The sequence below is a fragment of the Pectobacterium araliae genome (genome assembly GCF_037076465.1).
In the GTDB taxonomy this organism is placed as follows: domain Bacteria; phylum Pseudomonadota; class Gammaproteobacteria; order Enterobacterales; family Enterobacteriaceae; genus Pectobacterium; species Pectobacterium araliae.
In genome coordinates, this window is record NZ_AP028908.1 from 4,034,279 (window position 1) to 4,149,621 (window position 115,343).

Genomic DNA, 115,343 nt, shown 5'->3' on the forward strand with positions numbered 1-115,343 from the left:
TGATTTCCTTTTAGATTCATTAAATTGCAAAAAAGTCTCTGTCTTTTGACAGAGGCTTTCTGTGACATGAAATTATTGAATGAGACGTATTACTATAAAAGATTGATGATGATTATTTGAATGGATTATTTACTTTTGCGTAATCAAAAGGCGATATAACGTGCTGCCGATTCGCATCCAGGAAATCAGCCCACCACTGCAGCATTAGCCTGCGCTCATCAAGATGCTCGGCTTTGTGAATGTAAGCCGCGCGCACCGAGTTACGTTCCATATGGCTCATCTGGCGCTCCACTGCATCCCTCGACCATAACCCCGATTCAATCAGCGAGCTACAGGCCATCGTTCTGAAACCGTGGCCGCAGACTTCAGTCTTGGTGTCATACCCCATTACTCGCAGCGCCTTATTCACCGTATTTTCACTCATGGGCTTACGCGGATCGTGATCGCCAATAAAGATCAGTTCATGGTTGCCGCTGAATTGCTGTATTTGCTTCAAAATAACCAACGCCTGTCGGGAAAGGGGCACCAAATGCGGAGTACGCATTTTTGAACCACGATGAGAGTGCTTCACACCCTCTATCGGTTTTCTCTCAGGAGGGATAGTCCACATTGAGGTTTCAAAATCGATCTCCGACCAACGGGCAAAGCGCAGTTCGCTGGAGCGGATAAAGATCAATAACGTCAACTCTACCGCCAAACGCGTTAATGGCCTGCCGGTATAGCTATCGATGCGCTGAAGCAGCTCGGGAGTATGCTTTAATTCCAGTGCAGGACGATGCTGCCGATTACTTGATGCCACAGCGCCCGCCATTTCCTGCGCCGGGTTGTAGTCGATTAACCCGCTTTGTACCGCGTAGCGCATTATTGCGGTTGTGCGTTGTTGAAGTCGTGATGCCACTTCAAGACGGCCTGATTGTTCAACCACCTTAATAGGGGCTAACAGGTCTCGCGTTTTGAGTTCGGCAATGTTGCGTTTACCGATAGCAGAGAAGAGGTTATCTTCCAGGCTTTTCAGCACGCGGCAGCTGTGCTCTTCCGACCACTTTTGATTGGTAGCGTGCCACTCTCGGGCTACAAACTCAAAAGTGAATACCGCTTTCGCCTGTTCTTCTTGTACCGCACGTTTTTGCTCACGCGGATCAATGCCCGCAGCAACCAACTTTCTGGCGTCTTCCCGCTTTTGTCTGGCATCAGCCAATGAAACTTCGGGATAGACGCCAAATGCCATCAGGTGCTGTTTGCCACCGAAGCGAAAACGAAAGCGCCAGTATTTTGAGCCATTGGGATGAACTAGCAAAAACATGCCGTCGCCATCAACCAGCGAATACTCTTTTTCCTCGGGTTTAGCAGAACGTACCTTAGTATCTGTCAGGGCCATAATGGTTATCCTTCCATAATCCTGCTGTGAGTATATAAGCAATATCGAACCAGCATATATACTCGGTTCTATACTCACAAGCAGATTGATGTGGGTGGACTCAGATTGACTTCCGTTGACAGAAAATTCGGGTAAAGCCTTGTGTGGCGCGGATTTCAGACATAAAAAAAGACGTCCGTGGACGTCTATTTACATACTGTTGGTGCCGAAGGCCGGACTCGAACCGGCACGTATTTCTACGGTTGATTTTGAATCAACTGCGTCTACCGATTTCGCCACTTCGGCACAGAAGTAGTATGCGGAAAACGGGTGCATTATACCGTTTGACGGCCCACGCGCAACGTTAATCCACTCTACACTCGGCTAAGTGCTGAAAAAATCATCTTTAGCAACGCGTTATGGCTACTTTGCCGTCAATATTGTGTGGTGTGACGTTGTTGTGAATCGAGTAGGAGGCGAGATTACTCCCGCCGTCCTCTCACACCACCGTACGTGCGGTTCCGCATACGGCGGTTCATGTTAACTCTGGAACTGCCGTTGCTGCTCCACTAGTGATATCAAGCCGAGTCGTCTGAACTGCGCCGTCTTTATCGCATCATTCATGTGACTCGACCCCGCGTTCCACCACGCTCCTCGCTGGTTACTCGCCGACCTCCACGCTCGCTTTTCACACAAGCCCGCTCGCATTAGCATTCGGGCTCGCGTATACGTTCGTTTCCATTGCCGCCACAGTAGACTGCGCAGTTTACGCCTGACCCAGCCGTCAATCTTCTCCAGAACTCCTTTTACTTCCGTGTATCTGAAGTAGCTCATCCAGCCTCGCAGTATCGGTGTGAGTTCATTGATTACGCCTTTCACTGATTTCGTCGCGTGCCCTGTCGTCAGGCTACGGATCTTCTCCTTCAGCCTCTCGACACTGCTCCCTGCGATCTTCAGTCGGGTCTGTTTGTGCCGTGTCACGCTGTATCCCAGGAACTTACGCTCCCACGGTCGCGACACCGCACTCTTCTGCTCATTGACCTTTAGCTTCAGTATGTCTCTCAGGTACACCCTGATTGCCCTAAAGATATGCTCGCCTGCTTTGCGACTGCTCACGTAAATGTTGCAGTCATCCGCATAGCGACAGAAGCTGTGACCTCGACGCTCCAGTTCTTTATCCAGTTCATCCAGCAGAATGTTCGACAGTAGCGGCGACAACGGTCCGCCCTGCGGCATTCCCTTACCTCGCTTCTCTGTCTCGCACCCGTTCGTCATTTCCGCTTCAAGGTAGCGACGTATCAGTTTCAACAGCCGTTTATCCCTGACATGCCTCGCCAGACGTGACATCAAAATGTCATGATCCACCCGGTCAAAGAACTTTTCCAGATCCAGATCGACCACCCAGCGTTTCCCGCTTTGTATGTAGCGCTGTGCCTGTTGCACTGCCTGCCACGCATTGCGGTTACTTCTGAACCCGTAACTCGATTCGCAGAAGTGCGGCTCCACGACCGGACTGAGTTGTTGTGCTATCGCCTGCTGGATAAGCCTGTCCACTACCGTCGGGATACCCAGGGTTCTCACGCCGCCGTCCGGCTTTGGGATATCCACTCTGCGTATCGCCTGCGGCTGGTAGGCGCCCGTAATCAATGCCTGCCTGATACTCGCCCAGTTCTGTTTCAGCCACGGCTTCAACTCCGTCACTTTCAGGTTATCTACCCCTGCCGCGCCGTTGTTTTCCACCACGCGCTGATAGGCCAGCATCAGGTTCTCTCTCGTTATCACCGTTTCCATCGTCAACGGCATTTCCGCTTTCGTTTGCCCACCGACCGCCGTGGGGATTTCAGCACCCTCATGCAGCACTGACGGATACTGTCCGTCTCCTCTGCCGCTGGCCGCAGTGCTCTGCGCTTGTGCCTCATTAATTCCCATCGAGTATCGGTGTCCTAATCACGGTTAATCATGTTCAGCCCTTCATGCTGCCAGTTATGCAGCACTACTACGGCTTCGGCTGACTGCTGCACGTTCATCCCGTCGCCTCTCGACGCTCGGTAGCCCTGAAGCAAACGTGCAGCCCTCCCGGGGTAATTCGCGCGACCTTCCTGCTTATGCCTGTCAGCTTTACGTCACAGCGTTCTGTGCAAGTATTGGGCTTTGATGATATTTGCCACCTTACCCCGCTGTGCCGCCTAAACTGCTTCCTGTTCGTCAGGCCAGCATTTTGCCTTCAGCTTCCTTCAGATCCCACCTCGCGGTGGGCACCCTTGCCGTTCGGCTAACACTTCCCCTTGCCGGGTGTGTAGAGGACTTTCACCGCCAAGTCGCCCCTTGACCACTACAGTCAACGGACAGCGCCCGTCAAGGCGCTACGCGCCATGCCCGGCGCACAAACAAAAAAGCGCCGAAGGTTTACCCGCTCGACGCTTTTTTACTCGTTTAGCATTATCGCCGTTTCAGCAGCAACGCCACACTGATGAACAAAAACACCGAGCTAGGCAAAACCGCGCCCAATATCGGTGGAATACCATAGACTAGGCTGAGCGGACGGAAAATCTCATTCAGCAGGTAGAAAAGAAAGCCAAAGCTGATGCCTATAACAATACGTGAACCCGCCGAGACGCTACGCAGCGGGCCAAAGATGAAAGAGACGGCCATAAGCATCATCACCGCTACCGAGACCGGTGCAAAGATCTTGCTCCACATGTTGAGCTGGTAGCGGCTTGATTCCTGACCACTCTGTTTCAAGTAGTTGGCGTAATCATGCAACCCACGGATCGATAGCGCATTCGGCTCCAGCGCCACCACGCCCAGTTTATCCGGCGTCAGGTTGGTTTTCCATTCACCGCTGAGTGTTTGGCTACCGCCAATTTGTTTGCCGTCGCTCAAATCGGATTCATCAACTTGCGAGAGGTTCCAGACATTCCTGTCTTTATCAAACTCAGCGGAGGCCGCGTAGCGTAGCGACAGCAGTTTGTTCCGATCGTCGAAGTGATAAATATTGACGCCAGACAGCTCTTTATCGCCGACGACCCGTTCAATATAGATAAAGTCATTGCCATCTTTTGCCCACAGCCCGCCCTGCGTAGAGATCATCGACCCACCCGAGATCATCTGAGAACGGTAGTTGCGCGCCATCTGTTCCCCTTGCGGAGAAACCCACTCACCAATCGCCATCGTCAGTAGTACCAGTGGGATCGCCGTTTTCATCACAGCAGTCGCGATCTGCAAGCGGGTGAAGCCTGAGGCCTGCATCACCACCAGCTCACTGCGGGTCGCGAGCTGACCCAGCCCAAGCAGTGCTCCGAGTAGTGCAGCCATAGGAAAGAACGTCTCAATGTCTTTTGGGACGCTAAGCAGCGTATACAGCCCCGCGCCCAGCGCCGAATACTCGCCCTGCCCGACTTTACGCAACTGATCAACAAACTTGATGATGCCGGAGAGCGACACCAGCATGAACAATGTCGTCATAATGGTGGTGAAAATCGTTTTACCGATATAGCGGTCTAATACACCAAACATCAGGCCGCTCCTTGTAGTCTAAGGGGACGAGGCTTAAAGCGGGCGCGCATTTTGCGCATCGGCACGGTATCCCACAGGTTAAGCATCACCGCGATGCCGAAATACATCAGGTTAGTCAGCCAGATCCATACCATCGGATCGATTTTTCCTTTACTGGCGTTAGAGCGCAGCGAGCTTTGCAGCAGGAAGAAGATCAGGTACAGCAGCATCGCAGGCAGCATACTCAGCACCCTACCCTGACGTGGGTTCACCACACTCAGCGGCACCACCATCAGCGCCATGATCAGCACCGAAATAATCAACGTCAGCCGCCAGTGAAATTCTGCGCGCGCATCGTGCGCATCCGAATGCCAGAGGGTTGGCATATCCATTTGCTGCACGTCGCTATTATTTAGCGTCACGGCCTGGTGGCCAATCACGGCCTGATAGTTGGTGAAATCCGTGATACGGAAGTCGCGCAGCAACGCTGTGCCTTCGTAACGCGATCCATTATCCAACGTTACAACCTGCGCACCGTCTTCATTTTGCTTGATATGACCGCGATCGGCCACAACGACAGAAGGCCGAGCGTTACCGCTGGGCCGTAGCTGTGCCAGAAAGACGTGCTGAAACTCCGATCCTTTCACATTGCCGACAAACAGCACCGCATTACCGCCCTGTGCAGACTGGAACTGTCCTTCCACCAGCGCGGCCATGCCGGGGTTGGCTTTCGCTTCTGCCAGCACTTCTTCCTGATGCCGGGACGACCACGGGCTGAGCCACATGACGTTAATAGTTGCGATGATGGCAGTGAACACCGCCAGGACCAGCGCAGCTTTCAGCAACACGCGTTTGCCTAGCCCGCAGGCATGCATGACGGTGATCTCGCTTTCCGCATAGAGGCGGCCAAACGTCATCAATACGCCAAGAAACAGACTTAATGGCAGGATGAGTTGCACCATCTCTGGCACGCCCAATCCCAACAGGGAGATAACCAAATTTGTCGGGATTTCACCATCAACCGCGGCACCCAGTATCCGTACCAATTTCTGACAAAAGAAAATCAGTAACAGAATGAAAAGGATCGCCAGTTGGCTCTTAAAGGTTTCCCGTACCAGATATCGAATGATGATCACGCTTAATTACGCCTGTGAAAACTTGTCTTTTTGCAGGAAAGTCGATAGTTTCTTCGCTAACGCGCCATTTATACTCATTTTTGGCTGCCCTCTTAGCTAAAACTGTATTACAACATACTGCGTTTGAGCAGTTGTATCAGAACCTGCTTATTAGTCACTAAAACAGGTTCGCTACGTCGTTAAGATTAACACAGGTTATGTTAACGCAACGGCGGGAAGTATTACGGAGTGTCACATTCTAGCCGTTGCTCCCGCCTTTGTCTTTAAGATTCAGGAGAGTACATGGAGTTCAGCGTAAAAAGCGGTAGCCCGGAAAAACAACGCAGTGCCTGCATTGTCGTCGGCGTGTTTGAACCGCGTCGTCTGTCCCCTATTGCCGAACAACTCGATAAAATCAGCGACGGCTACATCAGCGCGTTGCTTCGCCGTGGTGAATTAGAAGGCAAAGTAGGACAATCACTGCTCTTGCACCATGTACCTAACATTCTTTCCGAGCGCATTCTACTGATTGGTTGCGGTAAGGAGCGCGAACTTGATGAGCGCCAGTACAAACAGGTGATTCAGAAAACTATCAACGCGCTAAACGAAACCGGTTCGATGGAAGCAGTCTGCTTCCTGACTGAGCTACACGTGAAAGGTCGTAATACGTACTGGAAAGTGCGTCAGGCGGTCGAAACCGCGAAAGAGACGCTATATACCTTCGATCAGCTAAAAAGCAACAAGGTCGAGCTGCGCCGTCCGTTACGCAAGATGGTATTCAACGTACCGACGCGCCGTGAGCTGACCAGCGGCGAGCGCGCCATCCAACACGGTCTGGCGATTGCCGCAGGCATCAAGGCCGCGAAAGATCTCGGTAATATGCCACCGAACATCTGTAATGCTGCCTATCTGGCGTCGCAAGCGCGTCAGTTGGCTGATACCTACAGCCAGAACATCATCACACGCGTGATTGGCGAACAGCAGATGAAAGAGCTGGGCATGAATGCCTATCTGGCCGTCGGTCAGGGCTCGCAGAATGAATCGCTGATGTCCGTGATCGAATATAAAGGCGATCCGAACCCGGAAACGCGCCCGATCGTACTGGTCGGTAAAGGGCTGACCTTCGATTCCGGCGGCATCTCCATCAAACCTGCCGACAGCATGGATGAAATGAAATACGACATGTGCGGTGCGGCGACGGTCTACGGTGTGATGCGTATGGCGGCCGAGCTGGCGCTACCGTTGAATATCATCGGCGTACTGGCTGGTTGTGAAAACATGGTCGATGGGCGCGCCTACCGTCCTGGCGATGTGCTGACCACGATGTCCGGTCAAACGGTAGAAGTGCTGAACACCGATGCAGAAGGTCGTCTGGTCTTGTGTGATACACTGACCTACGTTGAGCGCTATGAGCCAGACGTCGTCATTGACGTCGCGACGCTGACCGGCGCGTGTGTGATTGCGCTGGGGCATCACATCACCGGACTGATGGCGAACCACAATCCGCTGGCGCACGAACTGTTGAGCGCGTCCGAGCAATCTGGCGACCGTGCATGGCGTCTGCCGCTGACCGACGAGTTCCAGGAACAGTTGGAATCCAATTTTGCCGACATGGCGAATATTGGTGGTCGTCCTGGCGGCGCGATTACCGCAGGTTGCTTCCTATCACGCTTTACGCGTAAGTACAGTTGGGCGCATCTGGATATCGCGGGTACGGCGTGGCGTTCTGGCAAGGCTAAAGGTGCAACGGGTCGTCCGGTCGCACTGTTATCACAGTTCCTGCTTAACCGCGCCGGACAGAACGACGTAGAATAGCGCAGCCAACGCACATGCAACTTGAAGTATGACGAGTATAATGGGTCGGACTATCCGGCCCTTATCAATAGTGTAAACAATGAAAAACGCAACGTTCTATCTTCTCGAACACGACAGCAAAAGCGGTGAACTCAGCGCCCATGAGGCACTGGCATGCGATCTGGCGGCAGAACGTTGGCGAGCAGGAAAACGCGTGTTGATAGCCTGCGAAGACGAACAGCAGGCTATCAGGTTGGATGAAGCATTATGGCAGCGCGACCCCAACGCGTTCGTGCCACATAATCTGGCAGGCGAAGGACCGCGTCACGGCGCACCGGTCGAGCTGGCTTGGCCCCAGCGACGTGGTAATGCACCACGTGACCTGCTGGTCAGCCTATTGCCACAGTTCGCAGATTTTGCCACCGCTTTCCATGAAGTGATAGACTTTGTCCCTTACGAAGAATCCTTAAAACAGTTGGCGCGCGACCGCTATAAAACCTATCGCAGCGTCGGCTTCCAATTGACCACGGCTACGCCGCCAACTCACTGAATTTTGAGCATAATGGAAACGAAATATAACCCGCAAGATATCGAGCAGCCGCTCTACGAACTCTGGGAAAAGCAAGGCTACTTCAAGCCGCACGGCGACACGAGTAAAGAAAGCTTTAGCATTATGATCCCGCCGCCCAATGTCACCGGCAGCTTGCATATGGGTCATGCTTTCCAGCAAACCATTATGGATACGTTGATCCGCTATCAGCGTATGCAGGGCAAAAACACTCTCTGGCAGGCGGGCACCGACCACGCCGGTATCGCCACGCAGATGGTGGTTGAGCGCAAGATCGCCGCAGAAGAAGGCAAAACGCGCCACGATTATGGCCGTGAAGCGTTTATCGACAAAATCTGGCAGTGGAAAGGCGAATCCGGTGGCAACATTACTAACCAGATGCGCCGTCTAGGCGACTCCGTTGACTGGGAACGCGAGCGTTTCACCATGGATGAGGGCCTGTCCAACGCGGTGAAAGAAGTTTTTGTCCGTCTGTATAAAGAAGACCTGATTTACCGTGGCAAGCGTCTGGTGAACTGGGACCCGAAGCTGCGCACCGCGATTTCCGATCTGGAAGTAGAAAACCGCGAAGTGAAAGGGTCAATGTGGCACCTGCGTTATCCGCTGGCCGATGGCGTGAAAACCGCCGAAGGGAAAGACTATCTGGTCGTCGCGACGACTCGCCCGGAAACGATGCTGGGTGATACCGGCGTTGCTGTTAACCCGGAAGATCCGCGTTATAAAGATCTGATCGGCAAAGAGGTGATCTTGCCGTTGATTGGTCGTCGAATTCCGATCGTTGGCGACGAACACGCCGATATGGAAAAAGGCACCGGCTGTGTGAAGATCACGCCAGCGCACGACTTCAACGACTACGAAGTGGGTAAACGCCACCAGTTGCCGATGGTGAACATCCTGACGTTCGACGGTGATATCCGCCAGAGCGCTGAAATTTTTGATACCAATGGCGAAGCCAGCACCGCTTACAGCAGCGACATTCCAGAAGCCTTCCAGGGTCTGGAGCGTTTTGCTGCACGTAAAGCGCTGGTCGCCGCATTCGATGAGCTCGGCCTGCTGGAAGAGATCAAAGCGCACGATCTGACCGTGCCTTACGGCGACCGTGGCGGCGTTGTCATTGAGCCGATGCTGACCGACCAGTGGTACGTGCGTGCTGCCGTACTGGCTAAACCAGCAGTGGAAGCGGTGGAAGATGGCCGCATTCAGTTCGTACCAAAACAGTACGAAAACATGTACTTCAGTTGGATGCGTGACATTCAGGACTGGTGTATTTCTCGTCAACTGTGGTGGGGTCACCGTATCCCAGCCTGGTACGATACCAACGGCAACGTCTATGTGGGTCGTACCGAAGCGGAAGTACGGAGTGAAAACAATCTCGCTGACGATATCGTCCTGAATCAGGATGAAGACGTACTGGATACCTGGTTCTCATCCGGGCTGTGGACCTTCTCTACGCTGGGTTGGCCAGAGCAAACGCCCGATCTGAAAGCGTTCCACCCAAGCAGCGTGATGGTCAGCGGCTTCGACATCATCTTCTTCTGGATTGCCCGCATGATCATGCTGACCATGCACTTCATCAAAGATGAAGACGGCAAACCACAAGTGCCATTCCATACCGTCTACATGACCGGCCTGATCCGTGATGAGGAAGGCCAGAAAATGTCCAAATCCAAAGGGAACGTCATCGACCCGCTGGATATGGTGGACGGTATCTCGCTGGAAGCGCTGCTGGAAAAACGTACCGGCAACATGATGCAGCCGCAACTGGCGGAAAAAATCCGCAAGCGCACCGAGAAGCAATTCCCGAATGGCATAGAACCTCACGGTACAGATGCCCTACGCTTCACGCTGGCGGCATTAGCGTCTACTGGCCGCGACATCAACTGGGATATGAAGCGTCTGGAAGGTTACCGTAACTTCTGTAACAAGCTGTGGAACGCCAGCCGTTTCGTGCTGATGAACACTGAAGATCAGGATTGCGGTTTTGGTGCTGGTGAAAAAGTGCTGTCGCTGGCTGACCGTTGGATTCTGGCGGAATTCAACCGCACAGTGAAAGCCTACCGCGATGCGCTGGACAGTTATCGCTTTGATATTGCCGCCAACATTCTGTATGAATTCACCTGGAACCAGTTCTGCGACTGGTATCTGGAGTTGACGAAGCCAGTGATGAACGGTGGTACGGAAGCAGAACTGCGCGGCACGCGTCACACGCTGGTTACCGTACTGGAAGCGTTACTGCGTCTGGCACATCCGATTATTCCGTTCATTACCGAAACCATCTGGCTACGCGTTAAAGCACTGAAAGGCATTAGCGCCGACACAATCATGTTGCAACCCTTCCCAGAGTTCGATGCCGCGCAGGAAGATACGCTGGCGCTGAACGATCTGGAGTGGATCAAGCAGGCGATTACCGCTGTGCGTAACATTCGTGCAGAAATGAATATCGCGCCGGGCAAACCGCTGGCAGTTTTACTGCGCGATGCCACGGCCGAAGCACAGCGTCGTGTGGAAGAGAACCGCAGCTTTATCCAAACGCTGTCGCGTCTGGAAAACATTACGCTACTGCCAGCGGGCGATAAAGGCCCGGTTTCCGTCACTAAACTCATCGAAGGTGCCGAGCTGTTGATCCCAATGGCCGGCCTGATCGACAAAGCGGCAGAGTTGGATCGTCTGGCAAAAGAAGTGGCGAAAATCGAAGCAGAGATTGAGCGCATCGCAAGCAAGCTGTCTAACGAAGGCTTTGTGGCACGAGCACCGGAAGCGGTCGTTGCCAAAGAGCGTGAGAAGCTGGACGGCTACGCCGTAGACAAAGCCAAACTGCTGGAACAGCAAGCGGTGATCGCAGCGCTGTAAGCTGTAAGCGTTAACCGATTTCCAGCGGTAGTAGGGTAAGCATGAAAGCCTCGTTGCAAAACGGGGCTTTTTTATTGAGGGATTGCCCCAACGCGTATTCTGCCACGTACCGGTTTATGCGCAACACCATCTATCATGCAAAGACAAGGGGCCATTGACAAAACTGTCGCTCTAACTGGGAATGTCTGTGAGGCTTATTTAATGATTAGCGGGCATCGACCCAAATAGGGAAAAGTACACGTTAGCGTACTGAGTAACGCAGCCAGCATACCTGTGGCTTGAAGTATGACAGTTATATTGTATAAACCTCTGCTGAATGCACGTTATTTATGAAATACCACCAAACAAAACCATTTATTTAGCATAAATATAGATTAAATATCTAATCCGTGCTCTTTCCACACATCCCATTGCTATATTTTAATAAATTATTATCCTGTTAATTTAAATAAATATAGGCATCTGCTTTGCCCTAAGTAAAAATTAAATTCATAAAATTGCAAAAATAGCCTTACAAAAAAAACAGATTCATACGACAGCGTTTAACTGTTTATTTTTTGATAGAAATTAACGATCGAATATGAAAAATTGAACGGTTTAATGATTGGTGAATTCGATCAATAATGCGATTACTATAGTGTGAGGCTATAAAATCAGATATTGCGCTTTTTCGCATCTGTATAAAAATAATACTCAGTTTATGTTTCAAATCAGTACAGGCCTTAACATTACCTTTTAGCCAACACTATGGGAGAACCAACACAATGAAATGTAAGGAAAAAAAACCACTTCTCTGCCATCCCCCCCCCAGAGAGCTAAACCGAATGGAAAAATAATGCTAGTAAGAGTGACTACGGTAGGAAAAGGATGCTGCCAATTCATCAGCCATGGCGTAAACGCCAGGTTGATAGAGCCCATTACAGCAAGAAAATGACTCTTTCTATACCCATCATATTTCAAGTTACATGTGCATTGGCTGGCCAAATTCGTTCCAGAAAAATTTGTCTTTCTCTTGCCGTGTTACGAAGCTTATAAATAATCCTTGCTCGTGCGGGCTAACGTTTTGCGTTATTCAAAACGCCAACGTTTGTCCTAAAACTAGAATTATTTAGGGTATATGCTTTAGAAAGATCATTATGTGTGGAAAAAATATGCATAGTATAAAGAAGGATGAATATCCATAATGAATTTTTTAAAAAATATGAAAATTGGCAACCGACTCTTTCTGGGGTTCGGTTTACTGATTATGCTAACGTTGACTTTGTCGTCGCTCGAATATTTTTTTATGAAAAATATAGGGAAAGAAGTTGATATCATTACCGAAGACAGAATGGTTAAATCCAATATGCTGCGTGATATCAGAGATAACTTAAATGAAAATGTCCGGACTGTACGGGATATTATCCTGCTTCCCAGTGATAAACGTCAGGAAAAACAGGACTTAAGGAAAATTATCACCACAATAACAAATAACTCAAGCGAGATATATAAACACCTGGATGGAATAATAAAATTTGGCAAAGGCCGGGAACTGTTTGATCAACTACTCGACATAAGAAAACAATATAGTGTCACCATCAATCAAGCTCTAGCCTATGCACTTGAAGGAACGGATGAACAGGCTACGGCATTTTTATTCAATGACGTAGCCAAAATTCAAAAAACTTACTTCACCACACTAAGTGATCTTATTGATTATCAACAAAAAAACGTCCATGAAGCCAAAAGCGAGACGGATTTATATATTTCCGAAGCGCTTTTCTGGACAATATTATTGTCCGCCTTTTCAGCCATTTTGGGAGTGCTGATTGCCTGGCTGCTGACTCGCAGCGTGACAGCACCGCTATCCCTTGCGTTGTCTTCTGCCCAACGCATTGGTGAAGGTGACCTGCGTGGAACAATTGCGGTTGATAGCCGTGACGAAGTCGGCCAGTTGCTGGCAGCAATGCGCGATATGCAATCCTCTCTGACCAGAACAGTCGTCACCGTCAGAGATAATGCAGAAAGTGTCGCCACCGCGAGTGTGCAAATTGCCCAAGGCAATGCGGATCTGTCTTCCCGAACCGAGGAACAGGCAAGTGCGCTAGAAGAAACCTCTTCCACAATGACCCAACTTGGCATGACGGTGAAGAATAATGCCGATAACGCTCGTCAGGCAGATCAGCTCGCTAAAAACGCCAGCACGGTGGCACAACAAGGGGGGGATGTTGTTAATAACGTCGTGGAAACGATGAAAGCCATTAATGAAAGCTCCCGAAGCATTGCTGATATCATCAATGTCATCGATAGCATTGCCTTTCAAACCAACATACTGGCCCTCAATGCCGCAGTAGAAGCCGCCCGAGCAGGTGAACAGGGGCGTGGGTTTGCGGTTGTCGCAGGGGAAGTGCGTAATCTGGCACAACGAAGCGCAGGGGCTGCCAAAGAGATTAAAAATCTGATTATGACAAGCGTAGATCGCGTAGGACAGGGTTCCGATTTGGCGAATAAAGCAGGGGAAACCATGCGACAAGTCGTAATTTCTATTCGTCAGTTAACAGATACGGTGGCAGAAATTAGCTCAGCCAGCGCGGAGCAATCTACGGGGGTTGATCAGGTTGGTATCGCTGTCAATCAGATGGATCAGACAACACAACAGAACGCCGCCCTCGTGGAAGAATCCGCAGCGGCAGCACTCAGCCTTCAAGAACAGGCCGATCTGCTTGTTAGAGCGGTCTCTGTGTTCAAAGTGACAGGCAATCAGCCATCAGTTGCCGAGCCGCAATTCTCTCCCCGGCTCTCACCGCCACAAGCGATGCTTTCTGCGACTTCGGGCGCAGCAAACTCAAGCTCAGGAGACTGGACTAGCTTCTGATTTTGCAAAAACCCCTGACAAACCCGTTTGGCAGGGGTCAACACAACTAATGGATCATTTAATGATAACGGGCATCGGCCAGTGCAATGTTCTGACGCAAGCCGGGCAGAACATGGTTCATTTCCACCTCTTCTCTTGCGATTTGAAAACGGGAAACGGACTGTTGCAGGTTAATAACCTGTTCCTGAAGCGCATTTGCTGAGGTCGCCACTTCTGATACCAATGACGCATTCTGCTGCGTCACACCGTCCATCTGATTAATAGCGATATTAATCTGCGAAATGCCGCGGCTCTGCTCGCTGGAAGCAAGCGTGATTTCATCCATGATATCGACCACTTTTTTCACATCCATCAGCACTTCGTCCATGGTGTTACCCGCCAGTTCAACCAGCCCTGCGCCCTTTTCAATGCGGCTGAGGGAGGCATCAATCATGGTGCCAATCTCTTTCGCTGCTGTCGCACTGCGCGCAGCTAACATCCGGACTTCAGAAGCAACCACCGCAAAGCCTTTACCATATTGACCCGCACGGGCAGATTCCACCGCAGCGTTCAGTGCCAACAGGTTGGTCTGGAAAGCGATACCGTCGATCACTCCAACAATGTCGGAAATTTTGGCAGAGCTCTGCCTAATAGAACGCATCGTATCAACTACTTCGGTGACAACATTCCCGCCGCGAGACGCAGAATCTGAAGCTTTCTGCGCCAGATCGTTGGCTTTACGCGTGTTGTCTTCGTTGTTTTTCACCGTTGACATGATCTGTTCCATGCTTGAAGCCGTTTCGTCCAACGAGGCCGCCTGCTGCTCGGTACGGCTGGAGAGATCGATATTACCGGAGGCGATTTCCTCAACGCCGATGCTGATCGCATCAGTACCGTTACGCACCACGCGCACCATATTTTCCAGCCCGTCACGCATACGCTGAACCGCAGCGAACAACTGTGCAATTTCATTTTTCCCGCGGCTATCAATCTGCGCACGCAGGTCACCTTCCGCGATGCGGTCAAAGACGGAAATAGCCTGATTCAACGGTTTCACAATAAGGTTGGTCATCACGGACCAGGCCAATGCAGCCAGCAGCAACGCACAGGCAATCGCGGCGTACAGGATGGTTTCCATGAGTTCCACACGGCCATTCGAATCCGCGTAGGCTTCATCAATGCTCTTCAGCTTGAAGGCAACCAGCGTCTTAGAAGCTTTATCAAACGCGGCATACAGCACCGTTGATTTCCCTGCACGCTGGCGGTATTCATCCAAATTCCCTGCGTTAAGCGCTGCAAATGCCGGATCGATAAACTCTTGCATCAGCGTATTGCGTTTCTCGGCCATCTCCACAGAAATGACTTTTTCTTCTTCGGACTGCGGATATTTTAGGTATTCCTGCCATTTCTCGTTGGCACCATCGACCTTGCCCCTGGCACGACCCAGCGCGACTTTAGCCGCCTCGACGTCCCCTTTCCCCATTAATGATTCATACAAACGTAAATCTAACCGACCACGCAACAGCAGTTCGGAGCTATCATTCAACGCGACCAACCCTGGCAGCACTTCTATATCGACGCGGGCAAATGATTTATTCCCTGACTGAACCGCAACCAACCCTAAAACGCCGACAAAAAGCAGTAGCGCCGCTAACGAAAATACCATCATGCTGAGTGCAGTACGGATCTTTACCTTACGAAACATAAATTATCCCTATGGTCTGAAAATAAGAAAGGATGGGCGCCAGCTCCAGAGCAGAGCCGTTCAGTTATTTACGTAATAGTCGTTATATTTCAATTTTCAGGCATATTAATATACTAAAACCTGAAATAAATATGCTATAACACCGTAATAAAAATAAATAAACGTATAAAGAAAATAATGACCGACAGAGAATAAACTTTCTATCGGTCATTGGAATTTATTTTTTGTTCTTTTTCTGAGACTGATTTTTTTCTAAGAAACGTTGCAGCTCATCTTTATAAAACTTCGCCGACATCATCGTGCCATGCCCGCTGGTTTCATTACTGGCGGGAATAAGGAACACGGTCGCCTGCTTAATTTTCTTAAGCTCATTATCCAGGATGCCGGTTTCAACAGGATTACGCTCATCATCCGCAGAGTTAATCACCAGAACGGGGGCCTTAATTTTATTCAACTCCGGTGCCGCGTTATAATTTGCAGATGAGCCCCAGATATAAATAAAGTCATTGGCATCGCTGGTCGACGGTGCAGCAAGACGCTCTTCTACCAGTTTGTCCGCCTGTGCGCGTGTCGGTGCTTTGCTCTGATAAGCCAGCGTTCCACCAGTAGTAGCAATACTAAACATAATGCTAGCCGTTTTTAGCGTCGGCGGCTGTTGCGTATAATTGCCATTATTCCAAGCCGGATCGTTCTTGATGGATTCAATCAAGATGCGACGCATCATCCAGTTACGGCCAGACAGTTCGTTTGGCAACGACGCCATTGGCACCAATGCATCCATCATGTCCGGGTATTTTTCCCCCCACAGCCAGGTCTGCATTCCGCCCATGGAATAACCCATCACCAGACGCAGGTGGTTAATACCCAGTCCTTCTTTGATTAAGCGATATTGTGCCTGCACCATATCGTTATAATCGTACTGGGGAAATTTCATCCGTAAGCCGTCTGACGGCTTGGAAGATTTTCCAGAACCAATGCTCTCCGGCATGATTATAAAGTATTTGCTGCTATCCAGCGCCTGACCTGGCCCGAAAAGCTCTCCGCCAAAGCCATTTGCTAACAACGCGTTAATCGGCTGATTCGTTCCATGCAGTAATAACACGGCTGGTTTGGTTTTATCACCGAACGTGTAATAGTGGATGCGCAGATCTTTTAATTTATCACCACTGTTGAAGGTAAATTCTGGCGCGATCCAGTCACCTTCTTGTGGCACTGAAAAATTGGTCTGTGCATACGTTAATGGTGACAGCATTAACAGAAATGCACCCACCACCCCTGATAGTATTCGGTTAACCATAAATAGCTCTTCGGTAATCATGAAGTCGTGAAGCCGCGATTTTAATGTCTATTAGGAAAAATCCCAATAAACATAAGTAAGCTAATAATAAAAAGATATTATTAGCTGATTTTTTTACTTATAGCGAAATATTCTATAGTGAGTTTTCAATAGTATGACATTTAACACATTCGAGTTAATCGTCTTACTATGCCGCACAGACTTTCCGCCTGGCTTTAACGTCCATAAAAACAACAAAAAGTGGAAAAAATCGTTCACATCGCGAACAAGAATACCGATAGTGCGCAGTGATATTGCACACTATCGGTATAAGGCTGGGGGGTAAAATCGGCGTTGACGATCAGTGCTGATTCATTTCTCTTTCAATCGTTCTAAGTCGCTCATCCATATCTGGGTGTGTACTCAGCCAGTCAGGTAAATCCAGTGGTTCAGCGTCATCCCCACTGCGGTCGTGATTGAGCAAGGCTTGATACATTGCCTGCATTGACTGAAGTGAACGCCCTTGTTGCTGCATTTTTTCTATTGCCCATGCATCGGCTTCCCGTTCCATATCACGAGAAAACTGCATCTCGTTGATAAAGGCGGCAGACTGCAATACGGTATCTCCGACGCCACTGACATCTCCCGTCATCCACATGAACATCAACGACATCAGCGATGAACGCACCACCATACGCATGGGATGACGATAGGCATGGTGCCCCATTTCGTGCAACATCACTGCCGCCAACTCGTTGTCATTTTTCGCCAGCTTCACCAGATCGTCACTGATAATCAGCGTGCCATCCGCCAGCATAAAAGCATTCGGCCCGATCGGCGCAGCCATGATCTCCAGACGCAGCGGCGTTTTATCTTCTCGCATGTCCGCGGGCATAACCTGCTGAAACAGCGTTTGCATCGCCTGCTGGTGCTCAACAGGCAGTTTGGAAGGCTTAAAATCACTGTGCCGTAACAGCTTCAGCGTGTTTTGCCCCAACTGCTGTTCGATAACGGTAGGAATGCGCAGCGCCAGCGCAGAACTTGCCCACGGCAACACCACATAAACATAGTTTATCACCATCAATATGGTGGCGAATAACGTGAGAATGACGCCACGTTTATGGCGTTCCAACCGATGGACCAACCCCGGTCGACGCCGTGCGGAATACCATGTGCGAAAATCAGGATCGTCGGCAGGAACAAAACGACCGCCGTCAGGAAACGTTAACGTGAGAGGAATGGACCCCAGCGCATCGGAAACCGTGACCTGCTCAAGAGAAAATGTGGTGTTCGATGACCCGGTGTTCAGCGCCATCGTCGAACCATTGTCCGTTAAATGAAGAGAAGCGGCCACGCGGGCCGCCAATCCGGGGTATTGATAATGCCCCTCAATATTCATATCCCTGCCTTATAACTTACAGGCCGACACCCAAATCGAGCGCCTGCACGGCTTCTTCAGCCAACGCGCTGTTTGCAGTGTCCTGATGTGCCTGAACGTGCAGCAGTGCCAGATCGCCTTCAACCGCTGTCGCATTCGCTATATAGCGTGCATGGCGAATTTCTGCCACCGGTGCAGCCCAACCCAAAGAGAAAATAGTGATCAGGCTATTCGTTATCAGTAGCCCCATGTAAGACAGCGTTTGCATGGAAGAATGCAATTTCACACCACCATTCAGCGATGTCTGGTTAAACAGATAATTACGCTGCGCAACCACCAGATAGCTGCTGGAAACCAGAATACCCAGCAGCGCCACAACGACCATCATGATCATATTAAAGACGTTGCTCAGCAACATCATCAGTACGAGCTCTTCATTTCCGCCGCCCATCATAATAGTTTGGAATAGCGTGAAGAAGAACGAACTCATGAACGACAACGATGCGATCAGGAAAGGAACAAAAATCAGCAGGCTAATCAGAGAAAATTTGATAAACGCCGATTTCGCTAATTCTGCGTTAAACGCGGTTTTACCGAAGAACAGGTTATTAACATAAAAGTCGAGCAGCATCATTTTCATGATGCCATTTACGGCGGCAAACCCCGGAATAGCAATCGCCAACGCAATGAACCCAATCAGAATTGGGCTATTGCTCTGCATACCGATCATGACAACAACAACCAGAGCAATATAAAAAGCCAGCAGCAGCAGGATAGGGCAAAGCAGCAATACCCAATACGCACGGCCTGTCTGGCAATGATAATTAAAACGAACGCCGCGATAGCTGGACATAATGGCGTCATAACGCCAGTTGCGGATCACGAGAACCGGAATAAGTGCCGAAAATGCCAATGCGAGAATCGTTCCCAGCGTTGGTGACATCGCCAATACAAAATAAAACAGAATCAGACCGGCGATAACCAGCAAGCGCCCTTTAAGGTCGGCTGCGCGTGGTAATCAAAACGGTCACCATTAATTTCCGTGTTACCATAAAAATAACGGCGACGGCGCACGGTGGCCCAGGCAGAATAAATACCTAAAGTGATAACCGTTAATAACGCATTCACCAGCCAAATTGCAAAATATTCCCCAGCCTTACCATGAAACTGCACGCGATGCTGCGTGCTATTTTCTGAAGTATTGATAGTCATAAACCTTTCATCCTAAAAGAAATAAGCCTCATAAACGCTTCATTCGATACGTTATTGGCATACAAAAAGCGGCTTATTTAAGCATGTCCTGTTAATGACAACAATATAAGTTAACAAAAATCACACAAGCTTATGTGCTTACTAATTACATGGAATAGGGAAATCCACAAAGTAACAAACACAATAATAATAACGTGAAATCTGACGAGTATAGACGTTGCATCAATGTGGCCTGAAATGGTATTACAATCGGCCAGGATCATTACCCCCGTAAACCGTAAGAGCAAGAGTACGTATTATGACAACCGCGACCTCCGCCAATCTTCAGCTACGCCCCATCACCGAACAGGACGATGCTGCCATCGCACACGTCATCCGCCAGGTTTCTGCTGAATTTGGTTTGACGGCCGACAAAGGTTACACCGTTTCCGACCCTAATCTGGATACGCTGTTTACTCTGTATAACCAGCCGAAAAGCGCCTACTGGGTGGTTGAATATGAAGGCCGAGTCGCGGGTGGCGGTGGCATTGCCCCACTGGTCGCGGGAGAAAAAGATGTGTGTGAATTGCAGAAAATGTATTTCCTACCCGTCGTGCGGGGTAAAGGGTTCGCACGTCAGCTAGCAATACAGGCACTTGATTTTGCGCGTGAGCAGGGCTTTCGCCGCTGCTATCTGGAAACCACCGGCCACCTGACCAGCGCGATCCGGCTGTATGAGTCTCTGGGCTTCGATCCTATTCCCCATTCAATGGGTAACACGGGCCATACAGACTGTGAAGTGACGATGCTAAAGATGCTGTAAAAGTAGTTATCGATTGTTTCAGGAGAGAGATACCGGGGCGACCACGGTGCGAGGTCTCCCTGCGGGAACCTCATCACCGAGTTTCCCCTAAACCCACGCTTAAGCTATCGGCATGACAATCAAGTAAAAAACCAAAAAAAACGCCGCAGGGTATTCCTGCGGCATTCAGTGAGGCGTGTGCTTCGAGGTTAATGACTTAATGCCGCTTGCCGTCATCATCTTCGTCATAAAAATCTTCATCATCCCCGTCTTCTTCGCCTTCACCATCGGGATCTTCAAAGTACGTGCCCCATCCGTCATAATTCACACCGTGGCGTTCTGCCAGCGCCAGCAACTGCTCTACCTGTGCGTCGATCAGCTCCGCATTTAGCGCCACTTCACTGATAGCATCACAGCACATCAGCAATACACCCTCTTCCACTTCCAGTTCTTCCGCATCCGTCACTTCATAGCCCAGCTTGAAGGCTTCTACAGCGACTTTTTCCAACACGTCAAACTTCTCAGCAGAGAAATGGTGTTCAATGGTATAGAGCGCGTCAGGATCGCTGCCATCATCCAGCAGTTCTTCAATGATCAGGCGTGTCTCTTCCCGTTGCTCTTCCAGTAATTCGCGGTTTGCCATGCCTCAGTCCTCATTAATCGACGTAATATTGCTTATTGTCCCACAGCCCTGCGGCTTGCTCCACCACAAAGTTTGATATCACCACTTGAATTTGAATAATTACACATATAAAGTGAATTTTAATTCAACCAATAGTGTTGAGCCACATGGAGAGGTACATCATGCAACCGTTCTACAAGCGTCATTTTTTAAGGTTAATGGATTTTACACCCGCAGAAATTGCCCATCTTTTAACCCTGTCAACGAAACTGAAGGCCGATAAAAAAAACGGGACAGAAGTCCGCCGCCTGCAAGGTAAAAACATCGCACTCATCTTCGAAAAAGATTCGACCCGTACTCGCTGCTCTTTCGAAGTTGCTGCATACGATCAGGGCGCGCAAGTGACCTATCTCGGTCCAAGCGGCAGTCAAATCGGCCATAAAGAATCCATCAAAGATACCGCACGCGTACTGGGAAGAATGTACGACGGCATTCAATATCGCGGCTACGGCCAGCACATTGTTGATACGCTGGCACAATACGCGGGCGTTCCGGTCTGGAACGGGCTGACGAACGAATTCCACCCCACACAGTTACTGGCAGACCTGCTGACAATGCAGGAACATTTGCCGGGTAAAGCGCTGTCAGAGATGACGCTCGTTTATGTGGGCGATGCGCGCAACAACATGGGCAACACCATGCTGGAAGCGGCCGCGCTGACCGGATTGGATTTACGCCTTGTTGCGCCAAAAGCCTGCTGGCCGGATGCCGGTCTGGTGGCGGAGTGTCAGGCGGCGGCAGAGCAAACGGGTGGCAGCATCACGCTGACGGAAGATATCGCCGCAGGCGTTGCGGGCGCAGATTTCATTTATACCGACGTTTGGGTTTCCATGGGCGAACCAAAAGAAACCTGGAAAGAGCGTATCGCACTGCTGAAACCGTATCAGGTGAACATGGCGATGATTGCCGCGACGGGTAACCCGCAGGTGAAGTTTCTGCACTGTCTGCCCGCGTTCCATGATGACCAGACGACCATGGGTCAACAAATGGCGGAACAGTACGGCCTGCACGGCGGAATGGAAGTGACGGACGAGGTCTTTGAATCCGCGCACAGCATCGTGTTCGATCAGGCGGAAAACCGCATGCACACCATCAAAGCCGTGATGGTCGCCACGCTGGCGCAGGATTAAGGTTTAACCTGCCTTTGATGTGTTTAAAAACAGATCAGAGGTGGGCTGTTTCATCGCCCAAAACAGTAATAGATTTTTGTTACTGAACCACAGAAAAACACGATTCTTGCCTTAATTCTGCTTCTTGAAACAAACCGCTACTCTCTCCAGGCATTGATCCCTTTGGCATCAATATCAATCGTAGGCATGACCGGCATTTTACCGTCATAAAAAAATGATGAATTGCTAAATGAATAAATTTTGCCTGTCATTTTGACAGTAATACGACTCCCCACACCAGAAACTGATACGTCGCTACGGTCTGCAGTCAGAAATGGCGCAGACTCGCCAAGTACTTTCATTGGATCGCCATCAATATGACGATAAAGGTAGTAGCGATAAACGTCAGAATCCGTCGCGCCAGCATTCTGGTACTGGGTCACATAGAGCCAGATTTTATCAGTAAGCGGTTTTTGGCTGTAAAGCCGATCGTTATAGGGGCCAGATGATAAGAACTGAATCATACAGAAACCGACGACAGCAACGAGCAGCACCGCTGTCAGTAAACGATGCCCCCACTTAATAGCCGTGCTGGCGTGCATAGTCTATTCCTTGTTGAATCCAGAACTGATCGCGTGGATCATCTCCATAGGGTGACCGATGATACCAATATCCCCAGTCAGGTCGAGAAGTTCCTGCCCGACTCTGGGTCCAGCCAGCCCCCATCAACAATATATTTGGCATAATTCCCGCAGCCGTACCCGTCGCACCGTAATTAAAATTACCGAAGTTAGCCAGCGAACGATCACGCTGCTTGTAATCCTACGGACCACCATTACGAACCTGCTGATAAAACCAATAGCGGGACTGCCATACTCCGTGGCATACCATTTCTGCGAGCCTCATGGAGATTTTTAAGCAGAAGAGGAAAACCTCCGGGGTGGCATTTGAGGAATTATTGCCATTATTTTCTCCGTTTTATGATTGAACGTTCCTTGTTCACAAAAATTCTACACCAGCGACGCGTCGATTTTCACTACCGCTTTACGCACATGTGCGGGTTCACCAACGGCACACAGCGGTTTATGCACTTCACCGGGGAAGAAAACGACAAAATCCCCTTCCTGCATCACAAACAGCTTTTCCTGTTCGCCCGCAGGCAGGAAAGCGATGTCTTTATCCGCCAGCCAATCGGTATCCGGCTTGCCTGCTGGCAGGTTACTGAACGTCATCCCTTCTACACCGGACAGTACAATTTGAATGTCCAGATATTTGGCATGATACTCGGCGCGACGTTTTTCCAGCAGATCGGTACTGTCGTTGGAGATCAGGACGAACACGCTGTTGCCTTCGATATCATGCTTGCCCAGCGGCGTATCTGCCGTAATGTTTTGCTTCACGTATTCAATCGCTTCGCGCAGTTTGGCAGGCAGATAAGGAACCAGTTCAAGGTGGTGGACGTTGCCAGTAATCATAAAAAACCTCGTTAATAGAAAAAATGAAACTCTGTTTTACAATCCTTATACTCTCCAAATGTAACACCCGCCAGCGCGTTAATCCGAAAAAGTGAACTGTCCATCACTCTTCTGAAACGACCTTCTTCTTCCCACCGACATTATGCATACAGCACCCCACCCGCAACCGATTGCGATGCGTAAAAAACCACGCTTTCTGCTTGAAATAGCCTAGTCGGCGCGTATAATTCCCGACAGTTTGCCGGGAGGGGTCATGCACCGTTACACCAAAAAATTCGCTGTTTATGTTGGTTCTCAACCACAACTGCCATCCGGCAGCCAGCCAGCGTTTTCCTTTCCGTTGCTCAATCGATCAATTAAGAAAGCCCCTCAATGAGGGGCTTTTTTTTGCCCACCGCCCGGGCCGCCAGATACAACATTTCCTGTTTACTCGTTAGGAGAAAGACAACATGGTCAATCCGCTCTATCAAAAACATATCATTTCGATTAACGACCTCAGTCGGGAAGATTTAGAGCTGGCGCTGAATGTAGCCGCTAGCCTGAAAGCCAAACCTCAGCCTGAGCTGTTAAAACATAAAGTGATTGCCAGTTGCTTCTTCGAAGCATCTACCCGGACACGTCTGTCCTTTGAAACCGCGATGCATCGCCTGGGTGCCTCCGTCGTCGGTTTCGCCGACAGCAATAACACATCGCTGGGGAAAAAGGGCGAAACGCTGGCCGATACTATTTCCGTCATCAGCCAGTACGTTGATGCCATCGTGATGCGCCACCCGCAGGAAGGCGCGTCCCGCCTTGCCACCGAATTCTCCGGCGGCATTCCGATTCTGAACGCGGGCGACGGCGCGAACCAGCACCCGACGCAGACGCTGCTCGATCTGTTCACCATTCAGGAAACGCAAGGTCGGCTGAATAACATCAACATCGCGATGGTCGGCGATTTGAAATATGGTCGCACCGTGCATTCACTCACGCAGGCGCTGGCCAAGTTCGAAGGCAACCGCTTCTATTTCATCGCCCCAGACGCATTGGCAATGCCAGACTACATTCTGAGCATGCTGAAAGAGAAGAATATTGCTTACAGCCTGCACAACAGCATCGAAGACGTCGTCGGCGAACTGGATATTCTGTACATGACACGCGTCCAGAAAGAGCGTCTGGACCCCTCCGAATACATCAACATCAAATCCCAGTTTGTGCTGCGCGCCGCCGACCTGCACAGCGCCCGCCCGAACTTGAAAGTGCTGCACCCGCTGCCGCGCGTCGATGAGATCACCATTGATGTGGATGCCACGCCTTACGCCTATTATTTCCAACAGGCGGGCAACGGCATTTACGCCCGTCAGGCACTGCTGGCGCTGGTCTTGAATCGCGAACTGGTTCTGTAAGAGGAAGAAATCATCATGACACACGATAATAAATTACAGGTTGAAGCGATCAAACGTGGCACCGTGATCGACCACATTCCCGCACAGGTTGGCTTTAAGCTGCTGACGCTGTTTAAACTGACGGCGACAGATCAGCGCATCACCATCGGCCTGAATTTGCCGTCCAACCACCTTGGGCGCAAAGATCTGATCAAGATCGAAAACGTGTTTCTCACTGAACAACAGGCGAATCAACTGGCGATTTACGCACCGCAGGCAACCGTCAATCAGATCGATGAGTATGACGTGGTGCGTAAGCTGGTGCCAACGCTGCCAGACCACATTACCGGCGTGCTCACCTGCCCGAACAGCAACTGCATCAGCCGTAGCGAACCGGTGTCGTCGTCATTCAGCGTTAAACAGCGTGACGACGACGTTCACCTGAAGTGTAAGTACTGCGAGAAAGAGTTTGAGCGTCAGGCGGTGCTGCAAGATCGCTAGTTTTCTGCTTTGTCTCGTAATGAACATTGCCTGCGACGGGGCTTTTTTGAATAATGGCTACGTCCGTGTAATGCCGATCGTTTAAGGATCGTGATACCGGGGCTACCACGGTGTGAGGCATTCCTACGGAAACCTCACACCGCGTTTCCTCTAAATCCATGCTTAAGTGACTAGCATTCTGCATCCGCGTTCCTTTTACGCCCCCATCAAGGAGATACTATGTCACGCATTATCAGCACTGAGAACGCCCCAGCCGCCATCGGCCCTTATGTTCAGGGCGTCGACCTTGGCAGCATGATCTTCACGTCCGGCCAGATCCCCGTGAATCCGAAAAGCGGCCTGGTGGCTGACAACATCACCGCTCAGACGCGCCAGTCACTGGAAAACGTTCAGGCGATTGTGGAAGCCGCTGGTCTGAAAGTTTCCGATATCGTGAAAATGACCGTGTTCGTAAAAGACCTGCACGATTTCACTCTCGTGAACACCGCGTATGAAGCCTTCTTCAACGAACATAGCGCACCGTTCCCGGCTCGCTCTTGCGTTGAAGTCGCCCGCCTGCCAAAAGACGTGAAAATCGAAATCGAAGCGATCGCCGTTCGTCGCTAACTTTCGCTATTGATAACCACCTCACAAGACGCACCATCATGGCTGCGTCTTGTTGATTTTTCGCCGTTTTCTCCCCTCATTTCAGTGCAACCACGCCTCCCAACGCACCAATACAGGGCAAAATTCCGCGTATTCTCTGACAACAGCATGCTTTTTCAAAATGGCGCATTTTATGCATTGTCCTATTATCGCTATTAAGCGTGATGCTGGGGATGACAATGATAAAAATGAAGCTTCCAACTGCGCCTTATTACGACGAGATGCTCTCGTCCGAAGGCAAACAACGTCAACACTACAATTCTTATTGGCAGTGGCTACAGCAAACCGACCAGCATGCCATCCGACAAAAGAAAGAGCAGGCAGAACTGCTCTTTCACCGCGTCGGTATTACTTTTAACGTTTATGGTGAGGAAGGCGGCACCGAACGCCTTATTCCGTTCGATAGCGTACCGCGTATTATTCCCGCTAATGAATGGCAGTTGCTCGATCGCGGCATTCGTCAGCGGGTACAGGCGCTGAACGCGTTTCTTTACGACATTTACCACCAGCAGCACATTCTCAACGCGGGCATTATTCCTCGTGAACAGGTGCTGGCGAACGAGCAATATCAGCCCTGTATGCAGGGAGTAAACCTGCATAACAACATTTATGCCCATATCACGGGGATCGATATGGTGCGCAACAGCGACGGCAATTATTACGTGCTGGAAGACAATTTGCGTACCCCATCCGGCGTCTCTTACATGCTGGAAAATCGCAAAATGATGATGCGTCTCTACCCGGATCTGTTTGCCAGCCAGCACATCGCGCCCGTAGAACGCTATCCGAGCTATCTGCTACAAACGTTGCGTGAAAGTACGCAGGTTGACGATCCTACCGTGGTCGTGATGACGCCGGGTCGTTTCAACAGTGCTTACTTCGAACACAGCTTTCTGGCACAGCAAATGGGCGTCGAGCTGGTAGAAAGTGCAGATTTGTTCGTCAAGTCCGGTGCCGTCTACATGCGCACGACAGAAGGGCCTTGTCAGGTGGATGTGATTTATCGCCGTGTCGATGATGCCTTCCTCGATCCGCTGGCGTTTCGTGCCGACTCAATGCTTGGCGTACCCGGCCTGCTGTCCGTCTATCGTGCAGGCGGCGTCGTGTTAGCCAATGCGGTCGGCACTGGCGTTGCCGACGATAAATCCATCTATCCCTACGTGCCGGACATGATCCGTTTCTATCTGTCTGAAGAACCGATTCTCAGTAATATTCCCACCTGGCAGTGCCGCGACCCAAAAGCTCTCCGCTATGTTCTCGACCATCTGGACAGCATGGTAGTGAAGGAAGTCCACGGCGCAGGCGGTTACGGCATGCTGGTCGGCCCGCGCGCGACACGTCAGGAAATCGAGATGTTTCGTCAGCGTTTACTGGCAAACCCGCATAACTATATTGGTCAGGAAACGCTGGCGCTCTCCACCTGCCCGACGTTTATCGATGATGGCTTAGCGCCTCGTCATATCGACCTTCGCCCTTTCGCGCTATCCGGCGAGGAAATCCGTCTGATTCCCGGCGGTCTGACGCGTGTTGCCCTTACCGAAGGCTCTCTGGTCGTCAACTCCTCTCAAGGCGGCGGCACCAAAGATACGTGGGTCATGGAGGGGGATGAATCATGCTAAGCCGTACCGCAAGTGAACTGTATTGGATGGCTCGCTATCTGGAGCGGGCAGAAGGCCTCGCCCGCGTGCTGGATGTGACCTACAAACTCTCGATGATGCCGAGCCATAGTCAACAGCAACACGATCTGGCATTGCCGCTGAATCTGACGATGACGCATGAATTATTTCAGCAGCGCTACGCCCAATTTTCCATGAACAACCTGCTGAATTTCTTCGCATTGGACAACCAGAACCCCAGCAGTATCTACAACTGTATCGAAATGGCCTGGAATAACGCGCACGCCGTGCGTGGCAGCCTCTCTTCCGAGGTCTGGGAATGCATCAACACCACCCGCATCGACATTCGCAATCTACGGCATCAGGGCGTGGACACCATCGGTATTGATGCATTTTTTGACTGGGTAAAAGAGCGTTCTCACCTGTTTCGCGGCGCGATGTTCGGCACCCTGCTGCGTAATGATGCCCAGTGTTTTATCCGTCTTGGTACGCTGATTGAGCGCGCCTATGCCACCGCACAGTTACTGAATATCAAACATCAGCAACTCCATAACGACCCCGATCCGGTGCGTGAGTATTATCGTCTGGATACCCTGCTGCGGGCAGTGAGCGCACGCGAGGCTTACCACAGCATCTATCGCCAGCCGATCAGCCTGGAAACAGTGACCGAACTGCTCGTCTTGCGCGAGGACATACCGCGTTCTTTGCACGCCTGCGTCAGCGATCTGGTACAGCAGTTAGAAGCCATCGGTAGCCAGCGAGCCAGAGTGCCCCACCGGCTTGCCCACCTACTGCACGTTGAGCTGCGTTTCAGCACGCTGGATGACATTCTGGCGCAGGATCTCCCCACCTATCTCAACCACTTTATCGGCAAAATTAACGAATTGGCTGACAGCATCCGTCACACCTATCTGGAGGCGTTATGAAACTGACCATCAATCACCTTACGCACTACCGCTATGATGAAGAAGTGAAATTCAGCACCCAGTACCTGCGCTTGACGCCGCAAGATTCCGTGCACCAAAGAATACATGAATGGAAACTGACCCTGCCTGTTCCCGCCGTTCAAACCACCGATGCGTATGGTAATGTGTTACATGTGCTAACGCTCGACCACCCGCACCATGACATTACGATTCATGCAGAAGGCATTGTCGATATCATCGACAGCGACGAAGGAGAAAAACCAGCCGTACAGGACGCTCTGTCGCCGCTGGTTTTTTTACGTATGACGCCGCTCACCGAAGCCGACGGCAATATTCGGGCGTTTGCCCAGCGCTATTATCAGCAAGATGCGCCGGAAGAGAGCCTGAATACGCTGATGGCGGAATTGCTGTTGAAAATGCCGTATACTCCCGGCGCAACGCAGGTTCAGGATAGCGCCGCTGCCGCGTTTGCCATGCAAAAAGGCGTGTGTCAGGATCACACCCATGTCTTTCTGGCATGCTGCCGCAGCCTGGCTATCCCGGCGCGCTATGTCAGCGGCTACGTCTACAGCAAGGACACCAAGCATGTTGCGATGCATGCCTGGGCGGAAGTCTGGCTGAACGGAAAGTGGCAAGGATTCGACATTACCAATAGCTCCCGCCAGCTCTACCAGCATCTGTGGCTGGCCGTAGGGATGGATTATATGGATGCCTGCCCGGTACGCGGTACGCGACTGGGAGGTGGATGCGAAGAGATGTTTTCAGAGGCTGAAGTCCGTTTGTTTGCACGGCAACAGCAGGTACAGCAGCAACAGTAAAATTGTTAATAAAAAGGTACTTTATGACGTACTGTGTCGCCATGTGTCTGTCTGACGGCCTGGTTTTTGCTTCTGACTCCCGCACCAATGCAGGCGTTGATCACATCGCAACGTTCAAAAAGTTGCATGTCTTTCAACACGAAGCAGAACGGGTATTCGTTATCCAATGCGCGGGAAATCTGGCAACCACGCAAAGCATCATCAGCCTGCTCAGCGCCCGAATCAATACGCAACACACGCCGAACCTGATGCAGATGGGATCGATGTATGATGCCGCGATGCTGCTTGGGGAAACGGTGCGAGAAGTCATTCACCGCGATAGCAGTGCGCAGCAGAACGGCAGCAACACCAATTTTGGCTGTAATCTGCTGCTGGGTGGACAAATCGGCGGCGACACCCATCGGCTATTTCATATTTACCCAGAAGGCAACTTCATCGAGTCCACGCCGGATACCCCCTACTTCCAAATCGGCGAAAGCAAATACGGTAAACCGATTATCGATCGGGTATTGACCATGGATACCTCGCTGGAGCAAGCCATGTGCTGTGCGCTGATTTCCATCGATTCTACTTTGCGCAGTAACCTATCTGTCGGCCTGCCATTGGATGTCATGATTTACCGTAGCGGTAGTTTTGACAGCAGCGAACAGCAACGCATCACTGAAAATAACGCCTATTTTTCCGCTATCCGTAAAGCATGGTCTGAAGGGCTGCTGAACACCTTCCGCCAACTACCCCCTTTCCCTGACATTCAACAGTAATACGCCCTCATTGGCATTCAGTAGCCGTAACCACGACGGGCTACCGAATGCCGAAAAATAGCCTCTGCTATTTCTAACGCCAGTCACTTAAGCCCGTTTCCTCCACCTATCTCGATACTAAACGCTCGGCATTAGTCTGCCATTTCAGATTTTTCTGTCTTTTCACCCTCACTGACAATAAAAACGCCTCAATCACGTCACCAGACCACGTACCGCAAGCCGTCACAAACCTTGCGTCCGAAATGGTGAAATTTCGGTCAAGGTCGATTTATCTACTAGGTAAGAATTTCTTTGCTCTACATCAATTTTGCTGCGATAAAAGCGCAAACCCTCCTACGCAATTTCAATATATAGTGCCTATCCTATAAACACGACCTACATATAGTGTTTATCCACAGTGTCATCCACAGCCCTCTGTAACCCTTGTCGGTTAGGGCTTTCGCCTGTGGATAACCTTTCTAGAGGAAGAAAACGTGAAACCAGTAGTGATTAAACGGGACGGTTGCCAGGTGCCTTTTGATGAAGTACGTATCAAAGAGGCGGTCGAGCGCGCGGCACAGGCAGCCGGTGTCAATGATGCAGACTATTGTGCAACTGTGGCCTGTGCGGTCGCTCAACAAATGCTGGATAAATCGCGCGTAGATATCCGCGATATTCAGGACGCGGTCGAAAACCTGCTGATGTCTGGCAAGTATAAGCAGCTGGCGCGTACCTACATCGAATACCGCCATGACCGCGATATTGCGCGTGAACGCCACGGTCGCCTCAATCAGGAAATTCGTGGTCTGGTCGAGCAGAGCAACATGGCGCTGCTGAACGAAAATGCCAACAAAGACAGTAAAGTGATCCCCACCCAGCGCGATCTGCTGGCAGGGATTGTCGCCAAACACTACGCCAAACAGTACATCCTGCCGCGTGATGTGGTATTGGCGCACGAACGCGGTGAGATTCACTATCACGACCTCGACTACTCGCCGTTTTTCCCGATGTTCAACTGCATGCTGATCGACCTGAACGGCATGCTGACCAACGGCTTCAAAATGGGCAATGCGGAAATTGAACCGCCGAAGTCGATCTCAACCGCGACCGCCGTCACCGCGCAGATTATCGCGCAGGTCGCCAGCCACATTTATGGCGGCACCACGATTAACCGTATTGATGAAATTCTGGCACCGTTCGTCACCGCCAGCCATGCGAAACACAAAGCCGTGGCGGAAGAGTGGAAGATCCCAGATGCAGAAAACTATGCCCTGACCCGCACTGAAAAAGAGTGCTACGACGCCTTTCAGTCACTGGAATATGAAGTCAACACGCTGCACACCGCTAACGGCCAGACGCCGTTCGTCACTTTTGGCTTTGGGCTTGGCACCTGCTGGGAATCGCGTTTGATTCAGGAATCCATCCTGCGTAACCGCATTGCCGGGCTGGGTAAAAACCATAAAACCGCAGTATTCCCAAAACTGGTCTTCGCCATCCGTGACGGTCTGAACCATAAGGCAGGCGATGCCAATTACGATATCAAGCAGCTCGCGCTAGAGTGCGCCAGCAAACGCATGTATCCAGATATCCTGAACTACGATCAGGTCGTGAACGTCACGGGTTCGTTCAAAACGCCAATGGGCTGCCGCAGTTTCCTCGGCGTTTATGAAGAAAACGGCCAGCAGATTCACGACGGGCGTAATAATCTGGGTGTCATCAGCTTGAACCTGCCGCGTATTGCGCTGGAAGCCGAAGGCAATGAAGATCGCTTCTGGACGCTGCTGGATCAACGTCTGACGTTGGCGAAGAAAGCACTGATGACGCGTATTGCGCGATTGGAAAACGTAAAAGCTCGCGTCGCACCAATCTTATATATGGAAGGTGCCTGCGGCGTGCGCTTAAAAGCGGACGACAATATCGCAGACATCTTCAAAAACGGACGCGCCTCGATTTCGCTGGGCTATATCGGCCTGCATGAAACGATTAATGCGCTTTTCGGTAGCCAGACACACGTGTTTGATGATGAAGCGCTGCGTGCCAAAGCCGTGGCTGTCATTGCCCGCCTGAAAGCCGCCACCGAGCAGTGGAAAGACGAAACAGGTTACGGCTTCAGCCTGTACAGCACACCAAGCGAGAACCTGTGCGATCGCTTCTGCCGTCTGGATACCGCCGAATTTGGCGTCGTACCAGGCGTGACGGACAAAGGCTATTACACCAACAGCTTCCATCTCGATGTGGAGAAGAAGGTGAACCCTTACCAGAAAATCGACTTTGAGTTGCCCTATCCGCCGCTGGCTAACGGTGGGTTCATTTGCTACGGCGAATATCCGAACCTGCAACACAACCTCAAAGCGCTGGAAGACGTGTGGGATTACAGCTACACGCGCGTGCCTTATTACGGCACCAACACGCCGATCGATGAATGCTATGAATGTGGCTTCACGGGTGAATTCGAGTGTACCAGCAAAGGCTTCACCTGCCCGAAATGTGGTAACCACGATTCGGCGCGCGTTTCCGTGACGCGCCGTGTGTGCGGCTACCTCGGTAGCCCGGATGCACGCCCGTTCAACGCCGGTAAGCAGGAAGAAGTTAAACGCCGGATTAAGCATCTGGGCAACGGTCAACTGGGGTGATCCCTTCTGGGCCGCAGCAATGCGGCCCACCTTTCGCGGCACCGTCAACACGCGCCCGCTTCATAACATGGGCTCTATCGTATGAATTACCACCAATATTATCCCGTCGATGTGGTCAACGGCCCCGGCACCCGCTGCACGCTATTTGTCGCGGGTTGCGTACATGAATGCGTGGGGTGCTACAACAAAAGTACCTGGCGCCTCAACTCCGGCCAGCCGTTTACGCAGGAACAGGAAGATCGGATCATCGCCGATCTTCAGGATACCGCGATCCCACGGCAGGGCATTTCGCTGTCTGGCGGCGATCCGCTTCACCCACAGAATGTGCCTGATATTCTGCGGCTGGTCGAACGGATACGCGCTGAATGCCCAGGCAAAGATATCTGGGTTTGGACGGGCTACGTGCTGGCGGAACTCACGCCGGAACAACAGCGGGTGGTCGATCTCATCAACGTGCTAGTCGATGGAAAATTTGTGCAAGATCTGAAAGATCCCGCACTGATTTGGCACGGTAGCAGCAATCAGGTTGTTCACCGCCTGCGCTGATCGATAAGCGGCTACTGAAGCGGTTGCCACTTACCCAACGAACGTAATTGATCGGATTCCAGTACCGTCACCCGCGCTTTTGGCTCCGGTGAGAACGCCTGATTCAGCAACGCCTGCGCCACGGTTTTTCCCTTAATCGCTCGCCATTTTGCCGGGAACAGGCGGAACAGCGGCGCGGCAAGGCTCTCTAATGTGCGACTGTCCTCTCTTTCCCCCAGCAGCATCGACGGCTGTGCCAATGTCAGATGCTGCCAGCCTTGCTGACGCAGCGATTTTTCCGTTTCCCCCTTCACCCGCGAGTAGAAGAAAGGCGACGTTGCATTCGCACTCAGCGAGCTGACCACCAACAGGTGCGTCGCGCCTAGCGCTAACGCCACTTTTGATCCTTCCACCACCAGCGTGTAATCCACATAGCGGAACGCCTGCTTACTGCCTGCTGTCTTGAGCGTCGATCCCAGACAGCAAAATGCGATATCGACAGGATCGGTCAACTGCGCCAGCGCGGCAGACAGATCGGGATCGTGCGGGTTGACCACTTTCTTCGACTGCGCCAACGGCTTACGGGTCGGCGCATAGATCGTCTCTACTCGGTTATTGGCTTTCAGCAATGCTAACAGTTCGTGTCCCACTAACCCCGTTGCACCTAATAACAGTACCCGGCTCATCCGTTTCCCCCTTGTTTTGCGTCTTTTACTCTCTCATCTTGTCATGCTTATCGTGTTCTTTCTGACCCGTTTGCTCGTCGCGCTGCCAGTAGCGTTTCTTACCAAAGCCCAGCGTATTATCCGTCATCTTGACTTCTGTCAGGCTGAGCCGCCAGATCGGCGCTTGCGATACCCGTGCAATAGGAAAACGTGCGTTGTACCGTGCTCTAGCCTGCTGCGCGTCATCGCCCTCCAACTGCACCGCCTGCGCCCGAAACTGTACGCCTTTAATCAACATTACGCTCTTCGGCTGGCCGCTGACCGTACCGGCCACCTGCGGCAATCTTGCCATGATTTCACCGTGGCGCGTCTGCAACTCCGTCATTAGATAGAAGGCTATTTGTTGATCGTCATAAGTATAGAAGCAACTCGCACACCATAATTCCGAATTTTCACCCACGCATAGCGTCAGTACGTGCAACTTCTTCAGATAGCGGGAGATTGCCTCAAGATCGCTGCCTGTTTCTCTCGATTCTTTCTGCATCACGGCACCTCAATCGATTTTCTGAACAAACGTATCCTGCCCAGCCAACCGTTGCCCTTGCGCAGAGTGCGGCAGCATAGTTTGTAAGGGGCGGCCGGTGTGTTTATCCAATAGCCGGGAGTGAGGCTCCCCTTCAGCGAACAGCTGCTGTTCACCCCACTGGCGTAGCGCCACAACGAGCGGGAATAGCTGCTCACCTTTTGGTGTCAGAACATATTCCTGATAGGCCGAATTTTCGGAAACGGGCTGAACGGACAAAATGCCCTCGTCAACCAAGGTGCGCAGACGGTCGGTAAGAATATTTTTGGCAACGCCCAAACTGCGCTGAAAATCGCTGAAACGGCGGCGATTATCGAAAGCATCACGGATAATTAGCAATGTCCAACGATCGCCAACCACATCCAGCGCGCGCGCAACAGGGCACACATCCTCTTTTAGACTTTTGCGCTTCACCATACCTATTTCCTCCCCTTTTTCCTGTTCATCCTATCTGCCTTATCCCCACGCTGAAAAACCGATCCCACATATTTTGGTTGCATAATAAAACCATATAACCCATGCTTAAAATGGTTTTATTTTGAAACCACATAGAATAATGAAAGCCAATATGATGAAAAATAGCCCTATTCATACCACGTCATCCGTCACAGCATATGATCTTTACAGCAATGTGCCCCCCACCCAGACGGCATTACCGCGCCATGTCGTGTTGCTCTTTGCCTGTGCCAGCGCCCTCAGCGTCGCCAATGTGTATTACGCACAGCCGCTGCTGGATGCCTTATCGGTAGATTTTCACCTCAGTATCGCTGCCGTTGGCGGGGTAATGACGGCAACACAGCTTGGCTGTGCGCTGGCGTTAATTTTGCTGGTGCCACTGGGAGATATTCTCAATCGACGCTATTTGATGTTGGCGCAGTTGAGTACGCTCATCGTGGCGCTGGTTGCCGTTGGACTCGCGACCACATCCCTGTATTTATTGCTCGGCATGCTGGCTGTGGGCATGCTCGGCACGGCCATGACTCAGGGTCTGATTGCTTATGCTGCGACGGCGGCTGCACCGCAAGAGCGTGGGCGCGTTGTGGGTGCCGCACAGGGCGGCGTAGTGATTGGGCTTTTACTGGCTCGCGTGCTGTCCGGCTTCATTGCCGATCTAGCAGGCTGGCGCTGCGTATACTTTTTCTCCGCACTGCTGATGCTGATGCTTGCCGTACTTCTGTGGCGCGTGCTGCCGCATCAGCCACCTGCCCGGCAACGCCCGCGCTATTCCGCGTTGCTGATTTCTATGCTGACCCTGTTGCGTAAAGAACGGGTGTTGCAAATACGTGGCGTCATCGCTTTACTGATGTTTGCTGCCCTGAGCATTTTCTGGAGCGCGTTAGTTCTGCCACTGAGTCGCGCACCGTATTTCTTCTCTCATACGGTTATCGGTGCGTTTGGTCTGGTGGGTATTCTCGGCGCATTGGCGGCAGTGAAAGCAGGTTCACTGGCTGATAAAGGTCGTGGTCAGTGGGTCAGCGGCATCGCTCTGTTGCTGCTGATGGCATCATGGCTACCGCTGTGGTTCGCGCCCTATTCTCTCTTCGCGCTGGTGGTCGGCATTATCGTGCTCGATCTGGGCGGACAGGCCATTCACGTCACCAACCAAAGCATGATTTTCAAGACGCATCCTGATGCGCACAGCCGTCTGGTAGGCTGCTATATGCTGTTTTATAGCATCGGCAGCGGGCTGGGCGCGATGGCAACCACAGTGGCGTATGACGCTGCTGGCTGGTCAGGCGTATGTCTTCTTGGCGCCGCCGTCAGCCTGCTGGCGTTACTCTTCTGGAAAATGACGCTGCACCTTTCAGTCCCGTCACCGACAACATTCACGCTATCGTGATAACAGAAAATGATTATTGATAAAGGAGAAATCATGAGCGAACTGACATTACTGGCCGATGCCGATGAGCGTGGCCGACGTTATTTGGCTGAGACTGCACAGAGTCGGGTTTTCCCGTCTGCCCGCGTGGGATTCCCGTCTGAGCGGAGCAGCGTATGGAAGACCAAAAATCATTAGTATCATGCTTCACCAGTACGGTGAGCACAAAAACAACATTCTGTAATACTGACACGCAATCCCCCATCACTTTTCCCGGTATTTCATCCTATCTATGCTGGGGAAGCGTTTTTTCATATCGTCCGGCGTTGCATACATTTCACGTTTGATAACCAAATATAGATCAGCAAGTGCTGCCGCCTGATTTGGAAACTGCGTGGTTGCCGCGTCAAAAGGTGCCCGCGAAATAACATGCATCCTGATTCCTTTCCTGTCGTTTCCAAATTGGAAACACTATGTCGTAAACGGAATGAGTTGACAATATGGAAACCGAGATGACTTATATCTTTACTATTCGGCTTATCCCCACGCGAGTGGGGAACGCTATCACACACCTCACGCCGTCGGCGCACTTCCTGCTAACGCCACGACGTTCTCTTGCTCTGCGAGCACCTTAGCGGTTTTCTCTTTTTTCTTTTCCACGTAGGTCAGTTTTTCCTGACTCTGCGCTGGCGGAGTGAGTGGGTGGGATTGACCGGTGAAGATGCCGCCTTTTTCGATAGAGAGTTCATCGGTGAAAATATCGCCGAACACTTTTCCCTGCGCTAAAATCGCCACAACGCTGGCTGCTATGCGTCCTTCAACGCGACCGTTGATGACGATCTGCTGCGATTTCATTTCGCCGTTGATCTGACCAGTGTGCTCCACTTTAATCGTGTTATCACACTGCACATCACCTTCCACCTGGCCTTCCACGGTGATGTTGCCATCCACAGCCAGAGAGCCCGTCATACGTCCCCCCTGAGAAATGAAGGTGTCCTTTTTCACACGCACAGGATTCACTGAATTAATCAACTCGTTCGATGGGCTAATAGCGGGAGAGCTGTTTATTTCACTGCGCCCTTGCGGCTCTTTTGCGTCTTTTTTGTTTTTATCGAATGAAAACATCGTGTTATTCCTTTTAACAGTATAGAAAAATGCGATCGTGGCACTTGCGGCGAGTACAGCCGCCACTCCCTGATCGTAATATCGAAGGGGAAATTCGCTATAAATATCAACAAGCCAGACGATAACCAATAACGCCCATATCGCCCATATTCCCCAAAGCTGGTTGTAATTACGCACGATCGGAACGCCGATTAAATTCAATTTCCAGGGTGGAAATATCAGGAATAGTAATACGAAGTGTTTTACGTCCTCCTTCCAGATAGCGTATGTCGATCTGAACACCAGCACTATCGCCGACGTGCTGTTTAACCACGGTCTTTAATTCATCCAACATGTTATCCAAGATTTTATGAGCCATGCCATTCTCTCCTTCTTGCTTGGTATCTTCCTTGGGGACAGTCACGCTGTACTGCCAAACGACATAGAGAGTATCGGGCAAGAACGTATTTTATTTAGCCCGCGATTTCAAAAACCCGCTCTCGTTTACTTTCCTTTCTTTATACGACCATGTCAAAAAAACATGATTATCCAAACACTTAACATATTCCTGTAACTAACCGCCTCTCCCTCTACTTATTTCCTCGTTGCAGGTAATTACGCAGGCATTTTCATAATGACATTGCTTAGCTAAACCGATTCTTCTATTTTAGCAAACAGTTTAATTATCATTGATAAGAGTAACGTTATGGCAAACAGAATTTGGGTCATGGGCGACGCGGTTGTCGATCTCATCCCGGAAGATACGGAACGCTATCTGAAATGCCCCGGCGGTGCGCCAGCCAATGTCGCGGTCGGCATTGCCAGACTGGGGGGAAACAGCGCCTTTGTCGGTCGCGTTGGTGACGATGTTTTTGGCCATTTTCTAAAAACGGTTCTGGAACAGGAAAGCGTCGATACCCATTACATGGTGCACGACAGGCATCACCGAACCTCAACCGTGGTCGTGAGCCTCGATGAAACTGGGGAACGCACCTTCACGTTCATGGTGCGTCCGAGTGCCGACCTGTTTTTACAACCGAAAGACCTGCCGGTGTTCAACCAGAAAGAATGGCTGCACCTCTGCTCTATCGCGCTGTCGCAAGAACCGTCGCGCAGTACCACATTTGAAGCGATGCGGCAGGCGAAAGCTGCACAGGGACGGGTCAGCTTCGATCCGAATATCCGTGGCGATCTCTGGCAAAGCAAACAAGAACTGCGCCATTGTCTGACACAGGCGCTAATGCTGGCCGATGTGGTGAAATTGTCGCGCGAAGAACTGGCTTTTCTCTGTGCAACACCGGACGTTGAAGAAGGCATCAAGCAGTTCATGCAGCGCTACCCTACTCGATTGTTGCTGGTGACGCTGGGAAGTGAAGGCGTCTGGCTGCACGATCGCCACCAGCTACAGCACTTTGCCGCACCAACGGTGAAACCTGTTGATACCACTGGTGCAGGGGATGCTTTCGTTGCGGGTTTACTGCATGGCCTGGCGCAATATGACGACTTGTCACAGCCGCTGAGTTGGGACCCGATTATCGCGCAGGCACAGCAGTGTGGTGCGCTGACCACCACGGCAAAAGGCGCAATGACGGCACTCCCTTACGCACAGCAATTACCCCACCCACCCGTAACCAAGCCCTAACCCCTCGTTTCATACGGTTACCGCCCGGTTTTGTAGTCAGGATCACAATTACAGAATCGGGCAAATGAAATTTCTTGCTAACCCATCTGCAGGCTTTTATTTTTCTCATGAAAAACCGGTTTAGCAATTTAGCTAAACATGAGAAATCCCAAAATAATAAATCGCCTTCACGACGAGAAAGAAAAAATGAAACCAAGCCACCTTGCTGTGACGATAGGATTGTTACTCTCCTCCCCCTTTTATGTTTCTGCTGCCAACACCGATAGTATTGAGGCTCGCCTGAACGTCATGGAACAGCGTTTGCAGCAGGCTGAAGCACGTGTTCAAGCCGCCGAAGCCAGAGCCAACGCCGCGGAAAAGCAAACCCAACAGCTAGCGACCCGCACCACGCAAACCGAACAAAAAACCCAGCAAGTGGAACAGCGCACGACGGCGCTGGCTAAACAAAAGTCGTTCGCCGATGGCTTCGAATTCCACGGCTATGCGCGTTCTGGCCTGTCGATCAATGATTCTGCCACCAGTTCCAAAACCGATATCGGGCCGGGTATGTCTCCGGCTGGTCAGACAGGTGGGCATATTGGTCGCTTGGGTAATGAAGACGACACCTATGTCGAGATCAAACTGGAGCACAAACAAAAGCTGGATAACGGCGCGACCACGCGTTTCAAGGTGATGATGGCGGACGGCCAGCGCAGCTATAACGACTGGACGGCAGCCACTAGCGATCTGAACATTCGCGAAGCCTTCGTCGAGCTGGGCTCACTACCGACCTTCACGGGTGCCTTTAAGGACACCACGCTGTGGGCGGGTAAACGCTTCGATCGTGATAACTTCGATATTCACTGGCTGGATAGTGACGTGGTGTTCCTCGCGGGCACCGGCGGCGGGATCTATGACGTGAAATGGGCGGATAACGCCAAGAGTAACTTCTCGCTGTATGGTCGCAGCCTCGGCGAAATTACCTCGCTGGATAACGAGATCAAAAACTACGTCTTTACCGCCAACAACTACACCGGACCATTTCAGTTCATGCTGAGTGGGTTAACCGCCAAGAACAACGATGTAAAAGAAAACACCGGTACAAGCCGTGATAGAACCGTCGTCACCAATACCAATGCGGGCGATAAAGGCTACCACGCGATGGCGGCGTACCACGGTGACAGTTTCTACGGCTTACGCGACGGGACATCGAAAACGGCCATCCTCTATGGCCACGGTCTGGGCGGCGAAGTGAAGAACATCGGTGCCGACGGCAACCTGACGAATGACGCCAACACCTGGCGCTTTGCGACCTACGGTACTACCGCGCTAAATAAGACCTGGAGCTTCGCGCCATCCATTCTGGCGCAGACCAGCAAAGACCGTTACGTCAACGGCGATAGCTACGAATGGGTGACGTTTAATGCGCGCCTGATTCAGGAAATCACCGAAAACTTTGCACTGGCTTATGAAGGCAGCTATCAATACATGGACCTCGATCCGCGCGGTTATCGGAGCCTGAATCAGGTTAGCGGCGGCTTCTATAAACTGACCTTTGCACCGACGTTCAAGGTCGGCGATATCGGTAACTTCTTCAGCCGTCCTGAGCTGCGCATATTTGCCAGCTACATGGACTGGGATAAACGACTGGATAACTACTCCAGTGAAGATACATTTGGCTCCAGCGGCTTTAAAGCAGGCGGCGAATGGAACTTTGGCATCCAGATGGAAACCTGGTTCTGATGATTGGCTAGCCTTGGTGTCGATGACACGCTAATCGACGCTAAAGAAACGGTATACACAGAGGAATAACATGGATATCAACGCAACTGCCTCCGCACTCATCCCCTTGCTTGGCGGGAAAGAGAATATCGCCAGTGCCGCCCACTGCGCCACTCGTCTGCGTTTAGTGCTGAACGACGACAGGCTGGCAGACAAAAAAGCAATCGAGAATGTTGATGGTGTAAAAGGCTGCTTTCAGAACGCCGGACAAATGCAAATTATTTTCGGCACCGGGCTGGTGAACAAGGTTTACTCTGAGTTCATTAAAGCCGCTGGCATCAGTGAATCAAGCAAATCCGAAGCCGCCTCCATCGCGGCGAAAAAGCTGAATCCGCTGCAAAGACTGGCACGTCTGCTATCGAATATTTTCGTCCCTATCATGCCTGCGATTATCGCATCTGGTCTGTTGATGGGTTTGCTCGGCATGATCAAGACCTACGGCTGGGTCGATGCCAGCAGCGCGATCTTCGTGATGCTGGATATGTTCAGCTCCGCAGCCTTTATTATCCTACCTGTTTTGATCGGTTTTACCGCCGCACGGGAATTCGGCGGCAATCCCTATCTGGGTGCAACGCTGGGCGGTATCCTGACCCATCCGGCGCTGACCAACGCCTGGGGCGTCGCCGGGGGCTTCCAGACCATGCATTTCTTCGGCATGGACATCGCCATGATTGGCTATCAGGGCACGGTATTTCCGGTCCTGCTCGCCGTCTGGTTCATGAGCATTGTGGAAAAGCGCCTGCGTAAAATCGTACCGGATGCGCTGGACATCATCGTCACGCCATTCCTGACCGTCATCATCTCCGGTTTCGTCGCGATGTTGCTTATCGGTCCGGCTGGGCGTGCACTGGGCGATGGTATTTCTTTAGTTCTCAGCACACTGATTGCCCACGCTGGCTGGCTGGCCGGTTTGCTGTTCGGCGGCCTCTACTCCGTCATCGTTATCACCGGTGTTCATCACAGCTTCCATGCGATTGAAGCCGGGTTGCTCGGCAACCCGAACATCGGCGTCAACTTCCTGCTGCCGATTTGGGCAATGGCGAACGTGGCACAGGGCGGCGCGTGTCTGGCAGTCTACTTCAAAACGCGTGATGCCAAAACCCGAGCGATTGCCGTTCCCGCAGGGCTTTCTTGTCTGCTGGGTATCACGGAAGCGGCGATATTTGGTATCAACCTGCGCTTCATTAAACCGTTCTTGGCGGCACTGGCGGGCGGTGCGCTCGGTGGCGCGTGGGTGGTCTTCAATCATGTCAATATGACGGCCGTCGGGCTAACCGGTTTTCCGGGGTTGGCCATTGTGCAAGGGGGCTCAATGCTTAACTACCTGATTGGGATGTTGATTGCATTCGGTGCCGCCTTTGTCATTTCCTTACTGCTGAAATACAAAACGGATAGCGAATAATGAAGGAAATCCACTTACTAAAACGCATGGCACACGCCCTGATGTCAGGTCATTCACGGAAACAGGAAGATCCGTATCGCCCAGAATGGCATCTGTCCCCGTGCGTGGGCCTGCTTAACGATCCGAACGGATTCATTCATCACAATGGGCGCTACCATCTGTTTTATCAGTGGAATCCTTTAGCCTGTGCCCACGGAGCGAAATTCTGGGGGCACTGGAGCTCCGCCGATCTGGTGAACTGGACGCATGAACCCGTGGCGCTAGTGCCGAGTGAAAGCTATGAAAGCCACGGCTGCTACTCCGGCTCTGCCATAGTCGATCAGGGCGCGATTATGCTGATGTATACGGGTAACGTGAAATACGACGATGGCTCACGCACCGCGTTTCAATGCCTCGCCCGTGAAAACCCTAACGGTGAATATGACAAGCTGGGCGCTGTGCTAACGCTTCCCGATGGCTACACCGGCCACGTCCGCGACCCTAAAGTGTGGCGTCATGATGACCACTGGTACATGGTGCTTGGTGCACAGGATCTCTGCCTGCAAGGTAAAGTGCTGCTCTACCGTTCTGCCGACCTGCTGGCATGGGACAAGATCGGCGAGATCGCCGGTTCCCGTCTGGGCGGACTCGGTGATTTTGGCTATATGTGGGAGTGCCCAGACCTGTTCCCACTGGATGGCAAAGAGGTGCTCATTTGCTGCCCGCAGGGCATCCCTGCCGAAGGAGAACGCTACCTGAATACCTTCCAGGCTGGCTATTTCATTGGCTCACTCGACTACAACAGCGGTGCTTACCCCCATCAGGCGTTCCACGAACTGGATCTCGGTTTCGAATTTTACGCGCCACAAACCACGCTGAGTGAAGACGGGCGACGCTTGTTATTCGGCTGGATGTCGATTCCTGACGATAATGAGTTTTTTGAACCGACGATCGAATACGGTTGGATTCATACCATGACCTGCCCGCGTGAACTCACACTGCATGGCAACCGCGTTTACCAACGCCCTGCTCGCGAATTGCAACAGCTGCGCAAGCAGCATTACACCTGGCAGGGTGCCGCAGACTACGCGTTGCCGCTGAACGCGAGCAGTGCGGAAGTGCTCATCACCGTGCAAGGGGAATTCCAGTGTAACCTTGCCTCGCAGATCGTTCTCTGCTGGGACGGTGAACGCGTAACGATAAGCCGACACAACCGTCGCACTGGGGAACCCGAACACCGCTATTGGCGCGGCGACCTCCGTCAATTGCAGATACTGTGCGATCGCTCCAGCGTTGAAATTTTTATCAACGATGGCGAAGCCGTGATGTCCTCACGCTATTTCCCAGAAAGCGAGGCGACTATCACGTTCAGCGGCTCTGGACGATTAACGCTACAACACTGGCTGTTAGCGCCATGCGTGATAGAATAACTTCCCTTTTTTCTGATAGCAGACCTCGCGGTGAAACCGACTAAACGCATAACAATCAGTGACATCGCCGCGCTAGCCGGTGTATCAAAATCCACCGCCAGTCTGGTGCTTAACGGCCGCAGCAAAGAGTTTCGCGTTTCTGATGAAACCCGCGATCGCATTTTGGCCGTCGCGCATGAGCAGCGTTATCAGCCCAGCATTCACGCCCGTTCGCTGCGTTCCTCACGCAGCAACACGCTGGGGCTTGTGGTGCCGGAAATGACCAACTACGGCTTCGCCGTCATTTCCCGTGAATTGGAGATGCTATGCCGTGAAGCAGGGTTACAGTTACTGATTGCCTGTACCGACGAAAATGCCAGTCAGGAGATGATGGCGGTCAACAGCCTGGTACAACGTCAGGTCGATGGCCTGATCGTCGCCTCCAGTCTGTTAAACGATACCGAGTATCAGAAAATTAATCAGCAGTTGCCCGTCGTACAATTTGACCGGATTATTGGTGATTCCACACTGCCGATGGTGATTTCCGAAGCGGTAGAATCGACGGCGGAAATGGTCGAGCGAATCGCCCGCCAGCATCGTGATGAATTCTATTTCCTTGGCGGCCAGCCGCGCATTTCTCCCACTCGCCACCGGCTGGAAGGCTTCCAGCTTGGGCTGACACGCGCAGGTATCGACTGCCAGCCAGAATGGATTCTTCACGGCAGTTATCACCCCAGCGCGGGTTATGAAATGTTTGCTCAACTGTGTGCGACGCTGGGACGCCCGCCAAAAGCGCTGTTTGTTGCCGCTTGTGGCCTGATGGAAGGCGTGCTGCGCTATATGAACCAGCATAACCTGATGGAAAGCGGCATCCGTCTATGTTGCTTTGACGATCACTATCTGTTTGATTGTTTGCCGCTGAAGATCGATACCGTGGCACAGGACTGTGAAAATCTGGCACGTAACAGCTTTGAAATGATTACGAGTTTGATTGCACAACAGCCGCTTGAAGAAGATCGGCGCTATATCCCAACGCGTATTCACTGGCGTCACCCCGACTCACGGGCGTAGGCCAAAGCGGCCAGCCATATCACCCAGATGAAACCTACAGGCGTAAAAAAAGGAATGCGGTTTGAATTTTCATCCCGCATTCCTTCTTAAAGCATCACTCGTAATCGTTATTTAGCAGCAGCGGTTTCCGCACCAACCAAGCCAACCTTGAGGTAGCCCGCTTTACGCAGTGAGTCCATCACGCTCATGATGGTTTCATAATCGACGCTTTTATCCGCCTGAAAGAAGATAGTGGTTTCTTTGTTAGCGCTGGTTTTCGCATCCAACACCTGAGCCAGAGACTGTTCGTTAATCGCCTCTTCCCCCAAAAACATTTGCTTATCCGCTTTTACCGTCAGATAAAGTGGCTTCTCTGGACGCGGCTGCGGTACTGCTGATGATGCTGGCAGATCGACACGAATGTCCACCGTTGCCAGCGGTGCCGCCACCATGAAGATGATCAGCAGAACAAGCATGACGTCAATGAACGGCGTGACGTTGATGTCATGCATTTCACCGTCATCACCCACGTCCTCCTTCAAATGCATCGCCATGATTAACCCACCCGCAGTTTATGCGCTGCTGAAGACGCCCGGTTATCGTTGCTGGCGGCGACATCAAGATCGCGGCTTTGCAACAGCAACACTTGCGCCGCTACATCGCCAACCATCGCTTTGTAGCCCGCAATCGAACGGGTGAAGACGTTATAGATAACCACCGCAGGGATCGCAGCGACCAAGCCAATCGCCGTCGCCAGCAGGGCTTCTGCAATCCCCGGTGCAACCACCGCCAGGTTAGTGGTTTGCGTCTGTGCAATACCGATGAAGCTGTTCATAATGCCCCATACCGTACCGAACAGCCCCACGAACGGCGCAACCGCGCCGACCGTAGCCAGGTAGCCATTGCCACGCCCCATATGACGCCCGGTCGCCGCCACGCGACGTTCCAGACGAAACGCGGTGCGCTCTTTAATCCCGTTGTTGTCATCCGAACGCACAGACAGTTCCAACTCGTTCTGTGCATCCACTAATAACTGCTGCGCTACGCTGCCTGATTTGAACGCCTCTGCCGTCTCCAGCGCATCGTCCAGCGTTTTCGCCTGTTCCAACGCCAGATACTCACGGCGCAGTCGGCGTTTCGCACCAGACATTTCAACGCTTTTACTGAAGAAAATCGCCCAGGTAATCACGGAAGCCAGCAGCAAACCGATCATCACCGTTTTCACCACGGCATCCGCGTGCTGATACATGCCCCAGACGGACAAATCGGTCTTCATCAGGTTATTCGTACCCGGTGCAGCACTGGCCGGAAGCGAGAGTGCTGATGCTGGTGCATCGGTTGCCACAGGTGCAGAAGGAGATGCAGCAGCAGGCTGAGCCGCTGTCGCGGCATTTTCTGTCGATAACGGCGTCGTTGCCGGCGCTGCAAACGCATTTCCACTTAGTCCCGCCATACACAGCAGGATAACCAGCACGCTACGGGAAAATGCGCTGAACGCACCACGTTTTTTTTGCCAGGCTGATAACACCTGTTGAGTTGTATTACTGACAGCCGTCTTCACGCTGTGCCTCCACCATTCGTTCTGTACAATAACGCACACATACCCGCAGGTATAATGCCGTAATAACGCAGCCTGAAATGATACCAAACCCTGAACGAATTGATAGTCGTTCTCATTATTATTTACACCAGATAACACACTTTTTCTTGCGTTCTGACAGGGTTCTTGGGGGTATTACCTGCATATCGATGGGCGTGGTATCAAAACCATGAAAAATCGTATTCAGGAACCTATCTGGTAGGAGAGCCGCAGGCACTCGCCTAAAATGTCTCATTGTTCCGTTAGGTTTTTGTGATCGACATTAAGTTATCACACCATTTCATGGTGGCTGGCGATAGGTTTAATGAAATAAACAGAAACATAAAAACACAATAAGACAAATAAAAACACCATGTTACGCATATTTAGATTGAAGAAAAAGGAATAAAACCCCGATAAAACAGCATTTCATATTAGCTGTTTCTTTTGTGACACGAGTCATTCTACGAAGTTGTATAATAGGTTAGCTTAGCTCACAGAGAATGCCGACGCGCACCACGATAATACCCCATACAAGGATGCCGTCCTCTCACCAGTAAACCCGCCATTCATTACTCTATTTTTCATGGGTTTATTTTTTAATCACCCTTTGATTATCGATAATGTCACCCTACCTCTGGAGATAATTCAATGAAGCTGTCGAAAACATTGATCGGCGTTTGTTTGAGTTCTACCGTACTCCTGATGAGCCAAGCGATTCAGGCACAACAAATTAAAGCCTCCGATGTTCACCCTGAAGGTTATCCGAATGTCGTCGCCGTACAGAAAATGGGAGAAAAATTAAAAGCTGCTACCAATGGCAGACTGGAAATTAAAACCTTCCCTGGCGGCGTATTAGGTGATGAAAAACAAATGATTGAGCAGGCGCAGCTCGGCGCGATTGATATTATTCGTGTATCAATGACGCCCGTTGCCGCTATTTTGCCGGAAATAGAAGTCTTTACCCTGCCCTATATTTTCCGTGACGAAGATCATCTGCATAAAGTGCTAGATGGAAAAATCGGGCAGGAAATTGGTGACAAGATTACCCAGAACAGTAAATCAAAATTGGTTTTCCTGGGCTGGATGGACGCGGGAACACGTAATTTAATCACCAAGCAGCCAGTGGCAAAACCAGAAGACCTCAAAGGCATGAAGATTCGCGTTCAAACCAGTCAGGTCGCTCTCGCCACGCTGAAAGCGATGGGTGCTAACGCCATCGCCATGGGCACCAGTGAAGTCTTCAGCGGTATGCAAACCGGCGTGATTGATGGCACCGAGAATAATCCGCCAACCTATGTTGCACATAACTACATGCCCGTTGCCAAGAATTTCACCTGGAGCCGCCACTTTATTATTCCTGAGCTGTTCCTGTACTCCAAAACCAAATGGGACAAGCTTTCCAAAGAAGATCAGGATCTGATCCTGAAACTGGCAAAAGAAGCGCAGCAAGAACAGCGCGTGCTGTGGAATGAATATACTCAGCAATCTCTGGATAAAATGAAGGCCGGTGGCGCTCAATTCCATGAAATCGATACCGAGTACTATTTCAAAGCCACGCAGCCTGTACGCGATCAGTTTGGTGCCAAATATCAGGATCTGATTAAAGCCGTCGCCGACACGCAATAATCAAGGCCACATTCCAGCAGATAAATAGCTGACTATTGACAAACCGACTTGCAGAATGAAAACGGTGATAATGGAAGCCTATCCATTATCACCGCACTACGGAATTGTCAGCCGTTTCATAAATAGTTCTCTATTTATCCGCCACCATTAATGGCCTGATATCAACAATCAGAAAGATTGATTCCCCTCCGCTTATCACTCAGCGGAGTGAATATAGGTGACACAATGGCACAGTCTTATCTCTCAAGTATGGATGTACTTTATCGTATTGCCATGTGGGTTTCTGGTCTGGCATTATTAATTATGACGCTAGTCATTCCTATCGGTATATTCGCGCGTTATGTTTTAAATGCGGCATTATCCTGGCCAGAACCTATTTCGATTATTTGTATGGTGACGTTTACTTTTGTCGGCGCAGCCGTCAGTTACCGTTCTAACTCACATATTGCCGTCAGCATGTTGACAGACAGATTGCCAGAATCCGGTAAGAAGATTTGCATTCACCTGTCGAATCTCCTGATGCTCTTAATTAGCTTGTTTATTCTCTATTACAGCACGGTGCTTTGTATGGAGTTATGGGAACAACCCGTCGCAGAATTTCCATTATTAACCGCGGGTGAAAGTTATTTGCCGCTCCCTATCGGCTCGTTCATCACTACGCTCTTTATCATCGAAAAAATGTTTTTCGGCCCGCAGGATAAACGCCCTGTGGTCATGCTTGGCAGTGCTTAATTCTCGGAGCCAATACCATGGATGCATTTATTCTTGTTGCCACGCTGGCCGTGCTGCTGGCGGTCGGCGTTCCTGTCGCCTACGCAGTAGGATTGAGCGCGATTGTTGGTGCTTTCTGGATCGATCTGCCGCTTGAAGCAGTCATGATTCAGATTACTAACGGCGTGAACAAATTTTCGCTGCTGGCAATCCCCTTCTTTATTCTGGCTGGAGCCATTATGGCCGAAGGCGGCATCGCCCGCAGGCTAGTCAGCTTCGCGTATATTTTTGTCGGCTTTATTCGCGGCGGCTTATCGCTCGTTAACATCGTCGCATCGACGTTTTTCGGTGCAATATCCGGCTCTTCGGTGGCAGACACGGCGTCGATAGGCTCAGTGATGATCCCGGAAATGGAGAAGAAGGGCTACCCACGCGACTTCTCCGCCGCCGTCACCGCCAGCGGTTCCGTGCAGGCGATTCTGACACCACCGAGCCACAACTCCGTAATCTACTCGCTGGCAACCGGCGGCACGGTTTCGATTGCCTCGCTGTTCATCGCAGGAATCTTGCCCGGTCTACTGCTCAGCCTAACCTTGATGGTGATGTGTGTCGGTTTCGCCCATCGACGAGGCTACCCGAAAGGCGAACGCGTACCGTTCCGTCAGGCGCTAAAAATCTTTGTCGATACCCTGTGGGGATTGATGACGGTGGTCATCATCATGGGCGGAATTCTGTCCGGCATTTTTACCGCGACCGAGTCGGCAGCCATCGCCTGCCTGTGGTCCTTCTTCGTGACCATGTTCATCTACAAAGATTATAAGTGGTCAGAACTGCCTAAGCTGATGTACCGCACGGTAAAAACCGTCACGATCGTGATGATCCTGATCGGCTTCGCTGCCGCATTCGGTGCCATCATGACCTACATGCAGTTACCAAGCCGTATTACCGAGTTTTTCACCTCCATTTCGGATAACAAGTACGTCATCCTGATGTGGATTAACATCATGCTGCTGCTCGTCGGTACGCTGATGGACATGGCACCGCTGATCTTGATTCTGACCCCCGTTCTGCTGCCTGTCGCCCACTCGCTCGGCATCGATCCGGTGCATTTCGGTATGATCATGCTGGTCAACCTCGGGATCGGCCTGATTACGCCGCCAGTAGGATCGGTGCTTTTCGTCGCCAGTGCGGTGAGTAAGCAGAAGATAGAACAGGTCGTTAAAGCGATGCTGCCCTTCTACTGCGGACTTTTCTTTGTGCTGATGCTAGTCACCTATATTCCGGCTATCTCACTCTGGCTACCCAAATTCTTTGGTGTTCACACCGGCTAACGCCTCTATTGCGCCAATGCTACTCGCTTAAACGTGGACTTCGGGGGAAACACGGTGATGAGGTTCCCGCAGGGATGCCTCGCACCGTGGTAGCTCCCGGAATCTCGATCCTTAAACGATCGGCATTACCCCATTGCGCCATGTTTTCTGCATTGTTGCGAATAACATAACGCTTCTTGATTCCTTCCTGAAATGTTTTCATCTACACACAATCTTATCCCACTCAATCCCACACGCCGCCCAAGCCGTGATAACGTAGACCTCATAAATCGAACACGTATAAATCCAATCATGCCCCCGCAATTCCCCACCGCTCATTGTCGGGGATGAGTTGGCATATAAAGTCATGCAGCAGGACTGAACAGAAAAGGTGATAGTGGTTATGACAAGCAAAAAAACGGCAACCGCGTTAGTCGCCGCAGGACGCAGCAAGAAATTCACCCAAGGCTCCGTCAACCCCGTTATTCAGCGCGCGTCCTCTCTGGTATTCGATACCGTACAGGACAAAAAACACGCCACCATTAACCGCGCCAAGGGCGCACTATTCTATGGTCGTCGTGGTACGTTGACCCATTTCTCGTTTCAGGAAGCGATGGTGGAGCTGGAAGGCGGCGTAGGCTGTGCGTTGTACCCTTGTGGTGCCGCGGCCATCTCTAACGCGATCCTCTCTTTCGTTGCGGCAGGCGATCACATTCTGGTGACAGAGTCAGCCTACGAACCCACACAGGATTTCTGCACCAAAGTGCTCAGCAAGCTGAACGTCAGCACCACCTATTTCGATCCGCTCATTGGTTCCGGGATTGCCGAGCTAATCCAGCCAAATACCAAAGTGGTCTTTCTTGAATCGCCGGGCTCCATCACCATGGAAGTCCACGATGTGCCAGCCATCGTCCAAGCCGTGCGCCGTATCAACCCTGAGATCGTTGTCATGATTGATAATACCTGGGCGGCGGGCATTTTATTCAAAGCGTTCGACTTCGATATTGATATCTCGATTCAGGCTGGTACGAAATATATCGTCGGCCATTCCGATGCTATGATCGGTACGGCTGTCGCTAACGAACGCTGCTGGGCACAACTGCGTGAACACTCTTATCTGATGGGACAAATGGTGGATGCCGACACCGCCTACGTCGCCAGCCGAGGGCTACGCACATTGGGCGTCAGGCTCAAGCAACATCAGGAAAGCAGCATCCGCATTGCGAAATGGCTGGCGGAACGGCCAGAAGTCGCCGTCGTTAATCACCCCGCGTTGCCAGGGAGCAAAGGACATGAATTCTATGTTCGTGATTTTAACGGCTGCAACGGCTTGTTCTCCTTTGTGTTAAAAGAGAAATTAAGCAAAGAAACGCTGGCGCACTATCTGGACCATTTTGAGCACTTCAGTATGGCGTATTCCTGGGGTGGCTTTGAGTCCCTGATTCTGGCAAATCAGCCGGAAGAACTGGCAGCACTTCGCCCCGTGAATGGAGTGGACTTTACCGGCACACTTATCCGGTTACATATAGGACTTGAAGACAGTGACGATCTGATCGACGATCTGGCCGCGGGTTTCAGCAGACTAAGCGCCTAGCAAGCTCAGCGCTGCCGGACGACAGTAAACAAATTACAGGCAGGAAAAAAAAGACTGAAAATGTGACGGCCATAAAACCACCGCGTCTTGATTTCCCCTGCGGCGCGGTGGGTAATGCGTTATGATAATCATGAGTCAACGCTTACCAAAAAACGCGTTACCTTAACCCAAATTAAGCATTAAGCCCTATCGCATTCTCACAATGCGGCAAGGCGTTTTGCCCATACTGATTTTAGGGCTTGATAGGCAGTAGATTTCAGGTAGCCCAGCGTTCCACGCCGCAGCCTGAGAGATAGTGAATATCGTCACTAGCGGGAAGTAATATGAGTGTGGTTCACGACATTATTCAGGCGCTCTGGCAGCAGGATTTTAGTGCACTGGCCGATCCCCACGTCATTTGGGTGATTTACGGCATTCTGTTCACGACGCTGTTTCTGGAGAACGGCCTGCTACCTGCCTCTTTTCTGCCCGGCGATAGCCTGCTGCTGCTCACCGGCGCCATGATTGCCAAAGGCGTGATGAGCTTTTTCCCCACGATGATTCTGCTTACCATCGCCGCCAGTCTCGGCTGTTGGCTCAGCTACCTTCAAGGACGCTGGCTGAGCGATACCCGATTGGTAAAAGGCTGGCTGTTACAGCTTCCTGCGCATTATCACCAGCGTGCTCACCATCTATTCCACCGCCACGGCCTGATGGCGTTGCTGGTTGGCCGCTTTTTAGCCTTCATTCGCACGCTGCTGCCAACAATGGCGGGGATTTCGGGGTTAAACAATACGCGTTTTCAAATTTTCAACTGGCTCAGCGGACTGCTGTGGGTCGGGGGGATTGTCACGCTCGGCTATGCACTCAGCCACATTCCGCTAGTCAAACGCTATGAGGATCAAGTGATGACTGCGCTGATCCTGCTGCCAATTATTTTACTGGTCAGCGGCCTGATCGGCATGGCTGTTGTAGTGTGGCGTAAAAAACGCACCGTCGCCTAACCGGGCAACCGTGCGATTTATTGTCGTATTCAGCTTTCCTCAACCACCATATTACTGGCCTTTAATCTCGCCACTTCATCACCCGGCGTCGCGCCAAAATAGCGTTTAAATTCCCGGCTAAACTGCGACGCACTCTCATATCCGACGCGAGCGGCGGCAACGCCCGCTCTCAGACCATCGTTGAGCATCATCACACGCGCTTTATGCAAGCGATAGGATTTCAGGTACTGCAATGGCGATGTATTGGTGACTGCCTTGAAGTTATGATGAAACGCAGAAACGCTCATGTTCACCTCGGCCGCCAGCTGTTCCACATTCAGGCTAGCGGCGTAGTGATTCTCAATGCGTCGCAGCGCTTTGGTGATGTGGCTGAAGTGCGTGTGCCGATTCACCAACGCCTGCAATGCCGAACCACTTTCGCCACAGAGCATATGATAGATAATCTCGCGCACAATCGTCGGGCCCAGCACACGAGCATCACGCGGGTTATTCATCGCATCCAGCAGTCTCTCAACGGCACACAGAATCTCATCGGTCAGCGGTGCGCTATTCACGCCGCACGAGCAGGAACAGGGACGGATCGCACTGTCATCATCACCGATGTCGATCAGTAAATCCTGAAGCATTTGGATGTCAATGCGGATCGCCATCCCCACCAACGGGTGCTCCACGCTGGCTATCGTTTCACATTCGAACGGCAGCGGCACGGTCATCAACAGGTAGTTTTCCGGATCATACTGGAAGGTTTTTCCGCCTAGATAGCCAATCTTTTTTCCCTGAAAAATGATGACGATCGTCGGTTCATACATCACCGGGACTCGCGGATGATGCTGTTCCGTATACAGAATTTTGACCTGGGGCACGAGAGAAGGCGTGGCCCAGCTTTTGGCTGAACAGCGTATTGCCTGTTGCACGATGCGTTGCCGCACGCTGGGCTGCTGAACAAGCCGCTCACATTGGCTTTCTGTCGACATGCCTTGGTGTTCCGTCAACATGTATGGGGTCTGCGTCAAAATAGTGTTATCCCGCTACTGGTTCGCTTTTCCTGCCCGAAGCCTCTCTCCTGACAGAAGAAACAAAATGACATACCTGCGAATTATTATCACCCTTTTCTCCTATATTTTGGAGAAATAGGCAATAACCAAACAGGAATGTGCATTGAACGTCTTCCCCGAGTTGATGACAATAGTGAGCATACATTTGCCCACTATCACTCGGGAAAAGACATGAATAAAACGATTGAACTGTTTACGTCACATCGCAGCGAACGTAGTTATCTTGATAAACCCATTCCCGATGACGTGCTGGATGCCATTGTTCAATCCGCCCATCTGGCACCCACATCCGTGAATTCTCAGCAAGTGTCACTCATCGTCACCCGCGACCCAGAACGCAAGGCACACATTGCCGAACTGGCTGGCGGCCAGCCATGGATTGCCCAGGCACCCGTCGTCATTACCGTAGTGCTGGATATGTATAAAACGCAGGTCGGGATTGCCATGAGCGACAAGCAGCAACACGCACATGAAAGCCTTGAAAGTCTGATTTCCGGCACAACGGATGTCGGCATCGCGCTCGGCACGTTAATGGCCGCCGCACGCTCATTTGGGCTGGGCATAGTCCCGATTGGCGGTATTCGTCGTGACCCACAGGCGATGATCGACTTTCTGGAACTTCCTGAACTGACGTTCCCCGTCGCAGGCGTCGCTATCGGCTACGTCGATACCCCCGCGCATCAGAAACCACGACTGCCCGTGAATTCATTCCGTCATGATGAAAGCTATCATCAAGACGTTCTGCCTGCGGCAATTGACCAATACAACCAAACGTTGGTGACACACTGGCAGCAAACCGGCCGCGCAGACGGCGACAACTGGGGTGATAACACCGCCAGTTACTACCAACATATTTATTTCCCGAAAGTCTTACCCGCGATCCTGCAACAGGGCTTTAAACTGGACAAATAACCTATGCTAAATTTCACACTCCACACCCCGACCAAGATTCTGTTTGGCGAAGGCCAGATTGCTGAATTAGGCAAAGAAATTCCTGCCGATGCTCGTATTCTCATCACTTACGGCGGCGGCAGCGTGAAGCACAATGGCGTGCTGGATCAGGTCTATCGCGCACTGGAAGGCCGTAACATTCGAGAATTTTCCGGCATTGAACCGAACCCGACTTACGAAACGCTAATGAAAGCTGTCGAGGTCGTCCGTGCAGAGAAAATTGATTTCCTGCTGGCGGTTGGCGGTGGCTCTGTCGTTGACGGCACAAAATTTATCGCCGCCGCGGCGGATTATCAGGCCGCACAAGATCCGTGGCACATTCTGCAAACCGGTGGGGCAGAAATCGATCGCGGCGTCGCACTGGCAGCGGTACTTACGCTGCCTGCGACCGGTTCAGAATCCAACAACGGTGCAGTCATCACCCGTAAATCAACCAACGATAAGCTCCCCTTCCGTTCACGACACACGCAGCCGGTTTTTGCCGTGCTCGACCCCGTCGTGACGTACACTCTGCCCGCTCGCCAGATCGCGAACGGCGTGGTCGATGCCTTCGTTCACACGGTTGAGCAATACCTGACCTATTCCGTCGATGCCAAAGTTCAGGATCGTTTTGCGGAAGGTTTACTGCTCACGCTGGTTGAAGAAGGCCCACGCGCGCTGGCTGAACCAGAAAACTACAAGGTCAGAGCCAATGTGATGTGGAGCGCCACCATGGCGTTGAACGGCCTGATTGGTGCAGGCGTACCGCAGGACTGGTCAACGCATATGTTAGGGCATGAATTAACGGCGCTGCACGGCCTCGACCATGCCCAGACGCTGGCGATTGTTCTGCCCGCCATGCTGACGGCAAGAAAAACCCAGAAGCGTGACAAACTGCTGCAATACGCCGAGCGCGTCTGGAACCTGCGTGACGGTAGCGAAGACCAGCGCATCGACGGCGCGATTGCCGCCACGCGTGACTTCTTCGAAAAAATGGGCGTGCCGACTCGCCTATCTGACTATCAGTTGGATGGCAGCTCCATCCCGACACTGGTCGCCAAACTCAGCGAACACGGCCTGACTGCGCTAGGCGAGCACCGCGACATCACGCTGGAAGAAAGCCAGAAGATTTATGAAGCGGCGCGTTAAGCCCTTCTCCCCCAAATCATTCAAGTGACAGGAGAAAACGCCATCAGTTAAATAACACTTATACCCTCACCTCAATGCTGTGTCTGTTAAGGGGAGCCAATCGGCTCCCTTTATCATCCGACCATGCATAGCCAGCGAATTTTTCTACTAGAATGAAATCATATGCCTGTTCCTGCTAGGGATCACGTTACGCTATTTTCGTGATATGAACAGGTCGCCCATCCAGTTAACCCTATGATACGTTTATGGATTAACGGATATAAAAGGAGAATGAGATGACGCAACCGAAAGTTAAGCTGGCGGACGGCAATATCATGCCCCAGTTGGGCCTTGGGGTCTGGCGAGCAAGCAGTGAGGACACGGTGATCGCCGTGACTGAAGCCTTGTCCATCGGTTATCGGGCTATCGATACCGCCGCGATTTATAAGAACGAGGAAGCGGTCGGTCAGGCGCTGAGTTCCGCAAATCTACCGCGTGAAGAGGTGTTCATCACCACCAAACTCTGGAATGGCGATCACACCGACCCTCAAAAGGCGCTGGAAGAGAGTCTGCGAAAGCTTCAGTTAGATTATATCGATCTCTACCTGATTCACTGGCCGCTCCCGCAACAGAACACCTTCGTGGATGCCTGGCGCGGGCTCATCAAACTCCAGGAACAAGGTCTGGTGAAAAGCATCGGCGTGAGTAATTTTCATATTCACCATCTACAGCGGTTAAAAGAAGAAACGGGCGTCTTGCCGGTCATCGATCAGGTCGAGCTACATCCTCTTCTCCAGCAAAAGCAACTTCATTCCTGGAACGCCACGCACCATATACAGACGGAATCCTGGAGCCCGCTGGCGCAGGGTGGCGAAGGCGTCTTCGACCATCCCATTATCCGTAAACTGGCGAGCAAATACGGAAAAACGCCAGCACAGATCGTGATCCGTTGGCATCTGGACAGCGGACTGGTGGTGATTCCTAAATCAGTGACGCCCGCACGCATCAAGGAAAACTTCGAGGTGTTTGATTTCCGTCTGGATAAAGACGAACTGGGGGAAATTGCCAAGCTGGACAGCGGGAAGCGTCTGGGTTCGGACCCTGACGCACCGAGAAACGACTAATCCATCTTTGATGCCAGCATTCCCTCTGCTGGCATTTTTTCTCTAATCAGCAAACTGAATCTCATACACATCGCTACGACAGTGTGCCTCGCTGTATTCCAGAAGTTCCCCCTGTTCGTTATAAACATGCAGTTGGCAGTACAGTGCTGGTGCCTCCGCCGTAATATCAAGAAGCGCGGCGATGTCTGCCGTACAGGCAATCGCTTTGAAACGATAGCGTTTTTTGTCCGGCGTGATCCCACGCGCCACCCAATATTGATAGAGAGACTGCTCAAGCGCTTCCGGGTCGGGTAGGAATTTTTGCGGTATCCAGGTCGTTTCCAACGAAACAGGCTCGCCATTGCTGAGCCGGACGCGTCGCAAATAAGTGACAGCCTCGCCTTCCGGTAGCAACATCTTTGCGGCGATGGCAGCAGGCGGAACCTGTATTGCCTTTTCTAGCCAGAGGCTGCCAGCGACGCCGCCTTGTTTCAGCACCAGTGCGGTGAACCCTTCGTCTTCCGCACTCAACGCATAATTCAGCCGCTGGACAACGCGAGTCCCGACCCCTTGCTGACGAACAATCAGCCCTTTCTCTTCCAGCAACGACAAGGATCGGGAAACGGTAACTCTCGATAATCCCAACTGTTGCGCAATTAATCTTTCCGCAGGTAAGAACTGGCCTAATAACGTCTTCCGGCGGCCGATTTCTGATTCAAGCAACGACGCAAGCTGCATATAGCGAGGTGCCGACGACGCCCCAGCAAGCTGATCCCTGACCCAAAGCAGTAATGCCCGCATAGTACAGCCTTTTCAATAACGCAGCATTCTGGCTGCGTATGAGTTAAAACAGAAGTGAACCTGATTCTATGACGCCACGAAATACTCTGATTCTGAATTTGTTGTAATAAAAAATATTTTTATGACTCATTAAACCCAGTATCCGAAATATTCCCTTAGTACAGAGCGACATCACTCTATAAGGTATCGTCCACACGGCGTCGCATCTTTAATTTTGGTGTGTCTGAATAGAAGTAGATCACATTAAGAAACAAACGAGGATGGGAGATAGTGCCGTTACGTCCATAACGGCGAAGGATTGTTGGCAGGATAGAGATTCACATCGCCGTTTGTACGATAAGCTGTCCCGTCGAGCCGCGATCGGCCAGTTCCAGCGTCTGGCTGTAATACAGGAAAGGGAACGCCATGGAGGAGGGCTGCATGAAATACACCAGCAACTCGACATCGTTATCCACCCATACCGTATCTTTCCAGCCGCTGTCTTCCACCACCGGAGGGACACCATTCGCGCTGCGTACCAGAAACTTAACGCCCTGAATATGGAAAGCCTGCGGCGTATCGGCGTGGATAATCCAGCGTTCACAACGGCCAAGCTGAGTTTGCACATCAGCACGCGTCATGTCCCACATCGCACCGTTGATACCAGGTAGACTGTCACCCAGACGGAACTCACGCGTGCGGCTAATACTCCCTTCAATGATGTTGTCGGCCAGCAAACGCATCGGTAGGTTGTCCGTGACTAATGGCAACAGCCCCGTCGGTTTAAGCGTAACAATTTGAGTGGAAATCAGGATGCTGGAAGGTTCAAACAAGCCACGCAGGCGATCCATAATCCCAGCCGACTCGCCTGCCGTCAGCGTGACCTCTTCGCCTTGCGACATGTCGACCAGAATTTCGCGCCGTTCGCCGGGTGCGAGCGACAGTTGGTTCACCGCCATTGGCGCGGGTAACAGCCCTTGATCGCTGGCGATCACATGCATCGCTCGGCCATCGTTGAGCCGCATTACGTAACGCCGGGAGTTCGATGCGTTCAACAATCTCAGGCGAACCCAGCCGCGAGAAACTTCAACAAAGGGGTTTTGGACGCCATTAACTAACAGCGAATCCCCCACGAACCCACCGTTAGAAGGCGGATTGTAGAGAGGAACACCAAAGTTATCCAGCCGTTTATCCTGAATAATCAATGGGAAATCATCAACACCGTAGTGATTGGGAAGCGGCAGAGATTTACTGGCGCGGTCTTCCACCAGCCACAGCCCTGCCAATCCATTATAAATATGGGGGGCCATACGGTTCGGCGTATTCGCATGATACCAGCAGGTCGCCGCGGGCTGGCGAACGGGCAATACTGGTGACCAGTCGGTTCCTGGAGAAATAATGCGGGCAGCGCCGCCCATCAGCGGCCCTGGCACCTGCAACCCACCAATCGTCATCGCGACAGGCTCATTCAGACGGTTGCTGTAAATCAGCTTAACATCATCGCCGTCATAGACCCGCACCGTCGGCCCTAAATAACGGCCGTTAATTCCCCAAATGGACGTCTTACGATCGCCAGAAAATGCCCAATGAACACGCTGCATCGTCAGAAAAAGAGGCTGGCCTCGGCGCGACTCCAGTAATGGCGGTATCGGCAATGCGGTGGGATTCCCACTGGCTTTCGCTGCCAGTGGCGCCATACCCGCACATAACGCAAGGCCCGATGCCTGAATAAACTGACGTCGGCTGAGTGACATAATGACTCCGTAAATCCATTAACCGTAAGCAAAGTTTAACGTCCGATTCGTTCTTGAATAGACAATCGGAAGAAATAATCGCGTAACCCGAGGGGAAACTTATTTTTTGTTTGCCGCTTCACGCGCTGCGACTTCCACATCCAGTTCCGCAATCTTGGCAGCCATCACATCATGGCAATGTGTCGCCAGTTCACGAACCTGATCTTTGGTATACGCACGGGTATCAATCGGTGGCAGCATTTCTACGATAACGAGACCGTTATTCCAGCGGTTTAATTTCACCTTATTGCTGGTGGTAGAAACGCAAATGGGTACAACCGGCACTTTTGCGCTAATCGCGGCATGAAAAGCACCGGTTTTGAATGGCATTAGGCCGCGCCCACGGCTGCGCGTCCCTTCAGGAAACATCCAAATAGAGGTATTACGCTCTTTAATATGCTTCACGACCTGAGCAATAGTGCCATGCGCTTTAGCACGGTTTTCACGATCAATCAGCAAGTTACCGGTCAACCAGTAGAGTGGTCCGAAGAACGGAATCCACAGTAGGCTTTTTTTACCTACGGTAACGGTGCGAGGCTGAACCGCGCTGGAGACCGTCACCATATCGTAATTATTCTGATGATTTGCGATATAGATGCAATTGCCATAATGCGCCGCTTCTTCCGGTATCCGCATTTCTACTTTCAGGCCAAATACCACGGACAAGCGGCCAAAAAGACGGCCAAAAGTTGCCACATGACGGGGATTTCGAGGGCTGAACAGGCAGTAAAACAAGCCAAAAATACAGATCAAAATCGAAAATATGACGACAACAAAAAAACGCAAAATGGATAACATAGCAACCTCATTAGCCAACAGCCGCCGCTAGTATAGCGATTCCGCGCGAAAACACACGGTGATTCAATTTGCTGCGGGATGGCAACCGGAAACCAAAGAAAGGCGGTAAACACCGCCTTTCTACATGCATAATGACAATAGGGAGGATTTATTCTTCGTTGCTGCCAGTATCAACCTGCTGCGGCGCATCCACCTCAATCCGGTCGATGCGTTGCAGTCCGCGCAGTAACGTCCCTTTCCGTCCGCGCTCGCCCTGATACTTCTGAAGCTCGTTTGGACGCAGCACCAGCTTACGTTTACCGAAGTACAGCGTGACTGAAGCCTGTGGTGGCAGCAGATACAGCCAGGTCAGACGGTCTTTGCCTTCCGCAAAATCAGCCGAGGAGATGGACACAATCTTGTTGCCCTTGCCCTTCGACAGCTGTGGCAAATCAGAGACAGGGAACAGCAGCATTCTGCCTGCGGCGGTGATCGCCATCAGCAGGTTATCGTCGCCTTTGATCTCGATCGGTGCCAGCGCCTTCGCATTATCCGGCAGCGTAATCATCGCTTTACCCGCGCGGTTACGCGCGACCAGATCGTTGAAGGTACAGACGAAGCCGTAGCCCGCATCCGATGCCATCAGCAACAGTTGATCGTCCGCAGCCATCAGCACCTGTTCAATCGTCGCGCCCGGCGGCGGCGTGAGTTTGCCCGTCAGCGGCTCACCCTGACCGCGTGCAGAAGGCAGCGTGATCGGATCCAGCGCATAGCTGCGGCCGGTAGAATCAATGAACACCACAGGTTGATTGCTCTTGCCTTTCGCCACGGCGCGGAAACTATCGCCCGCTTTATAGCTCAGCCCAGTAGGATCGATGTCATGCCCTTTGGCACTGCGCACCCAGCCCATTTCCGATAGCACAATGGTAACGGGTTCAGACGGCACAAAGTCATGCTCGCTCATCGCTTTCGCTTCGCCACGTTCACGCAGCGGCGAACGACGATCGTCACCATAGGCTTGCGCATCGGACTGAATTTCTTTCTTAATCAGGTTGCTGAGCTTACGATCGGATGCCAGCAGTGCTTGAAGCTGATCGCGCTCTTTTGCCAGATCGTCCTGCTCACCACGGATTTTCATCTCTTCCAGCTTGGCCAAATGGCGTAATTTCAGCTCCAGGATCGCTTCAGCCTGTGTTTCACTCAAGCTGAACTGGCGCATCAGTACGGGCTTCGGCTCGTCTTCCGTGCGGATGATATGAATCACTTCATCAATGTTCAGGAACGCAATCAGCAAGCCTTCAAGGATATGCAGGCGCTTGAGCACTTTTTCCAGACGGTAGTTCAGACGGCGGCACACGGTGTCGCGACGGAAAACCAGCCATTCGCTCAGGATCTCAACCAGCCCTTTCACGCTAGGGCGACCATCCAGACCGATCATGTTCATGTTAACGCGATAGCTTTTTTCCAGATCGGTCGTAGCGAACAGATGGTTCATCACCTGATCCATATCGATACGGTTCGAGCGCGGCACCAGCACCAAACGGGTTGGATTCTCATGATCGGATTCATCGCGCAGGTCTTCGACCATCGGCAGCTTCTTCGCCCGCATCTGGCTGGCAATCTGCTCCAGCACTTTGGCACCGGAAACCTGATGCGGCAGCGCGGTAATGACGACATCACCGTCTTCTTTCTTCCAGACCGCGCGCATCCGCACTGAACCACGGCCATTCTGGTAGAGTTTGCGCACTTCATCGCGTGGCGTGATGATTTCGGCTTCCGTCGGGAAATCCGGCCCTTGAACATGCTGCAACAGCTCTTCCAGCGAGGCCTTCGGATTTTCCAGCAGCATCACTGCGGCGGCAGCGACTTCACGCACGTTGTGCGGCGGTATGTCCGTTGCCATCCCGACGGCGATCCCGGTGGTGCCGTTCAGCAGAATATTAGGCAGACGCGCAGGCAGCATCTTCGGCTCTTGCATCGTGCCATCAAAGTTCGGGGTGTAATCGACCGTGCCCTGCCCGAGTTCAGACAGCAGCAGTTCTGCATATTTGGACAACCGCGATTCGGTATAACGCATGGCGGCGAACGATTTCGGATCGTCCGGTGCGCCCCAGTTCCCCTGACCATCCACCAGCGGATAGCGGTACGAGAACGGCTGCGCCATCAGCACCATCGCTTCATAGCAGGCGCTATCGCCGTGCGGGTGGTATTTACCCAGCACGTCACCCACGGTACGGGCGGATTTTTTAAATTTGGCGCTGGCATTCAGCCCCAGCTCGGACATCGCATACACGATGCGACGCTGCACAGGTTTCAGACCATCGCCAATGAACGGCAATGCCCTGTCCATGATGACGTACATGGAATAATTCAGGTATGCATTTTCGGTAAACGTGCGCAGCGCAAGGCTTTCTGCGCCGTCATGAGTCATCTCACTCATTTATCTCACTTCCCTCACATCGCGGCGCGATTGTTACGCTTTCCGACACGCCATAGCGGCGGTATGTTTGGCGGGAATAGTACCTTATCTGATGAGGTGATGTCACAGAGAACAATGCCGCGTGTTGATGTGAATCCGACGCTTGCCAGGGAAGGTCGCTAGCGGTAATGGTAGATGCTCGGCAGTCATCGTTTCACCCCAGACGGAAATCGACGCTTGATCTGGCCGCAGCCCGGCCGTTCCTTCCAACTGGGTGTGAATGTAGATTTCTCATCCGCATCACTCACGATTCAATAAAAAAGGCGATGCATCATTCAGGCATCGCCACCACTCAGGCAAGAATGCACACAGCTGCTTTCTTGCCTTTTTATTTTCCTCCACATGCTTATCTCGCCGCATTACGTTTAATTACGCCAACATCGCTACTTTCACAGTATTAAATAATGACTATGCCAATAAGCATGTCTGACTGAACTCACGCTATAACGTGATCGCGATCTCAATTAATATTCCGTCGGCGCTATGTTTTAATTTTGTCCTATTCAGCGGACAGCATTTAGTATTGTCCCTATCGACTATCGCGACTAGATTAATCACTACAGCATCCTATTTAAATAAACCGATAGAGAAAATAAAACAGGGAATTATTTAGAAAAAGTTATCAATTCGATAAGCATCAGAAAATCTAACGTCTCACATAGGGGAATATGATGCAGCCACTCACCTCCCGCCAGAACCGTTTATTGAAATATCTGTTGCAACACCAGGGATATGTAACGGTTAAAGATATTGCACATTACCTGGATGTGTCTGAGAAAACCGTTTATCGCGATATGCAATTTGTTGAAGCCTTCCTTTCTGTCTGGAATATTTATCCAGACAAAAAGGTCGGTGCGGGAATCATGTTAACCACGGATGACGAACGGCACCTCATGCTGCTGGAACAGCAAATTGTCGTGGATGACGGGGATACCGATGCCCTGATCAATAACGCTCGTCGTGTCAAAATCGCCTCACAGTTGTTAAGCGACACGCCTCATGAGACCTCCATCAGCAAACTGTCTGAGCGCTATTTCATCAGCAGCGCCTCTATCGTTAACGATCTGAAAATCATCGAAAGCTGGCTACATCCATTAGGGCTGTCGCTGGTACGCAGCCAGAGCGGTACGCACATTGAAGGCAGTGAGAATCGGGTGCGTCAGGCGATGGTCTCGCTCATCAACGATGTCATGCACCATAAAGAACCCGGCCCGTTTAACCATTCTCGTCTCGACCCCGGCAGCTATAAGGCACTGATTACCTATTTCGGCGAAAAAGACGTTTCCTTCGTCGAATCACTGTTACAGGACATGGAGCAGCAGCTTTCTTATCCACTCGGCGAGCCTTATTACATCAATATTTTCACGCATACCTTAATTATGATGCATCGTATTGCGCAGGGAAAAGCGTTAATCATGGCGGAAGAATCGGTTCATCATCAGGTGGATAATCGCATATTCTCCATCGCTAAAAATATGGTTACCCAAATAGAGCAACGCGTCGAGAGCACGCTACCTTCTGATGAAGTCTGGTTTATTTACCAATATATTATTTCCTCAGGCATTGTGATGGAGGAGCGTGCGGATAACCAACTGCTTCGCTATCAATTTTCTAACGGTGAATCACGTAAAATCACGCGAGCATTGACGCAGATATTTTCTGATTTAATCAATATCGATCTGCGCACAGATAAGTTATTACAGGAAGGGTTGCTTATTCATATCAAGCCGTTGCTTAACCGACTAAAGTATCAAATACACATTCGCAATCCGTTATTAGACGATATCAAAAGCGAATTTATCGATATTTATGAAATGACTCAGCAAGCCATGAATGAAGTCTGTCAGCGATTTCAATTAAAACCCGTCGCTGAGGATGAAGTTGGCTATCTGACCATTCATTTCCAAGCCGCGCTGGAACGCCAAATTGCGCATAAACGTATTCTGGTGGTGTGCTCCAGCGGAGTAGGAACGTCACATTTGTTGAAAAATCGTATTCTGCGCGCGTTTCCTGACTGGATTATTGTTGGCGTTATTTCGGCCAGTAATATGCAGATATTTTGCCAGCGGGAAGATATTGAACTGATTATTTCCACGATTCATCTGGAAGAACAACACATTCCTGTCGTCTATGTTTCCGCCTTTTTTAATGATGATGACATTAAGCGCGTTACAGAAAAGGTTATCGCTAATCAACTGCATCAGGCCGTCCCTCACTGATTATTGGCCAAACGTTAATTTTTCAAATTTATAGATGAGGTGTGATCAATGGATATCAATAAAATACTGAACGCCAATCGCGTGAAGTTAAACATGTCTGCAACCAATAAAGATGAAGCCATTAATGAATTAACCGAGCTGCTGTATGCCGATGGTGCCATTACCAATAAGCAGGATTTTATTCACGATGTCTGGTTACGCGAAGCGGAAGGATCAACCGGTTTTGAAAATCATATTGCGATCCCTCATGGAAAATCCTCCGCCGTAAAACAAACCACACTCGCGATTGGCCGCACCCGTCAGGATATTCCCTGGGAAACGCTGGACGGCAGCCAGGTTCGCTGCATTATTCTCTTTGCCGTGCGTCTGGAAGATCAGAACACGACACACATTCGCCTGCTGTCTCAGGTTGCCAGTGCGCTGGCCGATGATGAGGTGATTGCTCAACTGTTGGACGAATCCGATCCCCATAACATTATTCGGCTGTTTAGTCAGTATGCAGAAACAGCACCTGTTACTCCGACATAAGACGAGGCTCAAAATGAATATTGTTTGTGTTGCCGCCTGCACGGCAGGTATCGCGCATACCTATATCGCACGCGAGAAACTCATTAAAGGCGCCAATGCGTTGAATTACGCTATCAAAGTGGAAACCCAAGGCACCATTGGTACAGAGAATGAATTAACACCCGATGAAATCGCCGCAGCCGATGTCGTTATTCTGGCCATCGATATCAAAATAACAGGAGAAGAGCGGTTTAAAGGTAAACCCATTGTTCGGGTAAAAACGGAGGTGGTTATTAAATCTCCCATCAAGTTTCTGGAAAAAGTCGCTAGTTCTTTAGCGGGTGCCTGAATATCTCCATTTCGGGGTAATCATTATGAACACCAGAGAAATAACTGTTGGACAGGAAATAAAACGGCATCTCCTTACCGGTATTTCCTGGATGATCCCACTGATTGTCGCCGCCGGGATCTGTATTGCACTCGGTCAGGTCATCGGTGGCCCGGATGTCGGTAAGCAAACTGGCAGTATCGCGTGGATGCTTAATCAGATCGGCGGCTGGGGAATGGGGCTGATTGTTCCGCTCATCAGCGCCGCGATCGCCTACTCCATTGCCGACCGCCCCGGTTTCGCACCTGGCCTGATTGTGGGCTTCATCTGCGGCCAGATTCAAACCGGGTTTATCGGCGGTATTCTCGGCGGCTTTTTAGTCGGCTACACCGTGCTGCTGCTGCGTCGCTACATCAAGCTGCCCACCTCGATGCAGGGGCTGATGCCCGTCATGATCCTGCCGCTGCTCAGTACCATTATCGCAGGGCTGTTGATGATGACGTTTATCGGTCAACCCATCGTCTGGCTGCAAAAAGTGCTGATTCATCTGCTGGAATCCATGCAAGGCGGCTCGAAATTCCTGATGGGCGCGATTTTGGGGGCGATGGCAACCTTCGATTTCGGTGGACCAGTGAACAAAACGATGTCGCTCTTCGCGGACGGAATGCTGGTCGATGGCATTTACGGACCGGAAGCCGTCAAATTTGTCGGCTCCATGATTCCGCCCTTCGGCATCACGCTTTCCTTCCTGCTGACCCGCTACAAGTACACTCGCGCAGAAAAAGAGGCACTGAAAGCCGCCTTCCCGATGGGGATCTGCATGATTACCGAAGGGGTGATCCCGATTGCTGCACGCGATTTGTTCAGAGTCGTTGCCAGCTGTGTCGTCGCCTCCGCCATTGCAGGTGGGCTGATCATGGTCTGGGGCGTGGAGGCTCCCGTGCCGCACGGCGGCATGTTTGTCGTCCCACTATTTACCAAGCCACTGATGTTCTGTCTGGCACTCGGTATCGGCACGGTCATCTGCGGCGTGATGCTGTCGCTGATTAAGAAACGCGTCACGCAGGCTGATGAAGAATTCGACGACGTTGATGACAGCAGCGTGCGTGACGAAGACATTAAATTCACTCTCGAATAACAGGAGCCGCCATGTATGCCGCCATGAAAACCCTCATTGATGACGCGTATCAACAGCAGTATGCCGTGCTCGCCATCAACTGTTTCAATCTGGAAACTGCCCGTGCGGCCATTGCCGCCGCCGAGCAACAGCGTGCACCGCTGATCCTGAATGTGTACCAAGGTCACAGCGCGCACTTTCCACCGCATCTCGCGGTGCCGTTGGTCAAAGCGCTGGCCGAACGGGCCACGGTTCCAGTGGCGCTCAGTCTGGATCACGGTACGGCATTCAGCCTGATTGGGCAGGCGTTCCGTGCTGGTTTTACTGGACTGATGATCGATGCCTCCAGTCACCCGCTGGCGGAAAACATCCAGCGCACCCAGCAGGTGGTGACTATCGCTGCGACCGCAGGCGTTTGCGTGGAAGGTGAGCTTGGGCATATCGCCGATGCGCCCGTCTACGACATTGAGGATGCCACGGTGAAAATGACGCAGGTGGAAGACGTCATTCCTTTCATCCGCCAAACCGGCATCGATCTGCTTGCCGTGTCGGTCGGCACCGCTCACGGTATTTATCCTGCCGGGGTGACGCCACGGATTGATTTTGAGCATCTTGAAGCCCTGAATCAGGAATCCACCGTGCCGCTGGCACTCCACGGCGGTAGCGGTACTAAAGCCGACGACATTCGCCGCGTCAGCCGTCACGGCGTCGCCAAAATCAACGTCGGTGCGGCCGTCTTTGAAGCAGGAAAAACCGCGTTGCAGCAGACGCTGCATCAACATCCAACAACAGAGCTGTCCGACCTGCTGGCGACGATGGAATCCGCCTGCCGCGACGTGGTCGTTGATTACCTCAGTTGGTCAGGTTCAGCCAACAAAGCCTGACCGTTCGCCATTTACCGACTTTCACCATCAGTGGTCAGCCACTGGTACAGGAACGCTTTGCCCTTTATCCGACACAGGAGAGACATAATATGTTGATTTCAATGACCGATATTCTTAAACCCACACGTGAACACCGCTTCGCTATCGGGGCATTTAACGTGGCCGATAGCTGCTTTATCCGCGCCGTGGTGGAAGAGGCCGAAACAACAAATACCCCAGCCATTATCTCAATCCACCCAAGCGAGCTGGAATTCGTGACCGATGAGTTCTTCGCCTATGTGCGAGAAAGAACGCTGCGCAGTCCGGTGCCGTTTGTCATCCACCTCGATCATGGCGCGTCGATCGCACACGTTCTGCGAGCCATTCAATGCGGATTTACCTCCGTGATGATCGACGGTTCGCTGCTGCCTTATGAGGAAAACGTGGCGCTCACCACCGAAGTGGTAAAACTGGCACATGCCGTGGGCGTTTCCGTAGAGGGGGAATTAGGTACGATTGGTGATACCGGCACCACGATAGAAGGTGGCGTCAGCAAGGTGATCTATACCGACCCCGAGCAGGCGGAAGATTTCGTCAATAGGACAGGGGTTGATACGTTAGCCGTCGCCATCGGCACCGCGCACGGTATCTATCCCAAAGACCTGAAGCCAGAACTGCAAATGCATATCCTGCGGGATATCTCACAGCGGGTGTCGATCCCGCTCGTCCTGCACGGGGGTTCCGCAAACCCGGACGCCGAAATTGCCGAAGCGGTAACGCTGGGCGTAGGCAAAATCAATATCTCCAGCGATATGAAATTCGCCTATTTCCAAAAAGCACGGGAAATCCTCAGTCGTGAAACCTGGTGGGATCCGAATGCTATCTACCCAGAACCGATCAACGCAGCAAAAGCGGTCATTCGCTACAAAATGGCACTTTTCGGCTCGACAGGAAAGGCCACTTTATATTGATACGCAACTGCGTCAGGCAGGTATGTTCACTAAACTTGCCTGACGCCTCACTGCAAAAAAACAATATATTAATAATGGTAATTAATTTTGTTAAGGCTTGATTAAACAAGCCTATAAAACAAACATCCCCTATTTTTCAACCGCGTCTATACTTTAATCTTTCTAATTGAAAAATTTCCTGTGTCAGTCATCAACGACATGAAATAGTAGACAAAAAAGGGGATGTATTATGAGCGCGACAACCGAACTGTACGAGTCAAAGAAGATTTCATGGGGCAGTATCATCGCCGGTGTTGTCACTGTATTAGCCGTTTCTCTTCTGCTTTCCACATTGGGCACAAGTCTTGGTCTGGCCATTGTCGATCCATTATCGGATGAACCTGTCAGCGGCGTTGGCACCACCGTTCTGGTGTGGTCATCGTTATCCATTATCATCAGTCTGGCTGCTGGCGCATTCATTGCGGGGAGGCTGGCCGCGATTGATGGCGTCATTCACGGTTTTCTGGTGTGGGCGACCACGTTACTCGTTGCCGCCGTTCTGGGCGGAATTCTGATTGGCGGAACGCTGAAAGCAACGGGGAACGCATTAGGTTCCATCGCTTCCGCGACTGGCAGCGCCCTATCCGGCGCAGGCTCTGTCGTGGGGGGCGGACTTCAGGGGTTGGGAAATTTTGGCTCGCAGGCATTCGATAGCATTGAGCTAGACTCGTCATTACAACCGGAAGACATCACTCAGGAAGTCTCCAACGCTCTGCGCAAAAGCGATATTGACTCCCTGCACCCGGACTATGTGAAACGTCAGTTGGAGGCTGCGAAAAAAGACATTAGTGCCGCAGTCAAGGCCATCGCCGTTAACGGTGAAGATAGTGAAAAGGTGATTCAGGATCTCCTGGCTAAACTGAAAAAACGTGGGGAAGCATTAACTCAGGATGTCGATCGTGACAGCCTGACAAAAACGCTCGCGGATAACACCAGCCTGTCACAGGACGAGGTAAATCAAACGGTCGATAACCTGATTGCCGCAAAAAACAAAACCGCTGAGTTAGTGAATACCCGTTTGCAGGATGTCGAAGCCAGTATCGAGCAGGCAAAACAGCAGTATGAAGCGCTTAAACAGAAAGCGCGTGAGCAAGCCGCCGAAGCCGCCGCTGCGGGTGCGAAGGCTGGACTGTGGTCCTTCTTTGCGCTGTTAATTGGCGCCATCGTTAGCCTGTTTTCTGGCCTGTGGGGCGTCAAAACTAGCGCACGCTATCGCCATACAGCACAAGTGTAAGGATGAACGCCGTGTGATATCTTTTATCGCAAGGCAATAAAAAAACGGCCACGAAGATAACCTCGTGGCCGTTTTTATCCGCATAAACCCAAGCGTTAGACTTCGATCTCCGCCTTATCGCCTTTCTCTTGCAGCCAGTTGCGGCGATCTTCCGAGCGTTTCTTCGCCAGCAGCATATCCATCATCGCCATCGTCTGATCCATATCCTCATCGTTGATGGTCAACTGCACCAGACGGCGAGTATTCGGATCCAGCGTGGTTTCACGCAGCTGCAACGGGTTCATTTCACCCAGACCTTTAAAGCGCTGTACGTTAGGCTTGCCTCTTTTGCGCTTCAACTGTTCCAGTACGCCTGCTTTTTCCTCTTCGTCCAGCGCGTAGTAAACTTCTTTGCCCAGATCGATACGATACAACGGCGGCATCGCGACATAAACGTGTCCGCCCTGAACCAACGCACGGAAATGACGAACAAACAGCGCACACAGCAGCGTCGCGATGTGCAAACCATCGGAGTCCGCATCCGCCAGAATACAGATCTTGCCGTAACGCAGTTGGCTGAGATCGGTGCTATCGGGATCGATACCGATCGCGACTGAAATATCGTGTACTTCCTGCGAAGCCAATACTTCATCGGAGGAGACTTCCCAGGTATTCAGGATCTTACCTTTCAGCGGCATGATCGCCTGGAATTCACGTTCGCGCGCCTGTTTCGCCGATCCACCCGCTGAATCCCCTTCCACCAGAAACAGTTCCGTCCGGTTGAGATCCTGCGAGGTACAATCGGCCAGTTTTCCTGGCAACGCTGGCCCGCTGGTCAGCTTTTTACGCACCACTTTTTTGGCGGCGCGCATACGGCGCTGAGCGCTGGAAATCGCCAGCTCAGCCAGCTGTTCCGCAGCCTGCACGTTCTGGTTCAGCCACAGGCTGAACGCGTCTTTCACGACGCCGGATACGAACGCGGCGCACTGACGAGAAGAGAGACGTTCTTTGGTCTGCCCGGCAAACTGTGGTTCCTGCATTTTTACCGACAGTACGTAGGCACAGCGTTCCCAGATATCATCTGCGCTCAGCTTCACACCGCGCGGCAGAATATTGCGGAATTCACAGAATTCACGCATCGCATCCAGCAAGCCTTGACGCAGGCCGTTCACGTGCGTCCCACCCATCGGTGTCGGGATAAGGTTAACGTAGCTTTCCGTCAGCAGTTCACCGCCTTCTGGTAGCCAGAGCAGCGCCCAGTCCACGGCTTCAGTCTCGCCTGTAATCGATCCCAGAAACGGTTTTTCCGGCAGCGTGATCAGACCATTTACCGCCTCACACAGATAGTCGTTCAGGCCATCCTGGTAGCACCAGCGCTGCTCGGTATTGTTAACTTTATCTTTGAAGATGATTTCCACACCGGGGCATAAGACCGCTTTGGCCTTCAGCAGGTGTGTTAAACGAGATACCGAAAAGCGGGCGCTGTCGAAGAATGTTCCATCCGGCCAGAAATGCACGCGCGTACCGGTATTACGACGTCCACAGGTCCCCGTTACGGTGAGTTCCTGGACTTTATCGCCGTTTTCAAACGCAATGTCATACACCTGGCCGTCACGACGCACGGTGACTTCAACACGGGTAGACAGGGCATTCACCACCGAAATCCCTACGCCGTGCAAGCCGCCCGAAAACTGGTAGTTTTTACCGGAAAATTTGCCGCCCGCGTGCAGGCGACACAGGATCAGCTCAACGGCGGGTACACCCTCTTCTGGGTGAATATCCACCGGCATCCCACGGCCATCGTCAATCACTTCCAGTGACTGATCGGCGTGCAGAATCACATCAATACGGCGCGCGTGACCCGCCAGCGCTTCATCAACGCTGTTATCTATGACCTCTTGTCCCAGATGGTTAGGACGCGTGGTATCGGTGTACATTCCCGGACGACGGCGCACCGGTTCCAGCCCGCTGAGTACTTCAATCGCATCAGCGTTATAACTTGATTGAGCCATAGTTTGCGTTAATTCTTTGAGTTCAGTGAATGGTGTTTAACGAACCGCTTTCGGCGATTCGTTTTTCAATGCATATGCAGCGGTTCAGTCTGTCGTGAGCCCTAAAAAATTCACAATCGGTGTGAAAAAGTGCTCAAATCCAACAAAGGCATGGTTGCCTCCTGACTCCACAGTTTGACGGCAGGCCGTGTAATACGCGACTGCCTGACGATAGTCCAGAACCTCATCCCCCGTCTGCAACAGCAGCCAGAGCAAATCCGGCGATTCCAGTCGGTCAACCTGCATGACCTTCAGATCGTACACGTGCCGAGACTCTAGCACATATTGTTCGCCGGTGTAGGGGTTCTGGTATTCGCCCAGATGGTCCAGCAACAGTTCAAACGGCTTCACTGCAGGATTCACCACCACGGCAGGCAGCATAAAACACTGGGATAGCCAGGTGGCATAATAACCACCGAGGGAAGAACCAACAATGCCCACCGGACGACCGGCACGCTCCATAATCAACGATTCCATCATCTCGGCGGCCTCCGTCGGATAAGGCGGAAGCTGGGGAATCACCATGTCAATTTCAGGATGCTGCTCTGCCAGCCACGTTTTCAGCGCCGTTGCTTTCGCCGACTGTGGCGTACTGTTGAAGCCATGAAGATAAAGAAGCGTAGGCATTAGTAACCGTCCGAATCCATGTCAGGCAGGAATTCACTGCCCGACAGGCGATAGACTTCCGTTTCCAGACGGCCATCCGGCAGCAGATCCAAATAGCGCCATCCCGGTGCCACATCATCAATCGTGAAATTGGTACAGTGCGGTTTGAACTGCACACAGGTCGACGGCGTTGCCAGCAAACGGCGGCCATGCCAGTCAAAATCCATCTCCTGATGAATATGCCCACACAGCACGGTGTTCACCTTCGGATAGCGATCCAGTACCGCAGACAGATTATGGGCGTTGCGCAAGCTGTGTTGATCGAGCCAGGTGCAGCCGGAAGGATGTGGATGATGGTGCAACAGCAGTAACGTAAAGCGGTCGGGCTGACTTTTCAGGCTACGCTCTAACCATTCAAGCTGGTATTCACTCAATTCACCGTGCGGTACGCCAAACACCTGGCTGTCCAATAGGATGATCTGCCATTTGTCGCCCAGCAGCACATGCTTGGACGGCGCAATTCCGGCATCAGCCAGCGCATCGACCATCGCAGGTTGGAAATCGTGGTTACCCGGAAGCCAGACGCAAGGGGCAGGGATCTGCGCAATCCCGCATGAGAAATGGTGATAGGCTTGCAGCGTATGATCCTGCGCCAAATCGCCTGTCGCCACGATCAAATCAAACGCATCCTGCCGAGCCTTAATGGCATTCAGCACAGCGTGATAGCTACGATAGGTGTTAATACCCAGCAAGGTTTCATGCTCGCCCGCAAAAAGATGGGTATCTGTTATTTGTAAAATCCTGACTCTGGCGCCACTCGCCACAGGCAGTGTCAACAGGCTTTCCAAATGGTGTCCTTGGTTACGTAAATCTGTCTCAACCCGTCATCTTTCAAATCGCAGAGTACGTTGGTTTCCCTTGTAGCTCGACGGCCACTTTCCTGCGTGTTGAAATCTATTGGGTATCAAAAACCGGTATCGACATCGAACCATACGCCAAACAATACTTTAGCCAATCAGCAAGAAACTGATTAATTTGATGCTTTTCGTCACGTTGATGTAACTTCTTATTAGGATAATCATAACGTGCTTTGAAGCGAAAGATCTGCTGGCTGGCACACACTTCCGCAACCAACGCATCATGATACAACCTAACGCTCATCATTGGCAGACTCCAATAGCTGACAGCAGGCGCCGTCTGCTTAATCTCAACTAATGACGTATAGCGAGTAGATTCAAGAATCGTCAATTGATAGACCGCATTATCAACGTGATAAACCGCGATTTCACCAACCTCATCAATTTTTGGCAGCAAACGCCGTAATTGCATGAAGTTAGTTTCACATAGCCTCATCATGGCTGGGAAATCCGGTGTATAACGTTTCATCAATTCAATCCACCCACGTACGTTTCAGTTCTTCATGGTGCAACGCTAACCATTGCAACGCAATGACAGAGGCCGCGTTATCAACGATGCCTTCCTCAACCCATTGATAACTTTGTTCTCGGCTCACCACATGCACGCGGATATCTTCATTCTCTTCCGCCAGACCGTGAATGCCTTTCGCCGTACGTGTATCCACTTCGCCCACCATCACAGCCAGACGTTCACTGGTACCGCCAGGGCTGGCAAGATAGTTGATTATCGGTCGGCAGCGGCCAACCCTTAATCCTGCCTCTTCTTCCGCTTCACGTCGTGCCACCTCTTCGTGGCTTTCTCCTGGCTCAATCATGCCAGCCACCAGCTCAAACAGCCAGGGAGAGGCGCTGGTATCATAGGCAGCAATACGAATCTGTTCTATCAGTACCACTTCATCCCGCACCGGATCGTAAGGCAGCAGCACGACGGCGTGGCCACGTTCCAAGATTTCACGGCTGACTTCACCACTCATACCACCATTAAACAGGCGGTGACGAAAACGGTAACGTTCCAGCGAAAAAAAACCGTCATACAGTTTTTCACGTGCAATAATTTCTACATCATCTTTGGTAAAAGTAACGGGGCCGGACACGGAAGACACCATAGCTGCACTCCTGTAACAAGTATTAATGGAATCCGGTATTGTAGGGCGGAACCCACTGTCATTATACTCATCATTGTTTTTGAGCATTTATTAGGCGCGACGTCAGCGAAACCGAGGGTTATACCCACACACCGCATCACTTTTCGGTATCTTACTGAACAAAAAAACGTCGCACTGAATCACCCAAAGGGTCAATTTACCTGACCCTTCGGACGTATCGCGCTGAAAGATGGCACGTTCAGCTACCTTATCCTATTGGCAGATTCTGATAGAATCGACAATTATTCGTCTATAGACAGCGCTACCATAGCGAGATTGCTGCACAACAAGGAATGCAAATGAAAAAATTGCTCCCTCTTCTTATTGGTCTGAGCCTGGGTGGTTTTAGCGCCATGAGTCAGGCGGAAAACCTGTTACAGGTCTACCAGCAGGCAAAAAGCACCAACCCAGATTTACGCAGCTCTGCGGCAACGCGTGACGCCGCATTTGAAAAAATCAACGAATCACGTAGCCCATTACTGCCGCAGTTAGGCTTAGGCGCTGACTATACCTACAACAAAGGCTACCGTGACAACAAAGGCGTTAACAGCGATGTTAAAGGTGCTTCACTGCAATTGACCCAGACGTTGTTCGACATGTCCAAATGGCGTGCGCTGACGTTGCAGGAAAAACAAGCCGGTATCGAAGACGTCACCTATCAGACTGCACAACAAAACCTGATGCTGAACACGGCGACTGCTTATTTCAACGTGCTGCGTGCGATTGACTCATTGTCCTACATCAATGCGCAGAAACGGGCAATTTATCGTCAGTTGGATCAAACAACACAACGCTTCAACGTAGGTTTAGTGGCCATTACCGACGTTCAAAACGCTCGTGCACAATATGACAGCGTGTTAGCCAATGAAGTGTCGACGCGTAATACGCTGGATAATGCGCTGGAATCACTACGTCAGATTACCGGCAATTTTTACCCGCAACTGGCTGGCCTGAATATCGAGCGTTTCTCTACTCAGAAACCGGAAGCCGTTAACAACCTGCTGAAGGAAGCTGAAAACCGCAACCTGAACCTGTTGTCTGCACGTTTGAGTCAGGATTTGGCACGCGAGCAGATTCGCTCCGCCGAAACAGGCTATATGCCGACGCTGGATCTCACGGCATCAACGGGCGTGAGCGATACCCGCTATTCGGGTTCAAAAACACAGAACAGTAACTCGTTTAACGATTCAGACGCTGGGCAGCACAAAGTTGGGATCAACTTCACTCTGCCGCTTTACAGTGGTGGCGCAACTAACTCTCAGGTGAAGCAGGCGCAGCACAGCTATGTTAGCTCGAGTGAACTGCTGGAAAGCGCACACCGTTCTGTTATCCAGACGGTACGTTCATCGTTTAACAATATTTCTGCCTCCATCAGCAGTATCAACGCTTACAAGCAGGCTGAAGTGTCTGCACAAAGCTCTCTGGATGCAATGGAAGCGGGTTATCAGGTAGGAACACGCACCATCGTTGACGTACTGGATGCCACCACCACGCTGTATAACGCCAAACAGCAACTCTCCAGCGCACGTTATGATTACCTGATCAATCAGTTAAACATCAAGTCCGCGCAGGGCACGCTGAGCGAAACCGATCTGCAAGCGCTGAATGGGTCACTGGGTCAACCGGTTTCAACCACGCCGGCTGTAACCGACAACACCGCTCCGCTGGCAACGACGGCCTCAGCGCAGCGTTAATCCGTAGCAGCTGTAACCCATACCCGTACCGGGGGGACCACCGTTCCCCCTTTTTCATGCCTACGCGTTCCCCACAGAAGAATGTGACTGCACCAGAATGCTGACTGTCACGTTCGCTATAAAGCGAAACGTCGCACAACAGATTGTATAACAACGTAAAGAGTCCGCTCGTTGCGGCCATTAGTACCATTGGCGCTTTAAATTCAGGCAACGTTCCCCTATCCTTAGCGACACATATTTGTCATTAACCATGACACGTTGCTCTGGGATAAACACAATGAAACGTACAAAAAATATTAATCAGGAAACGTTCCGCAAGGAATGGCGAACGTACCGTCTGGCGCCCGTTGCCTTAGCCGTCAGCGCTGTATTTTTCCTCGCGGGCTGCGAACAAACCGATGAAACCGTCTCCCTCTACCAGAATGCAGATGACTGTTCGTCAGCTAACCCGTCCATGGCTGCCCAATGCACCACTGCATACAACAATGCGTTAAAAGAAGCGGAAAAAACGGCACCAAAATACGCGACAAAAGAAGATTGCGTCGCGGAATTCGGCGAAGCACAGTGTACCCAAGCCCCTGCACAGGCAGGTATGGCAGCAGAATCACAACAGGGCGGTGGTATGTCCTGGATGCCGTTGATGGCTGGCTATATGATGGGCCGTATGATGAGTGGCGGAGCGGGTTTCACACAGCAACCGTTGTTCAGTTCAAAATCCCCCACCAGCCCAGCTAACGGCAAATTCGTTGATGCTGCTGGCAAAAACTACGGCAACGCAACGACAGGCCGTAGCATGACCGTGCCTAAAACGGCACTGGCACCGAAACCTGCAACGACATCCACCATCACGCGTGGTGGCTTCGGTGAAACCGTCGCCAAGCAAACCAGCATGCAGCGTAGCAGCGCCAGTTCAAACTCCAGCTCTTCCCGTAGCATGGGTGGCTGAGGACGTATCGAATGAAGCGGATAGACATTACAGCACGTCCTGACTGGCAGGAAAAAGCGACCGAGTTTGGTTTTCGTTTTCACACCATGTACGGCGAACCCTACTGGAGCGAAGAAGCCTACTACCAGTTCACACTTGCTCAGATTGAAGAGCTGGAAGAAACGACGGCAGAACTGCACCAGATGTGTTTGCAGGTGGTGGAAAAAGTCATTAACAGCGATGCGCTACTCACCAAATTCCGTATTCCCAAACACACCTGGGAATTCGTCAGACATTCATGGCATACCCAGCAGCCTTCGCTGTACTCACGTCTTGATTTGGCCTATGACGGTAAATCCCCAGCCAAGTTGTTGGAAAACAATGCCGATACGCCGACGTCGCTGTACGAAGCCGCTTTTTTCCAATGGCTCTGGCTGGAAGATCAAATCAATGCCGGGAAGTTGCCGCAGAATGCTGACCAGTACAACAGCATTCAGGAAAAGCTGATTGAACGCTTTGAGGAGTTGAAGCTGAATCACGGCTTTGGCTTGCTGCACGTCGCTTGCTGTCAGGATACGGAAGAAGATCGCGGTACGGTGCAATATCTTCAAGACTGCGCGCTGGAAGCCGGTCTGCCGAGTGAATTTCTGTACATTGAAGAAATCGGCCTCGGTGAGAAAGGTCAATTTACCGATCCCGAAAATCAGGTAATTAGTAACCTGTTCAAGCTGTATCCGTGGGAATTCATGCTGCGCGAAATGTTTTCCACCAAGCTGGAAGATGCAGGCGTACGCTGGCTAGAGCCTGCCTGGAAAAGCATCATCTCCAATAAAGCGCTACTGCCGATGCTGTGGGAAATGTTCCCCAATCACCCCAATCTGCTTCCCGCCTACTTTGCTGAAGATGAACACCCCGAACTGGGCAGCTACGTCATCAAGCCGCTGTTTTCGCGTGAAGGGGCGAACATCCAAATCATCGAAAACGGGAAAGAGATAGCATCAGCCGAGGGGCCTTACGGTGAAGAAGGGATGATCGTCCAGCAGTACCATCAACTGCCAAAATTCGGCGACAGCTACACGTTGATTGGTAGCTGGCTGGTGAACGATCAGCCCTGCGGTATCGGCGTACGTGAAGATCGCGCCCTGATCACGCAAGATCTCTCGCGCTTCTATCCGCACACTATTTTGGATTAAGTAGCAAATTAACAGTCAAGGCACGGTGATAACCGTGCCTTTTTCATATGAACGCTTAGTCACCCACCTGTACCGACAGCATACTCAGCGATCCCATTTCGATACCATCGACCGGAATGCTGATAGTTTCTTGACCGTCCCAGCTTCCCAGCACATAAAGCAGCGGAAAATAGTGATCGGGCGTCGGGTTAGATAGTGCAGCACCGTCATGCTGCATAAAATTAACCAGCGGATGGTCGTCTCCCTGATAAGCCAGGTTATCACGCACAAATTGATTGAATGAGACAGCCCACGGATACGGTTCTGCATCCCCATCCCACTTCACCATCCGCAGGTTATGCACGACATTGCCGCTGGCCACAATCATGAAACCTTCGTCACGTAACGCAGCCAGCTTGCGCCCTAATTCGTAGTGATACGCAGCAGGCTGCGTGCCGTCCACACTCAGTTGCACAACGGGAATATCCGCATCGGGATACATCTTGATCAGCACCCCCCAGGAACCATGATCCAATCCCCACTGGCTTTGATCGGCTGTCACGGGATACGGTGCCAGAACTTGCTGGATTCTTGCGGCTAATTCAGGCGAACCGGGTGCCGGATACTGCGTATCAAACAGTGCCTGCGGAAAGCCGCCAAAATCATGGATGGTGCGTGGCTTGTCCATTGCCGTCACGGCCGTACCTCGGGTATACCAGTGGGCAGAAACCGCAATAATCGCCTTCGGACGTGGTAGCGACTCACCCAACTTTTGCCATGCCTGAGTATACGTATTGCTTTCCAACACGTTCATCGGGCTACCGTGGCCGAGGAACAGTGCAGGCATCCGGGAAGTGTTGTTCATAGTCATATCCTCTGAAAGATGTCAGCGAACGTGCTAGCCGCACGCGATAACGTTACTTTACGCGTTTTATGACACAGAAAAAGTCAGAGTTATGTGATGGAGTACATCAATTAATTTGAAAGGTATGACCTACATGGCAGGATGAAGGAAAAAGCCTCCCGCCAAAACGGCAGTTTCATGATGAAGGGAATTGACCGTTAAGCCGCTTCCTTTCATAAAAAGCAAAACCCCGCCGAAGCGGGGTTTTATGATGAAGGGAGTTGACCGTTAAGCCGGGTTCTGTCGTGGACAGTCATTCATCTAGGCCAGCAATCACTCACTGGCTCAAGCAGCCTACCCGGGTTCAGTACGGGCCGTACCATGTGAACCCCTATTTGGCCTTGCTCCGGGTGGAGTTTACCGTGCCACGAACTGTTGCCAGTCGCGCGGTGCGCTCTTACCGCACCCTTTCACCCTTACCTGATCCCACTTTCGTGGGCCATCGGCGGTTTGCTCTCTGTTGCACTAGTCGTAGGCTTGCGCCTCCCAGGCGTTACCTGGCACCCTGCCCTATGGAGCCCGGACTTTCCTCCCCTCCACCTGTCTCCCTCGAAAGGGACGGCTGTGAAGCGGCGACTGTCTGGTCAACTCCGGCGCGGATAATAGGGTAAATTGCCCTACTTGTCATCCCCCGATTCACCACTATCGCCTTCTTGCTCCAGCCCATAGCGGTAAAGTGCGTTTTTCTTCACACCGTGAATTTCAGCCGCTAGCGCCGCCGCTTTCTTCAAGGGCAGTTCGGCACGCAATAACGCCAGCGTGCGCAGTGCTTCAGAAGAGAGCGCGGTATCATCAACCTGATGCCCTTCCACAATTAGCACCATTTCTCCTTTGCGGCGGTTCTCATCTTCCTTCACCCAGGCAAGCAGTTCACCCACGGGCGCGCCGTGAATAGATTCCCAGGTTTTGGTGATTTCACGCGCCAATACCACATAGCGCTCAGCCCCCAGCACCTCACTGATATCCTGCAAGCTGTCCAAAAGGCGGTGCGTGGATTCGTAGAAAATCAGCGTGCGGATTTCTTCTCCGAGCTCACGCAGCTTATCTTTACGTCCTTTCGTTTTGGCGGGCAGAAAACCTTCATAGCAAAAACGGTCAGACGCCAGACCAGACGCAGAGAGCGCCGCGATCGCCGCACAGGCACCCGGCAGCGGCACTACTCGCACGCCCGCTTCGCGGCAGCGTCGAACCAAATGGTAGCCGGGGTCGTTAATCAGCGGCGTACCTGCATCTGAAACCAGTGCGATGCTTTGCCCTGACTGTAATTTAGCCAGTAGCACATCCGCTTTTTGTTGTTCGTTGTGATCGTGTAATGCGAACAGTCGCGCATTAATCGCAAAATGTTGTAACAGCAGACCGGTATGGCGGGTATCCTCTGCGGCAATCAGATCAACGCTCGCCAATACCGCCAGCGCACGCTGCGTGATGTCGCCCAGATTACCGATTGGCGTGGGGACAATGTAGAGGGTAGATGCAGAAATATCTGCTTGTTGGTCTTGATTCATTGTTTCATCCGGGTTGCCGATTTAATATTGAGCATCTTTTTAAAAAAAATCACTGGACACAGTATGCTTCCCTTTCATTTCGTCCGTACTCAGGCAGGGCGTGTTATCCCTGTTTTGTTAGCGGCGCTGTTTCTCGCAGGCTGTCCAAGCCATGCACCGCAGAGCCCGCCACCTGAGATTCAGGGCAAAACTGACGCATCATCCGATTATTATCTGCAACAGATGCAGCAAAGTAGCGATAATAACAAGGCTGACTGGCAATTACTTGCTATTCGTTCCCTGCTACAAGAAGGGAAAGTTCCTCAGGCAAGCCAGCAGTTCAACGCGCTACCAGAAAAACTGAGTGCGGCGCAAAAACAAGAACAGCAGTTACTCAGTGCGGAACTGTCCGTCACCCAGAACAATATGGATGCGGCCAAGGCAGCACTGAGCCAGTTTGATGTCGGTGCACTTTCCGATCAGCAGAAACAGCGTTATTACCAGATACAAATCAAAACCGCGCAAGGCAGTCCTTCCATTGAGCTACTGCGAGCCTACATCGCACAGGAGCCGCTGCTGAAAGGCGACGAGCACCAGATGAATCTCGATCAAACCTGGCTGGCGCTGACGAAAATGTCACCGCAGGAGTCGAACTCGCTGCTGATTAATGCGAATGAAAACGTGCTTCAGGGCTGGCTAGATTTGCTGAATAACTACCAGAACAACCGCGAATCCCCTGACCAGCTACAGAGCGCCATTCAGGATTGGCAAACCCGTTATCCGCATCACCCTGCCGCGAAAACGCTGCCCACACTATTAAATCAGGTCATCAATTATCAGCCGTCATCGGTAAGTAGCATCGCGCTGCTGTTACCGCTTAACGGCCAGGCGCAGGTTTTCGCCAACGCCATTCAGCAAGGTTTTAACGCAGCAAAAAACGGTCAGGTAGCTACCGCGCCCGTATCTGCTCCGGTCGCACCGCCAGCGGACACCGCGCAAACCGCACAAGTAACCCCATCAGCCGATGGGCAGAATGTTCAATCGCCTGCGCCATACAGCGATCAAGCGGTAGCACCAACGACGCCAGCGCCTGAAACACAGGCGACGAGCACAGGGCTGTCCAGTTCGCTCCCGGTCAAAGTGTATGACACCGCTTCACAACCGCTGGGCAATATTCTCTCGCAGGCACAGCAGGATGGCGCATCGCTGGTCATCGGTCCGCTGCTGAAAAATGAAGTGGATCAGTTGGCAAACAGCCAATCACCGCTGAATATTTTGGCGTTGAACCAGCCAGAACACGTCGAAAATCGCCCCAACATCTGCTATTTCGCGCTTTCCCCAGAAGATGAAGCCAGAGACGCAGCTAAGTTTATTCATCAGCAGGGTAAACAGCAGCCACTGGTCTTAGCCCCTCGCGGTGCGCTAGGCGACCGTATCGTCAACGCCTTCGCTCAGGCCTGGAACCAACAAAGCGGTACCAGCGCTTTGCAACAGCGTCTTGGCAACACGGCCGAGCTAAAACAGGCTATCAATAGCGGCGCGGGCTTAAGCCTGAGCGGTCAGCCCATTAACGTGTCACAGCAGCAGGCACCGTCAGGCACCACCATCGGCGGCTTAACTATCCCCTCTCAGGTTCAGCCTACGTCCAGTTCGTCCGTCAGCGGTAACATCGATGCGGTCTATATCATCGCAACGCCAGATGAGCTGGCGCTGATTAAGCCAATGATTGATATGCGCACCACGTCACGCGCTCGTCCGGCGCTCTACGCCAGCTCACGTAGCTTCCAAGCTGGATTAGGCCCTGATTTCCGCCTTGAAATGGAAGGTTTGCAGTTCAGCGATATCCCGCTGTTAGCCGGCGCGAACCCAGCGTTGATGCAACAGGTCAGCAGCCAGTTTAAGAATGATTACTCGTTAGTTCGCCTGTATGCCATGGGGATGGATGCCTGGACGCTCGCCAGCCACTTTGGTGAAATGCGCCAGATTCCTGGCCACCAGATTCCCGGCGCGACAGGGATGTTAAGCTCAGGTTCAGATTGCACCATTAACCGACAGCTCACCTGGCAGCAATATCGTCAGGGTCAATTGGTACCTGTTCTCTGAATCAGCGAGCGACAGGTGCCGTTTACGAACAACAGGCTCGGCGCTATCTTGAACGCGCGGGTCTGACCTTCACCGCCGCAAATGTTACGCTACGCGGCGGTGAACTGGATTTGATCATGCGCGATCGCCATATCTGGGTGTTTGTCGAAGTACGCTATCGGCGCAACGCGCATTTTGGCGATGCGGCAGCCAGCGTGACTCGCCACAAACAGCAGCGGTTACTGCATGCCGCCGCCGTGTGGTTGGCACAGCAAGGCGCCAGTTTTGACACGGTAGACTGCCGTTTTGACGTGCTGGCCATTACGGGCAAAGAGTTCAATTGGCTCCCCAATGCCTTTGCAGCACAAGGATAATACATCCTTGATGGATTTCAATTTACGTAGGTTAACTCAACGTGCTGGATAGAATAAAAGTTTGTTTTACTGAGAGTATTCAAACGCAGATTGCCGCGGCAGAAGCCTTGCCTGACGCCATTTCCCGCGGCGCGATTGCGATGGTGCAATCTCTGCTAAACGGTAACAAAATTCTGTGCTGCGGCAACGGAACATCGGCAGCCAATTCGCAACATTTTGCCGCCAGCATGATTAACCGCTTTGAAGCAGAGCGCCCCAGCTTACCCGCCATCGCACTAAATGCAGATAATGTGGTCTTAACTGCGATAGCGAATGACCGCTTGCATGAAGAGGTCTATGCCAAACAAGTCAGGGCGTTAGGTCAGGCTGGCGACGTACTACTGGCAATTTCAACCCGTGGCAACAGCCGCGATATTGTGAAAGCCGTAGAGTCTGCCGTTACCCGCGACATGACGATTGTCGCCTTGACTGGCTACGATGGCGGGGAACTGGCCGGGTTGCTCGGGCCGCAGGATGTGGAGATTCGCATCCCGTCACACCGCAGCGCCCGTATTCAGGAAATGCACATGCTGACAGTAAATTGCCTGTGCGATTTGATTGATAACACACTTTTTCCACACCAGAACGATTGAAGGAGCACTACATGAGGATAAGTTCTGCATTTGCCGTGCTGTCTATCGCCCTGCTGCTACAAGGCTGTGTCGGGGTTGTTGCTGTTGGCAGTGCCGTAGCGACCAAAACGGCCACTGACCCGCGTACCGTCGGCACGCAGGTTGATGATGGCACACTGGAAGTCCGCGTGACGAATGCAATCAGCAAAGACGAGCAACTGAAAAAAGATGCCCGTATCATTGCAACGGCTTATCAGGGGAAAGTGCTGTTAACGGGACAGGCTCCAAGCACAGAGATGGCAAGCCGGGCTAAGCAAATCGCCCTCGGCGTGGACGGTGCAGTCGAAGTCTACAACGAGATACGCCAAGGTACTCCGGTTTCAATGGGAACCGCTTCTATGGATACCTGGATCACCACCAAAGTTCGCTCACAGATTCTGGCAAGCGATACGGTTAAATCCTCTAACGTAAAAGTCACTACGGAAAACAGCGAAGTCTTCCTGTTAGGTCTGGTGACACCGCGTGAAGGCACCTCCGCCGCAGAAACTGCTAGTAAAGTTAGTGGTGTTAAACACGTAACGACCGCCTTTACCTACCTGCAATAACGCGACGCGTTTACGAACAAAAACCGCTGATGCACTCATCAGCGGTTTTTTTATCTCTTACAGAGGCCATAGGATCAGGGCGCAACAGGATTTAGCAGCCAGAGCGCACGGCGGGTTTCAACACTGATATGGCTCGGTTCTTTATCCCGTACGCTAGCCGCACCGGTAAGTAATTCCGCAAAACCCGCCTGTTTGATTTGCAACTGGTAACGCGGTGTTTTCAAACTCCGCTCCGCTTGCAATAACAACGGGATAAGGCGGCTGCTTTGTCTGTCCATTGTCTTGCGCGGCCACGCTTTGTTTTCATCCAGATACGGTGCCATAAAATCCAACGCCGTTATCACACTGCTTCCCTTCGGCGTTTGATATTGCCAGACATTCTCCCCGACACGGGAAGCCAAAATAGCCATATCCGTTATCGCCTGAAGATTGAAATAGCTGTAATGGAAAGAGCGGGTACGCGCCAATTCCTCCGGCTGAGCGCCATCGGGTTGCAGTTGATGATCCAATTTCTCTCGCTGCAATTGCGCCATGGATTTCACCACGTCGATTTTCCCCAGATACCAGGCGATACCCGCGACCTGTACGGTATACCAACTACCGTGATTGTTCTTGGCCGTCGCCTCTTTTTTCCCCAGCTTACTGGTTTGCAACCAGTGCAGATAATCGCTCATCCATTTCTGCATCTGCTGCTCATCCTGCGTCGTCCAACCCGGTGCCTGGCGCAGCATAATCAGCGCATCGACGATACGGGTGGAAAAATAGCGTCCGTCCAGCACGCCTGAGCCCCTGCCCGGCGCGATACCCGGCACGCCTTGCGCAAAGTCGAGGTTAGGGTTCATGCGCGTAGCAGGGTCAATAAACCAGCTACGAATCATCGACATGGCTTTATCGGCATACGCCGGTTTGCCAGAGAAGTACCACGCCAGCGTCAATGCCTGCGTTTGGGCGGTAAATTTCGCCAGCCGCACCCCATCCGTCTCTTCATCCTTGCTGGCAGGGTTTACCTGCCCATCACGGCGAATCCAAGGTAAACCATCAGCTTTGTCGGGATCGGGCCACCAGTAGGCGCTGAGGCTCAAATAATCATGCTTTGAACCACTGGGTGGCGTGGATTTTTTTTCCGTCACGCTAGGGTTAGCACTTTTCAGCGCGCGATCGGCTTCCGAAATAAGCTGCTCGTACGCCATTCGCGTCTGCGGCTTTTCCGTTTTCTGCTGAAGTTTCTGTTTTACTGAGGACAACTGTGACTGCTGCAAGAAGGCGTAAGGACTATCGGGGGATGGCACTTGAGGCTCCGTGTTTGCACGGGCAATAGAAGCCACACAACACAATGCAACCAGTAAACCTGACCAATAACGTAACCGCATACTTTCTCCTGATGTCGAAAACACGACCGTTAGCGCAAAAAATTCTCGGTATACTAAACGAACAAGACAGCTTAATTCAGGTCGTTATCTCACAGCAGGTTGTTATCTCAGAGCAAATTGTTATCTCACAGCAAATTGTTATCTCGCAAAAATGCATCGCCGCCCATCTGTCGCATCTGGCGCAAGATCCACTGCTGACGTTGAATGACATAGCTGGAGGGCGCATTCGCACGAAAGCGGATAGGATTCGGCAATACCGCCGCCAGCAAAGCAGATTCGCTTGCCGTCAGCCTGCTGGCGGATTTGTTGAAATAACGTCTGGCAGCCGCCTCCACGCCAAAAATACCAGGGCCAAATTCGGCGATATTCAAGTACACAGTAAGAATGCGCCGTTTTGTCCAGACCAGCTCGACGCCAGTGGTAATACCCGCCTCAAGTCCCTTACGCACCCAGCTACGTCCATCCCACAGGAACAGGTTCTTCACCATCTGCTGCGAGAGCGTAGACGCCCCGCGAATCCGTTGCGTGTTGCGCTCGTTGTGCTTCAATGCCTGACCAATCGCATCAAGATCGAAACCCCAATGCTGAGGGAATTTTTGGTCTTCCGACGCCATCACCGCCAGCGCCATTTCCGGTGCGATCGCCTCCATCGCAACCCAGTCCGAATGGGCAACGTAGGAGAATTCGCCCTTCAACCACGCGCTGATCTGCCTGTCCACCATCACAGCGGAAAACGGTACGGGCAGGAAGGAAAACAACAGAATGCCAACCAGCCACATACCGATGACGACCAGTACACTCCGAACAATCAGGCGTTTCAGCCACGTGAGTAAGCCTCCACGCCTTCGGCTCCACCTCATTCGGTGAGATCCAATACGCGAGCAACGAGCTTATCGATGCCTTGCGCCGCTTCGCTGATGGAGTTAGCCAGCATATAGGCTGGTGTCGTCACGATTTTATGTTCCTCATCCACCACGATATCATCGACAGGACAAACAACGTGGATACCGCCCATTTCTTCGATAGCCTCAGCAGTATCGATATCGTTACCAATGGTTACGCGAACGGGTACACCCAAGATCGTCGGCAACAACGCGGGTGAGATGCAAATAAAACCAATTGGTTTACTTTGCTTATAAATTTCCCGTGTGAGCAATTGCAGCGTTTCATCGATCTGACAGGCCGATCCCTGCGTGGCGAAGTCGCTTAAATTTTTCGCAGCGCCAAACCCCCCCGGCACTATCAGCGCATCTAAATCTTGTGCATTCGCAGTAGAAAGCGGCTGAACTTTTCCTCTGGCGATCCGTGCTGATTCTGCTAAAACGTTGCGATTCTCACCAGTTACGTCACCTGTCAGGTGATTAACCACCTGTAATTGTGGCTTATCTGGCGCAAAGCAAACCGCTTGTGCGCCCGCGCGATCCAACGCAAGTAACGTCAACACGGCTTCATGAATCTCGGAACCGTCATAAACACCACAGCCACTAAGGACAATGCCGACTCGTTTCATCATCTTTTCCTTCATTTCATTACATCAACTAATTGATTTTTTAATTGACAAACACTAATCTACATCACACATTTTAATGATTCTTGTAACAAAGATTTCCACATTTGCTATTTTGTTGCTTGATGAAGATGTACAGTAGCTGGGTTTTAGTTGCTGTTGTAAGTTGTAGTAGTTAAGAGCTAAGTTGTTATAGTTAAGAACGTTGTTAAGACACGAATATCCGCACTTGCGAGTTTACAAACCCTGAGATCTAAATGCAGGTGCATGTTTTCCCTGGTGTTGGCGCATAATTCGCGCACCCCGGCTTCGGCCGGGGTCATTTTTTTCTACCGTATGAAAACGTGCAAAGCTCCACATTTCGATCCCTCTTCAATCGTAAACACCACTCAATCTAACGCCGTCCTGCACTTTTCGCATGATATCGTGTGAGACGAAAAAGAGTTTCTAACCGCGTTACTCGCCACATCCTTGTGACCACAGCAAACTGAATCAGGACTCTTTTTCTGCTTTTGCTACCCAGTCACGCAGTACCTGAACGTCATGACGCCAGTCGTGCTTAAGCTCATCGACCCATTCCTGCACGTTATCCCACCATGCTGGTAGCGATGAAGTCTGAATCTGCTGGGCAATCTGTTGTAGATGCCGTAATCCAACAGAACCCGCCGCCCCTTTAATTTTGTGCCCTTCTTCCGTAATCCCTTTCAGGTCGCGCGCCGTCATGTTGGAATCCAAAATCGCCAGATAGCCCGGCATCATCTGTTCAAACATCTCCAGACTCTGATGAATTAATTTCGGCCCCACCAAATCCAGATACTGTTCCAACATCGGAATGTCCAGCAGGTCTTCTTTGGCTTTTTCCATTTCCTCACCTTCCTCAGCGACAGGGTTTTCTGTCCACACCGTGTGGTTATCCCAAAATTGTTTGATGACGGCCGTCAGCGCAGGCACCGACAGCGGTTTGCTGAGCACGTCATCCATACCTGCATCCAGATATTCGCGTTTATCTTTCAGCACATTCGCCGTCAGCGCCACCAGCGGCGGCATGTTGCGGTTGGCGTAACGTGAATGTAGCTGACGCGCTACGTCCAGCCCGGTCATGTCCGGCAATTGAATATCAAGCAACACCAGATCGAATTCATCGGGATCGAACATATCTAGCGCATCCTGCCCAGTCATGGCGACATCCACGCTATTACCCAGTTTCTCCAGCACCGAACGGGCAACTACCACGTTCAGTTCGATATCTTCCACCAGCAGAACGTGCAACGCGGGTAGCGGCATGTCGTCGTCATCTTCAAGGTCGCTTCCCGATTCATCAACGCTCGGCGCCACCACCGTTAGGGTAAAGCGGGAACCTTGGCCTTGCGTGCTGGAGACCTGGATATCGCCCCCCATGTTCTGTGCCAGACGCTTCGACACCGCCAGACCAATTCCCGACCCCGTTGCAGGCTTCCCACCGTGCTGATCTTTAACCTGATAATACATGGCGAAGATTTTTTCCAATTCATCAGCCGGAATGCCCATCCCGGAATCTTCAACTTCAAAGCGCAGGCGATCGCCCTTTTCATGCCAGACGCGCACCACAATCTCGCCTTCTTCGCCTTTCTCACCCTTCGGCGTGAATTTCACTGCGTTACTGAGCAGGTTCCACAGAATCTGCCGCAGGCGCGTGCCGTCAGTAATGACTTTCTGCGGCAGAGGCTGGTGCTGGTCCATAACCAGTTTCAGTCCTTTCGGTTCCGCCAACAGGCCGCCGAGGTTTTCCAGATCCACCAAAAAGCCCGTGAAATCGATCGGTTGATTATCCAGTTGCACCTTGCGGCGTTCCTGTTTGTCCATCTCAATGACGTCGTTAAAAATATTGCCCAGCGTAATCGCGCTGACGTGGATAGTTTTCAGGTATTTTTGCTGCTCAGAGTCAAGTTGCGTATCCAGCAGGATGCGACTTAACCCGACAATGCCATTAAGCGGCGTACGAAGCTCGTGGCTGATAGTTGAGATAAAAGTGGTCTTATCCCTACTGGCGTTCTCTAACGCGTCCTGGTAACGCTTACGCTCCGTTATATCGCGTCCAAATCCCATCAGCCCATGACGTTTGCCCATTCGGTCATAAAACGGCACTTTACGTAGCTCAAAACAGGCTTTACGGCCATCGGGATAAACCAGCCATTGTTCGTAGGTCAGAGAAACGTTATGGCGGAACACTTTTTCGTCCGTCTCCATCACTTTCTCGGCAATATCAGGGGCGTAAACATCCTGCGGCGTCAGGCCAATGAGCTGCTTTTGGCTTTTGCCCACCAACAGCTCCATCGCGCGGTTGCAGCCGGAAAATTCTTTTTCTTCGTTACGGTAGTAAACCAGATCTGGCGAGGCATCGAGGAATGAACGCAGCAGCGCAGATTGTTGCTCCAGTTCAATTTGTGCCTGCTCTCGGCGGGACATCTCTTCTTTGAGGCGGCTCATCACCAGCACGCGAGCCTCTTCCGCCTTGATACGGTCGGCGATTTCCTGATTGAGCTGCGCGATATTCTCCTGAAGCTGCGCATTCAGCTCCAGATCCCGGTGGCGCATTTCTTCCAGTTTTGCCACCAGCTTCGCCAGTCGCTGACGCGACTCTTCAAGCTGTTCCACCACCACGGAGAGAAAATAAACGGCCCAGGGCGTAATCAACAGCCCGAAGAAAATGGAGCGGACAACGTCGATGTTTTCGACTTCCCCGCTGAGCAGCAGGGTGACCGCCATTTGCACCACCATCGCCAGCAGCACCAATACCGAGGCCAGCAACAGTGAAAAACGGACAAGCCCCAGTTTTACCATTAAATCAACATAGTACTGCGCCAACAGACGAATTTGCTTCATAGCGATTTCCCTTAGTCACCCACCTGCGCATCATAACGTAAAATGACGGCTTATACGGTGCTGCCGTACAGATTCACAGCACGAAATACCCACGTATTTTGACGCATCAGACGCCATCGTACCGATAAGGCGTGCCCAGCGCAGAACCCTGTACGCCCTGCGTTTGCAGGTAGCGATCCAGCTCGACCATGCCCGTCCAGCGATTTTCACACCAGAGCGGAGCCAGCAGGGTCGGACGTCGAGCGCTGGCGGAAATGCGGTGATAAATCACATCCGGCGGCGTATGGCGAATCATCTCTCCCGCCGTCTCCACGTAGCGATCCAGCGTCAGCTCGGGCAGCCTTCCGGCTCGCCAGGCTTTCGCCATCGTGCTGCCCTCGACGATATGGAGAGGATGAAGCTTAATGCCTTCCACCCCAGTATCGATAACCTGCTCCAGCGTCAATAAACAGCGCTGTGCGTCTTCTCCCGGTAACCCCACTATCAGGTGGCTACACACCTTCAAGCCGCGTTCGCGCGCGCGGCGGGTGGTTTCCTGATAACAGGCGAAATCGTGCCCACGATTAATCCGGTGCAACGTTTTGTCACAGGCACTTTGCAACCCGAGTTCCAGCCAAACTTCATAACCCCGATCGTGATAGCGGGACAATAAATCCAGTACAGCATCGGGAACACAGTCGGGGCGCGTCCCCACGCAAAGCCCTACCATCTCCGCCTGCTTCAACGCTTCCTGATACAGGCTATCCAGAACCTGAACCTCGGCATAGGTACTGGTATACGCTTGAAAATAGGCCAGATAGCGTTTGGCGCGGTTCACCTTTCCCGCCTGCGCTTCCAACTGCTGTGCAATGCTGCGTTGCTGCATCTGCTCATCGGCAAACGAAGCCACATTACAGAACGTACAGCCACCCCGCCCCAGCGTGCCATCGCGGTTGGGGCAATTAAATCCGCCGTGCAGCGTCAGCTTGTGAACCTTCTCGCCATAGCGGCGTTGAAGATTTCCGCCAAACATATTGATTAATTTTTGCAATTGCATATTCTAACCTGCTCCCTTGAGGAACAGCAGACTACCTTTCTCTCGACCCCTTCGCGATGACCGCGATCAATCACACACATCCCAATGAAATGCATTTTTATTCGCTTTTAGTGAAAATAAACTCACATCTGTGTTAATTAATTTTTCTTATCCCGCATGCTCGCTTAATGAAAAGATGAAGCAATACTTAAAAATAGTTTCATTAAATCTAAAAGTAGCCATATACAGCAGAATATTCTACAACGCAGAAATAACGTAGCATGGATAAGGGTTCTTACGCTTTTGTATAGTGATACAGCTCACACTTCAATTAAATCCCATATTCATTTTTCGCGATAGTTTTTCTACAAAAATCATTATTTTTCATACGTATAACTAAAAATTATCGCTTATCAGCACATTTTGCACTGGTATTTGACCTGAACAGGCTTTCTCGCTAATTTGGAAATCCGCTGGAAGCTTTCCTGACGGGTACACAACTCGTCATATTTATGCAGTAAATGAAGACTCCCTCTAAAAACAAGTCATTTACCACTTGTGAGACCGTCACGAGAGGCCGAAGAAGAGAGCGTAATACTAGCCGCTCAACGCCACGGTGCTTTCTCGCAGTAGGTTGTGAGAGTCACACAGAGCCTGGGGAGGTTCACTAATATGTTGTACGATGCATCCCAAGAGAGAGATAACTGTGGTTTCGGACTAATCGCCCATATAGAAGGTGAGCCGAGCCACAAAGTAGTGCGTACCGCCATTCACGCACTCGCACGCATGCAGCACCGTGGCGCGATCCTTGCTGACGGCAAGACTGGCGACGGCTGCGGTTTATTACTTCAGAAGCCCGATCGTTTCTTTCGTCTGGTGGCGGAAGAGCACGGCTGGCGTTTAGCCAAAAACTACGCCGTTGGCATGATGTTCCTCAATCAAGACGAAGAACTGGCTCGCGCTACGCGTCGGATTGTAGAAGAAGAGTTGCAGAATGAAACGCTGTCCGTACTGGGCTGGCGTGAAGTGCCGACCAACCCGGATGTCCTGGGTGAAATAGCCCTGTCGTCTATGCCGCGTATTGAGCAAATTTTCGTTAACGCCCCGGCTGGCTGGCGCCAACGTGATATGGAACGTCGCCTGTTTATGGCGCGCCGCCGTATCGAAAAACGTATCGAAGACAAAGAGTTCTACGTTTGTAGTTTCTCCAATCTGGTGACGATCTATAAAGGTCTGTGCATGCCAGCGGATCTGCCACGTTTCTACCTCGATCTGGCCGATCTGCGTATGGAATCAGCAATTTGCCTGTTCCACCAGCGCTTCTCAACCAACACTGTGCCGCGCTGGCCGCTGGCGCAGCCATTCCGCTATCTGGCGCACAACGGTGAAATCAACACGATTGCCGGTAACCGCCAATGGGCGCGTGCGCGTGCTTACAAATTCAAAACTCCACTGATTCCAGATTTGCAGGATGCCGCACCGTTCGTTAACGAAACCGGCTCCGACTCCAGCTCGCTGGACAACATGCTGGAATTGTTCCTGAGCGGCGGGATGGATATCATCCGTGCTATGCGCCTGCTGGTTCCGCCAGCCTGGCAGAACAACCCAGATATGGATCCTGAGCTACGCTCATTCTTCGACTTTAACTCCATGCACATGGAACCGTGGGATGGCCCGGCCGGTATCGTGATGTCCGACGGGCGCTATGCCGCCTGTAACCTGGATCGTAACGGCCTGCGCCCTGCGCGCTATGTCATCACCAAAGACAAGCTGATCACCTGCGCCTCTGAAGTGGGTATCTGGGATTATCAGCCGGATGAAGTGGTTGAAAAAGGCCGCGTCGGCCCGGGCGAGCTGATGGTAATCGACACCCGCAGCGGCCGCATCTTGCACTCTGCCGAAACCGATAACGATCTGAAAAGCCGCCACCCTTACAAAGAGTGGATGGAGAAAAACGTTAAGCGTCTGGTGCCGTTTGAAGAGTTGCCAGACGATCAGGTCGGTAGCCGTGAATTCGACAACGAACTGCTGGAAACCTACCAGAAACAGTACGGCTACAGCAGCGAAGAGCTGGATCAGGTTATCCGTGTGCTGGGTGAAAATGGTCAGGAAGCGACCGGTTCCATGGGTGACGACACGCCGTTCGCCGTGCTGTCCAGCCGTCCACGCATCATTTATGACTACTTCCGCCAGCAGTTCGCGCAGGTGACCAACCCGCCGATCGATCCGCTGCGTGAAGCGCATGTGATGTCGCTGGCGACCAGCATTGGTCGTGAAATGAACGTCTTCTGTGAAGCGGAAGGCCAGGCTCACCGTCTGAGCTTTAAATCGCCGATCCTGCTTTACTCCGACTTCACACAGTTGACGTCACAGGATGAACTGCACTATCGCGCCGACACGCTGGATCTGACGTTTGATCCGTCGCAGCAAACGCTGCAACAGACCATCGAGAAACTGTGTGACGAAGCAGAAAGCAAGGTCAGAGACGGTGCCGTTCTGCTGGTGCTGTCTGACCGTGGCATTAGCGAATCTCGCCTGCCTGTCCCTGCGCCGATGGCCGTGGGTGCCGTTCAGCGCCGTCTGGTAGAAAAGAGCCTGCGCTGTGATGCCAACATCATTGTGGAAACCGCCAGTGCGCGCGATCCGCACCACTTTGCCGTGCTGTTAGGCTTTGGTGCCACGGCTATCTACCCTTACCTCGCCTACGAAACGCTGGCGCGGATGGTAGATAACCACACCATCGACAAACCTTATCGTACTGTGATGCTGAACTACCGTAATGGCATCAATAAAGGCCTGTACAAGATTATGTCCAAAATGGGCATCTCGACGATTGCGTCTTATCGCTGTTCCAAGCTGTTTGAGGCCGTGGGTCTGCATAAAGATGTGTCGACGCAATGCTTCCTGGGCGTCGTCAGCCGCATCGGTGGGGCAAACTACAGCGACTTCGAACAAGACCTGCTGAACCTGTCCAAACGTGCCTGGCTGAAGCGCAAAACGCTGGAACAGGGCGGTCTGCTGAAGTTTGTTCACGGCGGCGAATACCATGCCTACAACCCGGATGTTGTCACTACGCTGCAAACCGCAGTGAAATCCGGTGAGTACAGCGATTACGAGCAATACGCCAAACTGGTTAACGAGCGCCCAGCAGCAACCTTACGCGACCTGCTGGCACTGAAACCGCAAGAAGGCGCGGCTATCGCGATCGACAGCGTTGAGCCGGCCTCTGAAATGTTCAAACGCTTCGATACCGCGGCCATGTCCATCGGTGCACTCAGCCCCGAAGCGCATGAATCGCTGGCTGAAGCGATGAACGGACTGGGCGGTTTCTCTAACTCCGGTGAGGGCGGCGAAGATCCCGCTCGTTACGGCACCAATAAGGTGTCCCGTATCAAGCAGGTTGCTTCTGGTCGCTTTGGTGTGACGCCAGCCTATCTGGTTAACGCCGATGTGATTCAGATTAAAGTGGCACAGGGCGCGAAGCCGGGCGAAGGCGGTCAGTTACCGGGTGATAAAGTCACGCCGTACATTGCCCGACTGCGTTATTCCGTGCCGGGCGTGACGCTGATTTCACCCCCGCCGCACCACGATATTTACTCTATCGAAGATCTGGCACAGCTGATTTTCGATCTGAAGCAAGTTAACCCGAAAGCGATGATTTCGGTCAAACTGGTGTCCGAACCGGGCGTCGGGACTATCGCCACGGGCGTTGCCAAGGCATATGCCGACCTGATCACCATCGCCGGTTACGATGGCGGCACAGGTGCCAGTCCGCTGTCCTCCGTAAAATACGCGGGCTGTCCGTGGGAACTGGGGCTGGTTGAAACGCAGCAGGCTCTGGTATCCAACGGCCTGCGCCACAAAATCCGCCTTCAGGTGGACGGTGGCTTGAAAACGGGTCTGGATATCGTCAAAGCAGCGATTTTGGGCGCGGAAAGCTTCGGCTTCGGCACTGGACCGATGGTGGCGTTGGGTTGTAAATACCTGCGTATCTGTCACCTGAATAACTGTGCGACAGGCGTTGCAACGCAGGATGAGAAGCTGCGCCGCGATCACTACCACGGCTTGCCTGAGCGTGTAACCAACTACTTCCACTTCATCGCGCATGAAACTCGTGTGTTGATGGCAGAACTGGGCGTCAGCCGTCTGGTGGACCTGATTGGTCGTACCGACCTGCTGGTTGAGCTGGACGGCTTCAGTGCGAAACAGAACAAGCTGGATCTGTCGCCGCTGTTGCACGCCGCACAGCCTCAGCCGGGCAAGGCGCTGTACTGCACGGAAAGCAATCTGTCGTTCGATAAAGGCTTGCTGAACAAAGAGCTGCTGGCTCAGGCGCAGCCGCATATCGATGCGAAACAGGGCAAAGCGCTCTACTTCGATATCCGCAACACCGATCGCTCCGTCGGCGCGACGCTGTCCGGTGCGATTGCCGAGAAACATGGCGATCAAGGGCTGGCTGGCGATCCGATTAAAGCGCACTTCTCCGGTACCGCAGGACAGAGCTTTGGCGTCTGGAACGCAGGCGGACTAGAGCTGAAATTAACTGGCGATGCCAACGACTACGTGGGCAAAGGCATGGCGGGTGGCAGCATCTCCGTACGTCCTCCGGTGGGTTCCGCCTTCCGCAGCCACGAAGCCAGCATCATCGGTAACACCTGCCTCTACGGCGCTACCGGCGGTAAGCTGTTTGCCGCAGGCCGTGCTGGTGAGCGTTTCGCCGTACGTAACTCCGGCTGTATCACCGTGGTAGAAGGCATCGGCGATAACGGCTGTGAATACATGACGGGCGGTATCGTCTGCGTGCTGGGTCGCACTGGCGTGAACTTTGGCGCAGGGATGACCGGTGGATTCGCCTACGTGCTGGATGAAGACGGTGAATTCCGCAAACGCGTTAACTCGGAACTGGTGGAAGTGCTGGATGTCGAAGAACTGGCTATTCATGAAGAGCATCTGCGTGGCCTGATCACCGAGCACGTGCAGAATACCGGTTCACACCGCGGAGAAGAGATCCTCGCTAACTGGCCGACCTGGGCACCGAAATTTGCTCTGGTGAAACCGAAGTCAAGTGATGTGAAGGCATTGTTGGGTCACCGTAGTCGTTCCGCAGCCGAGCTGCGGGTTCAGGCGCAGTAAGAGGTCATCATGAGTCAGAATGTTTACCAGTTTATCGACTTACAGCGCGTTGATCCGCCCAAGAAACCGCTGAAGATTCGTAAAATTGAATTTGTTGAGATCTACGAACCATTCTCAGAAAGCCAGTCCAAAGCACAGGCAGATCGCTGCCTGTCATGCGGTAACCCTTACTGTGAATGGAAATGTCCGGTACATAACTACATCCCGAACTGGCTGAAGCTGGCGAACGAAGGCCGTATTATCGAAGCGGCTGAGTTATCGCACCAAACCAACAGCCTGCCGGAAGTCTGCGGTCGCGTGTGCCCGCAGGACCGTTTGTGTGAAGGATCTTGTACGCTGAATGATGAGTTCGGCGCGGTCACCATCGGCAACATCGAACGCTATATCAATGATAAAGCGATAGAAATGGGCTGGAAGCCGAGCGTTGCCAACGTCAAACCAACCGGCAAACGCGTCGCCATCATTGGTGCGGGTCCGGCTGGGCTGGCGTGTGCCGACGTGCTGGCTCGCAGTGGCGTACAGGCTGTGGTTTTCGATCGTCACCCTGAAATCGGCGGCTTGCTGACCTTCGGTATTCCCTCTTTCAAGCTGGAAAAAGAGGTGATGGTAAAACGTCGTGAAATTTTCTCCGAAATGGGAATCGAATTCCGTCTGAATACCGAAGTTGGCAAAGACGTGCAGATGAAGGCGCTGCTGGACGAATACGATGCCGTCTTCCTCGGCGTCGGTACCTATCAGTCTATGCGTGGCGGATTGGACAATGAAGATGCTCAGGGCGTCTACGATGCGCTGCCGTTCCTGATTGCCAACACCAAGCAACTGATGGGCTTTGAAGCCGCAATTGATGAGCCTTACATCAGCATGCAGGGTAAACGCGTTGTGGTGTTGGGCGGTGGTGACACCGCGATGGACTGCGTGCGTACTTCGGTTCGTCAGGGTTCAACGCATGTTACCTGTGCCTATCGTCGTGATGAAGAGAACATGCCGGGTTCCAAGCGCGAAGTGAAAAACGCGCGTGAAGAAGGTGTCGAGTTCAAGTTCAACCTGCAACCGTTAAGCGTCGAGATCAATGGCGCGGGCAAAGTATGCGGCGTGAAAATGGCGCGTACCGCGCTGGGCGCACCGGATGCCAACGGCCGTCGTCGTCCTGAAATCGTAGAGGGCTCCGAGCATGTTCTGGAAGCCGATGCGGTCATCATGGCGTTCGGCTTCCGTCCGCACAAAATGGCGTGGCTGGCAGAACATGACGTCAAGCTGGACGATCAAGGCCGTATTGTTGCACCGGAAAGCTGCGATAACGCGTTCCAGACCAGCAACCCGAAAATTTTTGCAGGCGGCGATGCGGTACGTGGTTCCGATCTGGTGGTGACAGCCATCGCAGAAGGCCGTAAAGCCGCTGACGGCATCATGAACTATCTGGAAGTGTAGAAACGCACCTCGTCTCTTAAGGGCAGCGCTGGCTGCCCTTTTCTTTTTCGGCTTTACCTGAAGCGCCGGTTAGCAACCAATAGCAACACCCACTCTCTTTCTTTAAAATTTCACACCAGATAAGCTAATAAACGCTTTATCTTTCCACTTCGTTTTAAAGAACTTTTCGTAATAAATCCTTCGGCATCACGATAAAAGCGTACACTTATCTTCGGCATTTACTTGTCTTTATTGATATTGGATTTCATTAAGGAGTAAATATGACAACCGAAGTGGCACTTGTAACAGGGGCTGGTCAGGGGATTGGCCGCGCGATTGCACTCAGATTGGCGAAGGACGGGTTTGCCGTCGCCATCGTGGACTATAACCAAGAAACCGCACGCAGTGTGGCGCAGGAAATCGAAAAATCCGGCGGGCAGGCCATCGCACTACAGGCAGACGTCGCGGATCGTGAGGCCGTTTTCGCTGCTGTCGCCGCAACCAAAGAGCGCTTTGGTGACTTTAACGTCATCGTCAATAACGCCGGTGTTGCCCCTTCAACCCTGATTGAAGACATCACGCCAGACGTTGTCGATCGCGTTTATAACATCAACGTCAAAGGTGTGATCTGGGGAATTCAGGCTGCGCTCGATGCCTTCAAATCTCTGGGTCACGGCGGCAAAATTATCAACGCCTGTTCGCAGGCTGGGCATGTGGGCAACCCTGAGCTCGCCGTCTACAGCTCAAGCAAATTCGCGGTTCGTGGCTTAACGCAAACTGCCGCACGCGATTTAGCGCCGCTGGGCATCACGGTCAATGGCTACTGTCCGGGTATCGTAAAAACGCCAATGTGGGATGAAATCGATCGGAAGATCTCTGAATCAGCAGGGAAACCGCGTGGATATGCAACGGAAGAGTTCGCCAAACGCATCACACTGGGTCGCCTGTCAGAGCCAGAAGATGTCGCTGCCTGCGTGTCTTATTTGGCCAGCCACGATTCCGACTATATGACAGGACAGTCGTTGCTCATTGATGGCGGAATGGTGTTCAATTAACACACTGACTAACCGTAGCATGAAGTCGTACAGATAGAGAAAAGGGCACCGCAAAGGTGCCCTTAGAAACAAATTACTTCACGACCCGTAGCGACGGTCTGCCACCTTTAGGTGGCTGTGGCGGTTCGTCATCAGAATCCGAACCATCCTCAGGTGCTTCAGAATCAGGCGAGCTATCGACAATCGACATGACCGCCCCTGAAGCGGGCGCGCCGTCCTGAAAGTCTTCATGTTCGCCTGCGGCTTCGTAAGCAGGTTCGGACTCAAACATCGTCCCAGCCCCGTTCTCGCGTGCATAAATCGCCATTACTGCCGCCATCGGCACATAAACCTGACGCGGTACACCGCCAAAACGAGCATTGAAGCGAACGCTGTCATCAGCTAACTCAAGGCCGCCAACAGCGCGCGGAGCGATGTTCAGCACAATCTGGCCGTCACGGGCGAACTCCATCGGCACCATAACATCCGGCAGAGTGACATCGACAACCAGATGAGGCGTTAATTGGTTATCCAGCAACCAATCATAAAAGGCCCGTAATAAATACGGACGACGCGGAGACAGTTGAGACAACGCCATACGGTTTAACCTCGGGTTTGCAAACGCATTTCACGTTCCACTTCCGTCAGGGAAGCAAGGAACGCATCACGCTCAAAGACGCGTGTCATATAGCCTTTCAGCTCTTTCGCGCCCGAACCACTCAGTTCAATACCTAACTGCGGCAGACGCCACAGCAGCGGAGCCAGATAGCAATCCACCAGGCTAAACTCTTCACTCATGAAATAAGGCGCTTCATTAAACACCGGGGCAATAGCTAGCAATTCTTCACGCAATTGCTTACGTGCCGCATCCGCTTCCTGAGCGCTGCCATGCGTAATTTTCTTCAATAAAGAATACCAGTCGCTCTCAATGCGATGCATCATCAGGCGGCTATTACCGCGCGCAACCGGATAGACAGGCATTAGCGGCGGATGAGGAAAACGTTCATCCAGGTACTCCATGATAATACGTGATTCATAGAGCGTCAGTTCGCGATCGACCAATGTCGGTACAGAACCGTAGGGGTTGAGGTCAATAAGATCCTGAGGCAGATTATCCATGTCCACCTGTTCAATCTCGACACTCACACCCTTTTCCGCCAATACAATGCGGACCTGATGGCTAAAAATGTCGGATGGACCAGAAAACAGCGTCATTACCGAACGTTTGTTGGCAGCGACAGCCATGAAAACCTCCAAGTTTATCGAGAAAATACGGCGAATAGCCGTGCAATGGGGGATCTGCAAACCGCTATTCGAAATTTTGCTCGCCAATGTGTAAACATCACCTGAAAAAATACGCCATTTCAAACAGCGACGACAGTTGGCACACGGGCATAAAATCGGCGAGTAGCTTATCAGATTTTGTTCGTTTTGTGGGGGTATAAGCACAATTTCATCGTTAACATACGGAAAGTAAAGCGTATATTTCGAGGAAATTTATTTTTAGGCATAAAAAACCCGGTGACAAGCACCGGGTTTTTCGCATTGATTTCGCTGCAAAGCAGCCAGAAATTAACGCTTGGAGAACTGAGGACGACGACGTGCTTTACGCAGGCCGACTTTCTTACGTTCAACCTGACGAGCATCACGAGTAACGAAACCTGCTTTACGCAGTTCGCCACGCAGAGACTCATCATACTCCATCAGAGCGCGGGTGATACCGTGACGGATCGCACCAGCCTGACCAGAGATACCACCACCTTTAACGGTGATGTACAGATCCAATTTCCCAACCATGTCGACCAGTTCAAGCGGCTGACGAACTACCATGCGGGCAGTTTCGCGACCAAAGTACTGTTCCAGACTACGCTGGTTGATAACGATGTTACCGTTGCCCGGTTTGATGAACACGCGAGCGGCGGAGCTTTTGCGGCGACCAGTGCCGTAGTATTGATTTTCAGCCATTGCCTATAATCCCGATTAAATGTCCAGAACTTGCGGTTGCTGTGCCGCGTGATTGTGCTCAGTGCCCGCGTAAACTTTCAGTTTACGGAACATAGCACGACCCAACGGGCCCTTCGGCAGCATGCCTTTAACCGCGATTTCAATCACACGCTCAGGACGGCGGGCAATCATCTCTTCAAAGGTCGCTTGTTTAATACCACCGATGTGACCGGTGTGATGATAATAAATCTTGTCAGTACGCTTGTTGCCAGTTACAGCAACTTTGTCAGCGTTCAGAACGATGATGTAATCACCCGTATCAACGTGCGGGGTGTATTCCGCTTTATGCTTGCCGCGCAGACGACGAGCCAGTTCAGTAGCGAGACGGCCTAAAGTTTTACCGTTCGCATCAACAACGTACCAGTCACGTTTTACGGTCTCTGGTTTAGCTGTAAAAGTTTTCATTAAAAGCTTACCCAATAATTAGTTACACGTTGGTGAACACCCAAACGCTCGAAAACAGTTGAGGCTCACACGACCATCAAGTCCAGCAAACCTACCCCTTCGAATAGCCATTGCCGGCACTATAAAGTTTTTGGGAAAAAAACTTTGTTGTAACGTGGGGTCGCAAGATTATAGAGAAGTGATTCTTAAAAATCGACCTTTTTTCACACGCAAATGACGAAAAACCGCAGCCTGTGTTACGCCAAATGCGGTTGCCGTAGGTACTCTTCGCTTTGCATTTCCTGCAAACGGGATAAACAGCGCTGATATTCAAATTTCAGGTGCTCTCCCTGATAGAGATCAAACATCGGTGCCTGCGCAGAGATAATGAGCTTAATGCGGCGATCATAGCATTCATCTACCAATGCCAGAAAGCGGCGGGCGGTGTTCTCTTCCTTCGTTTCCATCACCGTCACATTGTGCAACAGCATCGTGTGGTAGAAGCGTGACAGCGCGATGTAATCATTCTGGCTCCGCGCCTCTGTACACAGCGTGTGGAAATCGACCGCCAGCACACCGTCGCTCACGCCAAGTGTCGTTAACGGACGATGATTGATCTCTAACACAGGCCCTGGCGTCTGCCATTTTTTCCCGGTCAGGCGGGTGAACATCTGCTGCATCGCGGCATTCGTCTCTTCATTCAGCGGCGAGAGGTAAAGGTGTGCCTGTGTCAGCGTACGCAAACGATAATCGATACCCGCATCGACATTACGCACTTCACAGTGCTGTTTAATCAGCTCAATTGCAGGAAGAAAACGGGCGCGCTGTAATCCATTGCGATAGAGATCGTCCGGTGGAATATTCGACGTCGCGACCAGTGCAATACCACGGGCAAACAGCGCTCGCAGCAGCTCAGCCAGCAGCATCGCATCGGTGATGTCAGAGACGAAAAATTCATCGAAGCACAGCACATCCGTTTCAGCTTTGAAACCATCGGCCACTTTCTCCAGCGGATTTTCCTGTCCCTGAAACTGGTTCAGTTCTTCATGCACACGCAGCATAAAACGATGAAAGTGCAGGCGCATCTTACGCTCAGCGGGCAAGCTGTGGAAAAACATATCCATCAACCAGGTTTTACCTCGTCCGACACCGCCCCACATGTACAGCCCCTGAACCGGCGCAGATTCCCGTTTATTACGTCGCCCCAGCCAGCGACGCCATTTCCCGACGCGATCGGATGCCCCCGCATCAGCAGCACGTTCACATAGCGCCTGATGTATCGCGTCCAGACGCACAACCGTTTGCTGCTGAACCTCATCCGGTTGATACGCACCGGCAGAAAGCGCCTGCTGGTAAAGCGACAAGGGGGTTGTTCGCTGCCGTGTTGTCTGTGAAGTAGCCATCGCAATCCCTGAGAAAAAAGTTAGTCGTGTTTTACTGTGTGTTGCCGTCGATTTAAGCCGTAATCGTCGCAGTTAACAACCTTGATGTCTGCGGTAGGTCAACATTCCCCTCAGTCATCAAGCATCAGGATTCCACTCGGGCAAGGTTAACGGTTATAGTGGCTATTATTAAGTGAAAAACCCTACGGGACAACAACGTCAAAATAGGAGCTATTATGACTTGGGAGTATGCGCTGATAGGTTTAGTTGTCGGTATTATTATTGGTGCTGTCGCCATGCGCTTTGGTAACCGTAAGCTGCGGCAACAGCAGGTCTTGCAAAATGAGCTGGAGAAAAGCAAAACCGAACTGGAAGATTATCGTCAGGAATTGGTTGGACACTTCGCCCGCAGCGCGGAGTTGTTGGACAACATGGCGGATGACTATCGTCAGCTTTATCAGCACATGGCGAAAAGCTCCAATAGCCTGTTACCTCACGTTCCTGGTCAGGATAATCCGTTTAAATATCGTCTGACCGAATCAGAAGCGGATAACGATCAGGCTCCGGTCAACATGCCACCACGCGATTATTCCGATGGTGCTTCAGGTTTGCTTCGGGGCGAGCGCCCGATTCGTAAGTAATTCATGTAAGCACCTTAAATGTGAGGCTTCCCGGCCTCACGTTTTCCCTTCTCTTGTTCTACGCTTAAAGCGTTTGACGTTTAAGACGCGCGCCACAGGCTGCCATCGCCTGATAACTCACTGTATAAAAGCGATAGTTACAATCTACTGACGAAACAGCAGTGAACTTTACACATTGATCGCCAGTCTGACTCTTCACCGTGTCTTTAAGTTTATATATCATCGTTTTATTCATCCGCAGGCCGTGAGAGAGTTAATAACAATGAAAAAAACATCATTACTATTTAGTGCACTGGCAATGAGTATCGGTTTGACCCTGTCCACGCTTCCCGTAGCGAATGCTGCGCTGCCTGCCGTGGTTCAAGGGCAACAGACGCCAAGTCTGGCCCCGATGCTGGAGAAAGTCTTGCCAGCCGTCGTCAGCGTGCATGTTGAAGGTACACAGGTACAGCGTCAGCGCGTACCAGAAGAATTCAAATTCTTCTTTGGTCCGAATTTCCCAACGGACAAACAAAATACTCGCCCATTTGAGGGGCTGGGTTCCGGTGTGATTATTGATGCAGCAAAAGGTTATGTGCTCACCAACAATCACGTCATCAACAACGCCGATAAAATACGCGTCCAGCTTAATGACGGGCGTGAATATGAAGCGAAGCTGATTGGTCGTGACGAGCAGACCGATATCGCCCTGCTACAGTTGAATAACGCCAAAAATCTGGTCTCTGTGAAAATGGCGGATTCCGATCAGTTGCGCGTTGGTGATTTCGCCGTTGCCGTGGGTAACCCATTTGGCCTCGGCCAGACGGCAACGTCTGGTATTATCTCCGCGCTGGGGCGTAGCGGCTTGAATCTTGAAGGGTTAGAAAACTTCATCCAGACCGATGCGTCCATTAACCGTGGTAACTCCGGTGGAGCGCTGGTTAACCTCAACGGTGAGCTGATCGGTATCAATACCGCGATCCTGGCACCGGGCGGTGGAAATATCGGCATCGGTTTCGCCATCCCTAGCAACATGGCCCAGAATCTGGCGCAGCAGTTGGTTGAATTCGGCGAGGTCAAACGCGGGCTGCTGGGTATTAAAGGCAGCGAAATGACGTCGGAAATAGCGAAAGCGTTTAACGTCGATGCTCAGCGCGGTGCTTTCGTCAGCGAAGTCTTACCGAAATCCGCTGCGGCCAAAGCCGGCATCAAGGCGGGCGACGTATTGACGACGCTGGATGGCAAACCGATCAGCAGCTTTGCCGAACTGCGGGCCAAAGTCGGCACCACCGCGCCGGGCAAGACCGTGAAAATCGGCCTGCTGCGTGATGGTAAACCGCAGGAAGTTTCCGTCGTGTTGGATAACAGCTCATCAGCATCAACCAGCGCTGAAACGCTTTCACCGTCATTACAGGGGGCTTCCCTGACCAATGGCCAATTGAAAGACGGCAGCAAGGGTGTGCAGATTGATAACGTCGCTAAGGACACTCCTGCCGCGCAGGTTGGCCTGCAAAAAGGCGATATCATCATCGGCGTAAACCGCGAGCGTATTGAAAACATCACGCAACTGCGCAAACTGCTGGAAGCGAAACCTTCCGTTCTGGCGCTGAATATCGTCCGGGGCGAAGAAACGATTTATCTGCTGCTGCGTTAATCGCTTGTCGTTTTTTTCGGCAGCTTAACGGGCCAAGGATGGCTCGCCATAAAAAATCGGACACCGAGTCATGCGGTGTCCGAACTTCTCGTGATATCCTCCTTTTATCTCCCTCTCCACAGTAACTCACGGCCATGCTTGCTAAATTATTACGTTCAGCACTATTTGGTGCCCTTGTCGCCGGAATTATTCTGGCAGTACTGCCGTTTATCGGGTCTGGCACGTCGTTTCTGAAAAGCAATGGCGGAAATACTGATGGCTCGCCCGTAAGCTACCACCAGGGTGTCAACCGTGCGACTCCTGCTGTGGTTAATATTTATAATCGGGTTGCCAATACGGAAAAACCCAATGAAGTCGCCATTCACCCTTTGGGCTCTGGCGTCATCATGAACGACAAAGGATATCTTTTAACCAATAAGCATGTGATTAATAACGTGCAGCAAATCCAGATCGAGCTGTCAGATGGCCGGCTGTATGAAGCCCGCGTAATCGGCTCCGATACCCTAACAGATCTGGCTGTGTTGCAAATTGATGGCGTCAATCTACCCGTTATTCCCATGAATCCAGACCGTATCCCGCATGTCGGCGATGTCGTCATGGCAATCGGTAACCCTTATAACCTAGGGCAAACCGTTACGCAGGGCGTTATTAGCGCCACTGGCCGCGTCAGCCTCAGCACTTACGGCCAACAACGAAGCCAGGTAGGACGCCAAAATTTGCTGCAAACCGATGCATCAATTAACCACGGAAACTCTGGTGGTGCGCTGGTCAACACGCTCGGTGAACTGGTTGGTATTAATACCCTTTCTTTTGATAAAAGCAGCAATGGCGAAACGCCGGAAGGCATTAGCTTCGCGATCCCCGTCGCATTGGCTACCAAAGTGATGGGTAAACTGATTCGCGATGGTCGTGTGGTTCGCGGCTATATTGGCATCAACGGCGTACAGCTTGAGAACATAGAAACCAGTAGCCTTACCAATAATAACGGTGCACAGGGCAGATTAAGCGGTATTCTCGTTCAGACTATCGATCCCGGTGGCCCGGCGGATAAAACAGGTATCCGCATTGAAGACGTCATCGTTAGCGTAAACAATAAGCCTGCACGCTCGATTATCGAAACCATGGAACAGGTTTCAGAAATACGTCCCGGCACCGTCATTCCGGTCACGATTGAGCGCGATAAAAAGCAATTCACGCTACAAATGACGATTCAGGAATTCCCTACCCAATAGCGGCATCCGAGGCGAGTGGATAAAACAGTATCAGCAGGTAAACAAGAAACCGGGTGGGAACCCACCCGGCTGGCAAATATTATTTGAAGAGAAAACGGATAAAGCGCTTATTCGTGTTCTTTAACGCGCTCAATGTTCGCACCTAACCCACGCAGCTTATCTTCGATACGGTCGTAGCCACGATCGATGTGATAAATACGATCTACTATCGTCACACCTTCCGCGATACAGCCCGCTAACACCAGACTAGCCGACGCACGTAAGTCGGTCGCCATCACCTGCGCACCAGACAGCTTATCAACGCCGTGGCAAATCACGGTATTGCTCTCAATTTCCGCCTGTGCGCCCATACGGATAAGCTCAGGCACATGCATGAAGCGGTTTTCGAAGATGGTTTCGGTAATCACACCCGTTCCTTCTGCGACCAGATTCAACAGGCTGAACTGCGCCTGCATATCGGTCGGGAACCCCGGATGCGGCGACGTGCGAACGGTAACCGCTTTCGGGCGCTTACCGTGCATATCTAGGCTAATCCAGTCTTCGCCGATTTCGATCTCCGCGCCTGCTTCTCGCAGCTTCGCCAATACCGCATCCAGCGTATCAGGACGGGTATTACGGCAGATAATCTGACCGCGAGATACCGCAGCCGCGACCAGAAATGTCCCGGTTTCAATACGGTCAGGCACCACGCGGTAGACACCGCCACCCAGACGCGCAACACCTTCAATGGTGATTTTATCCGTGCCTGCACCGCTGATTTTCGCACCCAGCGTATTCAGGAAGTTTGCCGTATCGACAATCTCCGGCTCACGCGCCGCGTTCTCAATAATTGTAGTGCCTTCCGCCAGCGTTGCCGCACTCATGATGGTTACCGTGGCACCGACGCTCACTTTATCCATCACGATATGTGCACCTTTCAGACGACCATCAACCGTCGCTTTCACATAGCCTTCTTCCAGCACGATCTGCGCACCGAGCTGCTCAAGGCCGTAAATGTGCAAATCTACTGGGCGCGCGCCAATCGCACAGCCGCCGGGCAGAGAAACCTGCCCCTGCCCGAAACGCGCCACCAGCGGCCCCAACGCCCAGATAGAGGCACGCATGGTTTTCACCAGATCGTACGGCGCACAGAACACGTTTACATCGCTGGCATCCACATGGACGGAACCGTTACGCTCAACGCGCGCACCCAACTGACCGAGTAGCTTCATGGTGGTATCAATATCACGCAGTTTCGGTACGTTCTGAATTTCTACCGGCTCTTCTGCAAGTAGCGCAGCGAACAGGATGGGCAACGCAGCATTCTTGGCGCCGGAAATGGTCACTTCCCCCGCTAAACGGGTTGGCCCCTGAACACGAAATTTATCCATAGTCTTTGTATCTCGATGTCTTAATTCAATATGTCGTCACACTGAGACCGGCAGTTTATTCCCACTCGCACGGGGAATACTTAGAAGCCGTTCAGTTTACGGTCGCGTTGCCATTCTTCCGGCGTATAGGCCTTGATTGACAATGCATGAATACGGTTATCCGCGATGTACTCCATCAGCGGCGCATAAACAGCCTGCTGTTTTTTTACTCGGCTCATTCCAGCAAAAAGTCCGCCCACTACGGTGACCTGAAAATGGCTGCCATCACCAGAAACATGGGCTTCTTCCAGTGCCAATGCGTTCATCAGCACGTCTTTAATTTCGTTATTTTCCATCGCTCTCGATTTCTATGTCAGGGGGAGATGATTTACAGGGAGGTATCTTAGATGAATATGGCGCTATCTTAAACAAAGAATACGCCCCTTCGGACGATGCCTAAAGGGGCGAATCCAGTAACCCGCGTTACCGTTTAAGACACAGGAATGATTTCATTCAGGTTATAGAGCGCAATGAGCGTTTTTAGCCGATCGCTGGCACCGACAATCGCTATCTCTCCGCCTGAAGACGGCTGCTGATAAACGTGCATCAGCAATGCTAACCCAGCAGAATCAACGCGATTTAATCCAGACACATCCAGCGTAGTTTTACCCGTCAGCAACGATTCACGCTGCTGCCAGAACGGTAACAGCGTTTCACGATCCAGATCGCCTGTTAATGCCAGCGTGGCGTCCTGTGCCTGCCAGTTCAATGCGTTCGCCATGTTCACACCCAAATTACTTTTTCTGATCCAACGTAATTGTCTGCTTCGCCGAGGACTCCAACTGCTGAGTCAGGCCATCAACGCCTTTCTGACGCAGTACTGCCGCCCACTCGTTCTGTTTAGTGGTGATCATACTGACCCCTTCGGCAATCATGTCGAAGGCCTGCCAGTTACCGGTTTTGCTGTTCTTACGCCATTGGAAGTCCAGACGTACCGGAGGGCGGCCGCCGTTATCAACGATGGTCACGCGAATGGAAACGATATCGGCATTGCCCAGCGGCTGTCCCGACACAATTTGATAGGTTTGGCCGTGATACAGCGCCAAAGCCTGACCGTACGCCTGTTCCAGATAGGCTTCAAACGCTTTGAAATAAGCATCACGCTGTGCCGGTGTCGCATCCTTGTAATAGCGTCCCAGAACCAACGCGCCAGCATATTTCACCTGAACATACGGCAATAGCTCTTCACGTACGATAGTACGCAGATAGTCAGGATTTTGTTTGATCTTTGGCTGTTCGTTCTTCAAGCGATCAAAGGTTTTTTGCGCCGCCTCACTCATTAGACTGTAGGGATTCGTTTGGTCCGCCGCGTTGGCTAATGGCGCGACCACCAGTAAAGCCACCATCAGTAAACGTTTAAACATGCAGATATCCTCTTATGGATGTGAAGGAACAGGTTCGTTGTTGTGCTCAGGCGTTGCCGCAGGATCGGCACCTGGCTCCGTACCCGATTGACCGGCATTATCTTCGCTATTACTACCGCTCTTATATAGGAATTGGCCGATGAGGTCTTCAAGCACCATCGCTGACTTAGTGTCCTGAATCACACCACCGTCTTTCAGGATCGCGGTGCCCATTTCCTCATCTTCAAACCCAATGTTCAGTGCCAGATACTGTTCGCCCAGCAAACCGGAGGTACGAATGGCCAGAGAACTGGTATCAGGAATATGATCGTAGCGCTGCTGAATATCCATCGCCACGCGCGGCAGGTACGTTTTCTCGTCCAGCGAAATATCCGCTACGCGGCCAACCACCACGCCGCCAATTCTGATCGGAGAACGCGCTTTCAGCCCGCCAATGTTGTCAAACGTCGCGTGCAGACGGTACGTTGGCTCGCTGCCGATCGATTTGAGATCGGCTACTTTCAGGCATAAAAAGAGAATGGCCGCCAGCGCGATCAACATAAACACACCAACCCAGACTTCAGTTTTCTTTGTTTGCATCGACTCAGTTCCCAAACATCAGTGCTGTCAGCACAAAATCCAATCCCAGTACCGCTAACGACGAGTGCACAACGGTTCGTGTCGTTGCACGACTGATCCCCTCAGACGTCGGGATCGCGTCATAGCCGTTAAACAGTGCAATCCAGGTCACGGTAATCGCAAATACGATACTTTTAATCACGCAGTTCAACACATCCTGACGCCAGTCAACCGCGCCCTGCATGGCAGACCAGAAGAATCCGCTGTCGATACCTTTCCAGTCCACACCGACTAACCCGCCACCCCAGATCCCCACGGCGACAAAAATCACCGCCAACAGCGGCATGCTGATTAGCCCCGCCCAGAAGCGCGGTGCGACAACGCGACGCAGCGGGTCAACCGCCATCATCTCCATGCTGGAGAGTTGCTCGGTTGCCTTCATCAGCCCAATTTCCGCCGTCAGCGCGGAACCTGCACGTCCAGCGAACAGTAATGCCGTCACCACCGGACCAAGTTCACGCAGCAGCGACAGCGCCACCATCATGCCAAGACTGGCTTCGGCGCTGTACGTCGTCAGGATGATATAGCCCTGCAACCCCAGCACCATGCCGATGAACAGGCCGGACACCATGATGATCAGCAGCGACTGCACACCAACGCTATAAAGCTGTTTCACCAACAGCGGCCACTGTTTTCTGAATTCGGGTTTACCCACCAGCGCATTAAACAGCATCAGCCCGGCGCGCCCAAACGAGGCGCTGGTGGAGATTCCCTGACGCCCCAACGACGCCAACGTCCGTAATAACATGACTGCGTTAACCTCCTGAACCTAGCAGCGACGTTTTATAGTCACCCGCAGGAAAACGGAAAGGCACTGGCCCGTCAGCGATACCATCCAGGAACTGACGAACCTGTGGGTCATTGTTCGCCCTCAGTTCATCCGCCGTTCCTTCCGCCACTACCCGCTTGTCGGCCACGATATAGGCGTAATCGGCGATGCTCATCACCTCTGGCACATCGTGAGAAACCACAATGCAGGTCACGCCCAATGCATGGTTCAGCTCGTCGATGAGCTTCACCAGTGTCCCCAGCGTGATCGGATCTTGCCCGACAAAAGGTTCATCAAACATAATCAGCTGTGGGTCGAGCGCGATGGCTCTCGCCAGCGCTGCTCGCCGCGCCATACCGCCGGAAAGTTCAGCAGGCATCAGCTCGGCGGCTCCACGTAACCCCACGGCTTCCAGTTTCATCATGACGATGCTACGCAGCAAGGATTCCGGCAGTCGGGTATGTTCACGCAGCGGCCAGGCGACATTATCAAACACGTTCAAATCGGTGAATAACGCCCCGGACTGAAACAACATGCTCATTTTCTTGCGTGCGTTGTACAGTTCACTGCGCGACAACGTCGGAATATTCTCGCCATCAAACCAGATTTCGCCGCTGCCCGGCGGTAGCTGCCCGCCGATCAAGCGCAGCAATGTGGTTTTGCCGATACCGGAAGGCCCCATGATCGCAGTGACCTTGCCTTTAGGCACATTCAGCGTGATGTCTGTAAAAATTTCTCGCTCTCCGCGCCGAAAGCTAAGACCACGGATCTCAACCAGATTAGTTGCCTCATGGTTCATTATTTCCATTCCTTACCAATCAGTACGCCAGTACGCCAGTACGCCAGTACGCCAGTACGCCAGTACGCTTACAGCGTGTCTTTCACTCCAGCCTAACGGCTGACTTTCATCAAGGTGCGAGTTTTACAAAAACTTACCGTAAGTTCTTGTCCAAAATGGCGGCATAAACCGTTACCTGATTTTACTTATCGCGACAGGTTTTACTTTTTCGCCAAGCGCCGTCAGAATTAGCACTCATCACAGAAAAACGCTTTTTGTGCGAAAATTGTCCAGGAATACTGACTTATTCGACAACAAGCTAGTGATTATATCCTATAAAGGACGCTGCATGCTGTTTGCAACACTACTCTTGTTCGTTGGTTTGCTATTACTGGTTTACGGTGCCGATCGTCTTGTCTATGGCGCCGCCGTGCTTGCGCGTTCTCTCGGCTTACCTCCCTTTGTCATCGGCATCACCATTGTCGGCTTCGGCACCTCACTACCTGAGCTGATCGTTTCGGTTACCGCGGCCTTAAACAATCAAAACGATATGGCTGTCGGCAATGTTATCGGCTCCAATATCACCAATATTTTACTCATTCTCGGCAGCGCGGCACTCATTCGCCCACTCACGGTACATTCAACCCTGCTGCGTCGAGAATTGCCGCTCATGTTGTCCGTCACTTTATTGTGTGGCGTTTTACTACATGATAGCTATCTGAGCCGTGCCGACGGCATGATGCTGCTCTTCGCCGCTATTCTGTGTCTGGTGTTGATACTGCGTATGGCACAACAGGCGCAGCGAGAAGGCGGCGACAGCCTGACTCGTGAACAGTTGGCGGAACTGCCGCAGGACGACAGCAATCAAATGGCTGCCGTGCTATGGCTGATTCTCGGTGTGATTATTTTACCGATGGCCGCCCGGATGGTGGTGGATAACGCGACCGTCATTGCGCGCTACTTCGATGTCAGCGAATTGACCATCGGGCTGACCATATTGGCGATCGGCACCAGCCTGCCTGAACTGGCTACTGCCATCGTTGGGACGTTGAAAAAAGAAGATGATATTGCGCTGGGCAACCTGATTGGCTCGAACATTTTCAATATCGCGATTGTTTTGGGCGTACCCGCGCTGCTCTCACCGGGTGTACTGAATCCTCAAGTTTTTCAGCGCGACTATTGGGTCATGCTGGCGGCTAGCGTGTTGTTAACCGCACTGTGCCTCAGCAAAAAACGCCGTATAGGACAGGGCGCAGGCGCATTATTATGCTGCGCGTTTATCGCCTATCTGGCGGCTCTATTTTGCTTTTCATAAAGAAGTTCTGTTTTTCATAATGACGCTGTTCCGTTTTCACCCTAATCAGGACTATTGGTATGTCACAGTTTGAACAAGATGCTCATCTAAAACAGCCGTCTGACCGTGCACTATCCGATCACGCACCACAAGCCGATCACACGCTACAGAAGGGGCATGAACTACCCGCAGATTTCGATTTCCAGCAGGCAGGCAAGCAGGTACTGAGTATCGAACGCGATGGGCTTGCGCAATTAGATCAATACATTGACGACAATTTTACCCTCGCCTGCAAAAAGATATTTCACTGCGAGGGCAAAGTGGTGGTGATGGGAATGGGCAAGTCCGGCCACATCGGCTGCAAGATTGCCGCAACCTTCGCCAGCACCGGTACGCCTGCTTTTTTTGTCCATCCAGGCGAAGCCAGCCACGGTGACCTCGGGATGGTAACACCGCACGACATCGTGATCGCCATCTCCAATTCTGGCGAATCGCATGAAATTCTGTCGCTGATTCCCGTCCTGAAACGCCAGAACGTGTTCCTGATCTGCATGACCAGCGCACCCGAAAGTACGATGGGTAAGGCAGCGGATATTCACCTGTGCGTCCACGTCCCACAGGAAGCCTGCCCGCTCGGTCTGGCCCCCACCACCAGCACCACCGCAACGCTGGTCATGGGCGATGCGCTGGCCGTAGCCCTGTTACAGGCGCGCGGCTTTACGGCCGAAGATTTCGCGCTTTCTCACCCCGGTGGCGCACTTGGCCGCAAACTTTTACTGCGCGTCAGCGATATCATGCATTCAGGTGACGAGATTCCCCATGTCCCACACGATGCTTCGCTGCGTGATGCGCTGGTGGAAATTACGCGCAAAAATCTGGGTATGACGGTAATCTGCGAGGCGGATATGAAAATTCAGGGCATCTTTACCGATGGTGACCTGCGCCGCATCTTCGACATGAATATTGACTTGAACAGCGCGCGTATTGCTGATGTGATGACCGCGGGCGGCATCCGGGTCGCACCGCAAACGCTGGCGGTGGATGCACTTAACCTGATGCAGTCACGCCATATCACCTCAGTGCTGGTGGCAGAAAACGATCGTCTGGTCGGGATCGTCCATATGCACGATATGCTGCGGGCTGGCGTGGTTTAATAAGAAAGGATAATAGTGAATGAGTGAAGTCAGGGCGCAAACCGATACCTGCTATGGACCTGTCGATCAACAGGTACTGGATAAAGCCCGTGAGGTTCGCCTGTTAATTTGCGACGTTGACGGCGTGATGTCCGATGGTCTGATTTATATGGGCAACCACGGCGAAGAGCTGAAAGCGTTTAACGTCCGTGATGGCTATGGTATTCGCTGTTTGCTAACGTCCGGCCTTGAGGTTGCCATCATTACCGGACGTTCCGCAAAATTGCTGGAAGATCGCTGTAAAACACTGGGCATTAACCACCTTTACCAAGGGCAATCGGATAAGATTTTGGCCTTCAACGATCTGTTGGATAAACTGTCGGTCACAGCAAATCAGGTTGCCTATATCGGCGACGACATGATCGACTGGCCAGTAATGGCACAGGTTGGTTTGAGCGTTGCCGTAGCGGACGCCCACCCGCTGCTGTTACCGCGTGCGAATTATGTCACTCGGATTGCGGGGGGGCGTGGCGCAGTGCGCGAGCTGTGTGATTTGATTCTGTTCTCGCAGGACAAGCTGGAGCATGCCAAAGGGTTGTCGATATGAGTAAAACCAAGCGTTGGCTGACCGCTTTTCTGGCTCTATTGGTGCTGATCCTCATCGGCTGGAATATTGCGGATGACGACACCGTATCGACACCCGATGCCAATGACCCAACGGTGCCAGTCTATACCAGCGAAAAGACCAACACGCAGGTATACAGCCCTGCGGGTAAACTAAGCTACAGGCTGATTTCGGAAAAAGCGGAGTATTTCAACGATGAGCAGTTGAGTTGGTTTACGACCCCCGTTGCCACGCTGTTCAATGAACAGGGCACGGCAACCTGGTCAGTACGCGCCGATCGCGCCAAGCTGACAAAAGACAGGATGCTCTATCTGTATGGCCACGTCGAGGTGAATAGCCTGACAAAGGACACTCAGCTTCAGCGCATCACAACGAATAATGCCCAGGTGAACCTGGTAACGCAGGACGTCTCTTCCGATGATGAAGTCACCCTGTACGGCGCCAGCTTTACCTCAAGCGGAATGAAAATGCGCGGGAATCTGCGCAATAAAACGGCCGAGTTGATCGAAAAGGTAAAAACCTCTTATGAAATCCAAAACCAATAACCTGATGCGTAACACCCTGATCGCCAGCTCGCTGTTTGCCGTCAGCGTTTCCGCCTTTGCCGTAACGGGTGACAGCAACCAACCTATTCACATTGATTCAGCACAGCAATCTCTGGACATGCAGGGCAACACAGTGACGTTCACTGGCAATGTTGTCGTGAAGCAAGGCACGATTGAGGTGAAAGCCGACAAGGTCGTCGTGACGCGCCCGCAAGGCGCACAAGGCAGTGAAGTCGTGGAAGGTTACGGTAACCCCGTGACGTTCTACCAGATGCAGGACAACGGTAAACCGGTAAAAGGCCACGCGCAGAAAATCCGCTACGAACTGGCTAAAGACATTCTGGTTCTGACAGGTAATGCCTATCTGGAACAGCAGGACAGCAATGTTAAAGGCGATCGCATCACTTATCTGGTGAAACAACAGCAGATGGAAGCGACCAGCGATAAAGGAAAACGCGTGACGACGGTGTTAGTCCCCTCTCAGCTTCAGGAGAAAGAGAACAAAAGCCAGCCTTCTCGTTCTCAGCAACCGCAACCACGGGTCACTGAATAAGTTATGGCAACATTAACCGCAGAAAATCTGGCTAAGGCGTACAAAGGCCGTAAGGTCGTGGAAAACGTCAGCCTCACCGTCAATTCCGGTGAAATCGTCGGCCTGCTCGGACCGAACGGTGCAGGGAAGACCACGACATTCTACATGGTAGTGGGCATCGT

Annotated in this window: 103 protein-coding genes, 1 tRNA gene, 1 other RNA gene and 2 pseudogenes (1 of these 107 cut by a window edge); 56 read left to right on the top strand and 51 right to left on the bottom strand. The window is 51.9% G+C overall.

The features are described from left to right. Nucleotides 1–112: 112 nt before the first annotated feature. From AACH44_RS18300 to lptF, 5 genes are all read right to left on the bottom strand, one after another. Nucleotides 113–1,378, bottom strand: coding sequence for a tyrosine-type recombinase/integrase (locus AACH44_RS18300; RefSeq protein ID WP_338659399.1), 1,266 nt, complete (start codon nucleotides 1,376–1,378; stop codon nucleotides 113–115). A gap of 200 nt (nucleotides 1,379–1,578) precedes the next feature. Continuing rightward, nucleotides 1,579–1,663: transfer RNA gene (locus tag AACH44_RS18305), tRNA-Leu, on the bottom strand. A 234-nt stretch (nucleotides 1,664–1,897) separates the two neighbouring features. Then, nucleotides 1,898–3,286, bottom strand: a complete 1,389-nt coding sequence (gene ltrA / locus AACH44_RS18310) for a group II intron reverse transcriptase/maturase (RefSeq protein WP_338659400.1) — start codon at nucleotides 3,284–3,286, stop codon at nucleotides 1,898–1,900. Between the two features lie 510 nt (nucleotides 3,287–3,796). Beyond that, nucleotides 3,797–4,873, bottom strand: a complete 1,077-nt coding sequence (gene lptG, locus AACH44_RS18315; RefSeq protein ID WP_261849136.1) for an LPS export ABC transporter permease LptG — start codon at nucleotides 4,871–4,873, stop codon at nucleotides 3,797–3,799. Next, entirely contained in the window at nucleotides 4,873–5,988 is a 1,116-nt protein-coding gene (gene lptF, locus AACH44_RS18320) for an LPS export ABC transporter permease LptF (RefSeq protein ID WP_261849135.1), read from the bottom strand. Before lptF ends, lptG begins: the two co-directional genes overlap by 1 nt. 282 nt (nucleotides 5,989–6,270) lie before the next feature. Here lptF and pepA point away from each other — a divergent pair, with 282 nt between their 5' ends. From pepA to AACH44_RS18340, 4 genes are all read left to right on the top strand, one after another. Continuing rightward, nucleotides 6,271–7,782, top strand: a complete 1,512-nt coding sequence (pepA, locus tag AACH44_RS18325) for a leucyl aminopeptidase (protein ID WP_010284628.1) — start codon at nucleotides 6,271–6,273, stop codon at nucleotides 7,780–7,782. A gap of 79 nt (nucleotides 7,783–7,861) precedes the next feature. After that, the gene (locus AACH44_RS18330) at nucleotides 7,862–8,311 is read left to right on the top strand and encodes a DNA polymerase III subunit chi (protein ID WP_261849134.1); all 450 of its coding nucleotides are present in this window, start codon (nucleotides 7,862–7,864) and stop codon (nucleotides 8,309–8,311) included. A 12-nt stretch (nucleotides 8,312–8,323) separates the two neighbouring features. Further along, nucleotides 8,324–11,179 (top strand): valine--tRNA ligase, encoded by a 2,856-nt coding sequence (locus AACH44_RS18335; protein WP_261849133.1) that lies wholly within the window; start codon nucleotides 8,324–8,326, stop codon nucleotides 11,177–11,179. A gap of 1,183 nt (nucleotides 11,180–12,362) precedes the next feature. Next, entirely contained in the window at nucleotides 12,363–14,033 is a 1,671-nt protein-coding gene (locus tag AACH44_RS18340; RefSeq protein ID WP_261849132.1) for a methyl-accepting chemotaxis protein, read from the top strand. 58 nt (nucleotides 14,034–14,091) lie between these two features. Here the strand turns inward: AACH44_RS18340 and AACH44_RS18345 are convergent, their stop codons facing one another. The 4 genes and pseudogenes from AACH44_RS18345 to AACH44_RS18360 form a co-directional block, all read right to left on the bottom strand. Then, a complete protein-coding gene (locus AACH44_RS18345; RefSeq protein ID WP_261849131.1) occupies nucleotides 14,092–15,717 on the bottom strand; it encodes a methyl-accepting chemotaxis protein in 1,626 nt (541 codons plus the stop codon). 217 nt (nucleotides 15,718–15,934) lie between these two features. After that, entirely contained in the window at nucleotides 15,935–17,014 is a 1,080-nt protein-coding gene (locus tag AACH44_RS18350) for an alpha/beta fold hydrolase (RefSeq protein WP_261849130.1), read from the bottom strand. A gap of 340 nt (nucleotides 17,015–17,354) precedes the next feature. Next, entirely contained in the window at nucleotides 17,355–18,392 is a 1,038-nt protein-coding gene (locus tag AACH44_RS18355; protein WP_261849129.1) for a M48 family metallopeptidase, read from the bottom strand. A gap of 16 nt (nucleotides 18,393–18,408) precedes the next feature. Further along, nucleotides 18,409–19,583: pseudogene (locus AACH44_RS18360) on the bottom strand (YjgN family protein). Nucleotides 19,584–19,881: 298 nt separating this feature from the next. Here AACH44_RS18360 and AACH44_RS18365 point away from each other — a divergent pair. After that, nucleotides 19,882–20,385 carry a GNAT family N-acetyltransferase gene (locus AACH44_RS18365; RefSeq protein WP_261849128.1) on the top strand — a complete coding sequence of 168 codons (504 nt, stop codon included), beginning with the start codon at nucleotides 19,882–19,884 and terminating at the stop codon, nucleotides 20,383–20,385. A 196-nt stretch (nucleotides 20,386–20,581) separates the two neighbouring features. On the opposite strand, the gene rraB is transcribed toward AACH44_RS18365, so the two are convergent. Further along, on the bottom strand, nucleotides 20,582–21,007 hold the full coding sequence (rraB, locus tag AACH44_RS18370) for a ribonuclease E inhibitor RraB (RefSeq protein WP_261849127.1): 426 nt from the start codon (nucleotides 21,005–21,007) through the stop codon (nucleotides 20,582–20,584). Between the two features lie 161 nt (nucleotides 21,008–21,168). Between rraB and argF the strand changes: the two genes are divergently transcribed. Next, nucleotides 21,169–22,176, top strand: a complete 1,008-nt coding sequence (gene argF / locus AACH44_RS18375) for an ornithine carbamoyltransferase (protein ID WP_261849126.1) — start codon at nucleotides 21,169–21,171, stop codon at nucleotides 22,174–22,176. Between the two features lie 137 nt (nucleotides 22,177–22,313). Here the strand turns inward: argF and AACH44_RS18380 are convergent, their stop codons facing one another. The 3 genes from AACH44_RS18380 to AACH44_RS18390 all read right to left on the bottom strand — a co-directional run bounded on the left by AACH44_RS18380 (nucleotide 22,314) and on the right by AACH44_RS18390 (nucleotide 23,630). Next, a complete protein-coding gene (locus AACH44_RS18380; protein ID WP_261849125.1) occupies nucleotides 22,314–22,757 on the bottom strand; it encodes a hypothetical protein in 444 nt (147 codons plus the stop codon). Continuing rightward, complete coding sequence (locus AACH44_RS18385; RefSeq protein ID WP_338659626.1) at nucleotides 22,735–22,953, bottom strand: polymorphic toxin type 44 domain-containing protein; 219 nt, start codon at nucleotides 22,951–22,953, stop codon at nucleotides 22,735–22,737. Before AACH44_RS18385 ends, AACH44_RS18380 begins: the two co-directional genes overlap by 23 nt. A gap of 212 nt (nucleotides 22,954–23,165) precedes the next feature. Beyond that, on the bottom strand, nucleotides 23,166–23,630 hold the full coding sequence (locus tag AACH44_RS18390) for a YhcH/YjgK/YiaL family protein (protein ID WP_261849124.1): 465 nt from the start codon (nucleotides 23,628–23,630) through the stop codon (nucleotides 23,166–23,168). 449 nt (nucleotides 23,631–24,079) lie between these two features. On the opposite strand from AACH44_RS18390, the gene pyrB reads away from it, so the two are divergent. From pyrB to nrdG, 9 genes are all read left to right on the top strand, one after another. Then, nucleotides 24,080–25,015 (top strand): aspartate carbamoyltransferase, encoded by a 936-nt coding sequence (gene pyrB / locus AACH44_RS18395; RefSeq protein WP_261849123.1) that lies wholly within the window; start codon nucleotides 24,080–24,082, stop codon nucleotides 25,013–25,015. Between the two features lie 15 nt (nucleotides 25,016–25,030). Then, nucleotides 25,031–25,495 (top strand): aspartate carbamoyltransferase regulatory subunit, encoded by a 465-nt coding sequence (pyrI, locus tag AACH44_RS18400; RefSeq protein ID WP_161527921.1) that lies wholly within the window; start codon nucleotides 25,031–25,033, stop codon nucleotides 25,493–25,495. 219 nt (nucleotides 25,496–25,714) lie between these two features. Then, entirely contained in the window at nucleotides 25,715–26,101 is a 387-nt protein-coding gene (gene ridA / locus AACH44_RS18405; RefSeq protein WP_261849122.1) for a 2-iminobutanoate/2-iminopropanoate deaminase, read from the top strand. Between the two features lie 218 nt (nucleotides 26,102–26,319). Next, nucleotides 26,320–27,759 (top strand): circularly permuted type 2 ATP-grasp protein, encoded by a 1,440-nt coding sequence (locus tag AACH44_RS18410; protein ID WP_261849121.1) that lies wholly within the window; start codon nucleotides 26,320–26,322, stop codon nucleotides 27,757–27,759. After that, nucleotides 27,753–28,682 carry an alpha-E domain-containing protein gene (locus tag AACH44_RS18415; RefSeq protein WP_261849120.1) on the top strand — a complete coding sequence of 310 codons (930 nt, stop codon included), beginning with the start codon at nucleotides 27,753–27,755 and terminating at the stop codon, nucleotides 28,680–28,682. The genes AACH44_RS18410 and AACH44_RS18415 overlap by 7 nt, the downstream gene beginning before the upstream one ends. Further along, a complete protein-coding gene (locus tag AACH44_RS18420) occupies nucleotides 28,679–29,500 on the top strand; it encodes a transglutaminase family protein (RefSeq protein ID WP_261849119.1) in 822 nt (273 codons plus the stop codon). Before AACH44_RS18415 ends, AACH44_RS18420 begins: the two co-directional genes overlap by 4 nt. 23 nt (nucleotides 29,501–29,523) lie before the next feature. Continuing rightward, the gene (locus AACH44_RS18425) at nucleotides 29,524–30,261 is read left to right on the top strand and encodes a proteasome-type protease (protein WP_261849118.1); all 738 of its coding nucleotides are present in this window, start codon (nucleotides 29,524–29,526) and stop codon (nucleotides 30,259–30,261) included. 473 nt (nucleotides 30,262–30,734) lie between these two features. Beyond that, a complete protein-coding gene (gene nrdD, locus AACH44_RS18430; protein ID WP_338659401.1) occupies nucleotides 30,735–32,873 on the top strand; it encodes an anaerobic ribonucleoside-triphosphate reductase in 2,139 nt (712 codons plus the stop codon). 81 nt (nucleotides 32,874–32,954) lie between these two features. After that, entirely contained in the window at nucleotides 32,955–33,419 is a 465-nt protein-coding gene (gene nrdG / locus AACH44_RS18435) for an anaerobic ribonucleoside-triphosphate reductase-activating protein (protein ID WP_338659402.1), read from the top strand. A gap of 11 nt (nucleotides 33,420–33,430) precedes the next feature. Here nrdG and AACH44_RS18440 read toward each other — a convergent pair whose 3' ends face one another. Genes AACH44_RS18440 through AACH44_RS18450 form a run of 3 tightly spaced genes read right to left on the bottom strand, consistent with a single transcriptional unit; the run spans nucleotide 33,431 to nucleotide 35,063 of the window. Further along, nucleotides 33,431–34,084 carry a hypothetical protein gene (locus tag AACH44_RS18440; protein ID WP_261849115.1) on the bottom strand — a complete coding sequence of 218 codons (654 nt, stop codon included), beginning with the start codon at nucleotides 34,082–34,084 and terminating at the stop codon, nucleotides 33,431–33,433. 25 nt (nucleotides 34,085–34,109) lie between these two features. Further along, a complete protein-coding gene (locus tag AACH44_RS18445) occupies nucleotides 34,110–34,607 on the bottom strand; it encodes a YhbP family protein (protein ID WP_261849114.1) in 498 nt (165 codons plus the stop codon). Nucleotides 34,608–34,616: 9 nt separating this feature from the next. Beyond that, nucleotides 34,617–35,063, bottom strand: a complete 447-nt coding sequence (locus tag AACH44_RS18450) for a winged helix-turn-helix transcriptional regulator (RefSeq protein ID WP_261849113.1) — start codon at nucleotides 35,061–35,063, stop codon at nucleotides 34,617–34,619. Nucleotides 35,064–35,217: 154 nt separating this feature from the next. Here AACH44_RS18450 and AACH44_RS18455 point away from each other — a divergent pair, with 154 nt between their 5' ends. Together AACH44_RS18455 and AACH44_RS18460 are read left to right on the top strand one after the other, a co-directional pair. Next, nucleotides 35,218–36,486 carry an MFS transporter gene (locus tag AACH44_RS18455; RefSeq protein WP_261849141.1) on the top strand — a complete coding sequence of 423 codons (1,269 nt, stop codon included), beginning with the start codon at nucleotides 35,218–35,220 and terminating at the stop codon, nucleotides 36,484–36,486. 33 nt (nucleotides 36,487–36,519) lie between these two features. After that, the gene (locus AACH44_RS18460; protein ID WP_261849112.1) at nucleotides 36,520–36,663 is read left to right on the top strand and encodes a hypothetical protein; all 144 of its coding nucleotides are present in this window, start codon (nucleotides 36,520–36,522) and stop codon (nucleotides 36,661–36,663) included. A gap of 69 nt (nucleotides 36,664–36,732) precedes the next feature. Here AACH44_RS18460 and AACH44_RS18465 read toward each other — a convergent pair. The 3 genes and pseudogenes from AACH44_RS18465 to AACH44_RS18475 all read right to left on the bottom strand — a co-directional run. Next, nucleotides 36,733–36,900, bottom strand: a pseudogene (locus tag AACH44_RS18465) (type II toxin-antitoxin system HigB family toxin); the annotation flags it as partial. A 138-nt stretch (nucleotides 36,901–37,038) separates the two neighbouring features. Continuing rightward, nucleotides 37,039–37,590 carry a bactofilin family protein gene (locus tag AACH44_RS18470; RefSeq protein ID WP_261849110.1) on the bottom strand — a complete coding sequence of 184 codons (552 nt, stop codon included), beginning with the start codon at nucleotides 37,588–37,590 and terminating at the stop codon, nucleotides 37,039–37,041. A gap of 169 nt (nucleotides 37,591–37,759) precedes the next feature. Then, nucleotides 37,760–37,948 carry a hypothetical protein gene (locus AACH44_RS18475; protein ID WP_261849109.1) on the bottom strand — a complete coding sequence of 63 codons (189 nt, stop codon included), beginning with the start codon at nucleotides 37,946–37,948 and terminating at the stop codon, nucleotides 37,760–37,762. Nucleotides 37,949–38,275: 327 nt separating this feature from the next. Here AACH44_RS18475 and AACH44_RS18480 point away from each other — a divergent pair, with 327 nt between their 5' ends. From AACH44_RS18480 to AACH44_RS18500, 5 genes are all read left to right on the top strand, one after another. Then, a complete protein-coding gene (locus AACH44_RS18480) occupies nucleotides 38,276–39,211 on the top strand; it encodes an aminoimidazole riboside kinase (protein WP_261849108.1) in 936 nt (311 codons plus the stop codon). A 186-nt stretch (nucleotides 39,212–39,397) separates the two neighbouring features. Then, on the top strand, nucleotides 39,398–40,933 hold the full coding sequence (locus AACH44_RS18485; RefSeq protein WP_261849107.1) for a carbohydrate porin: 1,536 nt from the start codon (nucleotides 39,398–39,400) through the stop codon (nucleotides 40,931–40,933). A 70-nt stretch (nucleotides 40,934–41,003) separates the two neighbouring features. After that, nucleotides 41,004–42,374, top strand: a complete 1,371-nt coding sequence (locus AACH44_RS18490; protein WP_261849106.1) for a sucrose-specific PTS transporter subunit IIBC — start codon at nucleotides 41,004–41,006, stop codon at nucleotides 42,372–42,374. Then, complete coding sequence (locus AACH44_RS18495) at nucleotides 42,374–43,783, top strand: glycoside hydrolase family 32 protein (protein WP_261849105.1); 1,410 nt, start codon at nucleotides 42,374–42,376, stop codon at nucleotides 43,781–43,783. Before AACH44_RS18490 ends, AACH44_RS18495 begins: the two co-directional genes overlap by 1 nt. Before the next feature lie 30 nt (nucleotides 43,784–43,813). Beyond that, a complete protein-coding gene (locus AACH44_RS18500) occupies nucleotides 43,814–44,833 on the top strand; it encodes a substrate-binding domain-containing protein (RefSeq protein ID WP_261849104.1) in 1,020 nt (339 codons plus the stop codon). Between the two features lie 107 nt (nucleotides 44,834–44,940). Here AACH44_RS18500 and exbD read toward each other — a convergent pair whose 3' ends face one another. Both exbD and exbB read right to left on the bottom strand, forming a co-directional pair. Then, the gene (gene exbD / locus AACH44_RS18505) at nucleotides 44,941–45,366 is read right to left on the bottom strand and encodes a TonB system transport protein ExbD (RefSeq protein ID WP_005973764.1); all 426 of its coding nucleotides are present in this window, start codon (nucleotides 45,364–45,366) and stop codon (nucleotides 44,941–44,943) included. A gap of 2 nt (nucleotides 45,367–45,368) precedes the next feature. Next, nucleotides 45,369–46,373, bottom strand: coding sequence for a tol-pal system-associated acyl-CoA thioesterase (gene exbB / locus AACH44_RS18510; RefSeq protein WP_338659403.1), 1,005 nt, complete (start codon nucleotides 46,371–46,373; stop codon nucleotides 45,369–45,371). 669 nt (nucleotides 46,374–47,042) lie between these two features. On the opposite strand from exbB, the gene AACH44_RS18515 reads away from it, so the two are divergent. From AACH44_RS18515 to AACH44_RS18535, 5 genes are all read left to right on the top strand, one after another. Next, the gene (locus AACH44_RS18515) at nucleotides 47,043–48,020 is read left to right on the top strand and encodes a TRAP transporter substrate-binding protein (RefSeq protein WP_261849102.1); all 978 of its coding nucleotides are present in this window, start codon (nucleotides 47,043–47,045) and stop codon (nucleotides 48,018–48,020) included. A gap of 225 nt (nucleotides 48,021–48,245) precedes the next feature. Beyond that, nucleotides 48,246–48,752, top strand: coding sequence for a TRAP transporter small permease (locus AACH44_RS18520; protein WP_261849101.1), 507 nt, complete (start codon nucleotides 48,246–48,248; stop codon nucleotides 48,750–48,752). 17 nt (nucleotides 48,753–48,769) lie between these two features. Beyond that, entirely contained in the window at nucleotides 48,770–50,062 is a 1,293-nt protein-coding gene (locus AACH44_RS18525; protein WP_010280255.1) for a TRAP transporter large permease, read from the top strand. Between the two features lie 382 nt (nucleotides 50,063–50,444). Beyond that, entirely contained in the window at nucleotides 50,445–51,635 is a 1,191-nt protein-coding gene (metC, locus tag AACH44_RS18530) for a cystathionine beta-lyase (protein WP_261849100.1), read from the top strand. A gap of 323 nt (nucleotides 51,636–51,958) precedes the next feature. Continuing rightward, on the top strand, nucleotides 51,959–52,618 hold the full coding sequence (locus tag AACH44_RS18535; protein WP_107170935.1) for a DedA family protein: 660 nt from the start codon (nucleotides 51,959–51,961) through the stop codon (nucleotides 52,616–52,618). A 29-nt stretch (nucleotides 52,619–52,647) separates the two neighbouring features. Here AACH44_RS18535 and AACH44_RS18540 read toward each other — a convergent pair whose 3' ends face one another. Continuing rightward, nucleotides 52,648–53,592, bottom strand: coding sequence for an AraC family transcriptional regulator (locus AACH44_RS18540; RefSeq protein ID WP_261849140.1), 945 nt, complete (start codon nucleotides 53,590–53,592; stop codon nucleotides 52,648–52,650). Nucleotides 53,593–53,844: 252 nt separating this feature from the next. Between AACH44_RS18540 and AACH44_RS18545 the strand changes: the two genes are divergently transcribed. The 3 genes from AACH44_RS18545 (at nucleotide 53,845) to dkgA (ending at nucleotide 56,855) form a co-directional block, all read left to right on the top strand. Next, the gene (locus tag AACH44_RS18545; RefSeq protein WP_338659404.1) at nucleotides 53,845–54,585 is read left to right on the top strand and encodes an NADPH-dependent oxidoreductase; all 741 of its coding nucleotides are present in this window, start codon (nucleotides 53,845–53,847) and stop codon (nucleotides 54,583–54,585) included. A 3-nt stretch (nucleotides 54,586–54,588) separates the two neighbouring features. Further along, entirely contained in the window at nucleotides 54,589–55,752 is a 1,164-nt protein-coding gene (gene yqhD, locus AACH44_RS18550) for an alcohol dehydrogenase (RefSeq protein ID WP_261849098.1), read from the top strand. 275 nt (nucleotides 55,753–56,027) lie between these two features. After that, nucleotides 56,028–56,855 carry a 2,5-didehydrogluconate reductase DkgA gene (dkgA, locus tag AACH44_RS18555; RefSeq protein ID WP_261849097.1) on the top strand — a complete coding sequence of 276 codons (828 nt, stop codon included), beginning with the start codon at nucleotides 56,028–56,030 and terminating at the stop codon, nucleotides 56,853–56,855. Between the two features lie 42 nt (nucleotides 56,856–56,897). Here dkgA and AACH44_RS18560 read toward each other — a convergent pair whose 3' ends face one another. From AACH44_RS18560 to parC, 4 genes are all read right to left on the bottom strand, one after another. After that, on the bottom strand, nucleotides 56,898–57,635 hold the full coding sequence (locus AACH44_RS18560; protein WP_338659405.1) for a GntR family transcriptional regulator: 738 nt from the start codon (nucleotides 57,633–57,635) through the stop codon (nucleotides 56,898–56,900). Nucleotides 57,636–57,952: 317 nt separating this feature from the next. Further along, entirely contained in the window at nucleotides 57,953–59,368 is a 1,416-nt protein-coding gene (gene ftsP / locus AACH44_RS18565; RefSeq protein ID WP_261849095.1) for a cell division protein FtsP, read from the bottom strand. 99 nt (nucleotides 59,369–59,467) lie between these two features. Further along, complete coding sequence (locus AACH44_RS18570; RefSeq protein WP_261849094.1) at nucleotides 59,468–60,205, bottom strand: 1-acylglycerol-3-phosphate O-acyltransferase; 738 nt, start codon at nucleotides 60,203–60,205, stop codon at nucleotides 59,468–59,470. A gap of 148 nt (nucleotides 60,206–60,353) precedes the next feature. Next, nucleotides 60,354–62,624, bottom strand: coding sequence for a DNA topoisomerase IV subunit A (parC, locus tag AACH44_RS18575; protein ID WP_261849093.1), 2,271 nt, complete (start codon nucleotides 62,622–62,624; stop codon nucleotides 60,354–60,356). A gap of 707 nt (nucleotides 62,625–63,331) precedes the next feature. Between parC and AACH44_RS18580 the strand changes: the two genes are divergently transcribed. The 7 genes from AACH44_RS18580 to AACH44_RS18610 all read left to right on the top strand — a co-directional run bounded on the left by AACH44_RS18580 (nucleotide 63,332) and on the right by AACH44_RS18610 (nucleotide 69,941). After that, the gene (locus tag AACH44_RS18580) at nucleotides 63,332–64,882 is read left to right on the top strand and encodes a BglG family transcription antiterminator (protein WP_261849092.1); all 1,551 of its coding nucleotides are present in this window, start codon (nucleotides 63,332–63,334) and stop codon (nucleotides 64,880–64,882) included. A gap of 48 nt (nucleotides 64,883–64,930) precedes the next feature. Then, on the top strand, nucleotides 64,931–65,410 hold the full coding sequence (locus AACH44_RS18585) for a PTS sugar transporter subunit IIA (protein ID WP_261849091.1): 480 nt from the start codon (nucleotides 64,931–64,933) through the stop codon (nucleotides 65,408–65,410). 13 nt (nucleotides 65,411–65,423) lie between these two features. Then, the gene (locus AACH44_RS18590; RefSeq protein WP_010297459.1) at nucleotides 65,424–65,738 is read left to right on the top strand and encodes a PTS fructose transporter subunit IIB; all 315 of its coding nucleotides are present in this window, start codon (nucleotides 65,424–65,426) and stop codon (nucleotides 65,736–65,738) included. A 25-nt stretch (nucleotides 65,739–65,763) separates the two neighbouring features. After that, nucleotides 65,764–66,855, top strand: a complete 1,092-nt coding sequence (locus tag AACH44_RS18595) for a PTS fructose transporter subunit IIC (protein ID WP_261849090.1) — start codon at nucleotides 65,764–65,766, stop codon at nucleotides 66,853–66,855. An 11-nt stretch (nucleotides 66,856–66,866) separates the two neighbouring features. Next, nucleotides 66,867–67,718, top strand: a complete 852-nt coding sequence (locus AACH44_RS18600; protein ID WP_261849089.1) for a class II fructose-bisphosphate aldolase — start codon at nucleotides 66,867–66,869, stop codon at nucleotides 67,716–67,718. An 89-nt stretch (nucleotides 67,719–67,807) separates the two neighbouring features. Next, nucleotides 67,808–68,668, top strand: coding sequence for a ketose-bisphosphate aldolase (locus tag AACH44_RS18605; protein WP_338659406.1), 861 nt, complete (start codon nucleotides 67,808–67,810; stop codon nucleotides 68,666–68,668). Nucleotides 68,669–68,897: 229 nt separating this feature from the next. Then, complete coding sequence (locus AACH44_RS18610) at nucleotides 68,898–69,941, top strand: CAP-Gly protein (protein ID WP_261849087.1); 1,044 nt, start codon at nucleotides 68,898–68,900, stop codon at nucleotides 69,939–69,941. A gap of 95 nt (nucleotides 69,942–70,036) precedes the next feature. On the opposite strand, the gene parE is transcribed toward AACH44_RS18610, so the two are convergent. The 5 genes from parE to nudF all read right to left on the bottom strand — a co-directional run bounded on the left by parE (nucleotide 70,037) and on the right by nudF (nucleotide 74,600). Then, on the bottom strand, nucleotides 70,037–71,932 hold the full coding sequence (gene parE / locus AACH44_RS18615) for a DNA topoisomerase IV subunit B (RefSeq protein ID WP_261849086.1): 1,896 nt from the start codon (nucleotides 71,930–71,932) through the stop codon (nucleotides 70,037–70,039). Nucleotides 71,933–72,016: 84 nt separating this feature from the next. After that, the gene (gene yqiA / locus AACH44_RS18620) at nucleotides 72,017–72,598 is read right to left on the bottom strand and encodes an esterase YqiA (protein ID WP_261849085.1); all 582 of its coding nucleotides are present in this window, start codon (nucleotides 72,596–72,598) and stop codon (nucleotides 72,017–72,019) included. Next, nucleotides 72,598–73,425, bottom strand: a complete 828-nt coding sequence (gene cpdA, locus AACH44_RS18625; protein ID WP_261849084.1) for a 3',5'-cyclic-AMP phosphodiesterase — start codon at nucleotides 73,423–73,425, stop codon at nucleotides 72,598–72,600. The genes yqiA and cpdA overlap by 1 nt, the downstream gene beginning before the upstream one ends. Before the next feature lie 106 nt (nucleotides 73,426–73,531). After that, the gene (locus AACH44_RS18630) at nucleotides 73,532–73,963 is read right to left on the bottom strand and encodes a DUF1249 family protein (protein ID WP_039352426.1); all 432 of its coding nucleotides are present in this window, start codon (nucleotides 73,961–73,963) and stop codon (nucleotides 73,532–73,534) included. Nucleotides 73,964–73,967: 4 nt separating this feature from the next. Continuing rightward, complete coding sequence (gene nudF / locus AACH44_RS18635) at nucleotides 73,968–74,600, bottom strand: ADP-ribose diphosphatase (protein ID WP_261849083.1); 633 nt, start codon at nucleotides 74,598–74,600, stop codon at nucleotides 73,968–73,970. A 338-nt stretch (nucleotides 74,601–74,938) separates the two neighbouring features. Between nudF and tolC the strand changes: the two genes are divergently transcribed. The 3 genes from tolC to AACH44_RS18650 all read left to right on the top strand — a co-directional run bounded on the left by tolC (nucleotide 74,939) and on the right by AACH44_RS18650 (nucleotide 78,451). Then, nucleotides 74,939–76,333, top strand: coding sequence for an outer membrane channel protein TolC (gene tolC, locus AACH44_RS18640; protein WP_261849082.1), 1,395 nt, complete (start codon nucleotides 74,939–74,941; stop codon nucleotides 76,331–76,333). A 277-nt stretch (nucleotides 76,334–76,610) separates the two neighbouring features. Continuing rightward, nucleotides 76,611–77,279, top strand: a complete 669-nt coding sequence (locus AACH44_RS18645) for a DUF1190 family protein (RefSeq protein ID WP_261849081.1) — start codon at nucleotides 76,611–76,613, stop codon at nucleotides 77,277–77,279. A gap of 11 nt (nucleotides 77,280–77,290) precedes the next feature. Then, nucleotides 77,291–78,451, top strand: a complete 1,161-nt coding sequence (locus AACH44_RS18650) for a glutathionylspermidine synthase family protein (protein ID WP_261849080.1) — start codon at nucleotides 77,291–77,293, stop codon at nucleotides 78,449–78,451. Between the two features lie 55 nt (nucleotides 78,452–78,506). Here AACH44_RS18650 and ygiD read toward each other — a convergent pair whose 3' ends face one another. From ygiD to rsmI, 3 genes are all read right to left on the bottom strand, one after another. Then, on the bottom strand, nucleotides 78,507–79,295 hold the full coding sequence (gene ygiD / locus AACH44_RS18655; protein WP_261849079.1) for a 4,5-DOPA dioxygenase extradiol: 789 nt from the start codon (nucleotides 79,293–79,295) through the stop codon (nucleotides 78,507–78,509). 252 nt (nucleotides 79,296–79,547) lie between these two features. Continuing rightward, an RNA gene (rnpB, locus tag AACH44_RS18660) (RNase P RNA component class A) lies at nucleotides 79,548–79,926 on the bottom strand. 25 nt (nucleotides 79,927–79,951) lie between these two features. Then, a complete protein-coding gene (rsmI, locus tag AACH44_RS18665; protein ID WP_261849078.1) occupies nucleotides 79,952–80,839 on the bottom strand; it encodes a 16S rRNA (cytidine(1402)-2'-O)-methyltransferase in 888 nt (295 codons plus the stop codon). A gap of 63 nt (nucleotides 80,840–80,902) precedes the next feature. On the opposite strand from rsmI, the gene AACH44_RS18670 reads away from it, so the two are divergent. Genes AACH44_RS18670 through dolP form a run of 4 tightly spaced genes read left to right on the top strand, consistent with a single transcriptional unit; the run spans nucleotide 80,903 to nucleotide 84,490 of the window. Then, the gene (locus tag AACH44_RS18670) at nucleotides 80,903–82,921 is read left to right on the top strand and encodes a penicillin-binding protein activator (protein WP_261849077.1); all 2,019 of its coding nucleotides are present in this window, start codon (nucleotides 80,903–80,905) and stop codon (nucleotides 82,919–82,921) included. Continuing rightward, nucleotides 82,918–83,274 carry a YraN family protein gene (locus AACH44_RS18675; protein ID WP_425606662.1) on the top strand — a complete coding sequence of 119 codons (357 nt, stop codon included), beginning with the start codon at nucleotides 82,918–82,920 and terminating at the stop codon, nucleotides 83,272–83,274. The genes AACH44_RS18670 and AACH44_RS18675 overlap by 4 nt, the downstream gene beginning before the upstream one ends. A 41-nt stretch (nucleotides 83,275–83,315) precedes the next feature. Further along, nucleotides 83,316–83,906 (top strand): DnaA initiator-associating protein DiaA, encoded by a 591-nt coding sequence (diaA, locus tag AACH44_RS18680; RefSeq protein WP_005975525.1) that lies wholly within the window; start codon nucleotides 83,316–83,318, stop codon nucleotides 83,904–83,906. 11 nt (nucleotides 83,907–83,917) lie between these two features. Beyond that, nucleotides 83,918–84,490: a division/outer membrane stress-associated lipid-binding lipoprotein gene (dolP, locus tag AACH44_RS18685; RefSeq protein WP_261849076.1), complete on the top strand. Its 573-nt coding sequence runs from the start codon at nucleotides 83,918–83,920 to the stop codon at nucleotides 84,488–84,490. Nucleotides 84,491–84,564: 74 nt separating this feature from the next. Here dolP and AACH44_RS18690 read toward each other — a convergent pair whose 3' ends face one another. From AACH44_RS18690 to AACH44_RS18710, 5 genes are all read right to left on the bottom strand, one after another. After that, the gene (locus AACH44_RS18690; RefSeq protein WP_261849075.1) at nucleotides 84,565–85,860 is read right to left on the bottom strand and encodes an alginate lyase family protein; all 1,296 of its coding nucleotides are present in this window, start codon (nucleotides 85,858–85,860) and stop codon (nucleotides 84,565–84,567) included. A gap of 125 nt (nucleotides 85,861–85,985) precedes the next feature. After that, nucleotides 85,986–86,720 carry a monofunctional biosynthetic peptidoglycan transglycosylase gene (mtgA, locus tag AACH44_RS18695; RefSeq protein ID WP_261849074.1) on the bottom strand — a complete coding sequence of 245 codons (735 nt, stop codon included), beginning with the start codon at nucleotides 86,718–86,720 and terminating at the stop codon, nucleotides 85,986–85,988. Beyond that, a complete protein-coding gene (elbB, locus tag AACH44_RS18700) occupies nucleotides 86,717–87,370 on the bottom strand; it encodes an isoprenoid biosynthesis glyoxalase ElbB (protein WP_261849138.1) in 654 nt (217 codons plus the stop codon). The genes mtgA and elbB overlap by 4 nt, the downstream gene beginning before the upstream one ends. Nucleotides 87,371–87,859: 489 nt before the next feature. Further along, nucleotides 87,860–90,229 (bottom strand): aerobic respiration two-component sensor histidine kinase ArcB, encoded by a 2,370-nt coding sequence (arcB, locus tag AACH44_RS18705; protein WP_261849073.1) that lies wholly within the window; start codon nucleotides 90,227–90,229, stop codon nucleotides 87,860–87,862. 106 nt (nucleotides 90,230–90,335) lie between these two features. Further along, a complete protein-coding gene (locus AACH44_RS18710; RefSeq protein WP_261849072.1) occupies nucleotides 90,336–91,265 on the bottom strand; it encodes a TIGR01212 family radical SAM protein in 930 nt (309 codons plus the stop codon). A gap of 651 nt (nucleotides 91,266–91,916) precedes the next feature. On the opposite strand from AACH44_RS18710, the gene gltB reads away from it, so the two are divergent. The 3 genes from gltB (at nucleotide 91,917) to AACH44_RS18725 (ending at nucleotide 98,839) form a co-directional block, all read left to right on the top strand. Next, nucleotides 91,917–96,377, top strand: a complete 4,461-nt coding sequence (gene gltB, locus AACH44_RS18715; RefSeq protein ID WP_261849071.1) for a glutamate synthase large subunit — start codon at nucleotides 91,917–91,919, stop codon at nucleotides 96,375–96,377. A gap of 9 nt (nucleotides 96,378–96,386) precedes the next feature. Next, on the top strand, nucleotides 96,387–97,805 hold the full coding sequence (locus tag AACH44_RS18720) for a glutamate synthase small subunit (protein WP_261849070.1): 1,419 nt from the start codon (nucleotides 96,387–96,389) through the stop codon (nucleotides 97,803–97,805). 260 nt (nucleotides 97,806–98,065) lie between these two features. Next, a complete protein-coding gene (locus AACH44_RS18725) occupies nucleotides 98,066–98,839 on the top strand; it encodes a (S)-acetoin forming diacetyl reductase (protein WP_261849069.1) in 774 nt (257 codons plus the stop codon). 73 nt (nucleotides 98,840–98,912) lie between these two features. Here the strand turns inward: AACH44_RS18725 and sspB are convergent, their stop codons facing one another. The 5 genes from sspB to zapE form a co-directional block, all read right to left on the bottom strand. Next, nucleotides 98,913–99,416, bottom strand: coding sequence for a ClpXP protease specificity-enhancing factor (sspB, locus tag AACH44_RS18730; RefSeq protein WP_261849068.1), 504 nt, complete (start codon nucleotides 99,414–99,416; stop codon nucleotides 98,913–98,915). Nucleotides 99,417–99,421: 5 nt separating this feature from the next. Continuing rightward, the gene (gene sspA, locus AACH44_RS18735) at nucleotides 99,422–100,063 is read right to left on the bottom strand and encodes a stringent starvation protein SspA (RefSeq protein ID WP_005975503.1); all 642 of its coding nucleotides are present in this window, start codon (nucleotides 100,061–100,063) and stop codon (nucleotides 99,422–99,424) included. 327 nt (nucleotides 100,064–100,390) lie between these two features. Continuing rightward, nucleotides 100,391–100,783: a 30S ribosomal protein S9 gene (gene rpsI, locus AACH44_RS18740; protein ID WP_107170748.1), complete on the bottom strand. Its 393-nt coding sequence runs from the start codon at nucleotides 100,781–100,783 to the stop codon at nucleotides 100,391–100,393. A gap of 15 nt (nucleotides 100,784–100,798) precedes the next feature. Beyond that, nucleotides 100,799–101,227: a 50S ribosomal protein L13 gene (gene rplM / locus AACH44_RS18745; protein WP_005975488.1), complete on the bottom strand. Its 429-nt coding sequence runs from the start codon at nucleotides 101,225–101,227 to the stop codon at nucleotides 100,799–100,801. Between the two features lie 236 nt (nucleotides 101,228–101,463). Next, the gene (gene zapE, locus AACH44_RS18750) at nucleotides 101,464–102,609 is read right to left on the bottom strand and encodes a cell division protein ZapE (RefSeq protein ID WP_261849067.1); all 1,146 of its coding nucleotides are present in this window, start codon (nucleotides 102,607–102,609) and stop codon (nucleotides 101,464–101,466) included. Between the two features lie 215 nt (nucleotides 102,610–102,824). Between zapE and zapG the strand changes: the two genes are divergently transcribed. The 3 genes from zapG to degS all read left to right on the top strand — a co-directional run bounded on the left by zapG (nucleotide 102,825) and on the right by degS (nucleotide 106,094). Beyond that, nucleotides 102,825–103,229, top strand: coding sequence for a Z-ring associated protein ZapG (zapG, locus tag AACH44_RS18755; RefSeq protein WP_261849066.1), 405 nt, complete (start codon nucleotides 102,825–102,827; stop codon nucleotides 103,227–103,229). Between the two features lie 262 nt (nucleotides 103,230–103,491). Then, a complete protein-coding gene (gene degQ, locus AACH44_RS18760) occupies nucleotides 103,492–104,862 on the top strand; it encodes a serine endoprotease DegQ (protein ID WP_261849065.1) in 1,371 nt (456 codons plus the stop codon). A 134-nt stretch (nucleotides 104,863–104,996) separates the two neighbouring features. After that, nucleotides 104,997–106,094, top strand: a complete 1,098-nt coding sequence (gene degS / locus AACH44_RS18765) for an outer membrane-stress sensor serine endopeptidase DegS (protein WP_261849064.1) — start codon at nucleotides 104,997–104,999, stop codon at nucleotides 106,092–106,094. 107 nt (nucleotides 106,095–106,201) lie between these two features. On the opposite strand, the gene murA is transcribed toward degS, so the two are convergent. The 7 genes from murA to mlaF form a co-directional block, all read right to left on the bottom strand. Then, the gene (murA, locus tag AACH44_RS18770; RefSeq protein ID WP_261849063.1) at nucleotides 106,202–107,464 is read right to left on the bottom strand and encodes a UDP-N-acetylglucosamine 1-carboxyvinyltransferase; all 1,263 of its coding nucleotides are present in this window, start codon (nucleotides 107,462–107,464) and stop codon (nucleotides 106,202–106,204) included. A gap of 80 nt (nucleotides 107,465–107,544) precedes the next feature. Next, entirely contained in the window at nucleotides 107,545–107,799 is a 255-nt protein-coding gene (ibaG, locus tag AACH44_RS18775; protein ID WP_261849062.1) for a BolA family iron metabolism protein IbaG, read from the bottom strand. Nucleotides 107,800–107,933: 134 nt separating this feature from the next. Beyond that, complete coding sequence (mlaB, locus tag AACH44_RS18780; RefSeq protein WP_261849061.1) at nucleotides 107,934–108,224, bottom strand: lipid asymmetry maintenance protein MlaB; 291 nt, start codon at nucleotides 108,222–108,224, stop codon at nucleotides 107,934–107,936. A gap of 13 nt (nucleotides 108,225–108,237) precedes the next feature. Further along, a complete protein-coding gene (mlaC, locus tag AACH44_RS18785; protein ID WP_261849060.1) occupies nucleotides 108,238–108,867 on the bottom strand; it encodes a phospholipid-binding protein MlaC in 630 nt (209 codons plus the stop codon). 12 nt (nucleotides 108,868–108,879) lie between these two features. After that, nucleotides 108,880–109,446 carry an outer membrane lipid asymmetry maintenance protein MlaD gene (mlaD, locus tag AACH44_RS18790; protein ID WP_261849059.1) on the bottom strand — a complete coding sequence of 189 codons (567 nt, stop codon included), beginning with the start codon at nucleotides 109,444–109,446 and terminating at the stop codon, nucleotides 108,880–108,882. A 4-nt stretch (nucleotides 109,447–109,450) separates the two neighbouring features. Continuing rightward, on the bottom strand, nucleotides 109,451–110,233 hold the full coding sequence (gene mlaE / locus AACH44_RS18795) for a lipid asymmetry maintenance ABC transporter permease subunit MlaE (RefSeq protein ID WP_261849058.1): 783 nt from the start codon (nucleotides 110,231–110,233) through the stop codon (nucleotides 109,451–109,453). Between the two features lie 7 nt (nucleotides 110,234–110,240). Next, the gene (gene mlaF / locus AACH44_RS18800; RefSeq protein WP_261849057.1) at nucleotides 110,241–111,053 is read right to left on the bottom strand and encodes a phospholipid ABC transporter ATP-binding protein MlaF; all 813 of its coding nucleotides are present in this window, start codon (nucleotides 111,051–111,053) and stop codon (nucleotides 110,241–110,243) included. A gap of 328 nt (nucleotides 111,054–111,381) precedes the next feature. On the opposite strand from mlaF, the gene AACH44_RS18805 reads away from it, so the two are divergent. The 6 genes in view from AACH44_RS18805 to lptB are tightly spaced (at most 59 nt apart) and all read left to right on the top strand, a layout consistent with a single transcriptional unit that may run on beyond the window. Beyond that, on the top strand, nucleotides 111,382–112,347 hold the full coding sequence (locus AACH44_RS18805) for a calcium/sodium antiporter (protein WP_261849056.1): 966 nt from the start codon (nucleotides 111,382–111,384) through the stop codon (nucleotides 112,345–112,347). Nucleotides 112,348–112,406: 59 nt separating this feature from the next. Further along, a complete protein-coding gene (gene kdsD, locus AACH44_RS18810) occupies nucleotides 112,407–113,480 on the top strand; it encodes an arabinose-5-phosphate isomerase KdsD (RefSeq protein ID WP_261849055.1) in 1,074 nt (357 codons plus the stop codon). A 19-nt stretch (nucleotides 113,481–113,499) separates the two neighbouring features. Then, the gene (gene kdsC / locus AACH44_RS18815) at nucleotides 113,500–114,066 is read left to right on the top strand and encodes a 3-deoxy-manno-octulosonate-8-phosphatase KdsC (protein WP_261849054.1); all 567 of its coding nucleotides are present in this window, start codon (nucleotides 113,500–113,502) and stop codon (nucleotides 114,064–114,066) included. Then, the gene (lptC, locus tag AACH44_RS18820; protein WP_261849053.1) at nucleotides 114,063–114,629 is read left to right on the top strand and encodes an LPS export ABC transporter periplasmic protein LptC; all 567 of its coding nucleotides are present in this window, start codon (nucleotides 114,063–114,065) and stop codon (nucleotides 114,627–114,629) included. Before kdsC ends, lptC begins: the two co-directional genes overlap by 4 nt. Further along, nucleotides 114,610–115,182 (top strand): lipopolysaccharide ABC transporter substrate-binding protein LptA, encoded by a 573-nt coding sequence (gene lptA, locus AACH44_RS18825; RefSeq protein WP_261849052.1) that lies wholly within the window; start codon nucleotides 114,610–114,612, stop codon nucleotides 115,180–115,182. Before lptC ends, lptA begins: the two co-directional genes overlap by 20 nt. Nucleotides 115,183–115,185: 3 nt before the next feature. Further along, nucleotides 115,186–115,343 carry the 5' end (the start) of an LPS export ABC transporter ATP-binding protein gene (gene lptB / locus AACH44_RS18830; RefSeq protein ID WP_261849051.1) on the top strand. Its footprint extends 568 nt past the window's final position, so 158 of the gene's 726 nt are visible here — the first part of the coding sequence; it begins with the start codon at nucleotides 115,186–115,188; its stop codon lies off the right edge, out of view.

Bases quoted from the DNA above. Each gene is read 5' to 3' on its own strand.
- AACH44_RS18300 (WP_338659399.1), bottom strand. From the start codon at position 1,378: ATGGCCCTGACAGATACTAAGGTACGTTCTGCTAAACCCGAGGAAAAA.
- ltrA (WP_338659400.1), bottom strand. From the start codon at position 3,286: ATGGGAATTAATGAGGCACAAGCGCAGAGCACTGCGGCCAGCGGCAGA.
- lptG (WP_261849136.1), bottom strand. From the start codon at position 4,873: ATGTTTGGTGTATTAGACCGCTATATCGGTAAAACGATTTTCACCACC.
- pepA (WP_010284628.1), top strand. From the start codon at position 6,271: ATGGAGTTCAGCGTAAAAAGCGGTAGCCCGGAAAAACAACGCAGTGCC.
- AACH44_RS18330 (WP_261849134.1), top strand. From the start codon at position 7,862: ATGAAAAACGCAACGTTCTATCTTCTCGAACACGACAGCAAAAGCGGT.
- AACH44_RS18335 (WP_261849133.1), top strand. From the start codon at position 8,324: ATGGAAACGAAATATAACCCGCAAGATATCGAGCAGCCGCTCTACGAA.
- AACH44_RS18340 (WP_261849132.1), top strand. From the start codon at position 12,363: ATGAATTTTTTAAAAAATATGAAAATTGGCAACCGACTCTTTCTGGGG.
- AACH44_RS18345 (WP_261849131.1), bottom strand. From the start codon at position 15,717: ATGTTTCGTAAGGTAAAGATCCGTACTGCACTCAGCATGATGGTATTT.
- AACH44_RS18350 (WP_261849130.1), bottom strand. From the start codon at position 17,014: ATGGTTAACCGAATACTATCAGGGGTGGTGGGTGCATTTCTGTTAATG.
- AACH44_RS18355 (WP_261849129.1), bottom strand. From the start codon at position 18,392: ATGAATATTGAGGGGCATTATCAATACCCCGGATTGGCGGCCCGCGTG.
- AACH44_RS18365 (WP_261849128.1), top strand. From the start codon at position 19,882: ATGACAACCGCGACCTCCGCCAATCTTCAGCTACGCCCCATCACCGAA.
- rraB (WP_261849127.1), bottom strand. From the start codon at position 21,007: ATGGCAAACCGCGAATTACTGGAAGAGCAACGGGAAGAGACACGCCTG.
- argF (WP_261849126.1), top strand. From the start codon at position 21,169: ATGCAACCGTTCTACAAGCGTCATTTTTTAAGGTTAATGGATTTTACA.
- AACH44_RS18380 (WP_261849125.1), bottom strand. From the start codon at position 22,757: ATGCACGCCAGCACGGCTATTAAGTGGGGGCATCGTTTACTGACAGCG.
- AACH44_RS18390 (WP_261849124.1), bottom strand. From the start codon at position 23,630: ATGATTACTGGCAACGTCCACCACCTTGAACTGGTTCCTTATCTGCCT.
- pyrB (WP_261849123.1), top strand. From the start codon at position 24,080: ATGGTCAATCCGCTCTATCAAAAACATATCATTTCGATTAACGACCTC.
- pyrI (WP_161527921.1), top strand. From the start codon at position 25,031: ATGACACACGATAATAAATTACAGGTTGAAGCGATCAAACGTGGCACC.
- ridA (WP_261849122.1), top strand. From the start codon at position 25,715: ATGTCACGCATTATCAGCACTGAGAACGCCCCAGCCGCCATCGGCCCT.
- AACH44_RS18410 (WP_261849121.1), top strand. From the start codon at position 26,320: ATGATAAAAATGAAGCTTCCAACTGCGCCTTATTACGACGAGATGCTC.
- AACH44_RS18415 (WP_261849120.1), top strand. From the start codon at position 27,753: ATGCTAAGCCGTACCGCAAGTGAACTGTATTGGATGGCTCGCTATCTG.
- AACH44_RS18420 (WP_261849119.1), top strand. From the start codon at position 28,679: ATGAAACTGACCATCAATCACCTTACGCACTACCGCTATGATGAAGAA.
- AACH44_RS18425 (WP_261849118.1), top strand. From the start codon at position 29,524: ATGACGTACTGTGTCGCCATGTGTCTGTCTGACGGCCTGGTTTTTGCT.
- nrdG (WP_338659402.1), top strand. From the start codon at position 32,955: ATGAATTACCACCAATATTATCCCGTCGATGTGGTCAACGGCCCCGGC.
- AACH44_RS18440 (WP_261849115.1), bottom strand. From the start codon at position 34,084: ATGAGCCGGGTACTGTTATTAGGTGCAACGGGGTTAGTGGGACACGAA.
- AACH44_RS18445 (WP_261849114.1), bottom strand. From the start codon at position 34,607: ATGCAGAAAGAATCGAGAGAAACAGGCAGCGATCTTGAGGCAATCTCC.
- AACH44_RS18450 (WP_261849113.1), bottom strand. From the start codon at position 35,063: ATGGTGAAGCGCAAAAGTCTAAAAGAGGATGTGTGCCCTGTTGCGCGC.
- AACH44_RS18455 (WP_261849141.1), top strand. From the start codon at position 35,218: ATGAAAAATAGCCCTATTCATACCACGTCATCCGTCACAGCATATGAT.
- AACH44_RS18460 (WP_261849112.1), top strand. From the start codon at position 36,520: ATGAGCGAACTGACATTACTGGCCGATGCCGATGAGCGTGGCCGACGT.
- AACH44_RS18470 (WP_261849110.1), bottom strand. From the start codon at position 37,590: ATGTTTTCATTCGATAAAAACAAAAAAGACGCAAAAGAGCCGCAAGGG.
- AACH44_RS18475 (WP_261849109.1), bottom strand. From the start codon at position 37,948: ATGGCTCATAAAATCTTGGATAACATGTTGGATGAATTAAAGACCGTG.
- AACH44_RS18480 (WP_261849108.1), top strand. From the start codon at position 38,276: ATGGCAAACAGAATTTGGGTCATGGGCGACGCGGTTGTCGATCTCATC.
- AACH44_RS18485 (WP_261849107.1), top strand. From the start codon at position 39,398: ATGAAACCAAGCCACCTTGCTGTGACGATAGGATTGTTACTCTCCTCC.
- AACH44_RS18490 (WP_261849106.1), top strand. From the start codon at position 41,004: ATGGATATCAACGCAACTGCCTCCGCACTCATCCCCTTGCTTGGCGGG.
- AACH44_RS18495 (WP_261849105.1), top strand. From the start codon at position 42,374: ATGAAGGAAATCCACTTACTAAAACGCATGGCACACGCCCTGATGTCA.
- exbD (WP_005973764.1), bottom strand. From the start codon at position 45,366: ATGGCGATGCATTTGAAGGAGGACGTGGGTGATGACGGTGAAATGCAT.
- AACH44_RS18515 (WP_261849102.1), top strand. From the start codon at position 47,043: ATGAAGCTGTCGAAAACATTGATCGGCGTTTGTTTGAGTTCTACCGTA.
- AACH44_RS18520 (WP_261849101.1), top strand. From the start codon at position 48,246: ATGGCACAGTCTTATCTCTCAAGTATGGATGTACTTTATCGTATTGCC.
- AACH44_RS18525 (WP_010280255.1), top strand. From the start codon at position 48,770: ATGGATGCATTTATTCTTGTTGCCACGCTGGCCGTGCTGCTGGCGGTC.
- metC (WP_261849100.1), top strand. From the start codon at position 50,445: ATGACAAGCAAAAAAACGGCAACCGCGTTAGTCGCCGCAGGACGCAGC.
- AACH44_RS18535 (WP_107170935.1), top strand. From the start codon at position 51,959: ATGAGTGTGGTTCACGACATTATTCAGGCGCTCTGGCAGCAGGATTTT.
- AACH44_RS18540 (WP_261849140.1), bottom strand. From the start codon at position 53,592: ATGTCGACAGAAAGCCAATGTGAGCGGCTTGTTCAGCAGCCCAGCGTG.
- AACH44_RS18545 (WP_338659404.1), top strand. From the start codon at position 53,845: ATGAATAAAACGATTGAACTGTTTACGTCACATCGCAGCGAACGTAGT.
- yqhD (WP_261849098.1), top strand. From the start codon at position 54,589: ATGCTAAATTTCACACTCCACACCCCGACCAAGATTCTGTTTGGCGAA.
- dkgA (WP_261849097.1), top strand. From the start codon at position 56,028: ATGACGCAACCGAAAGTTAAGCTGGCGGACGGCAATATCATGCCCCAG.
- AACH44_RS18560 (WP_338659405.1), bottom strand. From the start codon at position 57,635: ATGCGGGCATTACTGCTTTGGGTCAGGGATCAGCTTGCTGGGGCGTCG.
- ftsP (WP_261849095.1), bottom strand. From the start codon at position 59,368: ATGTCACTCAGCCGACGTCAGTTTATTCAGGCATCGGGCCTTGCGTTA.
- AACH44_RS18570 (WP_261849094.1), bottom strand. From the start codon at position 60,205: ATGTTATCCATTTTGCGTTTTTTTGTTGTCGTCATATTTTCGATTTTG.
- parC (WP_261849093.1), bottom strand. From the start codon at position 62,624: ATGAGTGAGATGACTCATGACGGCGCAGAAAGCCTTGCGCTGCGCACG.
- AACH44_RS18580 (WP_261849092.1), top strand. From the start codon at position 63,332: ATGATGCAGCCACTCACCTCCCGCCAGAACCGTTTATTGAAATATCTG.
- AACH44_RS18585 (WP_261849091.1), top strand. From the start codon at position 64,931: ATGGATATCAATAAAATACTGAACGCCAATCGCGTGAAGTTAAACATG.
- AACH44_RS18590 (WP_010297459.1), top strand. From the start codon at position 65,424: ATGAATATTGTTTGTGTTGCCGCCTGCACGGCAGGTATCGCGCATACC.
- AACH44_RS18595 (WP_261849090.1), top strand. From the start codon at position 65,764: ATGAACACCAGAGAAATAACTGTTGGACAGGAAATAAAACGGCATCTC.
- AACH44_RS18600 (WP_261849089.1), top strand. From the start codon at position 66,867: ATGTATGCCGCCATGAAAACCCTCATTGATGACGCGTATCAACAGCAG.
- AACH44_RS18605 (WP_338659406.1), top strand. From the start codon at position 67,808: ATGTTGATTTCAATGACCGATATTCTTAAACCCACACGTGAACACCGC.
- AACH44_RS18610 (WP_261849087.1), top strand. From the start codon at position 68,898: ATGAGCGCGACAACCGAACTGTACGAGTCAAAGAAGATTTCATGGGGC.
- parE (WP_261849086.1), bottom strand. From the start codon at position 71,932: ATGGCTCAATCAAGTTATAACGCTGATGCGATTGAAGTACTCAGCGGG.
- yqiA (WP_261849085.1), bottom strand. From the start codon at position 72,598: ATGCCTACGCTTCTTTATCTTCATGGCTTCAACAGTACGCCACAGTCG.
- AACH44_RS18630 (WP_039352426.1), bottom strand. From the start codon at position 73,963: ATGAAACGTTATACACCGGATTTCCCAGCCATGATGAGGCTATGTGAA.
- nudF (WP_261849083.1), bottom strand. From the start codon at position 74,600: ATGGTGTCTTCCGTGTCCGGCCCCGTTACTTTTACCAAAGATGATGTA.
- tolC (WP_261849082.1), top strand. From the start codon at position 74,939: ATGAAAAAATTGCTCCCTCTTCTTATTGGTCTGAGCCTGGGTGGTTTT.
- AACH44_RS18645 (WP_261849081.1), top strand. From the start codon at position 76,611: ATGAAACGTACAAAAAATATTAATCAGGAAACGTTCCGCAAGGAATGG.
- AACH44_RS18650 (WP_261849080.1), top strand. From the start codon at position 77,291: ATGAAGCGGATAGACATTACAGCACGTCCTGACTGGCAGGAAAAAGCG.
- ygiD (WP_261849079.1), bottom strand. From the start codon at position 79,295: ATGAACAACACTTCCCGGATGCCTGCACTGTTCCTCGGCCACGGTAGC.
- rsmI (WP_261849078.1), bottom strand. From the start codon at position 80,839: ATGAATCAAGACCAACAAGCAGATATTTCTGCATCTACCCTCTACATT.
- AACH44_RS18670 (WP_261849077.1), top strand. From the start codon at position 80,903: ATGCTTCCCTTTCATTTCGTCCGTACTCAGGCAGGGCGTGTTATCCCT.
- dolP (WP_261849076.1), top strand. From the start codon at position 83,918: ATGAGGATAAGTTCTGCATTTGCCGTGCTGTCTATCGCCCTGCTGCTA.
- AACH44_RS18690 (WP_261849075.1), bottom strand. From the start codon at position 85,860: ATGCGGTTACGTTATTGGTCAGGTTTACTGGTTGCATTGTGTTGTGTG.
- mtgA (WP_261849074.1), bottom strand. From the start codon at position 86,720: ATGAGGTGGAGCCGAAGGCGTGGAGGCTTACTCACGTGGCTGAAACGC.
- elbB (WP_261849138.1), bottom strand. From the start codon at position 87,370: ATGAAACGAGTCGGCATTGTCCTTAGTGGCTGTGGTGTTTATGACGGT.
- arcB (WP_261849073.1), bottom strand. From the start codon at position 90,229: ATGAAGCAAATTCGTCTGTTGGCGCAGTACTATGTTGATTTAATGGTA.
- AACH44_RS18710 (WP_261849072.1), bottom strand. From the start codon at position 91,265: ATGCAATTGCAAAAATTAATCAATATGTTTGGCGGAAATCTTCAACGC.
- gltB (WP_261849071.1), top strand. From the start codon at position 91,917: ATGTTGTACGATGCATCCCAAGAGAGAGATAACTGTGGTTTCGGACTA.
- AACH44_RS18720 (WP_261849070.1), top strand. From the start codon at position 96,387: ATGAGTCAGAATGTTTACCAGTTTATCGACTTACAGCGCGTTGATCCG.
- AACH44_RS18725 (WP_261849069.1), top strand. From the start codon at position 98,066: ATGACAACCGAAGTGGCACTTGTAACAGGGGCTGGTCAGGGGATTGGC.
- sspB (WP_261849068.1), bottom strand. From the start codon at position 99,416: ATGGCGTTGTCTCAACTGTCTCCGCGTCGTCCGTATTTATTACGGGCC.
- sspA (WP_005975503.1), bottom strand. From the start codon at position 100,063: ATGGCTGTCGCTGCCAACAAACGTTCGGTAATGACGCTGTTTTCTGGT.
- rpsI (WP_107170748.1), bottom strand. From the start codon at position 100,783: ATGGCTGAAAATCAATACTACGGCACTGGTCGCCGCAAAAGCTCCGCC.
- rplM (WP_005975488.1), bottom strand. From the start codon at position 101,227: ATGAAAACTTTTACAGCTAAACCAGAGACCGTAAAACGTGACTGGTAC.
- zapE (WP_261849067.1), bottom strand. From the start codon at position 102,609: ATGGCTACTTCACAGACAACACGGCAGCGAACAACCCCCTTGTCGCTT.
- zapG (WP_261849066.1), top strand. From the start codon at position 102,825: ATGACTTGGGAGTATGCGCTGATAGGTTTAGTTGTCGGTATTATTATT.
- degQ (WP_261849065.1), top strand. From the start codon at position 103,492: ATGAAAAAAACATCATTACTATTTAGTGCACTGGCAATGAGTATCGGT.
- degS (WP_261849064.1), top strand. From the start codon at position 104,997: ATGCTTGCTAAATTATTACGTTCAGCACTATTTGGTGCCCTTGTCGCC.
- murA (WP_261849063.1), bottom strand. From the start codon at position 107,464: ATGGATAAATTTCGTGTTCAGGGGCCAACCCGTTTAGCGGGGGAAGTG.
- ibaG (WP_261849062.1), bottom strand. From the start codon at position 107,799: ATGGAAAATAACGAAATTAAAGACGTGCTGATGAACGCATTGGCACTG.
- mlaB (WP_261849061.1), bottom strand. From the start codon at position 108,224: ATGGCGAACGCATTGAACTGGCAGGCACAGGACGCCACGCTGGCATTA.
- mlaC (WP_261849060.1), bottom strand. From the start codon at position 108,867: ATGTTTAAACGTTTACTGATGGTGGCTTTACTGGTGGTCGCGCCATTA.
- mlaD (WP_261849059.1), bottom strand. From the start codon at position 109,446: ATGCAAACAAAGAAAACTGAAGTCTGGGTTGGTGTGTTTATGTTGATC.
- mlaE (WP_261849058.1), bottom strand. From the start codon at position 110,233: ATGTTATTACGGACGTTGGCGTCGTTGGGGCGTCAGGGAATCTCCACC.
- mlaF (WP_261849057.1), bottom strand. From the start codon at position 111,053: ATGAACCATGAGGCAACTAATCTGGTTGAGATCCGTGGTCTTAGCTTT.
- AACH44_RS18805 (WP_261849056.1), top strand. From the start codon at position 111,382: ATGCTGTTTGCAACACTACTCTTGTTCGTTGGTTTGCTATTACTGGTT.
- kdsD (WP_261849055.1), top strand. From the start codon at position 112,407: ATGTCACAGTTTGAACAAGATGCTCATCTAAAACAGCCGTCTGACCGT.
- kdsC (WP_261849054.1), top strand. From the start codon at position 113,500: ATGAGTGAAGTCAGGGCGCAAACCGATACCTGCTATGGACCTGTCGAT.
- lptC (WP_261849053.1), top strand. From the start codon at position 114,063: ATGAGTAAAACCAAGCGTTGGCTGACCGCTTTTCTGGCTCTATTGGTG.
- lptA (WP_261849052.1), top strand. From the start codon at position 114,610: ATGAAATCCAAAACCAATAACCTGATGCGTAACACCCTGATCGCCAGC.